We start from the raw sequence: 115,343 nt of genomic DNA, 5'->3' as shown, positions 1-115,343 counted from the left end.
AGCAGCACCACCGTACCCAACAGGCCAAGTATCGAAAGGGGCTTGATGTGGGCGTTGAAGCGCGACACCGCCATGTCGGCTTGCGCCGGGTTGTCCGCGGTACGACTGAGCTGCACTCGCGTTGTCACACCGGCAAGCAGCGGGATCAGTACGTACAGGCCCACTGAGAGGATCAAGGTCGCCCAGGGTACCTGGATGTCGGTCACACCCAGCAACAAGGCCACGATTGGCGCGAAGGCGAAAATCATGATGACGTCGTTGAGCGCCACCTGTGCCAGCGTGTATGTCGCGTCACCCCGAGTGAGTTGCGCCCAGACGAACACCATGGCTGTGCAGGGCGCGGCGCCCAGCAGGATCAGGCCTGCGATGTACTGGCTGGCGTTGGCAGGATCGATCAGGTCAATAAAGAAGTAGTGAAAGAACAGCACCCCCAGCCCGGCCATCGTGAACGGCTTGATCAGCCAGTTCACCACCAGCGTGATCACCAGCCCTTTGGGGCGTTCGTGAATGCGCTTGAGGCTCGAGAAATCCACCGACACCATCATCGGATAGACCATGAACCAGATCAGTATCGCGACGATGAAGTTGACCGAACCGTATTCCAGGCGGGCCAGGGTTTGAAACAGCGCCGGCAGCAGGCTGCCCAGGCCGATACCAGCCACGATGCACAGCGCGACCCACAAGGACAGGTAGCGCTCGAAGAATCCAATCGGCGAGCGTGCGGTCATGCAGCATTCCCTCGAAGTGTTTCTTCAGGCTCGCCTGCCAGCTCACGGAGATTGTTCAGTCCCACCGGCTCGACAGGCAGCAGCGGCACCACGGCAAAGCGCTTGGCATGCACGTTGGCTACAGCGGCGATCTCCTCGCGCTCGTTGGCGGCCCGCTGCAGCAGGAGCGGTGAGGCGGTATGCGCAGCGGCGAGACTGTTGTTGATGATCCAGGCCCAGGGTTCGATACCGGCGCGGCACAGGTCGTCCTGGAGATTCGCAGCCTCCAGCACCGGGGTGGTCTCAGCCAACGTGACCAACAACACTTTGGTTTGTTTTGGATCCCGGAGCTGCATCATCGGAGTGATGAAATTGACGCCTCTGCCATCCATTTGACGCTCCATTTCCCGGTGGTAGGCGCCCGTGGCGTCCAGCAGAAGCAAGGTGTGCCCGGTCGGTGCCGTATCCATCACAACGAATTTCCTGCCTCCCTCGCGGATTATCCGCGCGAAGGCCTGGAAAACAGCGATCTCCTCGGTACACGGCGAGCGCAGGTCCTCCTCCAGCAATGCGCGACCCTGGGCATCGAGCTTGGCGCCTTTGGTTTTCAGCACGTGCTGACGGTAGCGTTCGGTTTCGGCGCGCGGATCGATGCGGCTCACGCTCAGGTTGTCGAGCGTTTCCTCAAGGGTTTCAGTCAGGTGTGCAGCTGGGTCGGAAGTGGTGAGGTGGACCGGCAAGCCGCGGTGAGCGAGTTCCACAGCCACCGCCGCCGCCAGTGTGGTTTTGCCCACGCCGCCTTTGCCCATCACCATCACCAACCCATGACCGTCGGCAGCGATGTCGTCAACCAGCGCGGCCAGCGTCGGAGCGGTCAGCGGTTCTGGCGTGGTCACCTGCTGGCCGTCCGCCAGCGTTTCCGTGCTGTCGAGCAGGCGGTGTAGCGCGGTCAGACCTACCAGATTGAATGGCTTGAGCCCGATCTGATCGCGGGGCAGCGTTCTCAGTGAATCTGGAATTGATGCGAGCGCTGCCTGTTCCCGGGCGAGCACGGCGGTCGCCAGCGCATCACCATGGACGGCGCTTTCGGGCAACACGCCGTTGATCACCAGGTATTGCTGGCGCAGGCCAATCTCCGCGAGCTCCCCGTGGGTGCGTGCCACTTCGCGCAGGGCGGACGCTTGTGGGCGTGCGACCAGCACCAGCCGTGTGCGCTCAGCGTCGGCCAGAGCGTCCACGGCGGCCTTGTATTGCTCCCGCTGCTTTTCCAGACCCGACAGCGGCCCCAGGCAGGAGGCATCGCCTTTGCCTGCTTCGAGGAAGCCGCTCCAGGCGCCCGGCAACTGCAGCAGGCGAATGGTGTGTCCGGTGGGCGCGGTGTCGAACAGAATGTGATCGTAGTCAGCCGTCAGTTCGGAGTCGATCAGCAGCGCCGTGAACTCGTCGAACGCCGCAATCTCGGTGGTGCACGCGCCGGAAAGCTGCTCCTCGATGCCTTTGACGACCCCATCAGGCAACACGCCGCGCACGGGGCCGACGATCCGGTCCCGGTAGGCCTGGGCCGCGAGCTCAGGGTCGATTTCCAGCGCGAACAGATTCGGCACGGCCGTGACGGCCGTGATGGCATTGGCAATGCCGATACCGAATACTTGTCCCACATTGGACGCGGGATCGGTGCTCACCAGCAGCACGCGCTTGCCCGCACCGGCCAGCTTGACGGCGGTGGCGCAGGCGATGGAGGTCTTGCCTACGCCGCCCTTGCCCGTGAAGAAGAAGAAGCGCGGCGGGTGATCGAGAAAGTTCATGGAGAGGTCTTCGCCAATCAGCAACAGTCACCGCCGCCGCAGCAGCTCGTCTGAGGGTTGGGGTCGGCCGCGTCGGTGAGGCCTGTCCAGCGCGCCAGTTCCGCGCGGGTCGGGTAGCGCCCCGCCAGCGCCATTTCACCGTCGGTCAGTACCAGCGGCAAGGCATCTTGTCCCGAGCGATCCAGAAACGCTTTCACAGTCGCGTTCTCCGCGAACGCCAACGGCTGCTGCGCAAGATTGAAGCGCTCGATCTCCGCGCCGTTCTGCCTGGCCCAGTCCACATCTGCCGAAAAACTCACCAGCGCCTGGTCCACATCGAGGCCGCACACGCCGGTGCTGCAGCACAGGGCCGGGTCGTAGACTTGAATGATTGTCATGATTTCACTTGAGTCGAGGTAAGCGGCGGGAGTACGGCGTCGGTGCAGCAGGAAGCCGCACGCAGCTCCGCGCACTGCTCAGAGTCGCCGGCGCAGCACTCTTCCGTCAGGTAGGCGATCAGATCCAGCATCACCGGGATGTTGGCTCGATACCGCTGAAAGCGACCTTCCTGGGTGACGCTGACCATCGCTGCCTGAGTCAACGCCTTGAGGTGGAAGGACATGTTGGTCGGGGGGACGTCGAGCGCCGACGCGATCTCGCCAGCGACCATGCCGTCGGCGCCCCTCTTTACGAGCAGCCGATACACGTCGAGGCGCACGCCAGACGAGAGTGAGTCGAAGATTGTCGTCGCAAGGCTCTTTTCCATGCTTCAATTCTACAACGTTATTTGAATTATCCAAGTCCCTGGTTTCCAGGTCGGATCGCAGCCAAGACGGTCAACATCGCCCGCGGCTGATTCGCCGGCAGCCAAACGGCGGGCAGCGGGTAACCATTCGGTTGTCTGTTGTAGTTACAAGAAAAGCGGCATCCCTAAGGATGCCGCTTTACGGAGTGGAGGCGCGGGGATTCGAACCCCGGTCCGAGACAAGATTCACCACGGCGTCTACGTGCGTAGTCTACCGATTGAGGTCTCCAGACGCTGGCCGGTAGACGGCCCACGCTGAACAAGTCTCCTGTAGCTTCGCCGACGAACGGAAGACGCACCCGCCGACTAGCCCGAATTTGCGATACTCATTCAAACGCCTCAGGCGGGCTTCCGAATGAGCAGGTGCGAGAACCTCTAAAGGTTACGCAGCCAGAGCCAAGTTGTCGTTGGCAATTGTGATTCGTCCCAGAGGTTTTACCAGGATCCGAGAACCTGGGCACGCGGCCTTAGCTTCACCAACCCCGTCGAAGCCAGTCGCCCCCGTCCTGGAAGTATACCCTCGCGAGCCGCCGAAGTCAATCCGAACCGACTTGAGAAGATACTTCAAGCCAGCTACCTAAATCGTTACGGGAAGCGGCAATAGCACGGCTGCTTCCACCCTGTCGCGGCCGCCCTGCTTGGCCCGGTACAGCGCGGCGTCGGCGGCCGCTATCAGCGACTCCGGTGACCGCGCGCAGTGCGGAAAGCTGGCCACCCCGCCCGACATCGTGATCGTGAGATACCTGCCGCCCCAGGGCACCGGATTGTCTGTGACCCCCAGCCGAAGCCGGTTGGCCAGCTCCACCGCTCCGTCCAGATCGGTCCGCGGGAGCAGCAGCGCCAGCTCTTCCCCGCCGTACCGCGCGCACGTATCCACGTTCCGCACGCGTGCCTCCAGCAGCCGCGCGATTGCCTTGAGGACCGCGTCGCCCGCGGGGTGGCCGTGCGTGTCGTTCACTTCCTTGAAGTGATCTATGTCGAACATCACCAGCGAGCTCTCACCGCCGAATCGCGCGGTCTCGGCCAGCATCTGCCGCAGGCGATCCTCGAAGTGGCCGCGATTGTACAGCTCGGTGAGCGGGTCAATGCGCGCGCGCCGCGTGATCTCCTCGATCTCCCACACCGTCTGCAGCGAGGAGCCGGCCAGCAGCGCGAGGAGCCGGAGGTTCTTGGCGTCCTCCTGCCTGACGTCGCCGGGCGCGCGTCCCTCGATGACGATCGCTCCGATCACTCCGCCGTCGCCGCGCAGCGGCAGGATGGCCAGCGAGCCGAGTCCGCCGGATTTCTCCCCGTCGCCGAACAGAACGACCTTGCCGTTGAGCCTGCGCGCGTCCTCCATCACCAGCGGGATGTCAGCCGAGCACGCCCGCGCGACGTGCCCGCCGGAGTCGAGCTTGAGTCCCGCCCGCGCGCGCGCGTCGGGCGACGAGAACGCGACCTCCCCCGTCTCGTTCTCGTAATTCCAGTGCACCAGCGCGGCGCCATAGCCGGCGGTCATCTCCAGCGCGGCGGTGGTGATCGAGTCGCCGAGCGTCTCGATGCTGCGATTCACGGCGAATCGCTGCGCCGCGGTCAGCAGCGCGGAGGCCTGCTGCGTGGCGCGGTGGTACTGGCCGCGCGCGCGGATCAGCTCGTACAGCGAGCCGACGTGCGCGCAGTAGCCGACGATGGACGTCTTGAGCGCTTCGCGCCCGCCGTGCAGCCCGCCCTCAGAGGAGATGCTCAGCGCACCGATCGCGCCGCCTTCGCCGCCGGTAACGGGCGCGGCGACCAGCTGAATCGCTTCGGCTCCCACGGTCTGCGGCCGGCCTTCCTGCACGGCCCATTGCACGAGCGCGCGCCAGGTCTGCTCGACGAAGTGCTCGGGCTCGCCGCCGTGCGTGGTGGACCACCAGTCGGGGGCGAGCGCTTCGGACTCCGGGTTGCCGCGCCAGAACACGACTTCTTCGGCGCCCGTCGCAGCGCGCACGATATCGAGGTAGCCCGTTATCAGCGAGTCAGGCACGGCCGCGCGGCGCCGTGGTCAGCTCACGCAGCCGTGTCCAGCGCGACCGCGCTGTCTTCCCCGTGCCTGTGACCGGCCGCCAGATACGCGGCGAATATCTCCTCGACTTCGCTCAGCGAGTCCACCGCGTGCAGCTTGCGCCGTAGGTCCGCCGAGCCCGGCAGCCCTTTGACGTACCAGCCGAGGTGCTTGCGAAACTCGATCGCCGCTCCGCGCGGATCCGCTTCGTACTCCTCCGCCATGTGCGCGTGCTCGAGCGCGATGGCGAACCGCTCCTCGACGGGAGGCGCGGCCGGCTTGGGCTTTCCCTCGAGCAGACCGCGCGTCTCGCGGAAGATCCACGGCTGCCCGAACGAGCCGCGCGCGATCATCACTCCGGCGCAGCCCGTCTCGCGCTGCATCCGCACGGCGTCCTCCGCCGTCTTGATGTCGCCGTTCCCGAGCACGGGGATGTCGAGCGCGGCCACGACGGCCGCGATCTCCTCCCAGCGGGCGGCGCCGGTGTACATCTGCGACCGCGTGCGCGGGTGCAGCGCCAGCGCCTTCGCCCCGGCGTCCTGGCAGCGGAGCGCGATGGTCACGGGGTCGCGCATCTCCTCGTTCCAGCCGCTGCGGATCTTCACCGTGACCGGCAGGTGGGTGTGGGCGGAGACGGAGCGGATCACGCTCTCCACCAGCGACATGTCCTTAAGGCAGCCGGAGCCGCCGTTGCGCTTGACGACCTTCTTCACCGGGCAGCCGAAGTTGATGTCGATGAACTCGGGCTGGAAGACGTCGGTGACCAGCGCGGCGGCGTCACCCATCGCGACGGGATCGCCGCCGAAGATCTGCACGCCGATCGGGCGCTCGTCCGCGCCGAACCTGAGCTTGTCGATGGTGGCCGCGTTCTCCCGGCGGATCCCCTCGGCGGACAGGAATTCCGTCACGACCACGTCGGCGCCGAAGCGCCGGCAGATACGCCGGAAAGGCGACTCCGACACGCCGGCCATGGGCGCGAGATAGAGCGGAATTTCGCTCGTAACGGGGAACGGGAAGCGCATCAATGCAAGCTAACGGAGCAGGCAAATGCTTGCAACGACAGCATTTGACAGCGTTCGCGGCCGCGGGTAAGTTGCGCGGAAATGAGCTTTTGGCTGTTAGCCAAGAGCCAACAGCCAATAGCTTCTTATGGAACTCCGCGACTTTTTCTCAGAAGATGCGATCGAGCTCGAGCTCAAGGGCACGACGAAAGACGACGTGCTCAAGGAGCTGATCGCGCTGCTCAAGCTGGACGAGAAGTCCGAAGGCATGCTCTTCAAGATGCTCAAGCGGCGCGAGAACCTCGGCTCGACGGGAATCGGGCGCGGGATCGCGATTCCCCACTGCCGCTCGCTGGTGGTCAGCAAGCTGCGCGTGGCGTTCGGCAGAAAGCGCGAAGGGCTGGACTTCAAGGCGATAGACGACAAGCCGGTGAACTTCTTCTTTCTGATCGTCGCGCCGCCGCTCGAGGTGTCGAACCAGTACCTCCCGGTGCTCGGCAAGATCGCGCAGTTCAGCAAGGAGCAGGACGTGCCGGACCGGCTGAACCAGATCAGTTCGCCGAGTGAGTTCATGGCGTTGCTGGAAGAGAAACACGTCTGAAGACTTCCGGCCACGATGTGCCTGCAAAGGGATCCAAGTTCGGAGTGTGGCAGTTCGGAGGTGTGAGTAAGGAGTGAGTGACTCCCGACTGCCTCAACTCCCTACTGTCACACTCCTAACTTGGATCCCCCGTCAGACGCAGCTATAGTGTCGCTTCCCCGCGCAGTATCGCATTCACTTCGGCGGCCGCGACAGCGCGCGGCACCTGCCACCGCCCGCCCTCGATCGGTCTCGACGGCACGCTGACCCGCGCGACGCGACCTGAGTTATCTACGGACACCACCGCGGTCGCCATGTGCTTTCCTTCCTGCCGGCTGGAAACGACCAACACCCAGTTCCCGTCCGCCGGCTTGCGCCACCGTACCGCGTACGCGCCGGCCTGCGGCAGCCGGCGAATGTCCAGCCGCATCGAACGCCGCTGCCCATCCACGAGCCCCTCGGCGGTACCGATTAGCTCGTGGCCGACCTGGTCGCCGTGATGGTACGTGCGCACGGTCATGAACGCGTCGCGCGTGAGCGGATCGTGCGGGTTGACAGGATACTCGATCGCGATCCACGGCGGGCCCGCGACGGCGACTCCGGCCGCGACGAGGGATAGGACCACGACTGCGAGCGCGCGCTTCAATGGTGAGACGAACATGCGTGGCTCCTGTGAGAGTTGTCTTCTCTCGTAGGATGCCGCGCGCAGCAGCGGGGTTGGAACGCTACTTCGCGCGCCGGATGGTGATCGCGCCTTTGAACGTTCGCACCGACACCGCCGCGCCACCATCGCCGACCGTGCTCCGCAGCTCAGCGCCTCTCCCATACCGCCCGGCCGTTGGCCGCGAGGGGGTCGCCTCGTTGCGAATCGTGCCCGCAATGGTGGTCACCTCGAGATCGGCGCCGCGCGGGGGGAGCGTGACCACGACAGCCCCGCCGTGAGTGTCGAAGCGAACGTCGGCTCCGCGCTCGAGACCGCCCTGAAAGCTGATGTCGCCCGTCACGGATTCGAATCGCGCCCGCTCGAACACGCCGCGCGGAGTCGAGCTCCCGTCCACGACGATGCGGCCGCTCACCGTCGACAGCATGGCGTCACGGCTCGTCCCGCGCAGCGTCACCGAGCCGCTCGCGCTCTTCGCGCGCACCCACCCCGGCGAGCCGCGAATCACGATGCTGCCGTCGATCGCTTCAGCGTTGACGTCCGCCGGATCCCCGGAGACGTCTATCGTGCCGCCAATCACGTACAGGTCCAGACTTCCGTTGACACCGGACACGGTCACGTCAGCGGTGGCGGTCTTGATCCACACCTTCGCGCGAGTCGGCACCATGATCTCGAGCGCGCTCGCGGCCGGCTGCCGGTCGTTCTCCGCTTCCACGAACAGCTTGACGCCCGTGCGTCCGCCGCCGCCGAGCAGCCGGTTGCCGGCGCCGAGGTTGCCGCGGATCGTGACCGAGTCGCGATCCCAGCCGCGCACCGTGACGGTGCCCACGAGCGCGTGCAGGCGAACGGCTCCGTCGGCATTCAGCTGGAAGGAGCGGCTGACCTTGGCCTGCGCGCCCGCCGTGAACGGGAGCGCCAGCGCGACGAGCGCGAGCAGTGCGCGAGTGAGCATCCCTAGCTCCGCGCCATCTCGGTGGTGCGCTCGAGGAGATCGAGCTTCATCTCGTACGTGGACTCGAGCATCTCGATCAGCGCCCGGTTCGCCGGATCGCGCGCGAGCGCCGCGCGCGCCTCCAGGATCGCGGCGTCAATAACGGCGAGGCTTTCCTTGACCTTCACGATCGTTTCCGGAGCCAGCTGGACTTGTTCGCTCTCCATGATCGCGACAAGTCCGTTCACGCGCCGCAGATACTCGTTCTCCTTGCCGGTGAATTGGGTGAGCGCGGACACGGTGCTAACCGCCGCGTTGCGCTCGGAGCGGGCGGAGAGGGGCACAGGGCCGGGGTCGGTGCCTTTCGTGCTTACGTAGGTAATGGCGGAGGACCCAACTACGAGCAGCAGCGAAGCCGCGATGAGAAAGCGCGAGCGCTGCCACACATGAATTGGCTTCCCGGCGCGAGGGTTCAGGGGGCTCGCCTCGTCGCGCGCGATCTGCGCGCGGATCGCGTCCCAGGCGTCGGCCGGCGGATCCATTTCCCGCGGCAGCCGGTCCGTCGCCTCGCGCAGCTCGCGTAGCCTCGCTTCGTCCAGCATGTCGTCAGTCATCGATTCAAGCTCTTCATTAGAAGTCCACGAGCCCGGTGCACCTGCGCTTTCACGGTCCCGACCACCACGCCCAGCTGTTCGGCGATCTCGTTGTGCTGGTACCCTTCGATGTCGTGCAACACAAAGGCCGTTCGGGCGCCGGCCGGCAACCGCGCGATCGCGTCTTCGAGATCCATCGCTATGTCCGGCCGGTCGGCCCTGCTCTCCGCGCCGGATATCGCGGGATCCTCCATGAACAGCACGCGCGCGGACCGGCGCTTGTCCGACCGCGCGTTCTGCAGCATCGCGTTGACCGCCAACCGGTGCAGCCACGAGGTGACGGGCGCGTCCCCGCGAAAGCTCGGCAGCCCGCGCCACGCGGCGATGAACACGTCCTGCAGCAGCGCCGTGGCGGCGACCCGGTCGCCGGCCGACAGCCGGACGCACAGCGCGAACACCCGCGGCGAATGCGCGCGGTACAGCTCCTCGAACGCGGCGTGCTCGCCGCTGCGCGCGCGCTGGACAAGGTCCGAGCTATGATCAGAACTGTCGTTCGCCGTCAGGTACACGTAGGCGTCATGGCAAGCCAGTGAGGTCGAAGGCATCCCTATCAATGAAGATGCCGGTGGGGGTTGAAAGGTTTACGGGCATATGGCGATGCGGCCCGCGTTAATTCGTGTTCCGGCATCGGGCAGGATATGCGTAACATCAACCGTTCGCCGCGTGCGCGTCGCAGCGTGTGCGTAGTGCCGTTCTTGCGAGCGGTGCGGTGCCCGGCTGGCGGAATTGGTAGACGCGGGCCCCTGCGAAGGGTCTGGTCGTGAGGCCGTACGGTTTCGACTCCCGTGCCGGGTACAGGCGAGCTTTGACTCGGCATCACAAGGCGCTTATCTTCTAAATCCTTCGCAGGGGTTCGCCAGCATCAAAGAAGAGCCGAGAGCATTTGCTCTCGGCTCTTCTTTGTGTGGTAAGAAGACAGTCGAGACGCGTCTCCGGCTTTTCGCATATTCCAGTTTCCCTATTCCCACTCGATCGTCGCGGGCGGTTTGGAGCTCACATCGTAGACCACCCGATTGACGCCAGCCACTTCGTTGATGATCCGGCTCGAGATGCGGCCGAGCACCTCGGGAGGAAACGGGAACCAGTCCGCCGTCATCCCGTCCGTGCTCGTCACCGCCCGCAAGCCCACCACGTTGTCGTACGTCCGCTCGTCCCCCATCACTCCTACGCTCCGCACCGGCAGCAGCACCGCGAACGCCTGCCAGATCTCGTCGTACAGTCCGGCTGACCGAATCTCTTCCAGGTAGATCGCGTCGGCCGCACGGAGCGTGTCGAGCTTGGCGCGGTCCACATCGCTCAGGATCCGGATGGCCAGCCCCGGCCCCGGGAACGGGTGCCGGCCGACCATCTCCTCGGGCAGCCCGAGCTCGCGTCCGACGTTGCGCACCTCGTCCTTGAACAGCTCGCGCAGCGGCTCTATCAACTTGAACTTCATCCCGGGCTTGAGGCCGCCGACGTTGTGGTGCGTCTTGATCGTCGCCGACGGTCCGCCCTTCGCCGAGACCGACTCGATCACGTCGGGGTACAGCGTGCCCTGCACCAGGAACTGCGCGTCGCCGATGGATGCCGCGGCGTCCTCGAACACGTCAATGAACGTGTGCCCGATGCGGCGCCGCTTCTCCTCCGGCTCCTCGATTCCCGCGAGCGCGTCGAGAAACCGCTGCTCCGCGTCTATGACGATCAGCTCGATACCGAGGTGCTGGCGAAACGTGCGCTCGACCTGCTCGGTCTCGTGCAGCCGCATCAGTCCCGTATCCACGTAGATGCAGGTGAGCTGATCGCCGATTGCGCGGTGGACGAGCGCAGCGGCGACGGACGAGTCGACTCCGCCCGACAGCCCGCAGATCACTCGCGCCGATCCGGCCTGCTCCTGGATCTTCGTTATCTCGCTCTCGATGAACGCGCCGGCGGTCCAGGTGGGCTCGGCCTTGCACGCCTCAAAAAGAAAGTTGGAGATGATCTCGGTGCCGCGCGGCGTATGCGCGACCTCGGGGTGGAATTGCACGCCGAAGATCGGCTTGGACCGGTGCCGGAACGCCGTCACCGGGTTCGAGCGACTCGTGGCGATCACGGTGAATTCCGGCGGCGGCTGCTCCACGTGGTCGCCGTGGCTCATCCAGACGGTGACGGGCTCGCCTTCGTCGAAGCCGCTGAACAACGTGTCCGCGTCGGTCACGGTCATTTCCGCGCGACCGTACTCGCGCTTTCCTCCCCGCTTCACCTCTCCGCCGGAGACGTGCGCGATAACCTGCATGCCGTAACAGATTCCGAGAACTGGAGCGACATCCAACAGCGCCTTATCGATGAGCGGCGCGCCCTCGCCGTACACCGAGCTGGGGCCGCCGCTCAGGATGATCCCGTCAGGCGCCCAGTCCCGGATCCACGTCAGATCGCGAGTCGGCGGGTGGATTTCGGAGTAGACTCGCGCCTCTCGCACTCGACGCGCAATGAGCTGCGTGTACTGCGCGCCGAAATCGAGGATGAGGATGCGGGAGGGCAAAGGGCTAGTGATTAGTGATTGGTGATTGGTGATTAGTGATTAGTGACTGGTAGCCGTTTCTGGACGCCATATCCCCGCGTTTCGTCCGCACCTACTAAACACCAATCACCAATCACTAATCACTGGTTACCGGATACCGTGATGATCTCTACCTCGCGCGTCTCCAGATCCAGTATCGCGCCCGTGCACTCGCCGTGCAGCCAGCCGCACGCCTCACCGGGGTTCAGCAGCAGGGTCTCGCCCACCGTGCGCGTGTCCTGCCGGTGCGTCGCGCCGTACAGCACGAACTCGTGGGCCTCAATGGACCGGCGGTTGATCTCGCCCAGCTCGTGCACGAGCATGATCCGGTAGCCGCCGACCTCGAAGCTGTGCGGCGACTCGTACAGCTCGGTCCCCATGGACTGGTCCGCGAACGCCTTGAGACCCTCGCGATCCCCGTCGTTGCGGCCGAACACGCCGAGCACCGCCATGTTCGCCTGCCGGAACGGAGCGAGCGAGAACGCCGAGCAGTAATCGCCGGCGTGCATCACCATGCTCACGCCCGAGGCCACGAGCCTCTCCACGAGCTGCTCGATCGCCGGCAGGCGGTCATGCGTGTCCGCCAGCACCCCGACTCTCACAGCGCGCTCCAGCGCGGGGTCACGTGCTCGCCCCTGATCAGGTCGTCGTAGCTCTCCCGCTCCGTCACCACGCCGTACCGGTCTCCGTCCACCATCACCTCCGCGGCTTTCGGCCGCGAGTTGTACTGCGACGCCATCACGAAGCCGTACGCGCCCGCCGAGTGCACGGCGAGAATGTCGCCAGCGGAAACATCGTCAATTTCGCGGTTGAGCGCGAAGAAATCCCCGCTCTCGCACACCGGGCCGACGACGTCGGCGACGATCCGGCCGCCGACCGGCGTGACCGGCTCGATCCGGTGGTACGCGTTGTAGTGGGACGGGCGGAGGAGATCGTTCATCCCCGCGTCGATGATGACGTACTCCTTCCCGCCGCTGCGCTTCCGGTACAGGACCTTCGTCAGCAGCACTCCGGCGTTCCCGACGATGAACCGGCCCGGCTCCACGATCAGCTCCAGTCCGCTGCCCGCGAGCATGGCGGCAGTGCGCGCGCCTAACTGCGCGACGTCGATCGGCCGTTCGGTGTCGTACGTGACTGCGAGCCCGCCGCCGATGTCGATGTACCGGATGTCCGACGCGCCCGCCGCCAGCATCTGCTCGAGCAGCGCGAGCAGCCGCTGCAGCCCCATCTCGTACGGACCGAACAGCGCGATCTGCGAGCCGACGTGCATGTCGATGCCGACGAGCAGGACGTGCCCGAGCCCCAGCGCCACCGACGCGACGCGCACCGCCTCGTCGTGCGGGATGCCGAACTTCATCCCCTTCTCGCCGGTGCGCGTGTACGGGTGCGGCGTGTCAACGGTGACCTCGGGATTGATGCGCAGCGCGATCCGCGCGCGCACCTTCATCCTCCCCGCTACCTCGTCCACCAGCCGCAGCTCCTCCTCCGACTCGATGTTGATCAGCAGGACGTCGGCGGTCAGCGCCTCCTCGATCTCGGCTTCGGTCTTCCCCACTCCGCTGAACACGATCCCGCTCCCGGAGTAGCCGGCACGCAGCGCGCGAAACAGCTCCCCGCCCGAGACGATGTCCACGCCCGCGCCCAGCTCGCGCAGGAGCGCCAGGATCGCGAGACTGGAGTTGGCCTTCACGCTGTAGTGCAAACGGTGGGGTATGCCCGCGAAAGCTTCGCTCAGGCGCGCGTACTGCTCGCGGATGCTCTGCGCGCTGTAGACGTACGACGGCGTCCCCACTCGCGCCGCCAACGCGTCGAGCGGCACGCCGTCGCAGTGCAGCGTTCCGTCGACACGACCGAAGCCGGCCGTCAGTACGCTCTCGCCCAAAGTGCCTCGGATTGCGAGGCGGCGCCGCAGGCCAGGCACGTCGCCGGCGGCTCGGCGGAGCAGAACTCTTCGTCGGGAAGGACGCGGATCGTGGCCTTGGTGTCTTCCTTGACCTTGGCCTCGCAAGCGCCCGAGCCGCACCAGCCGGCGTACACGAATCCGCCGGGACCTTCCATTATCGCGCGGAACTCGTCGTACGTGATCCTGCCGCGATGGCTGTTCTTCTCGCGCCGGTCGCGCGCGGCCTCGAGCATCGCGTCCTGAATGGCCACGAGCAGCTCCGCCGCTTCTTCGCCGATCGCGTCGAGCGAGACCGGCTTTTTGCTCCGGTCGTCGCGCCGGACGAGGACCGCCTGGTTCTTGTCCAGGTCGCGCGGTCCCAGCTCGATGCGCAGCGGCACGCCGCGCAGCTCCCACTCGTAGTACTTGGCGCCGGGCGTCATACCCTCGCGGTCGTCGAGGTGCACGCGCAGCCGGTGCGGATCGCGCCGCTCCCACTCCACGAGGGACGTCCGAAGCCGGCTCGCCGCCTCGAACACGCGGTCGCGGTCGTCCTCCGATTTCCAGATCGGAACGATCACTATCTCGATCGGCGCCAAGAGCGGCGGCGTGCGCAACCCGACGTCGTCGCCGTGCGTCATCACCAGTGCGCCGACGAGCCGGGTGGACACTCCCCAGCTCGTGTTCCAGACGTACTCCACGGTTCCGCCTTCGCTCTGGAACGTCACGTCGAACGCCTTGGCGAAGTTCTGCCCGAGGTTGTGCGACGTTCCCGCCTGCAGCGCGCGGTTGTCCTGCATCATCGCCTCGCACGAGAACGTGCGCAGCGCGCCGGCGAACTTCTCGGCGTCGGTCTTGACGCCGGTCACCACCGGCATCGCCATCCACCCTTCCATGAAGTCGCTGTACACGCCGAGCATCCTCCGCGCTTCCTCCTCGGCTTCGTCATGCGTGGCGTGGGCGGTGTGGCCCTCCTGCCAGAGGAATTCGAGCGTGCGCAGGAACAGACGGGTGCGCATCTCCCAGCGTACGACGTTGGCCCACTGGTTCATGAGCAGCGGGAGGTCGCGATAGCTCTGGATCCACTTGGCGAACATCGCGTAGATGATCGTCTCCGACGTCGGCCTTACGACGAGCGGCTCGTCGAGCTGCTTGCCGCCGCCGTGCGTAACGACGGCGACTTCCGGCGCGAACCCCTTGACGTGCCGCTCTTCCTTCTTGAGAAAACTCTCCGGAATGAACAGCGGGAAGTACGCGTTCACGTGGCCCGTGGCCTTGAACATGTCGTCGAGCTGCCGCTGCATCCGCTCCCAGATGCCGTACCCCGCCGGCCTGATGATCATGCAGCCGCGCACCGGCGCGTAGTCCGCCAGCTCCGCCTTCAGTACCAGCTCGTTGTACCACGCGCTAAAGTCCTCCGCGCGCGGAGTCAGCTTCTTGTCGTCTGCCATTGTCTTACACCGGGATGTTGAAGAGCTCGTCGCCGTGGACGACGCGCTCGCTGCCATCGGCCAGGTTTTTCAGGGTCGCCGTGCCGGCGCCGCCGCTCCACTGGTCGCGCAGGAGAATAACCACTTGGGCCGCCCCCGCGCTTGCCGCGGCCTTGAGCTGCCGCGCCAGCTGCTGGGCTTTGAGCGAATACTCCACGCTGTGGCCGTGCCTGCGCAGGCGCCCCGCCACGGACATCACGTCCGGGAGAAGCGCCTCGTCGTCGGACGCGACCCAGTAGTCGATGGCCGGCTCGAGCGCGGGCATCAGCTTGCGGGACCGGAGCAGCTCGCTCAGCACCACGTCGCCCATGCCGAATCCGAGCGCCGGTGCCGCCGTCCCGCCAAGCGTCGCGAGCAGATCGTCGTACCGTCCGCCGCCGCAGATCGCGCGGAACTCGCCCGCCGTGTCGAACAGCTCGAAGACTATCCCCGTGTAGTACGCGAGGCCGCGAACCACCGAGAGGTCGAGCTGGACCCACTCGGCGACGCCGAGCGAGCCGAGCAGCTCGAAGTACCGCCGCAAGTTGTCGAAGTGCTCGTCCAACGCGCGCACCCCGCCCAACCGGACGCGGAGCTCGTCGAGGTCCTTTGCCCCGACCGCCTCGAACAGCGAGCCGACGGTGTGCGGCGCGAGGCCGCCGTCGGTCAGGCGCCGCTCCAGCGCGGAGCGCGGCTCCCGGTCGAGCTTGTCGAGCACCGCGTACACGAGCGGCTGCTGCTCGTCCGCGATGTCGAAGTGCGCGAGAAGGGCACCGATCAGACGCCGGTCCGACACGCGCGCGCGGACGTCGCTCGCGGTCAGTCCCAGCTCGCGCATCACGTCGATCGCCAGCGCGAGCAGCTCGGCATCGGCCGCGACGTCGGACTCGCCGACGATGTCCACGTTGAGCTGGAAATGCTCCCGCAGCCGCCCCTTCTGCTGCCGCTCGTAGCGGAACAGCTGCGGCATGGAGAACCAGCGCACCGGCTTGCGCAGCGAGTTCAGCTTCGCGCCGACCATCCGCGCGAAAGTCGGCGTCATCTCGGGGCGGAGCGCCACCTTCCGGCCGCCCTTGTCCTCGAAGACGTACAGCTGACCGACGATCTCCTCGCCGCTCTTGGCGGTGTACAGCTCCAGCGGCTCGAGCGGCGGGCCGTCGTACTCCACGAAGCCGTACCGCCGCGCGACCTCGCGCCACGCATTCATTACGTAGGCGCGCTCGGCGAGCTCCTGCGGATAGAAATCCCGAAACCCTGGCAGCGCCGACCGTGACATTGGTGAAAGCTACGCGGCCATTGGAGACAGCTGCAAGCACGACATCGCGTCTCCGACGGTATGAAACGAACCGGTGACCAGTACCGTGCTGCCGCGATCGCCGGCCAGCGCGAGCGCCTCGGCCAAATCGGGCACGGCTGACGCGCTCGCGCCGAGGGCGCTCGCATAGTCCGCGGCCGCGGCTGGATCCCAGCGCCGGTTCGCCGGCGCCGTGGGAGGCGTGGTGAGAATGAGCTCGTCAACCACCGGCGCGAGCCGGTCGATCATCCCGCGCCAGTCCTTGTCTGAGAGAACGCCGACCACCGCCGCCAGGGGTCGCTCGATCCCCATCCTCGCCAGCGCCGACACGAGCACGGTGACGCCGGCAGGGTTGTGCGCGACGTCGAAGACGAACTTTCCGCGTCTGTCGAGCCGGCCCGGCAGAACGACGTCGCGCAGCGCATCCGCGCACCGGTCCAGCGGGACGGAGTATGCGGCGCCCGCGGCCCGCACCATCGCGATCGCGGTGGCGGTGTTCCACGCCTGATGCTCGCCGATCAGGGGTGTCCGCACCGTGAAGAACCGTCCTCCCCGCTCGATGGTGAAGTCGGTTCCGAAGGGGCCGACGCTCACGTCACTCGTGTCGTACTCCTTCGCCGCCACGACGACAGGCGCCGCCCCCATCGCCGCGGCGAGGTTCGCCAACTCCCGCGCGACGCCCGCCTTGCGCTCGCCCACGACCGCGGGCACGCCGCGCTTGAAGATCCCGGACTTCTCCATCGCGATCTGCACGATCGTCTCCCCGAGCATGTCGGTGTGATCCAGGCTGACGGACGTGACGCACGCCACGAGCGGCGTGATGACGTTCGTTGCGTCGAGCCGTCCACCCAATCCCGTCTCGATCACGGCCACGTCCACGTCCTGCCGGGCGAACCAGTCGAACGCGAGCGCGGTGGTCACCTCGAAGAAGGTCGCCCCGATCCGCTCGGCGTCGGGAGTCCAGCGCTCGATGAAGGCGACGACTTCGTCTTCGGCGATGAGCCGTCCGCCCAGGCGAATGCGCTCGCGGAAGTCCACGAGGTGCGGCGACGTGTACGTCGCCACCTTCACCTCGCGCGACCGCAGGAGCGCCTCGACCGAGGCCACGACGCTTCCCTTGCCGTTGGTTCCGGCGACGTGAAACGACTTGAATCGGCGGTGCGGATCGCCGAGCAGGCGCAGGAGCTCGGTCGTGCGCTCGAGCCCGAGCTTCGTGTCGCCGGTGGTGCGCGCGAACAGGTAGTCGAGCGCGGCCCGGTACTCCCGGGAAGCGGCGACTGTCAGCTCTCAGTCCATCCGCTCGCGGCGGGCTTGCCGCTCATGTGCCGGAGAAGCGTGCCGACCGTCTGCTTGAGATCGCGGCGATGCACCACCGCGTCCACCATCCCGTGCTCCAGCAGGAACTCCGCGGTCTGGAATCCCTCGGGCAGGTCCTGCCCGATCGTCTGCTTGATCACGCGCGGCCCGGCGAATCCGATCACCGCGCCTGGCTCCGCCAGGATCGCGTCCCCGAGCATCGCGTAGCTGGCGCTCACTCCGCCCGTCGTGGGATTGGTGAGGATCGACACGTAGGGGATGCGCCGCTCCGCGAGCTGCGACAGGATCGCCGCGGCCTTGGCCATCTGCATGAGCGAGAGCACGCCTTCCTGCATGCGCGCCCCGCCCGACGCCGACACGATCACCAGGGGAAACTTGCGCTCCAGCGACTTCTGCCCGAGCCGCGCGATCTTCTCGCCGACCACGGAGCCCATCGAGCCGCCCATGAACGCGAAGTCCATCGCGCCGACCCCGATCGGCATCCCGCCGAGCTGTCCGGTCGCGGTGAGAATGGCGTCGCCGTCGCCGGCCTTCGCCGTCGCCTTCGCGAGTCGCGCGGTGTACTCGGGAAAGCTGAGAGGATCGGTGGACTTGAGGTCGACCTCGGTCTCCTCGGCGGTGTCTTCGTCGAGCAGGATCGCCAGGTAGTCTCCCGCGCGGATCCGCCGGTGGAAGTCGCAGTTGGGACAGACGTTGAGGTTGCGCTCGAACTTCTCGCGCAGGTCGGTGTGGCCGCACGCCTCACATTTCTCCCACGTGTCGGCCGGTATCTCGAGCCGCTCTCGCCTGGGCTGGCGGGGCTTTCTCTCCTTCCGGAACCACGCCACTACTCGCTCACGTACAGCTTTAAGGGCATTGACTTAAGTTCTGGAAGGAGGCGGACTTACGGATCGGTGACTAGTGACTTGTGACTAGTGACTGGTGTAAGAGCGGAAGAGAACGGGAGAAGGCGGAAGGCAGGGCAGTTACTAGTCACTAGTCACGAGTCACGAGTCACCAGCAGTTAATTTACCCTCGCCCCGCCCCGCCCGCGCCCTTCGCCCGAGATGCGGAGCAGGATCCCCACCGCCAGCCAGGTCGCCAGCATGAACGACCCGCCGTAGCTGAAGAAAGGCAACGGGATGCCGGTGATGGGCATCAGGTTGAGGGTCATGCCCACGTTCACGATGATGTGGACCATCCAGCTCGCCATGAGCCCGAATGCCACCAGTCCGCCGAAGGCGTCGTTCGCCCGGGCCGCAATCTTGGTGGCGCGCAACAGCAGCACCGTCAGCAGCGTGAGCGTGAACATCACCCCGATGAAGCCCAGCTCCTCCCCCAGCACGGCGAAGATGAAGTCCGTGTGCTGCGCCGGGAGGAATGCGAGCCGTTTCTGGGTGCCCTCCGTGAATCCCTTGCCGAAGAAGCCGCCGGAGCCGATCGAGATCTTCGACTGAATCACCTGGTAGCCCGACGCCCGCGGGTCGAACGAGGGATCGATGAACACGCGCAGCCGGTTCTGCTGGTACGGCTTGAGCTTCTCCCACAGGACCGGGGCGACGACGCCGGTGGCGACGTTCGCCAGCATCAGCACTATCCCCTCGACGAGAAACGGCCGGTAGTACAGCACGAGGGCGAGCAGCACCAGGAACCACGCGCCCCACAGCCCGGTGCTGAAGGAGAGGACGAGACTGATCGCGGGGCTGGCGAGCAGCAGCAGCAGCGGCCACGCGACGCCGGACCAGTACAGCATCGCGAAGAAGATTCCGATGAAGGCGATGCCGCTGCCGAGATCGGGCTGCGCCATGATCATGAGCCACGGCACCGCAACGATGATCGCCGGCTTCCAGAGATCGAGCAGGGAGCTGGGCGACTCGCGCCGCGCCGCGAGCACCTGCGCGAGCATCAGCACCACCGTGATTTTCGCGAGCTCCGCCGGCTGTCCGATCCGCACGCCGCCGATGGCGAGCCAGCTCTTGGTGCCCGCCGCCGTGCCCGCGCCCGTGCCGATAACGAGCGTCAATGCGAGCAGGAACAGACTCAGCGCGTACGCCGGCACAGTCAGCCACTGGATCAGCCGCACTGACGTCCGGGTGATGCCGTACGCCGTCAACAGCCCCAGAATCACCCACACGATCTGCGGCTTGTACAGACCGGCGACGTAAGTGGGGACGTCGGTGCGCCCCGCCGAATACACCATCGCGCTTCCCAGCAGCGATAGTGCGAGCGCTGTGAGGACGAGCGGATAGTCCGCTACAATCCGCCGGGCCATCAGGGAGTCGCTGTGATTCCCGCTAGCGGCACCGGAGTGGCGGGGACGCTGCCATCATTCGCGTCGCCTATCGCCGGTCCCATCGGCGCGCGATCGGCCGGATGGGGGATGTTGAGGTACTTGGCCGCCACGCGCGAGCCCACGCGCGCCGCCTGCCAGCCGTGCCCGCCGAACTCGATCATGACCGCAACGACGATCTTGGGATCGTGCACCGGGGCCATGCCGATGAACCACGCGTGATCCGGAGTCGTCTTGCCGCTCTGCGCCGTTCCGGTCTTGCCGCCGAGGAACAGCCCCGGCACCGCTGAGCCGCCTGCGGTTCCCGTCGGCGAGACGACTCTCCCCAGCGCTTCGCGGAGCTTCTGGATCTGTTCCGGTGTGAGCGAAAACACCCGCTCGCGCTTCGGCGTCACGCGCGCGATGCTCGGCGGAGCGGCCGTGCCGTCCGACGCGATCGCCGAATAGAACCGGGCCATGCTCGCGAGAGTCTGCGAGTTCTCGCCCTGGCCGATCGCCATGTTGATGACCGTCGAGCCCGGCGTCCAGCCGCGCGGGCCGTACCGCTTGTTGAAGTAGTCGAGCCCGTACGGGAAGCGCGGCGCCTTCTCGTTGGGCAGATCGAGCCCCGATCGCTCGTTCATCCCCAGCTTGATCCCGCCCGCGATCATGCGCGACAGGCCGATGCGCAGGCCGAGCTGGTAGAAGTACACGTTGCAGGATTTCTCGATCGCGCCGCTCAGATCGAGCGAGCCGTGGCCGCGCGGGTCCCAGCAGCGGAAGTAGGCGTTGCCGTAGGCGAAGCCGCCGTTGCACGCCTGCGGCATTCTGGTCGTGAAATCCGCGATTCCGTTCTCGAGCGCGATGACGGCGTCCACCAGCTTCCACGAGGAGCCGGGCGGATACGTGCCCTGCGTCGCCTTGTTGTACAGCGGCTTCTTCGGGTTCGTGTTGAGTTCGGTCCAGTATTCCTGCGGAATCCCGCCGGTAAACCTGTTGGGATCGTACCCGGGACCGCTGTGAATCGCGAGCACGCCCCCAGTCTTCGGATCGAGCGCGATCACGCCGCCCATCAGCGTATCGCTGAACACGCTCGAGATGTACCGCTGCAGGTCCATGTCGATGTTCGTGTACATCGGCGGCGCCGGACGCGGAACGAGATCCGGCCGGGCCACCCCGGCCTCGTTCACCACGCGGCCGCGCGCGTCCACCTCGACGAACCGCATCCCTTCCGTGCCGTGCAGGATCTCCTCGTACTGCCGCTCGAGCCCGCCCTTCCCCACCTGCTGCCCCATCTTGTAGCTGCGGAACCGCTCGCTGTTCAGCTCGCTCTCGCTGATCTCGCTGGTGTACCCCACGAACGCCGACACGACCTCGCCGTCCGGGTAGTACCGCTTGGGCACCGACTGGATGATGAGGCTGGGGAAGTCGATGCGGTGCTCTTCCAGCACGGCGACGACGTCGATGGCCGCGTCCGGAAAGATCACCGTCGGCCGGTTCGGCTCGCGGCGGAACCGCTTGAGCGCGCCAGCGGTGTCCCCCGGCGTGAGCTGGATTACAGTCCCGAGCCGCGCGAGCTCGGCCTTGAGCGCGGACTCGGTGGCGCTGAGCAGAGAGACCGTGTAGGCCGGCAGGTTCTCCGCGATCACATTGTTCTTGCGATCGTAGATGATCCCGCGCGGCGCGGGGAGCGGGACCTCGCGCAGCCGGTTCTCCTCGGACTGCAGCGCGTACCGCTCGTGCTGCAGCACCTGCGTGTTGAAGAAGCCGCTGAGGAGCACGGTCATCAGCACCACTATGAGAATGGTGCCGATCCGGGCGCGGCGCGCGATGTCGTTCGGATGGAAGCTCATGCGGTGGACGGCTCGACTAGGGGACGCATCACAACCAGCAGCACGACTCCGGCCAGCGCGGTGACCGCGGCCGAGAGCGGCGACCAGAGTATCAATTGCTGGACCAGCTCGATTCCGCCCACGCGGCGCTCAGCCAGGAAGTACATGACGTCGAACGCCCACTTGCCGAGAAAGAAGAAGAACGCGTTCAGCGCGATGTTGTCGGCGAAGAACACCGCCTTGAGCCAGCTCGCCCCGTACCCCACCAGCGTCATCGCGACCGCGCCGGCTCCCAATGCCGCCGGCGTGAGCGAATCCGAGACGAAGCCGATGGCGAAGCCGATCACGGCGGCCATTCCCGGACGCACGCGCACCGCCACCAGCAGCAGCGCGATGAGCAGAAAATCCATCGGTGCGCGCCAGCCGAGGAGCGGCCGCAGGGTGTAGTGCAGCACCACCAGCAGCGCGAAGCTCGCGAGTCCGCGGAGGAGCGGAACGAAGCGCACGCCCATCAGCGCCCGGGCTGGCGCGGCACCGGCGCCGGCGTCGTATCGCGCCGTCCGGTGACCGGCGGACCGAGCCGGACGACGCTGTCGCGCTGCGGCGGTGGCTGCTGCGGCTCCACGGGAGTCGGGGTTACCGGCTGCGTGGGCTGCGGCTGAGTGACTGGCGGCCGCGTCGTCTGCGGCTGCGGCTGCGTCTGGGCGGGCGGTGGCCCCGCCACTCCCGCCGCTCGCAGCGAATCGGTGCGCATCGCGGCGATAGCGGCGCGTCTCGCCGCGGCTTCCTGCATGGCAGCCGCCCTCGCGATCGAATCTCCCGCGGCCAGGATCGCGCGCAGCGCCGCTTCCATGGGACCGCCCTGCTGCCAGACTCCCTCGACACCCTCCGCCACGCGGTCCGGGCGGAGAATCATCACCGAGTTCACGTCGCTGGGCGACACCGCCGGCCGCACGATGTACGTTCTCGCCCACGACTCCGGTGTCCTCAGCTCGGACATCACGGTGCCGATGGGAATCCCGCGCGGGTAAGTGCCGCCCAGCCCGGCGCTCACGATCAGCATCCCCGGCTTCAGCTCGGTGCGGAACGAGACTCCGCGCATCTCCATCAGGAACCGGTTGGGGCCCGCGCCGAGGTGCGCCTGGACGATGCCGAACGTGGTCCCGTCCTCGGACATCGCGCTCACGCGGAAGTCGGGGTGCGTCCACAGGATCGCATGGCTCATCGTGGGATCCACGCGCTCGACCGTGCCGACGAGCCCTTCGGGCGCGACCACCGGACTGAGGCGGCGCACGCCCGCGTTCGAGCCCGCGCTCAGGACCACGCTGTACGCGTCGCGGACGCCGCGCCCGTGCAGCGCCTCCGCCGGGACGAATCCCCACTTAACGCGGGCGCCGAGACCGATGATCTGGCGCAGCCGCTCGTTCTCGGATTGCAGGGCCGCGACGCTCAGCGCCTTGATCGTGACGCTGTCGCGCGCCTCGATGCGCTCCTCGTGCAGCATGAACGCGCGGCGGCTCAGCTCGGCCCGCTCCTGCAGCATTATCAGCGGGGCGAGAATACCCTGCCGCAGCGCCGACGCAACCGGCTCCCGTACGGTGGCCGGCAGCACCAGCGCCAGCAGTGAGAGGAGGACGCACGTACCGACGATTATCTGGTCGAGACGCGAGCTCCCACGGATCGGTCGCGATACCGCCATTTACGTCCTCAGGTGTCCAGAACCGACCAGTACTTGTCTTCGTCTTCGAGGATGCGCCCCGTGCCGCGAACGACGCACGTCAGCGGATCCTCGTCCACGTGTATGGGCAGGTTCGTCTCCTGGCTCAGCAGGATGTCGAGTCCCTTGATCAGCGCGCCGCCACCGGTCATCACGATGCCGCGATCCACGATGTCGGCCGCGAGCTCGGGCGGCGTGATCTCGAGCGCGCGCCGCACCGCCTCCACGATCTGCTGAATCGGCTCCTGCACCGCCTCGCGGATCTCGGCGGACGTGACGCGGACCGTCTTCGGAATGCCGGACACCAGATCGCGGCCCTTCACGTCCATCTCGCGCTCGTCGCCGACCGGCGCGGCCGAGCCGATCTGGATCTTCACCTGCTCGGCCGTGGAATCACCGATCAGGAGATTGTAGTTCTTCCGCATGAACTGCACGATCGCCATGTCCATCTCGTCGCCGCCGGTTCGGATCGACGTGTCGCTCACGATTCCGGAGAGCGCGATGACGGCGATCTCGGTCGTCCCGCCGCCGATGTCGATCACCATGTTGCCGGTCGGCGTGTCGACCGGAAGTCCGACGCCGATCGCCGCGGCCATCGGCTCGGCGACCATGAACACTTCCTTCGCGCCGGCGCCGAGCGCGGAGTCGCGCACTGCGCGCTTCTCCACTTCGGTGATTCCCGACGGCACGCACACGATCACGCGCGGCTTCACCTTGAAGACGTGGTTCTCGATGATGAGCGTGAGGAAGTAGCGCAGCATCTTCTCGGTCACGTCGAAGTCGGCGATGACGCCGTCCTTCATCGGGCGCACTGCGATGATGCCTTCGGGCGTGCGGCCGAGCATGCGCTTCGCTTCGAGTCCGACGCCCTTGATCTTCTTGGTCTCGCGATCCAGCGCGACGACCGAGGGCTCGTTGAGCACGATGCCCTGACCTTTCACGTAGATCAGCGTGTTTGCCGTGCCGAGATCGACCGCGATCGCGTTGGCGGGGAAAAGCGAACCGGGCTTGATGAATGGCCAGCGCATTTGGTCCTTAGCTGTTGCGGCTCATGGAGTTATTTAAACTAGCACGGGTCACGCGAGAGGCGTACCTCTCCGAAGAAGGCCGTAGGGGCAGCCTACGAGAGAAACTTGTCCACCAGCGCCAGGGGCAGGCCGAATGCCTCTGCGACACCCGGGTAGGTCACCTGGCCTTCGACGATGTTGAGCCCGCGCTGTAACGGCACGCTCTCGCGCAGGGCTTTCTTCCAGCCCTTGTTGGCGAGCTGCATCGCGTACGGGAACGTGGCGTTCGTGAGCGCCAGCGTGGACGTGCGGGGCACCCCGCCCGGCATGTTCGCGACGCCGTAGTGGATGACTCCGTCCACGACGTACGTGGGGTTCTCGTGCGTCGTCGCCTTGATGGTCTCGACGCAGCCGCCCTGGTCGATCGCGACGTCTACGATGACCGAGCCGGGCTGCATGAGCTTGAGATCCTCGCGCCGGATCAGCCTCGGCGCGACGGCACCGGGAATCAGCACCGCGCCGACCACGAGATCGGCGGTCGATATCTGCTCCAGGATGTTGTGCCGGTTCGAGTAGATGAGGATCACGTTGGCGGGCATCACGTCGGACAGGTACCGCAAACGCTCGAGCGAGAGATCGAGCACCGTTACCTTCGCCCCCATCCCCGCGGCCATCTTCGCCGCATTGATGCCGACGATTCCGCCGCCGAGGATGACGACCTTGGCCGGCGGCACGCCGGGCACTCCGCCGAGCAGCACGCCGCGGCCGCCGTATAGCTTCTCCAGATACTTCGCGCCCTCCTGCACCGCCATCCGCCCCGCGACCTCGGACATCGGCGTGAGCAGCGGCAGCTCGCGCGACGGCAGCTCGACGGTCTCGTACGCGATGCAGACCGCGCCGCTGTCGATGTGCGCGCGCGTCAGCTTCTCGTCGGCCGCGAAATGGAAGTACGTGAAGATGCACTGCCCCTTCCGTATGTGCTTCCATTCCTTCGCGATCGGCTCCTTCACCTTCATGATCATGTCGGCCTTCGCCCACACGGTCGCGGCGTCGGGGGCGATGCGCGCGCCGACTGCGGTGTACATGTCGTCCGGAAAGCCGCTGCCCTCACCCGCGCCCGTCTCGACCAGCACGTCGTGTCCCGCAGCCACCAGCGCTTCCGCGCCGGCGGGGACCAGCGCGATTCTGTTCTCGTTTGTCTTGATCTCTTTGGGGACGCCGATGAGCATTGGAAGAGGCGATGAATGTTGATGGTTGGTGACTAGTGACTTGTGACTAGTGACTAGGAACTGCTCTTCAACGGTTTGGGGCCGAGGCTTACGACCGTTTGAATATCAGGGGCAAAAAACTCGCCGCAGACTTTGCGAACGGTGTCCTGGTCGATGGCATCGATGAGGGCGAGGACTTCGTCGAGGGTCTGGATGGGCTCGCCGAACAGCTCGCCCGTGGCGGCGCGGTACATCCGCGATCCGACGCTCTCCAGCGAGAGCGTGACCTGGCCCTTGAGCTGGCTCCTGCCCAGCTCGATCTCGGCCTCGGGGATGCCTTCCCCGGCGAGGCGGGCGAGCTCGTCGTTGATGGCCCGCACGGCGTCGTCGGCGGTCTCGGGGGCGGTCGCGACGTACACGCCCTGCATCCCGGTGTCCAGGTGAAATGACTGGAAGGTCTGAACCGAATAGGCCAGCCCCAGCTCCTCGCGCACGCGCTGGAACAGCCGCGAGCTCATTCCGCCGCCGAGCAGAACGCTGATCAGCGCGATCGCGTAGCGGCGGGGGTCGCGGTGCGGCACGGTCGCGGTTCCGAGGACCACGTGGGTCTGGGCCTGATCGCGCCGGTCGTGATGCGCGTACGACGCAGGCGCGGCGCGGGGCTCGGGCGGCTGCGGCGGCGCGGCCCCGCAAGCGGGAACGTCCATCCATCCTGTGGACTCGAGCACCTCGAGCAGCCGCTCGTGCTCGATGTTGCCGGCGGCGGCGACCACGAGCTGACCGCAGTGGTACACGCTCCGGTGGAGCTCGCGCAGGTCTTCCGGGCTCAGCGCGCCGACGGTATCGCGCGTGCCGAGTATGGAGTAGCCGTACGGGTGGCCGCCCCACAGCTCCGCGTTGTGCAGCTCGAACACTTGGTCGTCAGGGGTGTCCTCGACCATGCTGATCTCTTCCAGCACGACCTTCCGCTCCACGCTGACGTCGGAGTCGCGCAGCAGCGGACGGAACACCACGTCGGCGAGCACGTCCGCGGCCTGCGCCGCGTGCTCGTCGAGCACGCGGGCCTGGTAGCTCGTGTGCTCGCGCGAGGTGTACGCGTCGAGGCTCCCGCCGAGCACTTCCAGGGACAGCGCGATGTCCTTGGCGGAGCGCGTGGGTGTCGCCTTGAACACGGCGTGCTCGAGCAGGTGTGACACGCCCATCTTCTCGGGCCGCTCGTGGATGGACGCCGACTTCACCCAGGTCCCCAATGCAACCGACCGCACCCACGGCATGTGCTCCGAGAGTACGGTCAGTCCATTGGGTAAAACGGTTCGGCGCACGCCGGCTTCGATGCGCGGCGGTGTCTTCACGCGCCGCTCAGCCGTCCCGGCCGTGATCACTCTCGCGGTCGCCCTCTCCCTCCGCCACCGCTGCGGCCGCGCCCGCCGCTGCCGCCGCTGCTCCGGGGCCTGCGCGGACGATCTTCGCTGCTGTGGTCGCCGGATCCGCCGACGCCAGCCAGCTCGCCTTCGCCGCTACCGCCGTCGCCGCCGGCCGCTCCTTCCGGCTTCGGCATCAGCGCCCTGCGCGAGAGCCGCATCTTTCCGCGCTCGTCGCGCTCGATGAGCTTCACCTTCACCACGTCGCCGCGCTTGAGCACGTCCTCGACGCGCTCGGTGCGGCCGTGCTGGATCTCCGAGATGTGCAGCAGTCCCTCGGTGCCGGGCATGATCTCGATGAACGCGCCGAACGCCGTCGTGCTCTTGACCTCGCCCTCGTAGATCTCGCCGACGATCGGCTCGGCCGTGACCTGCTCGACCATCTCCTTGGCGCGCTGCATGGACTCGCCGCCGACGGCCGCGATCGTGACCAGGCCGGTATCGTCCACCGTGATCTCCGCGCCGGTCTCTTCCTGGATGCCGCGGATGATCTTGCCCTTGGGTCCGATGAGATCGCCGATTTTCTCGGGGTTGATCGTCATCGTCACGATGCGGGGAGCGTACAGCGACATCTCCGGCCGCGGCTCCGTCAGCGCCTTTTTCATCTCGCCGAGGATGTGCAGCCGGCCCTCGCGCGCCTGATCCAGCGCCTCGCGCATGATGCGGAGGTCGAGCCCTTCGATCTTGATGTCCATCTGGATGGACGTGATTCCCTGCTCGGTGCCGGCGACCTTGAAGTCCATGTCGCCCAGCGAATCCTCGGTACCGAGGATGTCGGTCAGCACCGAGTAGCGGTCGCCTTCCTTGATGAGCCCCATCGCGACGCCCGCCACCGCCGACTTGATCGGCGCTCCGGCATCGAACAGCGCGAGCGACGCGCCGCAAACCGACGCCATCGACGACGAGCCATTGGACTCGAGCACGTCCGATACGATCCGGATCGTGTACGGGAACGTCTCGAATTCGGGGAGCACCACCTGGATTGCGCGCTCGGCGAGGTTGCCGTGGCCGATCTCGCGGCGGCTGGTGCCGCGCATCATCTTGACCTCGCCCGTACAGAACGGGGGGAAGTTGTAGTGCAGCATGAACGACTTGGTCGTCTCTCCCAGCTCATCGATCGAATCGAGCCGCTGCACGTCCTTCGCGGTGCCGAGCGTGACCGCCACGAGCGCCTGCGTCTGGCCGCGCGTGAACAGCGCGGAGCCGTGAGCGCGCGGCAGCACCGAAGTGTCGATGCTGATCGGCCGGACTTCCTGCGGCTTTCTCCCGTCGACGCGGTGACCCGTGTCGAGCACCTGCGAGCGGAGGGTGTTGTACTCCAGCTCACCCCAGAAATGCGAGATGTCCTTGGGGTTGTCCGGAAACTCCTCGAGCAGCTGCGCGGCGACTTCCTTCTTCAGGGTGGACATTCCCTTTATGCGCGCCTGCTTGTCGGCGAGGTTGATTGCCTCGATAATCTTGTCCTCGGCGAGCAGCTTCATCCGGGCGTCGATCGCCGGATTCGGCTCCGGCTTGGTCCACGCCATCTTCTCGGCGCGGCCGCGGGCGAGCAGCTCTTCCTGCATCGCGACCAGCTCACGGATTCCTTTGTGTCCGATGGTCAATGCCTCGACGACGTCCTCTTCACCGATCTCGAGCGCACCGCCTTCGACCATGATGATCGAATCCTTCGAGCCCGTAGCGACCAGGTCGAGGTCGCTGTACTCGAGCTGCTGGAAGGTGGGGTTGAGCACCCACTTGTCCTGCACGCGTCCCACGCGCACGCCGGCGATCGGTCCCATGAACGGGATCTTCGACGCGTTCAGCGCGAACGACGTCGCGAGGAGGCCGAGCACGTCAGCGTCGTTTTCCTGGTCAGCCGAGATCACGTACACGAACACCTGGATCTCGTTCTTGAAGCCTTCCGGGAACAGCGGACGAATCGAGCGGTCGATGATCCGCGCCTTGATGATCTCGGAATCGTGCGGGCGTCCCTCGCGCTTGATGAAGCCGCCGGGAATCTTTCCCGCCGCGTACGTCTTGTCGCGGTACTCTACCGTGAGCGGGAAAAAGGGCAGCGTGCTGAGGTTGTCGCTGACGGTGACAGCGGCGAGCACCATGGTGTCGCCGAACTGGACGACCGCGGAGCCCGCGGCCTGCTTCGCCATTCTGCCGGTCTCTATCGAGAGCTTGCGGCCGGCGAAGACTTTTTCGATGCGTTCCATTCTTCTCTTTTTTTTCTGAGAACACGAAGCGCGCGGGCGCCACAATGGGCCCGCGCGCGAGTTCCGGCGAAGGGCTTAGGCTCTCAGTCCGAGGTCGGCGACGATCTTCCGATACTGCTCGACGTCAATCCGACGCAGATAGCTGAGGAGCCGCTTCCGTCTGCCGACCATCATGAGGAGCCCACGACGTCCGTGGTGGTCCTTGGCGTGCTTGCGGAAGTGGTCCGTCAGATAGTTGATCCGATCCGTGAGGATCGCGATCTGAACCTGCGGCGAGCCGGTATCGGTCTCGTGCGTCCGGTGCTTCTCGATCGTGGGGGCTTTAGCGAATGCCATTACTGGTGGTGTGTTCTCCGCGCGCCCGTTGCGCGCTGGTGACGTTAAAAAGTTGCCAAGCTGTTAATAATACTGAAGTTACATGCGCTTGTAAAGCGCCCCCCAAGCGGAGGAAATGCACAGGGTGACTGAACCTAACGACGCGCCCGCGCTGACCGAACAGCAGCTCGACCAAGCTTCGATGGGCCGGGTTTCCCGCATTGACGCGATCCAGAACCAGCAGATGTCGGCGAGTGCCTACGGCCGTGATCAGGCGAGGTACGGCGCGCTCATCAACGCGATGAGCCGGATGAAGCGGGGCGTCTATGGGTTGTGCGAGCGCTGCGGGAAGCCGATTCCGTACGGGCGTTTGCTCGTCCTGCCGGAATCGGCCAATTGCGCGGCTTGCGGCGGCGGCTAAGCGACCATGACGGGCAGCGGCGACAGCCGGTCGCCGCCGCATGCAGCCGCGCTCATGGTTGCGGCTCCAGCCTCCGAAGTAGCAGGGCCACGCGCGGAATGTCCGCCCGGCTGGACAAGTCCAGCACCGGCTCTTCGGAGAGCACGACCTCGAATCGCAAGCCCGCGCCGTCAATCGCGCGCTGCACGGCCTGCGTGAGCTCCGTCTCCCCCCGGCGGGAGACGGCTACGGCCCGGCACGCCGCGAAGATCGCAGAGGTGAACAGCCAGCAATTCATGCTGGCATACACGCGACCGCCGGTGGAGGCTGCCGCGCGCGCCTCGTCACCTGTCATGCTTCGCAGCATTCCGCGCTCATCCACTTCGACGGCTCCGAATCTGGCAACCCGGTCGCTCGCCACGTTCCCGCGCTCGGTCAGGGCGTCGCGCGCGAACGCCACCATCGCCGGCCGGTTCCGTCTGTGCAGCTCGGCGAGCGCGGCCGCGGGATAGTAGTTGTCCGAGTTGACCACGACAAAGGGATCGTCGGCCGCGAACGGCTGGGCCGCGAGAACGGCGTCCGCCGTGCCGAGCGGCTGCTCCTGGATGGCGAAGTGCACGCGGATGCGCGTCGGTCGCGCGTCGATCTCGTAGTGCTTGCGGACGGCGTCATGCTCGGGGCCGATCACCAGGCACGCGTCAGTGAAGCCGGCGTCGGCGAGCGCGCTGAGGACGTAGTCGAGAAACGGCCGGCCGACGGGGATCATCGCTTTCAGCCCGGTATCGGCGATGGCGGCGGCGGCGGTGGCGAGGGCGGCCGCGGAGTCGGGGGCGCGCATGCGGGTGCCGAGGCCGCGAGCGAGAATCACAGCTTTGGTCGTGGGCTGCCCTTGCATCGAGAGCAATCTATTGCCGGCGAGACTGGCCCCGAGTGCATTCCGTCTGGGATATCCCTCGAGCCAGGGACTACATTGAGTTATGTCCCGCGCATTCGTGAACGAGGACGCCGGCGGCGATGTTCCCAAGCGGGACTATCACCTGCCGGAGCGCGACGACCCAGATTTCGACCGGCAGGCCGCGCGCGCGCTGCTGGAGGCGGCGCGTGTCGGTGAGACGGGCAGCGCAGAGAACGCTACCGGCTACTATTGGGGAGAGCCGCGGCTCGCGCCGTTCGTGCGCGAGATCCTCGCCGGCGCGCGCGCGGCGAAGGACGACCGCCTGGAACAGGTAGCCGAGCGCTTTCTCACACCGCCGAAACGATGAGCGACTGGGTGCAGCTGACCACGTTCTCGAACGGATTCGAGGCCGACATCGCGCAGCAGTCGCTGAACGAGGCCGAGATCCCCTGCCTGCTGCAAGGCAATCAGGCGGGGATGTTCGGCGCGGGGTTCAAGGGCCCGGTGATCGGCGGGATCGCGCTGTACGTCCCGTCGTCCGCGCGGGAAACCGCGCGGGAGCTGCTCTACCTCGACGAGTGATCCGCCGGCCGCCGAAGCGGCCGCGCTGCCGTTACTTGGTCGCTACCGCCGCGGCGGGCTTGGCCGCGTCAGTCTTGACCGGCGCGCCGCGACGCCAATAACTCGGCGCCGGCATCGCGCGGGCGGCGAGAAGGGCGTCGTAATACGCGACGATTCTGGCCTTGACCGACTTCTGCGTGTCGCCGGCGGCCGCGCGGAACGGCGCATACCGGTTGTGACGGTCGGTGGACACGCGGAACCACCACCACTTCTCCGTTCCCAGGGAATGCGGCTTCTCGACGGAGCACGTGAACGTCCGATCGCCGTCCACGAATTCGAAGGCTTCAATCACAATCGTTGTCCCTGTTGGATGTCATTCAATCTAACACATTTCACGCGCTTTCGCTTCGCGCGCCGCTAGGAGCGCCCGATGAAGCTCAGCGCCAGCGCGCGGATGTCGTTGTACATCACGATCACCACCAGCATCAGGATGAGCGCCAGTCCCGCGCGGAGGATGTACTCGCGCGCGCGCGGGCTGAACGGGCTGCCCTTGACGGCTTCCAGGATGTGGATCAGCACCTGCCCGCCGTCGAGAACCGGTATCGGCAGCAGGTTCAGGATCGCGATGTTGATGCTGAGGAACGCGATCAGGCTCAGGAATACCTCCAGCCCGCCCTGCGCGGCTTCGACGGACACACGCACGATTGCGATCGGCCCACCCAGTGTCTCGACTCCTACATTGCCGGTGAACAGGCCGCGCACGACGCCCGCGATGGATCCGGCCATCGCGAAGGTCGCCTCGGTCCCGACTACGAGCGCGTCCACCGGCCCCGTCCTGAAGCGGGCGATGTCGCCTCGCGGAATCACTCCGATCCTGCCGACGCGCTGCGTCCCGCCGACCGGATCGGTGAAGTCCTCCGCCACCGGAGTGACGACGAGGCTGCGTCGCGCCCCGTCCCGGATCACGTCGATCGTCGTGGCCTGCTCCGGCCGCGCGGAGATGATCGTCACCATGTCGGTGAACGTCGTCACGGGCCTTCCGTCAATGGCGACTACACTGTCCCCGCGCAACAGGCCGGCACTCGCCGCGGGACGGCCGGCAACCACGGAGTCGATTACCGCCGGGAGATACGGCTCGCCGTACGCGGCGACCGTCCCTACGGTCACCACCCACGCCAGCAGAATGTTCATCGTGACGCCGGCGAGCAGGATGACGATCCTCTGCCAGAGCGGCTTCGACTCGAACCACCGGTCGGGTGGTATCGGCTTGGGGCCGTGCGGGATCATCGCTTCGGGGTCCCAGTCCTTCGGCTTCTTCGGTCCTTCCTGCTCGCGGGCGAGCGCCTCTTCGCCGCCGCCCTCGAGAAACGCGGTGGACTCGTCGTCCTTGGACGCCATGCGCACGTAGCCGCCGAGCGGCATCGCCGCGACGATGTACTCGGTCTCGCCGCGCCGCCTGCGCCAGAGCGCGGGCCCGAACCCGACCGAGAACCGCGGCGCGTACACGCCAAACCGCTTGGCCGCGAGGAAGTGCCCGAGCTCGTGCACGAAGATCACGATGCCGAACACGATGATCGGAGCGAGCCAGGTGAAGCTCATCCGCCGAACCGCCGGGCGACGTGCGCGCGCGCCTTCGCGTCCGCGGCCAGCAGGTCGTCGCGCGTGGCGCTGCCCATCCCCGCGAGCTCGCTCATCGCGCTCTCGATCGCCTCGACTATCCGCGGGAACTGCAGCTTCCCGTCGAGGAACAGCGCGACGGCCTCCTCGTTGGCCGCGTTGAACACCGCCGGCGCGGCCCCGCCCGTCATGCCGGCGCGGAAGCCGAGGCGCAGCGCGGGAAACTCGTCGTCCGCCACCGGCTCGAACGTCAGCGGCGACTGCGCCACGGGGTCGAAGCGCGGAGTGGCCGCGTCCTCGATCCTGTCCGGGTGCGTGAGCGCGTACAGCACCGGCAGCTCCATGCTCGGCGCGCCGAGCTGCGCGATGACGCTCCCGTCCACGAATTCCACCATCGAGTGCACGACGCTCTGCGGATGCACGACCACCTCGATGCGGTCGTACGGCAGCCCGAACAGGAAGTGCGCCTCGATCACTTCCAGCGCCTTGTTCGCCAGCGTCGCGCTGTCCACCGTGATCTTCCGGCCCATCTGCCACGTGGGATGGCGGAGCGCGTCGTCCACCGTCGCCGACTCGAGCTGCTGCCTGCTCCAGCCGCGGAACGGGCCGCCCGACGCGGTGAGGATCACGCGCCTGATGTCGCCGCGCGGGCGCCCGGCGATGCACTGCAGGATCGCGCTGTGCTCGCTGTCGATCGGAACTAACTCTCCGCCGCCGCGCCGCGCCGCTTCGGTGACGATCTCGCCGGCGAGCACCAGCGTTTCCTTGTTGGCGAGCGCGACGCGCTTGCCCGCCTCCAGCGCGGCGATCGTCGCGTCGAGTCCGGCCGCGCCGACGATGGCGTTCAGCACGATGTCCGTGTCGGCGAGCCGCGCGGCCTCGACGAGACAACCGACGCCGGTGCTCCAGCCGCGCGATGACCGGCTGCCGTTGGCGTTCACGATCCCGACGAATCCCGGCGCGAGCTCGCGCACCTGCTCGTCGAGCAGCGGCGCGTTGTTGAACGCGGTGAGCGCCGAGACGCGGAAACGGTCGGGGTGGCGAGCGATCACCCTGAGCGCGGTGGTGCCGATCGACCCGGTCGAGCCGAGGACGGCGACTCCGCGCGGCGTTACGCCCGCGCGGGTATCAACCACAGATCGAGCAACAGGTAGGCGGCGGGGAGAGCGAACAGCAGACTGTCGATCCGGTCCAGCATGCCGCCGTGGCCGGGGATGAGTCCGGAGCTGTTCTTCACGCCGGCCTCGCGCTTCAGCAGCGACTCGGCGAGATCGCCGGTCTGCGCCGCGACGCTGATGAGAAAGCCGAATGCCAGCACGGCCGCGGGCGGCATCGAGAGCTGGGCGTACGGCTCCAGCAGGAACTCGACGTACAGCCACGCCCCGATCACCGCGAAGGTCAAGCCGGCGAGCGATCCGACGATCGTCTTACCCGGACTCACGCTCGGGATGAGCTTCTTCTTTCCGAACGTCCTGCCGATCAGGTACGCGCCCACGTCCGTCAACCAGGTGATCACGAGCGGCAGCGCGAGGAGCACGGATCCCGCGACGGCACCGACCGCGTAGCTATGGTATCGGATCGAATACGCGTACGTGAACAGGCCGGCGTAAATGATCCCGAACAGGGTCGCCGCGACGGCGAGGCCCGGACGGCGCGAGGGTCCGCGCAGCCAGATCGCCATGCCGAGCAGCACGATCGAGACGACCGGCAGCCAGCGCAGCGAGACGTGGATCACGCCGAGCCGGTCGGCGTGCACGGCCACCGGAATGAGCGCGGTGATCACCACGCCCGGGGTCTGCAGCGGCTCCACCCCGCCGGCCCGCGACATCCGGAAAAACTCCCACGCGGCTATGCCCGCCATGCTCCCGATGAGCGTGACGAGATACGGCCCGCCGAGGAACACGATGTAGAGGGCGACGGGGACGGCGACGAGCGAGAAGATCGTGCGCCACTGGAACTCGCTCATCGCCATGGCCGACTACCTCCCCGCTGCGAGGACTGCGCGCCCGGCTCGGATGACGAGACTGTCAAACTTCCAGGATCTCGGCTTCTTTGCCCTTCAGCAGCTCCTCGATCTTGCCGATCTCCTCGTCGTGCAGCTTCTGGAGGTCCTTCTCGGCGTGCTTGATGTCGTCTTCCGACATCTTGTCGAGCTTCTTCAGCTTGTCGCGCGCGTCGGTCCGCGCGTGCCGCACCCCGATCCGCCCTTCTTCCGCGAGCTTGTGCACGACCTTGACCAGGTCGCGGCGGCGCTCCTCGTTGAGCGCGGGCAGCGGCACGCGGATGACACCGCCCTGCGTCGCGGGATTGAGCCCGAGATCGGAATCGCGGATCGCCTTCTCGATTACCTGGGTGAGGCCCTTGTCCCACGGCGTCACGGTCAGCAGCCGCGGCTCGGGAGCGGACACGCCCGCCACCTGGTTGAGCGGCATCGTCTGGCCGTAGGCCTCGACCTTCACCGTGTCGAGCAGGTTGGTCGTCGCCTTCCCGGTCCGGATCGACGCGAACTCGTGCTTGGTGTTCGCGAGAGCCTTATCCATCGCCAGCTTCGCGTCCTTGTTGATCTGCTGTATGGTGCTCATTGGACGAGTGTGCCGACGCGGTCGCCGCGAATCGCGCTCGCCACCGCGCCGTGCTTGTTGATGTTGAGGACTATGAGCGGAAGGTCGTTCTCCTTGCACAGCGTGATCGCGGTCTGGTCCATGACGCCCAGCTCCTCCAGCATCACGTCGCGATAGCTGATCGTCTCGTACAGCGTGGCATCCGGGTTCTTGCGCGGGTCGGCCGAGTACACGCCGTCCACGCCCGTGGCCTTGATGATGACGTTGGCCTTCATCTGGATGGCGCGCAGCGCGGCAGCCGTGTCCGTGGAGAAGTACGGGTTGCCGGTTCCGCCCGCGAAGATCACCGTGCGGCCTTGCTCCAGATGCCGCATGGCCCGGCGGCGGATGTACGGCTCAGCGACTTCCTCCATCCGGAGCGCGGTCATGACGCGCGTCTCGACGCCGCGGCGCTCGAGCACGTCCTGCATGGCCAGCGCGTTGATCACGGTGCCGAGCATGCCCATGTAGTCGGCGCCGACGCGATCCATTCCCATCTTGGAGAGTTGCGCGCCGCGCACGATGTTGCCGCCGCCGAGCACGAGCCCGACTCCCGCGCCCATCTCGACGATGTCCGCGATCTCGCCCGCGAGGCGGTCCAGCACCGCCATGTCGAATCCAAAGCCCTTCTCGCCGGCGAGTGCTTCGCCGGAGATCTTGAGCAGGACGCGGGAGTAGGCGAGGGGCATTAGAAAAAGGTGACTAGTGACTAGTGACTAGTGACTGGTAACGGCAGACCTACAGAACTATAGAACTACAGAACGACGGGAGCCGCTTGATGTTAGCGCTTGACTAGCCACTAGTCACTAGTCACTAGTCACTGCCGTTAGTCGCCCATTTGAAATCGGACGAACCGCCTGACCTGGATATTCTCCCCGACCCGCGCGGAGGCCTCCTTGACCAAATCGCCGATCGTCTTTTTCGGCTCGCGGATCCAGGGCTGGCTGAGCAGCACGACTTCCTTGTAGTACGACTCCACCTTCCCCTCCACCATCTTCGCGATGATGTTCTCGGGCTTGCCGCTCGCGCGCGCCTGCTCCTCGAAGATGCGCCGCTCGCGCTCCACGGCTCCGGACGGCACTCCGCCCTTGTCCACGGCCAGCGGGGCCGCGCTCGCGATGTGCAGCGCGATCTCGCGAGCCAGCGTCTTGAAGTCGTCGGTGCGCGCGACGAAGTCCGTCTCGCAGTTCACCTCGACCAGCACGCCGACCTTGCCGTTGTGGTGGATGTAGCTGGTGATCTGGCCTTCGCTGGTCCGCTTGCCCAGGCGCTTCTCGGCCTTGGCGATTCCCTTCTTGCGAAGGTATTCCTCCGCCTTCTCCTTGTCGCCCTTCGTCTCCTCCAGCGCGCGCTTGCACTCCATCATTCCCGCGCCGGTGCGCTGGCGAAGCTCCTGAACGTCCTTGGCTGTAAATGCCATTGCAAAATTCCTTATGCTAGCTGTGGAGCGTCTGCTCCATCGTGATTAACAAGAACGCTATTAGCTATTGGCTATTGGCTGTTAGCCACAGCGGAACTGCGCGGAACGCGGGGTTTTCTAGCTAATAGCCAATAGCCAACAGCTAATAGCCCCCTCCTGCAACGACGCCGCCGACAAGCTGCCGGCGGCGTCCCTGAATCTAACTCCTGCCGCGTCGGCAGTTCACTAGTCACTAGTCACCGTTATTCGGTTACCGCCTCGTCGCCACCGGCGTCCGCCGCCTCACCCGCTTCTCCCGCTTCTCCCGGCTCTCCGCCGATCTTGAGACGCGCCGCGATGGCTTCGGGCTTCGCCCGCCGCTTCCGCGGACGCCGCTTGCGTCTGCGCTCGGACTCGCCCTCGGGCTCGGCGCCGCGGTCGGAGCTGTACGTGTACGACTCCGCTTCCTCGATTTCCTCGCGCACCGGCGCTTCCCGGCGGGCCTCGACGATCGTGTCGGCGATCGCCTTGCACATCACCTCGACCGACCGGATCGCGTCGTCGTTGCCCGCGATCGGAACCGTGATCAGATCGGGATCGGCGTTCGTGTCCACCAGGGCGATCATCGGAATGCCGAGCTTGTTGGCTTCGGCGACCGCGATGCGCTCCTTCTTGGAATCGATCACGAACATCAGCCCGGGGATCCGCGTCATCGACTTGATGCCGGCGAGATTCTTCGTGAGCTTCTCGCGCTGCCGGCTGAACAGCAGCTGCTCCTTCTTGGTGTAGTTCTCGAAGCCGCCGCCCTCTTCCGCGCCCGACTCGAGCTCCTTCAGCCGGCGCAGCTGCTTCTTGATCGTCTGGAAGTTGGTCAGCAGTCCGCCGAGCCAGCGCTCCGTGATGAACATCGCGCCGCAGCGCTCGGCTTCCGCCCGCACGAGCGGGGCGAGCTGCCGCTTGGTGCAGACGAACAGAACGTTCTCGCCGCGCAGAATCACCTCGCGCACGAGCTTCTGCGCCAGCTCCAGCTGCCGCAGCGTCTTCTGCAGGTCGATGATGTGGATCCCGTTCCGCTCGGCGAAGATGAACCGGCGCATCTTCGGATTCCAGCGGCGGGTCTGGTGGCCGAAGTGCACACCGGCTTCGAGCAGCTGCTCGAGATTCGGATGAGTCATCGGTCGCTTACCGCTTGCTGAACTGGAATTTCTTGCGCGCCTTCGGGCGGCCCGGCTTCTTGCGCTCGACCGCGCGCGCGTCGCGCGTCAGCAGTCCGAGCCCGCGGAGCTTCCTGCGGTGCGCTTCGTCCATCACCACCAGGGCGCGGGCCACCGCGAGGCGCAGCGCGCCCGCCTGGCCGCTCATGCCGCCGCCTTCGAGCTTCGCCTTCACGTCGAACTGCCCGAGCGTATCGGTCGCCGTGAACGGCTGCTGAATCGCGCTTACGAGGGTCGGACGGGGGAAGTAATCACCCAGCGTGCGACCGTTGACGTCCCACTTGCCGGATCCGGGGGTGATGTAGGCCCGGCACACCGCTTCCTTGCGGCGGCCGATCGTGTGCGTGACTGCGGAGTCTGCCATTTACTTCGTTGAAGTGGTTTTCTTGAGATCCAGAACGACGGGACTCTGCGCGATGTGCGGGTGCGCAGGTCCGGGGTAAACGCGGAGCTTCCCGCGCAGGGACGACTTGGCCAGGTTGGTCTTGGGCAGCATGCCGTGCACGGCCTTCTCGATCACGCGCTCGGGATGCTTGTCGATCATCGTGGCGTACGGCATGAACCGCTCGTGGCCCATGTAGCCGGTGTGCTTGAAGTACCGCTTCTGCTCGGCCTTCCGCCCGGTGACCTTGACCTTCGCGGCGTTGATGACGATGACGTTGTCGCCCGTGTCCATGTGGGGCGTGAACATCGGCTTGTGCTTGCCACGGATTATCTTGGCGATCTCGCTGGCCAAACGGCCGAGCACGACACCGTCGGCGTCGACGATGTACCAGCGATGCTCGATGTCGGTTGGCGTTGCGGTATAAGTCTTCATTAGAGATGCGAAACGGAAGCGTACGTACAAACCGCCGCCGAGCTCTGCCGGCGACGGTGATGTTTTCGGGGTGTTTTGGAACAGACTCGTAAGCTACGCAACAACTTAGGCTAAGTCAAACCCCCCGGCCCGGATGCGACGGAGCGTTCCCCCCACCTCCCGCGTCAGGGCCTGCACTCGTAATTTCCCGCTCCCCCCGGCCGTCCGGCCGGGAAGAGTCACGCATTTCCCCAGCCAAGAGGAGTCTCCGAGCCGATGAATAGAGCCCGAACAGTCGCGTCCGCGGCTGCGCTGATCCTGACAGGCGCGGCCTTCACCGAGATACACGACCAGCCGCCGGGCAGCTTCCTCGGTGGAGTGTCCGGATTGAGCTCGCGCGAGCGCGCCTACTTCACCGCGGACCTGCGGCCGTGGACCTACACGCTCGTGTGCTTCGTGCCGGATCACAAGGACGGGAAGCCGCACATCGCGCACGGCATGTTCCGCGATATCACGGTCGAGTAGGCGCTTTTGGGGGCGGTAGCCGCTAGGTGGCTATCGCCCCCAGCATCCAGGCGCACGCCAGCCCGCCGTAAATCCCGAGTATGTAGCCGCCGACCGCCATCAGCAGCCCTACCGGCGCCATGGCGGGATGATAGACACCCGCGACGATCGGGGCCGATGCGGCACCGCCGATGTTGGCCATGCTCCCGGTCGCGACGAAGAACAGCGGCGCCCGGATGAGCCGCGCCACGCCGAACAGGATCGCCGCGTGGATCGCGATCCAGAGCACGCCGGCCAGCATGTACAGCGGCGTTTGCACTATCGCCCGCAGCTCCGCCTGCGCTCCGATCGCGCCGAGCAGCAGGTACAGCGCGGTGTAACCGATCCGCGACGCGCCCACCTCCTCGAGATCCCGCGCACGGGTGAACGACAGCAGCAGGCCGCCGGTCACGACGATCAGCACCGCCCACGTCGTCGTGCTGATGATGGTCGGGTCGCCGAGCGTCGGCATCTTTCCCGCGGCGTACAGCGCGAGCACGGCCCCGCCGAAGCCGAGCGCCACGATCATCGCGATGTCGCGCAGATCGCTGGGGCGCCGGCGGGCCGCGACGTCCGCGAGCCGGCGGTTGGTCTCCTCGATCGCCTCCGTCCGCGCGCCGATCCGCCGGTCGAACCGCGCCTGCCAGCCGCTGAAGAAGAGCAGCACGCCCATCCAGCCGTAGCCCACGACGGTGTCCACCACGATCAGCGGGCCCAGGACCGACTGCGGCGTGCCCACGCTCTCCGCGATCGCCACCATGTTCGCCGTCCCGCCGATCCAGCTGCCGGACAGCGCCGCGAATCCCTTCCATGCATCCGCCGGCAGGAAACCACGGAAGACCAGGAAGGAGCCGATGGCCCCCGCGATCACCCCGATCGTGCCGGCGACCATCATTATCGACGCCATCTTGCCGAGCTTGAGGATCGCCTTGAGATCTACAGTGATCATCAGCAGCAGCAGCGCGACCGGCAGGAGGTACCGAGTCATCCACGAGTAGGCCGGCGACGCGAGCGGGATGATGCCGAAAGCCGTCGACAGCGTCGGAATGAAGTACGCGTAGATCACCGGGGGCGTTATGTCGAACAGCTTCTTCAGCGGCGCGAGTCCGCTCAGCCAGAACACCATGCCCAGCACCGCGGCGATGTACGCGAACACCGCGACGGGCTCGTTGATCAGCGCCACGGCCTGAACCGGTTGAATGGGATCCATGTTATTCCAGCTCCACGAGGACGGTGCCCTTCTCGACGGCGGTGCCCGCCGAGACTCGAATCGTCTTGACCGTTCCTGCCGACTTCGACCGCAGCTCGTTCTCCATCTTCATCGCCTCGATCGAGACGAGTGCCTGGCCCGCCGAGACGGCGTCGCCGACCTGCACGCCGATCCTGACGACGAGTCCCGGCATGGGTGCCACCAGCGGCGCGGGCCCGGCCGCCTTCTCCTTGTCGACGGAGAGCGCGCGGATCGCGCGGGTACGCTCGTCCAGGGCCTCCACTTCGTAGCGGTAGCCGTCGATCCACAAAGTGTACCGGCCGCGGCCATCCTGCCCGCGGGCGAGGACGCTGTGCACCTTGCCGTCGAGCGTGAGCAGACGGATGGGCGTTCCGGGGCGCGCTCCCTCGAGATGCGCGGCGACCGCGGCGCCCGCGTGACTGACCCCGCCGCCGCCGAGCGTGACCGCGTGGTCCTCGCCGTTGACGCTCACGACGTATCTCACGGCACCAGCTCGCAGACGGTCTCGACGTGCGCGGTCTGCGGAAACATGTCGAACGCGACCACGCCGGCGATCCGGTACGAGGGAAGCCGCGAAATGTCGCGCGCGAGCGTCGCCGGATTGCAGCTCACGTAAATGACGGCGCGCGGCTTTGCCTCGAGCGCCTCGAGCGTCGCCGCGACTCTCTCGTCGACTCCGGCGCGCGGCGGATTCAGCAGCACCACGTCGGCCGGAAGCGCTTCGGGCAGCTCGTCTTCGACCCTGCCCCGGATCGCGCGCGAGCCTTCGGGCAGGTGACGGACGCACCAGTCGGAGGCGAGCTGGTCGAGCTCGATCGCGGTGACGGCGGCGCCCGACTGCGCGAGAGGGATCGCGGTGGCGCCCGCGCCGGAGTACGCGTCCACCACACGCGCGGGCCCGTACGACAGCGCGCGCTCGAGCACGTGCGCGTGCAACTCGGCGGCGACCGCGGGGTTGATCTGCGCGAATGAGATGCCGGGCACCTTGCGCGAGCCGGGCGTGTCGCGGCTGTGCAGCAGCGCGGGACCGCGTCCCTCCTGCTCCCACCACAAGTCGGACAGCGACGGCACCGCCGCGAAGAAATCCTCGTGCGTCGCCCAGCGCGTGCCGCCCTCCAGGGAGAACGTGTACGCCCCGTCGGCGAGCTTCACGCTCCCGCGCAGCTCGGACGCGTCGGGAAAGAGCGCGGATGCGCCCATCACCTCACGCCACACGCGCACCACCCCGCGCTCGGTGATGGGACAATCCGCCAGGGAGAAGATCCGCGACGGATCGTCGTACGCGCGCAGCCCCGCGATCCAGTTGCCGCCACGGCGACGGATGGCCAGCGTCAGCTTCGTGCGGTAACGCCATTCGCTGGAGCTCGGACGAACTTCCGGCGGGGACAGCTGCCGCTTGCCGATCCGCTCGATGGCGTCGCGAATGATGCGCTGCTTCGCCGCGAGCTGGCCGCGATACGTGATGTGCTGGAGCTGGCAGCCGCCGCATCTGTCGCGCGTGTAATGCGGGCACGGCGGATCCGTGCGATCCGGCGACGGCCGCGTCACGGTGCGCAGCGATCCGCGCGCGAACTGCCCCTTGCCGGCGATGCTCGCCGTCACGATGTCGCCCGCCGCCGTGCGCGGCACGAACACCACGAGCCCGTTGCTCCGGCCCACCCCGTCCCCGCCGGCGGCGATCGAATCGACGGCGAGCGTCACGACGGGACTCACTCGCGGAGCGCGTCCAGGCGCGCCGCCCGCTTCCACTGATCGCCGGCGGCGACGGGCAGCATGGCCGGCATGCGGCCGAGCCTGTCTTCCTCCGCGAGAAACGCGGCCGCCAGCGCCGCCGCGCGCACGCCTTCGGGCGGCGGCGACACGGCGATCAGCGAGTCCAGCCTCCGCTCGAGCCACTGGATGTCGAAGTCTCCGGCGCGGAATTCCGCGTCTTCCATGAGGCGAAGGTGGAAGTCGCGCGACGTCTCCACTCCGTCGATCGTGAGCTCGAGCAACGCCCGGTGCATGCGCGCCACCGCCTGCTCGCGGTTCTCGCCCCACACGATGAGCTTGGCCAGCATGGGATCGTAGTGCAGCCCGACTTCGCTGCCCGCCTCGATCCCGCCGTCCCACCGCACGCCGGGCCCGCTGGGCACGCCGAGATATTGCACCACGCCGGTGGACGGCAGGAACCCGTTCGCGGGGTCCTCGCTGGTGATGCGGCATTCGATCGCCCAGCCGCGCGGCTCGATCTCCGTCTGGGCGAACGGAAGCTTCTCGCCCGCGGCGATCCTGATCTGCCACTGGACGATGTCGATGTCGGTGACGAGCTCGGTGACGGGATGCTCAACCTGCAGCCGCGTGTTCATCTCCAGAAAGTAGAACTTTCCGCCGGCGTCCAGCAGAAACTCGCACGTGCCGGCGTTGACGTATCCGGCCGCGCGCGCGACGCGCACGGCGGTCTCGCCCATCGCGCGGCGCAGCCCGGGTGATACGGCCACGCTCGGCGCTTCCTCCAGCATCTTCTGGTGGCGCCGCTGGAGCGAGCACTCGCGCTCGCCGAGTGAGAGCACGGTGCCGTGCGAGTCCGCCAGAACCTGTATCTCCACGTGCCGCGGCCGGGAGATGTACTTCTCCAGATACACGGCGTCGTCGCCGAACGCGGCCTTGGCTTCCCGCGCGGCCGCGCCGAACGCGGCTTCGATCTCGCCGCTCTCGCGCACGACGCGCATCCCCTTCCCGCCGCCGCCCGCCGCCGCCTTGAGCAGCACGGGATAGCCGATCTCTTCGGCCGCCTTCCTCGCGGCGTCCGCGGTCGCGAGCGCGCTCGCGGTGCCCGGCACCACCGGGACCGAGCTCTGAAGCGCGAGCGCGCGGGCGGCCGTCTTGCTGCCCATCGCGGCGATCGCGCCGGGCGGCGGGCCGATGAAGACGAGGCCCGCCTCCAGCACCGCGCGAGCGAACCACTCCCGCTCCGCGAGGAAGCCGTACCCGGGATGGATGGCCTGCGCTCCCGTCCGCAGCGCCGCCGCGATGATTCTCTCGCCGACCAGGTAGCTCTCGGCAGAGGGAGCGGCTCCGATGTTCACGGCCTCGTCGGCGGCGCGCGTGTGCGGAGCCCCGGCGTCCGCGTCGCTGTAAACGGCGACCGACGCTACGCCAAGCTCGCGGCACGCCCGCACGATCCTGAGCGCGATCTCGCCGCGGTTCGCGACGAGCACCTTGTCAAACACGCGCTACCGCTGCGCCCGCTTGCCGAGCGCGCGCGTGAAGCCGGCGTAGAGCACGCGCGTGTCCAGCCCGGGATTGGCGGGACCGGTGTTCGCGTTCGAGGTGTGATTGTGTCGCACACCGGCGAGCAGCGCGGCCGACTGTCCGAGGCGCACTTGCACGCCGGCCGTGACGTCGCCCATGAAGTTGAGCCGCTTCTCTCCGGGATCCGGCACCGGCCTGTCGTACATCGCCGCGCCGGCGCCCGCCCCCACGACCAGCTGCACGCGCTCGCCGGCGAACGCGCGCAGCTGCAGACCGACCGGAGTGACCCCGTAGCCACGCACTGTCGCGGTCTCCATGCGCTCGTCGATTCTGCACCGGTCGAAGGCGTCGCACGTGACGATGTCGCGGTATGTCGTCGGGATGTTGGTGGACCGGATCAGGGGGACCAGGTCCACGTAGTAGTCGAGCGCGAATCCGCGGGCCGCCGAGAGCTGCCGGCCAAAGCGCACGCCAAGCATCTGCACGTCGCGATGCCGCTCGCCATGACGCGTGTCGAAGCTGGAGTGATTCGCCAGGGCACCCCAGACACCGATCCACCACGGTCCGGCGGTCGACGGCCGCGCGGGTGGAACGGTGACGCCGATGGAGCCGTTCGCGCTCGCCGAATCGGGAATCGCGGATGCCGCTGCCGGCACGAGCCAGCAGCCAACAGCCAATAGCCAACAGCTGCTCTTCATAGCGGAATGTTTCCGTGCTTCTTCGGCGGATTCTTGTCGCGCTTGCTCTCGAGCGACTCGAGCGCGTCGATCAGCCGCGGCCGCGTCTCGCGCGGATCGATGATGTCGTCCAGGTAGCCGCGCCCCGCGGCGATGTACGGATGCGCGAACTTTTCGCGGTACTCCTCGATCTTCGCGTCGGTCGCCTTGTCCGGATCCTCGCTGTCGGCGATCTCCTTCCGGAAGAGTATCTCCACGGCGCCCTTCGGTCCCATCACGGCGATCTCCGCGGTGGGCCACGCGACGTTGTAGTCGCCGCGGATGTGCTTCGAGCTCATGACGTCGTACGCGCCGCCGTATGCCTTGCGGGTGATGACCGTGAGCTTGGGCACGGTGGCCTCGCAGTACGCGAACAGCAGCTTGGCGCCGTGCTTGATTATCCCGCCGTGCTCCTGTCCGACGCCCGGCAGGAATCCAGGCACGTCCTCGAACGTCACGACCGGGATGTTGAACGCATCGCAGAAGCGGATGAACCGCGCCGCCTTGATCGACGCGTTGATGTCGAGCACGCCCGCGAGCACCGCCGGCTGATTGGCGACGATCCCGACGCTGTAGCTGCCGAGGTGCGCGAAGCCGCAGATGATGTTGGCGGCGAAGTCCGGCTGGATCTCGAAGAACTCGCCGCCGTCCACGACCCGGCGCAGCACCTCGTGCATGTCGTACGGCTTGTTGGGGTTGTCGGGCACGATGTCCAGCAGCGCCTCGTCGCGCCGCTCACGCGGGTCGATCGCCGGACCGCGCGGCGGATCGGACACGTTGTTCGAAGGAACGAAGCGGAGCAGGTCGCGGATCGCCTGGATGCACGCCGGCTCGGAGTCGAACGCGCAGTGCGCCACGCCGGAGGTCGCCGCGTGCGTGTCGGCGCCGCCAAGCTGCTCCATCGTGACGTCCTCGTGCGTCACCGTCTTCACGACGTTGGGACCCGTGACGAACATGTACGACGTGCCGCGCACCATGAACGTGAAGTCGGTGATCGCGGGCGAGTACACCGCGCCGCCCGCGCACGGACCGAGGATCGCCGAGATCTGCGGCACCACCCCCGAGGCGAGCGTGTTGCGCAGGAAGATCTCCGCGTACCCGCCGAGCGACACGACGCCTTCCTGGATGCGCGCTCCGCCGGAGTCGTTGAGACCGATGACGGGCGCGCCGTTCCGCACGGCGAGGTCCATGATCTTGCAGATCTTCTCAGCGAAGGATTCGGAGAGCGAGCCGCCGAATACGGTGAAGTCCTGGGAGAAGACGTACACCAGCCGCCCGTCGATCCGCCCGTAGCCCGTGACCACGCCGTCGCCGAATATCTTCTGCTTGTCGAGCCCGAAATCGGTGGAGCGGTGCACGACGAAGCGGTCCAGCTCGACGAACGTGCCGCCGTCGAGCAGCAGGTCGAGGCGCTCGCGCGCCGACAGCTTGCCTTTCGCGTGTTGCGCCTTGATGCGCGCGTCCCCGCCCCCCTGCTCGGACTCGGCGCGGCGCTTCTCGAGGAGCTCCAGCTTTTCACGCATCGTCATGGCAGGGGTAAGGTATGCCGCGAATTGGGCCCGGCAACTTGAGGACCCGCCACCCACCTCTGCGTCGCACTCCCGATCTCGTCCAGTACGTCGGCGTCTGTTCTCCCCGACGACTTGAGAACGTGAAATCCGTGATCGGCGCTCTCCAGCCAGTGCATGTCCCAGCGCGGCTTCACTCCCCGCAGCGCCGTCTCCATCAGGTCTCGCCGGCACAGCGCGTCGCGAGTGCCGTTGAAGCAGAGAACCGGCACGTCGATGAGCGGAAGATGCTTGTCGCGCAGCTGCTCGGGCTTCCCCGCCAGCTGGGCCATGCCGCGGTCGTCCATGTTGCCGCCCGCGCCGTGGGCACAGACGAAGACCGCTCCGCGGTCCGCCGCGGTCGGGGGCTCGAAAAGCGCCGTCGTCTGGTCGGCGCCTACCGCGACCTGCCACCTTGTAGGCATGGGTGGGTAAGCTAAGTCCCTGCCCGCCTCACTTCTCAGACGCAGCCCTGTGTCTATACTTTAGGTCTGGGTCAGGAGGGAGGTCCGCGCATGCCAGAAGCACCGCTTGCGAAAGTTCCCCGCGGCACGTCCGCCGGCATCCTGGCGCCATGAGCCTGCCCGCGGCGCTGCCGTTCACGGCGACGATCGAAGACTACAAGCAGCAGGCGAAGGCGCTCTTCAACGCGATCCTGGCCGGTGAGGAGTCGGCACACTGGCGGTTCAAGTGGATCCACCCCCGCTTTCGCGGCCATCCCGTGAGCGCCGTTCGCACGACGACTCTCGCCCCGGCGGACGCCCAGCTCGTGCTGGCACGTGAGTACCACTTCGAGAATTGGGAAGACCTGGCCAGGTTCGCCGAGACCGTGCGCGTGGACAAGGCGGTCGCGCGGTTCGAGGCCGCGGTCGACGCCATCGTCTCCGGCGACATCGACGCGCTGCGCGTCATGCTCGAGAAAGATCCGAAGCTCGTGCATTCGCGCTCGGCCCGCGCCCACCAGGCCACGCTGCTGCACTACGTCGCCGCCAACGGCGTGGAAGACTACCGGCAGAAGACGCCGCCGAACGCCGTCGCCATCGGGCAGCTGCTTTTGAGCGCCGGGGCCGAGCCGGACGCGCTGGCCGACATGTACGACGAGAAGTGCACGACGCTCAGCATGCTCGTGTCGAGCTCCCCGCCGCATGCGGCCGGCCTCCAGGGCGCGCTGGCCGAGACCCTGCTCGATCACGGCGCGGCGCTCGACGGTCCCGGCACCGCCTACCAGTCCGCCGTGATGACCGCGCTCAGCTTCGGGTTCGTGGACACCGCGGAGATGCTCGCCGGGCGCGGCGCGCGCGTCGACACGCTGCCGGCGGTGGCGGGTCTGGGGCGAACGGCGGAGGTAGCGCGGATGCTCCCGCACGCCGACGCGCACGACCGGCAGGCGTCGCTCGCTCTCGCGGCGCAGCTCGGACACGCCGAGGTCGTTCGCCTGCTGCTCGACGCCGGCGTGGATCCGAGCGTGTACAATCCGGAGGGCTTCCACTCGCACGGCACGCCGCTGCATCACGCCGTATGGTCGAGCCACGCCGACGTCGTGCGCATGCTCGTCGAGCGCGGCGCCCGGCTCGACATGAGGGACAAGGTCTACGAGGGAACGCCGCTCGACTGGGCCGTGTACGGCGAGCGCACCGCGCTGGCGGAATACCTCCGAGAGAAAGGAGCGAGCTGAGGGAGCGCGGCGCGCGGCGGGCTGGGACTTGCCCGACCTTAGCTTTACCGGATGCCATTCGGAATTTCGCGCCGGCGGCGCGAGCGACTTCGCGCGAAGCCGGCGCCCCCCGCCTGGCGCGCGATCCTCGAGCGAAATCTTTCCATCTTTCGGCGCCTGCCTCCCGGGGACCAGGCCGAGCTGCTCGGACACGTCCAGGTCTTCCTCGCGGAGAAGCACTTCGAAGGGTGCGGCGGACTGGAGCTGACCGAGGAGATCCGCGTAACGATCGCCGGCCAGGCGTGCGTCCTCCTGCTCCACCGCGAGAGCGATTACTACCCGGAGCTGACGTCGATACTCGTCTACCCGTCGGGCTACGTCGCGCGGGAGGAGCGGCACGTCGGGGGTGGTATCTGGGAGGAGGGCGGCGAGGACCGACTCGGCCACACGGCGCCGGGGATGAAAGCGCTCGTCCTCGCCTGGGATTCCGCGCGGCACGGGGCCGCCGATCCCGAGAGCGGGGCGAACCTCATTCTGCACGAGTTCGCGCATCAGCTCGACTTCGAGAACCGCGAGGTGGACGGAGTGCCCGCGCTGGACACGCGCGGCGAGTACGTCGCCTGGGCGCGCATCATGAGCGCGGAGTTCGAGGCGCTGAGGCGCGCGCAGGACGCGGAGACGCCGACGCTGCTCGACACGTACGGCGCGACCAATCCCGCCGAGTTCTTCGCCGTCTGCACGGAAGCTTTCTTCGAGCGGCCCAGGGCGCTCCGCTCGAGGCATCCCGCGTTGTACGCGGAGCTGCGCAGATTCTTTCGCCAGGATCCCGCCGCGTACTCCGCCGAGCTTGCGCCCGACTGAGGGCGCTGCCACTGTCTGCTGATGTCCGACCAGCTTGATCGCCTCCGGCACGCCCTCGGTTCGTCCTACCAGCTCGAAGGACTGGTGGGGACAGGAGGCATGGCGTCGGTGTATCGCGCGACCGACGTGCGGCACAACCGCAAGGTGGCGGTCAAGGTGCTGCACCCCGATCTCGCCAGCTCCGTAGGCTCGGAGCGGTTCACCGCCGAGGTGCTGCTCACGGCGAGCCTGCAGCACCCCATCCGGCCACCCTCGGAAAGTTGCGCCAGAAGCTACGGGCGGACTGCGGCGACCGAAAGCGCGAGTCGCTTTCTTCGAGCTGGAGGGTGGACTGAAGCTCGCGCGGATTACCGCGGGTGGCGCTGCACCGCCGCGCGGAGATTCAGCGGCACGCCGTACTCCAGTGTCAGGTCGACGCGCACGGCGCCGTTGGCGGTAACTGCGACGACCTGATCCCGTGTCCGCAGTCGCCGATGCCACGTGCGGAGGTGATAGGTACCCGGCGCCACACCAGCAACCTCGAAGCGGCCCTCGTCGTCCGTGACGGTGCGATACGGCGACGCGACCACGACGACATAGGCCACCATCTCCGGATGCACGTGACAGAAGATCACGTGGACGCCTTCCACTTTGAAGGCGAAGCTGCGCCGCTCGCCCTGCGGGTACGTGCCGAGGTCGAAACCGCCGGCGCCCATACTGGGGCTGAAGACGTTGTGCATCACGGGATCGCTGTTCGGGAAGGACACAGTCGACCCCGGGGAGACGGCGATGACGGACGGCACGAACCGCAGACCGAGCTGATCTATCTGGGCGCTCGCCGGCTCGACTGCCGGCACCTGAGTTGACGCGGTGGGAATCAGGTACACGACGACGCCACGTATGCCCGGCGCTGGAGTGGTGACCGTTCCGGAAACGACGCCGGGCTGCGCGGTCAGGCGCGCGGGCGGGGAAAACAGTGCGCCAGCGAGGACGACGCCAGCCATCAGCCGACCTTTCATCAGGACTCTTCCTTGGCGACCGCGCCGTTGAGCTCCGCCAGCCACCGATGCAGCGTTCGCCGGCTGACGCCGGCTGCCACCGCCGCGCGTGACACGTTGCCGCCATTGATCTCGAGGAGCCGTCCAACGTAAGCGGCGCGGAAGTCGCGCAGCGCCTTGTCCTGGGCCTCGGAGTACGACACCGGCCAGCTCGCGGGCTCGCCATCGCGCGGCTTGACCCGCGGTTGGAGCGCGTCGTCGAGATTCTCCTGCGTGATCCGCCCATCCTTGTCCAGCAGGACGAGACGCTGCGCGGTGTTGCGCAGCTCTCGGACGTTGCCGGGCCACGGGTGCCGCTCGAGGATGGTCCATGCCTCCGCCGTCACCTGCGGCGGCCAGCGGCGCGCGGTGCAGGCGAACTCCTCGAGGAAGGCAGTCATCAGGATGCGCACGTCGCCGTGCCGCGCGCGCAGGGGCGGCAGGGCAAAATGGACGACGTTGAGCCGGTAGTACAGATCTTCCCGGAACCGGCCGGAGGCCACCGTCGCCTCGAGATCGTGATTGGTCGCTGCCACTACGCGGATGTCGAGGTCGATGAGCCGGGAGTCGCCGAGCCGGCGTATCTGTCGCTGCTCGAGCGCGCGCAGCAGCTTCGACTGAAGACTGATCCCCAACTCGGCGATCTCGTCGAAAAAGACCGTGCCGCCATTCGCTTTGGCAAGCAGTCCATCGGTGCGCTGAACGGCGCCCGTGAACGCGCCGCGCTCGTGGCCGAACAGCTCCGACTCCAGCAGCCCTTCCGGCATCGCCGCGCAGTCTACGGGGACGAACGGCTTGGCCTGGCGGAGCGAGTGCGCGTGCATGAAGAGCGCCATGAGCTCCTTGCCGGTGCCGCTCTCGCCGGTGATGAGCACGTTCGCGTTCGTGGGGGCGACTATCGCCGCCTGCTCGAGCAGCCGCTGCATGACCGCGCTCGAGCCGAGTATACCGTCGCCGCCCTGGGCGAGCTCCACCTGCTGCCGCAGCGCGCGGTTCTCCACCGTCAATCCGCGATAGCGCGCGGCGCGCTCGACGGCTACGAGCAGCTGGTCGGCGGTGAACGGCTTGGTGATATAGTCAAACGCTCCCTCGCGGACCGCGGCCACGGCCGAGGCGACGGTGGCGAACGCCGTCATCAGGATCACGGGACGCGCGCGGTCGTCGGCCAGAGCCGCCGCCAGGATGATCAGCCCGCCGGTGCCGGGCATGCGCAGGTCCGTGATGATGACGTCAGGATCGACCTCCGCCGCCACCTCTCGGAAGCGTAGCGGCTCGGCGAGGGTCGTGCAGGCATAACCCTCCCGACTCAGCAGACGCTCGCAGTTCTCGAGCATCGCCTGTTCGTCGTCGATTACGAGTACGCGGGCTCGTTCCACGTTGCGACCATCGGTTGGAGGGGGATGCTGACGATGAACCGGCAGCCGCCGTCGGGTGGCGCGTCGACGGCGATGACGCCACCATGGCGATCGACGATGCTGCGGCACACCGTGAGGCCGAGGCCAGTGCCGTGCCCGGGTCCCTTCGTCGTGAAGAAGGGATCGAAGACGCGCTCGCTCAGCTCGGGCGCCAGCCCGTAGCCGGTATCTCGCACCTCGATTTCCACCGCTTCCCCGTCGGCGCTGCGCCGGATGGACAGCGTCACGGTTCCGTCCGGCGGCGTGGCATCTGCCGCGTTGAGCAGCAGATTTACGATGACGGTTTCGATGGCTTTCTCGTACCCGATGACGTCGGGCACGCCGGTCTCGACGTCGAGCCGCAGATGCAAACGGCGCGTCGCCATCGTCCGGTGGAGGAGCGCCACGGTGCTCTCGGCAAGCGCGCCGAGCGCGACCGGCCCCGCTTCGCCGCGGTCGTCCCGCGCGAACCGCAGCAGGCTCGTCGTCAGCTGTCGCAGCCGCGCCACGTGTTGCTGTAGCACGTCGAGGTCCGCAGCCAGCGAGGTATCGCTCCACTTACCCAGTACGTCGCGTTGCATGCACTCGATGCGGTTGCCGATGATGGCCAGCGGGTTGTTGATCTCGTGCGCCAGCCCGGCCGCCATGACGCTGATGGCCGCCAGCCGTTCGGACCGCCGCATCTGGTCCTCGAGGCGGGACTGCAGCCGGTTGTCGCGGACGATGTAGGAAGAACCGAGCGCGTCACCGTCCGCGCCGACGATGAGCGTGGCCGTGAGACTTATCTGAATGGTCGTGCCGTCCTTGGCGAGCACTTCGGTGAGGAAGTTCACCACCGCGTGCTCCCGCTCCAGCTCACGGCGCATCGCCGCCTGCTCGCGGCGGGCCCGCTCGCCGCTGGGCCGGAGAATGGCGTTGATATCCCGGCCCAGGGCCTCCGACGCCGAATAGCCGAGGAGCCGCTCGGCGCCGTCGTTCCAGATGGTGACGACGCCGGAAGGGTCGAGCCCGATGATGCCGTCGGCGGAATGCTTGAGAATGTCGGTCAACTCGGCGTGGGTGTGCTCGAGCAGGCGGGTTCGCTCCGCGATGAGCGCTTCTCGCTGCGCGCGATGCCGCGCGACCTGCTCGGCCACCCGCGCGAAGTCATTCGCGAGATCCTCGAACTCGTCATTCGTCTCGACGCTCGGCTGTCGCACGGCTTCGCCACGGGCGAGCTGCCAGGCGGCATCGCGGATCCGGAAGATCGGTTTGGTGAACTCGTTCGCCGCGAGCATGGCGAGGCCCAGCACGAGCAGCGTCGCCAAGCCCGCGGCGAGGAGGACGAGCAACACGAACGAGCGCGCTGGCGCTGCGACCGTGGCGATGGGCACGACGCGATAGAGCGAGAGTCTGGCCCTGGAGGACGGACCCAGCGAGAGGGGCCGGAAACTGACCAGCTTCCGGTCGGGCGTCATCACCGTGCCCGTGCGTCCCGAGGTGATAGCCGATGCGACGTCGTCCGGAAAGTCGCTGCGCACGCTCAGCCGATCGTGCGCGGCCAGGAGGGTGGCCCAGTTGCGCTTGCGAACCGAGTGGTAGAGAAAGTGCCCGTCGCCGTCGACCAGTCCCGTGATGCCGCCGAATCCCGCCGACGAATGATCGAGATGCGAGAAGAGCGCCGAGGCGTACGCCTCGCCGACCACGACACCGCGGAATTCGCCGTTCGGCGCGTGCACGGGAAGCAGGATGGCTACCGCCGGCATCGGCTTCCGGAGGACGGGATCTTCGGGGCCCGCCACCTCGATGGCGAAGAGCAATCGCGTGTGCGGCTGGAGTGAGCTGGCGCGCCAGGCGTAGTACTCGCCCCCGTCCATCTCCTCTGCGTTCAGCGGCGGACCCGACGCGCGCACGAGCGACCGGTAGCGGCCGTCGGCGTCGATGAGCTTCGCCTGGTACAGCGACGGCTCGGTGGCAAGGAGCGTCCGCACGATACGTTCGGCGTCCAGGCGCTCACGCGCGGAGACGGCGCCGGCGCGGAGCAACGGCCCCAACACGACGTTGGCGATGAGGTTCATGTGACCTTCCGTCGAGCTGAGCGTGAGCGCGGTCTCGGCCTCGGCCATCTCGAGGTCGTGCTCGAGCGTATTGCGCGCACTGGCCTCGATCTGAGACACCGTCTCGCGCGCGCCGATGAATGACACGACAGCCAGCGGTCCAAGCGCCACGAGTGCGAATGCGATCGCGAGCTTGACGCGGATGCTCAACCGCGGGAACAGCTTGTTGACGTTGATCATCAACGGCCGTGGGTTGCAGCCAAGCGCGGTGCATGCCGCATTCTAGGCACCAGTGCGGAAGGGTAACTCGTCAAGTCAATATGTAGTGCGGTGGCACTTGGCAAGTGAAAAAACGCTACTGCTGTCTGGTGCAGTGCCCCCCCGCGAAGACGACGCAGCCCGCCGCGCGTTGCGCCGGTCGTGCCGCGGTAGTCGCGGCATCGTGCTGCACTGATCGCGACGCGACGGTGCGCCACGCCCTGTCACGGTGCGCCACGCCCTGTCACAGTGCGCCAGGCAATGTCCCAGCTGCGAGCGCCGCGCATGGCGGCGCGCGCTGGAGCGGGGACGCGATTTTGAGGCGCAACGCATTGTCCGGCCAGCGCTTGCGCCACGGCGCACAGGCGTGGCGACCAAGCTCGCACCGCGGCGCGGCACGTGCCTCTGGAGCCGCCGTGCGGGACCGCGCGTCCACGCGGAGCCGCGGAGCCGCGGAGCCGCGGAGCCGCGGATCATCGGGCGAACGGGCGGGCTCGGGGTCGATGCCGCCACGACTGCACGCTGGACAGAGGCGATCGCAAACCGATGACGATGCAGCGACGTGATTTCTTGCGGGCGGGCTTGGGGGCGGCGGGCGGGGTGGCGGCTGGTGTCGGGGCCACGAGCTTGTTGCAGTCCGGCCCCGCCGCGGACGGAGCCCTGAGTAACCCGGGCGCCAACAGACTCGCGCTCACGGCGGAGGGAGAGCTGGTGGCCGTGCTGGCGGGTTCGCCCGCGACCAGCCCCCCACCGCTCCCGGAGCAGGTAAGGAGAGGAGTTCCCGGACGTAAGTGGGTCATGGTGATCGACCTCGCGGCGTGCGATGGCTGCGGGAAGTGCGTAACGGCGTGCTCCGACGCGCATTTCGTCCCACCCGATCGCCAGTGGCTGCGGATCTTCCAGATGAAGGATTCCGAGAACGGCGCTCCCTACTGGTTCCCTCGCCCGTGTTTCCACTGTGACGACCCGCCGTGCACACGTGTGTGCCCGGTCAGCGCGACTTTCAAGCGGCAGGACGGGATCGTGCTGGTGGACTCCGAGCGGTGCATCGGTTGCCGGTTCTGCATGGCCGCCTGCCCCTACTCCGTGCGGACGTTCAACTGGGGCCGGCCCGACAATTCTCCCGCAGCCACCGCGCGCGGCTATTCCCCCGAGTGGGGCTACCCCCGGCGTGTAGGGACAACGGAGAAGTGCGATTTCTGCCCCGACATGGCACGCGAGGGAAAACTTCCGCATTGCGCGGGGGCGTGCCCCATGGGGGCGATCTGGTTCGGCGATGAGAACGAAGACGCTGTCTCCAACGGCCCTGATGAAGCCCATGCCGACAGCGGAGAGGGCGCAGAGGCGAACACCGAACAAGCGACACAAACCGTCAGGTTGTCGCAGCTACTTCGAGACAAGGGTGGGTACCGCTACCTCGAAGAGCTTGGAACGAAACCACGCGTCTATTACCTGCCGCCGGTAAATCGGCGCTACCCTGCCCCCGGCGAACCCGATGCCAAGCAGCGCCCCCATGCGCACGAAGCGCAGCGATGAGCCAGGTGATCCGAGCCACCTCGCACGGCACGCGGCGCGAAGACCACGACACTGCAGCCGTCGAATCCGATCTGCTGTCCACCCTCGACCCCTTGGGGCGCGGCGGGCGGCTCTGGATCGTGGGACTACTGGCTGTGATGTCGGTAGGCGCCACCGCGTGGATCATGCAACTCGTGAACGGGCTCCGCGTGACCGAGATGCGGAATTACGTCTCGTGGGGCACGTACATGGCCAACTTCGTCTTTTTCATCGGCATCAGCCATGCCGGCACACTCATCTCCGCGATCCTCAGGGTGACTGATGCCGGCTGGCGCCGGCCGATCACGCGCATGGCCGAGGCGATCACCGTCTTCGCTCTCATGGTCGGCGCACCGATGGTGTTGATCGACATGGGGCGCCCCGACCGGCTCCTGAACGTATTCATCCACGGCCGGCTGCAGTCGCCAATCCTGTGGGACGTGGTCTCGATCACCACGTACCTAACCGGAAGCATGTTGTACCTGTACGTGGCGATGATCCCGGACATGCCGATACTCGCGCGGCACGCCCGGGAGCGCGGGCGCTCTCCCAGACTCGTGCGATTCTATGAGGCGATGTCACTCGGGTATCGCGAGTCAGCGGAGCATCGCCGCCGCCTCGCGATAGCGCTCGGAGCGATGGCCGCAATCATTATTCCCGTCGCGATCTCCGTGCATACCGTCGTCTCCTGGGTCTTCGGGATGACGCTGCGTCCCGGATGGCACAGCACCATCTTCGGACCCTACTTCGTCGTCGGCGCGATCTTCTCCGGTACCGCCGCGATCATCACCGCAATGGTGATTTTCCGGCGGGCCTACCGGCTGGAGCGGTACCTGCTGCCCCTGCACTTCCGGAACCTGGGAAAGATCCTGCTGGTGCTCACGTTGCTGTATGCGTACTTCACGCTGAGCGAGTACCTGACGGCCTGGTACGGCGGGCTGGAGGCCGATAGGCGTCTCATGGAGCTGCTCGCCGGGCATACGGCGTACGGTCTTTCCTTCTGGCTGTGGGTCGTCATCGGACTGTTCGCTCCCATTGGATTCCTGCTCTTTCCGGGAAGACGTTCCATCAGTTCGATCGTGACGGCATCGGTTCTGGTGAACGTCGGAATGTGGGTGAAGCGCTACCTCATCGTCATTCCCACTCTGCAGACCCCGTTCATCCCCGCCGAGGCGGCGGGCGTCTCGACCTGGTACTTCCCGAGTCCCGTCGAGTGGGCGATTACGGCCGGCGCGTTCGCGGCGTTCCTGCTCCTGTTCACGCTGTTTTCCCGGCTGTTCCCCATCCTCTCGATCTGGGAGACGGCCGAGGATGTGGCCGAAACGAAGGCCCGTGCGATGGAGGCTCCTACCATGACGCGCCAGCAACCGGTGTCACCGCTACCTGCAACGCTATGGCTCGCACTTTTTGTCGCTGGCTGCACCCTGTTGACGCCTCTCTTCCCCACCAACTCAGCTCGGGCGCAGGGTGCCGCGCAGATTGAGGAAGGGCGCGCGGTCTATCGAAGGAACTGCCGCACTTGCCACGGCGCCACGGGCGAGCCCTCCGCGGAGACCAAAAGGAAGTACTCGACGATCCCGACTCTCAGCGACTCGGCGTTTCTAGCCGGCTTGTCCGATGACTCCATGTTGGTCGTCTTGCGCAACGGGAAAGGCAAAGACATGAAGTCGTGGAGTGACATTCTGACCGAAGCCGAGATGGCGGCGGTCGTGAGCTTCATCCGCACGCTGCCGCAGGCCCAGTCGAGAGATGCTGCCCCGGTTGCTGCGGAGCGCCCGCCGCGGAACATCGATTCGATACCACCCAGCCCGGCGGACACGTCGCGCGCCGCGCTTACCGCACCCACCTTGCCCGCCGCGCCTACACCCGCCGCGCCTACACCCGCCGCGCCTACACCCGCCACGCCTACACCCGCCACGCCTACACCCGCCGCGCCTACACCCGCCACGCCTACACCCGCCACGCCTACCACAGTTGTCGCGCCAACACTGGTGACCGGGGCCGAGCCAGGCCGCGATTGGGTCGCACCGGCACGCCAAGCACGGCGGACCAACCCGATACCCGAGAGTCCGGAGGTGGCCGCGCGCGGCCGGGAGATCTTCCGGCAAGAGTGCGCGTCCTGCCACGGCAGGCTGGGGCACGGCGACGGTCCGAGGGCAGCCAACCTGGATACGAAGGTCAGCAACCTTACGACGTCGGCCGTCCAGGCGCAGAGCGACGGTACGCTCTTCTGGAAGATCACCGAGGGACGCGGCGACATGCCGAGTACGCGAGCTGACCTCACCGATGAAGAGCGGTGGATCGTCGTCCATCACATGCGCAGTTTGGGGGGCCGACCGACGGGGCGCGCACCAGTCGGCGGGACGGGGGCGCACGCGCCCCCGGCGGCGTTGCCAGGCGCGCCGATCGCCGGCGAGCTCGGCACATCCACCGCGGCCTCGGCCGGGAGCTTGGGGCTGGCGGCGGGGGATGCGCGAATCGAACTGGGCAGAGCCACGGAAGGCGACGAGGAAATGCTCGTCGCGTCCGTGACGATAGGCGGACAGCCGGCCGCAGGGATCACGGTCGGTTTCTTCGCGCCTCGGCATTTCGGGTTACTCCCGCTCGGAGAGAGCGAAACGTTCGATGACGGAACCGCTGCCGTCTCGTTTCCGCTCACGCTCCCTGGCGATTTGCGCGGCGACGTACGATTTCGCGTCGCCTTGCTCGCACCGGATGCGGTGAAGGGAGCCCAGGCCGAAGCTGTACTCTCGGGCAGCGTACCGTTACGGCAGGAAATCAGTGTTTTCCCGCGCGCGCTCTGGTCCACACGCGCACCCATCGGACTACTAGCAGGCATCACCCTGCTCCTGCTCTGCGTGTGGAGCACCTATGCGTTCACTGTTTGGCAACTGCTCAAGCTGCGTGGTCTCGCAGCTGATCGGCACACGCCGGCTGGCGACCTGGCACGCGGGTGGCCCAACACCGCCGCCCGTTGGCCGGCTCGATCAAGAAAGTAGTACCCCGTAGCAAGAAGGAATTCTCTGACGTCAGGAGGCGTCGATGCGAGCCAAGATCATGCTGTTGGCGGCGTTGGTCGTAGGAGCGGTGGGTCTCGTGCCGAAGGAGGCTCAAGCCATCCCCGCGTTTGCCCGGAAGTACAACATGAACTGCTCCGGCTGCCATTCGCCGGCCGTGCCGCGGCTTAACGCGAAAGGGTTCGCGTTCAAATGGGCCGGGTTCCGGATGCCCGAAGAAATCGGAGAAAACCAGGAAGTGAGAAACGTCTCCCAATACCTGGCGACCCGTTTCCGTTTCCGGTACGTGTACGCAAAGACCGAGACAGAGTCGGCCTCGACCAACGCGTTCCGGTTCGTCGACGCAACCCTCTTTGCCGCCGGGTCGCTGGGCAAGAACTACGGCGTCTTCGTCGAGGTGGAGCATGAAGCGGATGAGACCGGTGTCATGGCGGCCATGCAGGGCGTCTGGGGACGCGAGTCGAGGTACTGGGGCGCTCGCGTTGGGCAGATGCACTGGCTGATCAGCGGCGGCGTGGCCGGATTCGACCGCCCGACCGGGATCAACAGGCCGACGCCCGTCGGGAACGCCACCACGAAGGCGGTTCCGTTCCGGTTGTCGAGGGATCAGCTGGGCGTGGAGACATTCTTCGTGCTTGGCAAGAACCGGCTGTCGTTCGAGGTGCTGAATGGCGTCAACCCGGAGGGGAACGGAATGGAGGGCGCTTCCCCCTCGACGAAGGATTTCGCGGTGATCGAGCAGTTCGTCTATGACGATGCGGGCTCCGGGATCGGCGCGGCGGTCTACTCCGGCGCGGTCGCGGATCTCGACCCCGATGTAACCGGCACGGCGCACTACACGCGGCTGGCGCTCACGGCCAACAAGATCTTCAAGACCGTCGAGCTGCTCGGCGGCTACGTCTACAGCAGAGACAGAGATCTCCCCGTCAGCGTCTCCCCTTCGTCGTCGATGACCGGATCGGCCTACTGGGTGTACGGCGGATATACGTTCCCGAACTCACTGACGCTGTTCGGGCGCTACGAGTTCCTCGATACGAACAAGGATGTCGCGGACCAGGGCAACGAGCGATTCGTCCTCGGGAGCGTGCTGCCGGTAAGCCTGCCCGAGTACCTGCGGCTCGGCGCCGAGTACACGCTCGACATTCCGCGCCCGCCGGGCGCGCTGAAGAAGACCGGTTTCGCGCTGGAGGTCATGCTCAACTTCTAGCCGGCGGGGGCCCGAGGACCAGTCGACAACCAATTCAGCAGACAGGAAGGACTTATGCGAAGGCGTATTCTCTCGTTCTGCGTCCTGGGAGGCGCCGTCCTGATCGGGGCGGCGCGAACCCCGGCGCGCGCGGTGGCCTCGTTCGACGCGGCGCTCATGCCCATACTCACGCTGGACGAGGATGGGCAGATGCTCTACCGGAGAAACTGCCGGACGTGTCACGGCGCCGCCGGCGAGCCGTCCGCGGAGACCAGAAGGAAGTACCCGACCATCAAGGTGCTCAACGATTCGGCGTTCCTCGCCGGCCTGTCCGACGACTCCATCCTCGTGGTACTGCGCAACGGGAAGGGCAAGGACATGAAGTCCTGGAGTGACGTCCTGACGGAGGAAGAGATGGCGGCGGTCGTGCAGTATGTGCGCACGCTGCCGGGGGCTCGGGCGCCGGGCTAGTTCCACCGGTGTTACCCCGTATTACGCGGTACGCGGTCGTTAACAGAGCCGGCTCCCGACACATCGGGAGCCCGTTCTCGTTATCCGCAGCCGGTTTATCCTGGGTCTCGGCCTGCCGCGTCCACCGCGGCACGGCGACGGCGATCAGGGTGCCGGATCCCCACCACCGCTCAGCGCCACCGGGACGCTTCCCGTAATTTCCGTTTGGCGGCCCGCCCTTCCGGGAGGATTGACACATGCAGGCGCACTGTCTTTGCGACATCTCCGGTCGCCAATGGATTCGCGCTGTGGTCGCGGCGGGCCTTGCGATCATCCCCGCTGCGCGCGCGGCCGCGCCCGCCGACATGCATCAGGCCTTCGGGCAAAGACCCACCACCGGGTACGCGTTTCCCGCATTCTCGCGCCAGACCGGTCTGGCTTGCTCCTCGTGCCACTTCCAGAAGTATCCCGCACTCACCCCGTTTGGCCGGGGATTCAAAGCGGCGGGCTTTACCAAGATGGGCCCCCAGGAGACGGTCAACGGTGAGCGACTGTCGCTGCCGTCGGCTCTGAACGCCAGCATCTTCCTGAAGATCCTCTACCAGAAAACCAACGGTACCGACGCTCCTGGAGAACGCACGACCAACGCGGGCGAGCTCCAGTTCCCTGACGAGTTCGCGCTGCTGCTGGGCGGGCGCGTGAGCGAACATGCCGGCTTCGTGGTCGAAGGCCAGCTGGCCAACGGCTCGGCGCCTTTTGTTGCCGCCTTCAAGCTGCCCTTCACCTTCAGGTTGGGTAGCAGCATCCGGGCCAATGTCATTCCCTTCAGCACCGATGCACTGGGCGTCGCCTACGGCTTCGAGCTGCTCAACACCGGCGCTGTGCGCAACGTCCGCGTCAACGAGAATCGCACCGCGGTTTCGGCGCAGCAGTACATCGGCACCGCGACGGCGGCCGAGGGCGTCGCCTTCGTGCTCGTCGACCCTAAGTGGTTCGTCAACGTGACCACTTGGTCACCCAACCATTTCGCCTTCGCCGAAGGGGTGGCAAACGGCGCGCCCACCGCGCTGTATCTGCGCGCGGCATTCACTCCGACCGTGGGCAACTGGGATCTGGGCATCGGAATTCAATCGTGGAGCGGTTCCGCGGCGACGGCCAATGAGGCTGGAACTGGAGTGGACAATTTCGCAACCAGTGCCTTCGCGGTTGATGCTCAGGCCCAAGGCGCGGTGAGGGGATTGCCGCTCGGGCTTTATTTCACTCACGGCAAGTCCGGCGCGAGCGCCCGGGGCGCAGACCAGAACCTGTTCAACTCGATGGCGAGAGACCGTTCTGCCTCGACGGTGACGGCCGAGCTTGGCGTCAGGAAGAATCCGCGCCTGACGGTGCTGGGCGCGTATCGCAGCGCGGACACCGGCCGCGCTGCAGCGAACAGCGGCGACGACGCAATCACCTTCGGCGTGAATTGGATGGTCGCGCAGAATGTCGGCTTGCACTGGACATTCACCAAGTTCAGCGGCAGTGCTTATGCCGCGGGACAAGAGCCGATGAATCCCGGCGGTGGCGGCAACACGTTGCAGACGTTCCTGCTGTCCGCCGGGTTTTGATCGAGTAGGGCTGGTACGACCGACCCACCGGCAGCCATTCCCTACTGCTTCACCCCCGACGGAGGCGGCATCGTAACGCCGGCGTGAACGTCCGCCAGCGCGGAGTCCGTTACCCCTGCCCCCGCGGCGGACCCATTCAGCGCGCGCAGCTGCGCGGTAGCGCTGTCCGCGAGCCGGGAGTCTTTCGTCACGGTGGCCACCATGAGCATGCCAAACAGTGGCGCCTCCGCCGAGGGGGCCAGGGACGCGGCGCGGCGATACTGCGCGAGCGCGAGGGCGTAGGACTTCGCGCTGTACAGCGTGTTGCCGCTGTCGAGCGCGACCTTGGCTTCACCGGTGATGGTGGGAACGGTCCCGTGCGGTGAAAGGCCAGGCGACGTCGCCTGGTCGAGCGGAATCATCGGCGCTTCATCCTTGCCGCTACAACCGAGAACGAGCAGGGCGGCGAACAGCGGAAGCGTGAAGCGTCGTACAGGTGAATCAAGCATGGTCGAATAATCTCCGTTGGGTTGAAGCTAGCGTGCGGTCGGGATCGCGGTACCGTGACACGCGATGCACAGCGATGGGTTCTTCGACCGCATCCGGGCGGCGTTGAAGCCGGGGCCGTGCGGGTTGAAGCGGAAGCCGCCGCCCACGGCCGAATGGCACGCGGTGCAATCGCGCTCCGCGTGACACGAGGCGCACGACTCGAGACTCTGTCGCGCGGCCTGGCCGTGGCCGAAGGTGAAGCCGCGGAAGGCGTCGTGATATCCGGTCGCGCCGATTCGCCGCGTCGCGACTACACCAGCCTGCTGGTGACAGCTCTGGCAGAATTGCGCGGGGTTGTGGCAGTCGCTGCAACTGGCCGCGCGTGAGTAGGCCGCGCTGGGATGACGGGTGATGAAGGATGCCGGGTGATAGCGCGCCTGCGGGCCGACGTCCGGACGGTGACAGGTGAGGCACATCGAGCGAACGTGACACGTCTGGCACGTGCGCGGCCGCGCGCTCGCTTCGGGTCCGTGCTTCTCCCTGAAATCCCGCGTGTGGCTTGGCGGCGGCTCGCGCACGAGCTGCGCGCCGGCCGCGCGATTCGGCCCCGCGGTTGGGAGCGTCGCTACCGCGCTGGGCGCGCCACTCGCGTGGCAGGTCATGCAGCTCTCGCGGGTGTGGCACGTGGCGCACGACGCCGTTCCCCGCTCCGCATCGCGCCCGTGCGTGCGAAGGAAATCCGGCCGCGAATGGCTGGCCGGAACCGGCTGCAACAACGCGAACACCGGCGATCTGTCGTCCAGCTCCAGCGCCGTGATCACGGGCGACTCGGCCGCGTTGACGTGACAGGAGATGCACAGGTTCCGCGCGTGACAGGTGGCGCAGCTCGCCGCGATGCCTACGCGGCCTCCGCCCTGCGTCGCCTTCGCGAGCTTGCCGTGCCCGCCCAGGCGGAAATCGGGCGCATCGTGCGAGCGTGGCTTGGGGAAGCCGGCGATCTCCGCGGCCGTCACGCCCGGCGCGTCGGTCAGTGGCACGTGGCACTTGGCGCAAGCGGCGGGAGGGTTGTCCACATGCGGCTCGGTAAGTCCGTGGCATGCCAGGCACCGGCGGGACGATGCGTGCCGCACGGCCATGCGCGGCTCCCCTTCCCGCGTGTGACATTCGGAACAGTTTCGAATCAGCGTGCTGTCGGCCGGGTCGCGCGCGGTGACCGCGCGGTGATGCGCATCGTGGGTGAATCGCACGTTGCTGCCGCGCGGCCCGGCGGGCGGCTGCCAGGATACTCGCTGTTCGACTACACCGTCATGGCACGACGCGCAGCCAGCCGGATTGGGGAGCATGGCCTGTCCCGGCTCGACCACGCCGGCGTGACATGTTGTGCACAACGGAAAGAGGTTCGCGTGCTTCGTGTGCGGGAACCGCTCCTGCGGCTGTGAATCGCCGAAAGGCGCGGCGACGAGCGCGCCGCCGGCAAGCACGGCGAGCGCCAGCGCGGCCAGCCATCTCCGGCTCAGCGGCCTCATCGCGCGAGCGGCCTCGCGCGAGGCAGCGGCGTGCGGTCGGCGCCCGATCCGAACGCGACGCTCACGCCGCCACGCAGCCGGAACTGCGCGAGCGAGGAAGCTCCGGCGTCGGGTCTGTCGCGCTCGTCACTGACGCGCGCGACATCCGCCCACACGCGCTGCCGGCCGCTACTCTGCCATTCCGCGCGCGCGCCGAGCCACCGGCTCGTCGCGTCGTAATATCGCAGCTCGAGCGGACGCGCCAGCGCGCCGCCGTACACATCGAACGAGAAGCCCGCGCCGGGGGTGAATGTCACGGACGCATCCGCGAAGCGCGCGGAAGCACCCGGCCCGTACTCGAGACCGTAGTTGGCATCGAGCATCCAGCGCGCATTCAGCGTCGCTGTCGCGCCCGACGTCATCCGCCAGCCGCGATCCTCGAGATCAGGGACGAGCGCGGTGGAGACCTCCGCGTCCTGGTACCGGTATCGCTCGCCGCGAGCATGCAGCGACAGCCATCCGGTCGGACGGACCTCGGCGGACGCGTTCACAGCCGAGTATGGCACCGGGCTGAACGCGCCCCACAGCGTCCACAGACTGAAGTAAGGCCGGTACCGCCGCGCTCCAGCCGACACCGAGTAGCGCGGACGCAGATACGTGAGCGTCAGATCGGCGTTTCCCAGGCGGCCCTCGGCGATGTTGTAGTCGAGCCCACCGGTCGCCAGAAACGATCGCGCGCGGCCATGGAACGACACGCCGCTGCGCTCGGACACGAAGTTATTGTCCTCGGGATCGATCTCCCGCCGATATTCGGCGCGCACGTCCACGCCGCGGTACAGCCACGCGGCTTCCGCTCCCGCGACGATCTGTCGATCGCGCGGCCGCCACTCGTCGAGCGGGTTGAGCGCAGGATTGGACGCGGCTACGACCGCCGCCTGGCCGAGCCCCCAGCCGCCGTAGCCGGTGAGCTCGACGGAGTACTTGTCGAGGCGGGCGTTGAGCCAGATACCGTCGTATCCCATCGGCTCGAGCCGCGACGTGAGGAGCTGCCTCCCCGCCCGGGCAATGTAGCTGGAGCGACGATAATCGAGATAGCCCTCGATGAGCTGCACGGAAGGCTCGGTCCCGGGCCAGACGTCGTCCCCGCCGAGATCTCCCACGACGCGGCCGGTCGCGTGCAGCGCGAGCCCTTCGAAGCCCAGACCCCACATCGCAAGACTCGCCGAGATCGTAGCGGGAACGCCGCGCAGCTCGGGACCGGGACGGAAGAAATAGCAGTACGCGCCGCCGCCGCACCGTACCGCGAAGCCGTCAGGAGTCTCGAGCCCCCCGTTGGCGCTTGGCACCGCGTCGCCCGCGGGAATGCTGTCGGCGACGAGCCCGCGAAAGGACACGGCCTGCGCCCGCGCGTCCAGCCGGACGCGATAGTCCTGCGCGACCGCGGGGGCGGACCACACCGCGAGCGCGCACGCGGCGATCAGCGCGCGCGACACGCTCATCCCGCCGGTCGCGTGCTGAGCTTCGGACGGTAGGCGGCTGGTTCAGCGAGGAAGTGACAGACGCTGCATTCCTTCTGGACGTAATGGTCCTGCGCCTGCTCCGTGTGACAGGTGCCGCAGAAGCTCCGCGTCGGCGTCAGCCGCGCGATCGTCGTCGCCGTATGGCACGCGTCGCAGCGCTGATGGGCGATCTCCAGCGTCTGATGCGACGGCCCCGGGTCCACCGCCGAATGGCAGGTAGCGCAGGTGCGGCCGGCCGCGTGGTGCTCGGAGTGGCAGTCCTTGCACTGCGCCTTGTCGCGCCCCGGCGCGAGGGTCACGGGCGTGGTATGACAGTCGACGCACGCGCTTGAACGATGGGGTGAGTGCAGGAAATCCACCGGCCGCGCGCGCGGCTGGTGCGCGGGCACGGCGACGGTCACGCTCACGGTCCTGGGAGCGCTGTATTCCGCCGTGCGGTGGCAGGAAGCGCAGCGCGCCTGCTCCGGTGCCTGGTGATGGCAAATCGCGCAGCCGCGGGGAGGCGTGAAGGTCAGCCGGCCGTGGCCGGAGCCGGTCTCATGACATACGAGGCACGCGAGTTTCGTGTGCCTCGAATGCGGAAAGCCGTCGGCCGCGGCGGGCGACCCCGCCGCGCTCAGAGGCACAGGCGGAGCGGGGTTCTCCGACCTGAGCCGCAAGATCCGGCGGGGCCACGGCGGATCTGTCTTCCCGGCGCGTGGCGGCGCCGTTCCCCCGGGCCAGACGCGCTGCTCCACCGCGCTGCTGACGACTCCGCCATGTGGTTGCGGCGAAACCGGCGCGGCCGAGCGCCGCAGCGCGGCGGAAGTGTCGAAAGGCAGCGGCGGCCTCCGCTGGCTGCGCTGGCGCACGCTCAGGTGGCAACCCTCGCAATTGCTGGCATCTACTTTCGATCGATGCGGTATGTGGCAGGTGAGACACTGCGCGGCGACCTGCCGGTGATTCGCGCCCACGTGAAATGGCTCGTCGCGCCAGTTCGAGTGGCATCCCGCGCTGGCGCACGTCTCTCTGGCGGCCTCGGGCGTTTTCTGCTCGTGCGGGTTGTGACAGGTGCCGCACTTCCCGCCGTGCGGGTCGCGATCCTCGTCGAAATCCGCGAGCAGCCGCCGCATCTCGTGGCAGCCGAGACACTGCGCCCTGCCCGGGACGAGCGTGCCGCGCGCCGAGTCGGTGGTCGCGAGCGCGGGCACGTCGGTCGTGAATTGATGGCAGGTCGTGCAATGCCGCACCGTCTGGTCGGCCATCTTGCCGAGCACTATGTCGGTGTCCTTCGTCTCGTGACACCCACTCTGGCCGCACGTCTCCTTCACCGGCCGGAAGCGGTGCACCTCGACGCCATGGCAGGTCACGCACTGCATGTCCTTCAGCGCGGTGGAATCCGACTCGAGATGGACGCGATGGCCGGCCGTGGCCGCGACGTGCTGCCACCGCGCGGTGTCCGCGGTCACGTGGCACGTGGCGCACACGTCGTTCGGAACCTTCGCGTGCTCGCCGATATCCTCCGGCCGCTCCTTGATCCACACGTATATCTGCCGGAGGCTGGCGGATATCGGTTGCTCGTGACAGTCGTGACAGGACAGCTCCGCGTGCTTGTTCTCATCGGCGGAGAACCGCTGGAACGCCGGGTTCATCACATGACAGCCGATGCAGAAGTCGTTCGAGTGCTGCGTGTAGTTCCACGTCGCGGCGCCCACGCTGCCCGCGATCACGACAACGAGAATAGCCGCCGCCGCGACTGCCAGCTGCACGCCGCGGCTGCGTGACCCGAGCCAGTCGCGCAGAGGGCGGCGGCGGGTGAAGAGAAACCAGACCAGCGCCGCCCCGAGCGCAGCGGCGAGAATCACGCCGCCGACCTGCACCCATGGCGGGACGGTGTTCAGGAGGAACCGGACGACCTGCGCGACGCCGCCCGGCAGCGGCGACTCGACCAGGACCGAGTCAGCCGGGGGGACCTCCGTTTGCTGAAGCGCCGCCGCCGAGTACAAACCTCGCGCGGCGGCGCTGAGCTCAGTGCCGATCATTTGAAAAAGAGGATCGTCTTACCTTCCCGGCGTCCTGCGAGAAAGCTGCACCGCCTGGAGAAATTCTGGGTCATTGATCCGGTTGAGGCTGCGCTGCTCGGCGAGGGACGGCCCGGGCAGCGAGTAGTACGATCGTACGTAGTTGATAGTGGCGATGAGCAAGGCCCGACACAAGAAGGGATTGTGCACGCCTTTCGAGTTGTCGCTGTTCGACTGGTCGTACTCGCCGCACAACCGGGCGTTGAATTCGGCTCCTTCGGCCGGCGTGGTCATGTTATCGGTGTTGCTCCACTCGCCCGGGCGCGTCGCCTTCAACGTTGCCAGCATGCCGGCGTCCCTGGGGGTGGCCTCGAGGTAATGGCTGTGGTCCAGATCCGCCCAGAGCTGGTCCGTGAAGGACTTCATAAGCGCGCGGGAGTCATTGAAGATGTTCGCGGCTACCTCAGCGCTCCCGTGACATCCGGAGGCCGTGCAGCTCTGCCACGTTCGGGCCGTCGAGGTATATGCGCAGGTCTTGTCGGCCGTCGGCTTGCCGGTCGCGTCGAGACAGGGAACCGGGCGCATCAGGTGACCGGTCGATTGGAAGGCGAACGCTCCCGTCGCCTTGTCGGTGACGGTGAAGCTGTTGACATGGCAGCCGGCGCACAGTCTCGGATTCTTGGTCGTAGCGTGCGACCCGAAGATCCGCGCCGTGTCGTACTGGAACCCCGGGGGACGCCAGCCGGCAAAGCCGAGCAGCATGGCGCCTTGCGGGGCGTGTGGTCGCGTTGCGGCGTAACCAGTCAGCTCCGGCACGGCGACCCGCAGGTGACAGCGCATGCAGAGGTTCAACTCGGGATCCGCCGCGCTGATCGAAAACCGCAGCTGCTTCGTATTGGCCGAGCCGTGCGGGTCGTGGCAGACGGCGCAGGTCGTAGGCTGATACGCTGTTGCGACATCCTTTTCCACATAGTTGCCGTCTTCGCCGAACCGCGCCAGCGCGCCGCGTCCGTCATGACAGCCCAGGCAGCTTTCCCTGGATGCGCGCGAAGGGTCGACAAAGGCGTGTCGCGATTCCTTCCATTCCTCCGCGAACGGCTGGTGTACTCCGGAGTGGCAGTCGCCGCAGTTGCCGCTGCCTGTCATGCTCAGCTTCGCGAGCGGCCGTACGAGCGTTCCCTGGCTCACGCCTTCGACGTGCTGCAGGCCGGGGCCATGGCAGCTCTCGCACTGAACGTCGTTGTACGTGTCCACCTTCACCTTGTCGTATCCGGCGGTGGTTCCACCAACGACGTTCCCCTTGCCGGTGACCGTGTGGCAGCTGTAGCAGAAATCCTGCTTCGCCGAAGAAGCCTCGAGCGTGGCGTGCGCACTCGCGTGCGCGGTCGTAACCCAGCTCGCCTGGAAACCGGAGTGACAGTTGCCACACGTCGTCTGCTTCGTGTCGGCATCGTAGTAGCCGAGGAAGCCGGATGCGGCATCGGGCGGCGGATTGAACGGCGCCCGGTCGCGGAAGACCACGTTGTCGCCGGAGCAGCCGGCGGCCGCGAGGACGATGACAGCCGCGGCGAGCGAAGGAACAGAGGGAATGCGCGTGAGCGTCGATCGAAGATTGCGCACCAAGTGACTCATCACCAAGACCCCCGAGAAGGCACTCCAGTTGGACTACCCATAGAACGACTCAAAGATGGATACCGTGCAAGAACCGTGAAAGTCAGGAATTCCCTTTAGCTCTGTCGGTGAACTTCCGAGAACCTGTCGGGAGATCAGGCAGGGCATATCGGGCATTGGATGATTCCCGCCGGGTTGCTCGAAGCGCTATCCATGGGGCCACGTGCACCGGCCGCGGGAATCGGTTCGGCCGCGGCCGCCGGCCTCAATCCAAGGCGCGCGATGAGAAGTGTCGAACGGAGAGAGTTCCTCAAGGGGATCGCCGCCGTCTCGGCCGCCACCGCCGGGTCGGCTTTGGCGCCGGGCACGCTGCTGTCCGCGACCGCCGGATACTCACAGGACGCGGAGTCTGCGATAGACTGGCGCAAGGCGCCCTGCCGGATGTGCGGCGTCGGCTGCGGGCTCCTCATTGCGATCGAGAACGGCCGCGCTGGGGCCGTCAAGGGAAACCCCGCCTCGGCGGTCGGCAAGGGGCTGGCGTGCGCGAAGGGCTACTACTCGGTGCAGGCATTGTACGGGCGGGATCGCATTGCTCGTGCCATGATCCGTCGCGGGCCCGGGCTGTCCGAAGCGCCTATGAGCGAGGCGTTGGATCTCGTGGCGCAGCGCCTGCGTGAGACCATTCAGCGCCACGGCAAGGACAGCGTCGCGATCTACGGCTCCGCGCAATGGACAATTCCGGACGCGTACGTCGCGTCCAAGCTGTTCAAGGGCGGAATCGGCACCAACAACGTCGAATCGAGCTCCCGCCTTTACGCGGCGAGCGCGATGGCCGGGCTCCAGACGAGCTTCGGTCTCGACGGCGCGATCGGCTGCTACGAGGACGTCGAACACGCCGACGTCTTCGTCCTCTGGGACATCAATCTCGCCGAAACCGATCCGGTCCTCTTTTCACGCATGCTCGACCGGAGGCGGCGCGACCGCTCGGTCCGAATCGTGGACCTCACTACCCGCACGACGCGGACGAGCTACGCCGCCGACCGCTCGCTCCTGCACAGGCCGCACTCGGGGCTGGCGCTCGCCAACGCGATAGCCCGCGAGATCGTCGCGCGCAAATGGGTCGACCGTGAGTTCGTCGACCGGCACGTCGCCTTCAAGCGCGGCCAGACAGGAATCGGCCACGGGCTCACCGACGACGCGCTGGTCGCGGACGAGGCGATCGCCGCGAACTGGGGCGACTACGAGTCGTTTCTCGCTCCGTACACCGCGGAGCGCGCCCAACAGATCTCCGGCCTCAGCGCGGGCGATATCCGCTGGCTGGCCTCGCTGTACGGCGACCGCGCGCGCAAGGTGATGACGGTGTGGGGCGAGGAGGCGAACCGGCATTCCCGCGGCACCTGGCTGAACAACGTGCTGTACAACATCCATCTCCTCGTCGGCAAGGTCGCGTCGCCCGGGAACGCCGCGCTGAGCCTCCACGGCCAGCCGAGCGGTGGGAACGCCGTACACGACGCGGGCTCGCTGACCCACACGCTTCCGGGCGGGCTGGTCTCGAGCGCGGCCGACCGCCGCCGGGCCGCCGCGATCTGGGGCATTCCCGCCGACGCGATAGCCACCCGCCCCACGCGCACCGCCCTGCCGCTGTTCCGCGCGCTCGATCGGGGGGACATTCGCTTCCTGTGGATACAGGCCACCAACCCCATGGTGAGCCTGCCCAATCTGAGCCGGTACCGCCGCGCGGCCGCGAAGGACGGCCGCTTTCTAGTGGTATCGGAGGCGTATCCGACGCCCACGAGCGACGCGGCGGACGTCGTGCTTCCGGCGGCGATGTGGCTGGAGCGCGAGGGGATCTTCGCCAACGTCGAGCGCCGGGCACAGCACTTCGAGCAGATCGTCGCTCCGCCGGGCGAGGCGATGAGCGACGCGTGGCAGATGATCGAGGTCGCCCGGCGGATGGGGCTCACGCGGCTCTTTCCCTGGGAGCGGCGCGATCACGTCGCCAGGATATGGGAGGAGTACCGCCGGTTCCACACCGAGGACCGCAGCGCGCTTCCCTCGATCTCCGAGCTGCGCGCGCGTCCCGGCGTGATCTGGCCGCTCGTCGTTGGGCGCGAGACGAAATGGCGGTACAACACGGCGCACGACCCGGCGGCGGACCGCGCGCGCGGCGACTTCGACTTCTACGGCCACGCCGACCACCGGGCCTGGATCTGGCTGCGCCCGCACGAGCCGCCGGCGGAATCGCCCGACCGCGCGTACCCGTTCTGGCTCACAGTGGGCGCGGTGCTCGAGCACTTCGGCGGCGGTGCTATGACGCAGCGGATCCCGACGCTCCATCGCTCCGTGCCGCGGGCGTATCTCGAGATGAATCGGGAAGACGCGAACCGGCTCGGAATACGGAACCGGGAGATGGTCAGGCTGGCGAGTCGGCGCGGGGCGATAGAAATCGAGGCGCGCATCGACTACCGCTCGCGGCCTCCGCGTGGTCAGCTTTTCGCGCCGTCGTTCGACGAGGGCGTCCTGGTAAGGCAGCTGATGCTGGATGCGTTCTGCCCGCTCTCGGGGCAACCGGACACCACCATCTGCGCGGTGCGCGTCGAGCGGCTGGGCGGAAGGAATGTCTCGTGAACCCGCGCGACAACCGGCTGCAGGGAATCCCCACGCGGCTCTTCCTGATAGCGTCGGTGGTGGTTGCGATCGCGGCCATCGTCGTCGCGTTCGGCGACGTCGCGGCGAAGCGGGCGGCGGAGCCGGCGGAGATTCGCCCGGCGCTGTTCGCGGCGGGGGATCCGCCGATCCCGGGCGAAGCGGACGTGTTTCGCACCCACGCCGGAGTCCTGGCGATCGATCCCGGAGCGGAGCCGCGACGCTCGGCGCATCCCCGCACGCTCGCCACCTGGCGCAACCTGCGGGCGTATCCGGGCGCACCCCCGCGCATCCCGCACGGGCTCACCCCCGATGAATTCCAGAATGGCGGGTGCAATACCTGTCACGAGCGCGGCGGCTTCTCCCAGAGGTTCGGTGCGTACGTGCCGATCACCCCGCACCCGGAGATGGGCGCCTGCCTGCAATGCCACGTGGGCGACGGAGAGCTGATGGCGATCGCCCTCCCGTCCACGGATCCGAGCGCGCGTTGCCGCCAGTGTCACACGCCTGAGGCCGGTCGCTGGACGGAGTCTACCGTGGACTGGAGACCGCTCGCGTGGCCGGGCGTGGCGCAACGCACCGCCGGCAGCGGGCCGGCGCCGATTCCGCACACTCTGGTGTTCCGTGGCAACTGTCTCTCGTGTCACGCCGCGCCGGCCGCGGTCGCTGAGATCCGGACCACCCATCCGGAGCGCGCCGATTGCAAGCAGTGCCATCTCCCCAGCGAAGACGCGACGGCCGAATTCGTGCGGCCGACGCGCACCGACGGCGGCCCGCGCGGGGGCGCGTCATGAGATACGGCCGCGTTCTCACGGTGGTGATGTGGGTCGCGCTCCTCGGGACGAGCTTCGCCTGCCGCGAGCGCGAGCGCACCCCCGAGGACGAGCGCGCCGAGCTGGGCACGCCGCCGGGCACGCCCGTCTCCGACGTGGCTCGCGCGCAATCGGATTCGGTAATCCCCGCGCGCGTCGATACGGCCGTCCAGCCGGGCGCGCTCGGGACGGTGCCCGCCGCGCCCGTGGATCTCTGGCACGGGCCGGGCGATCGGCCGTTCGAGGTCGCGCTCCGCACGGGCGATCCGGCGTCGGCCATGTCCCGCCGGTTCGGCCGCATCACGCGGCGGACGTCGCTCCGGTCGCGCGCGGCCGATCTCGGCCAGTACCCGTGCACGTCGTGTCATCTCGGACGGCGGATCGTGCTGGCCGACGACCGCGTCGCCGACGCGCACCAGAACATCGAGGCGGTGCATCCGCGGCAGACCGGCGGAACGTGCTCCACCTGCCACGCGGCGGACAACGTCGAGCTGCTCGCGCTCAAGAGCGGCGAGCACGCCACTCTCGATCACACGTACCGGCTGTGCGCGCAATGTCACTTCTCGCAGGCCGAGTCGTGGGCTGCCGGCGCGCACGGCAAGCGGCTCGACGGGTGGCAGGGACGCCGCGTGCTGATGGGCTGCGCCGACTGCCACGACCCGCACCAGCCGGCGCTCGAGCCGCGCATCCCCTTCCGCGCTCCGCGCATAGAGCGAATCCGAGGCCCAGGCAAATGACCTCCGACCCGACGACCGACGTGCCGCGCGACGCGGCCGGGCAGACGCTGCTGCAAAAGCGTGTCGACCGCCGGCGCGCGCTGAGCATCCTCCTCGGCGGAGCGGCAGCCGGTACCAGCGCCGTGGCCGCCTGCGCGCCGGTCAGCGCCGCGACTCCGGAGTCGAAGGAAGCCAAGCTGCTCGCCTGGCGCGAGTACATCAAAGGCAACTATCGCACGATGACCGACGCCGAGCGGGCCGAGACGATCGCGCGGCTCGAGCGCCTGGCGGAATTGAAGCGCGGTGTGGACGTGACCATTCAATCCACCGGCGCCCAGCCCGGAGTGGTGTTCGGCTACGCCTTCAACATCTCGAAGTGCAAGGGATTCCGGAGCTGCGTCGAGGCCTGCATCAACGAGAACAACCTCGACCGCCGCGCCGCCACGGAGTACATCCGCATCTTCGAGATGGAAGACGGGGTGATCGACTTCGATCACGCCGACGCGACGTTCCAGCACGAGGTGCCCGCGGAGGGCCACTTCTACATTGGCACGCAGTGCTTCCAGTGCGCCGACCCGCCGTGCGTGAAGGTGTGTCCCGTGGGCGCGACCTGGCAGGAACCGGACGGCATCACCGTCGTGGACTACGACTGGTGCATCGGCTGCCGCTACTGCATGGCAGCGTGCCCCTACTGGGCGCGCCGGTTCAACTGGAGCGAGCCAGAAGTGCCGGTCGCCGAGCTGAACACGAATCAGCACTACCTCGGCAACCGCGCGCGCAAGACGGGCGTCGTGGAGAAATGCCACTTCTGCATTCACCGCACTCGGAAAGGCCAGCTCCCGGCTTGCGTCGAGGCGTGCCCGACGGGCGCGCGTGTCTTTGGAAATCTTCTGGATCCAAACTCGGAGATCCGCTGGATCCTCGCGAACAAGCGCGTGTTCCGGTTGAAAGAGGACCTGAAGATCGAGCCGCGCTTCTGGTACTTCACCGACTGAGGCGACATTGCACCTGAAGCCGTTCGCGCTGAGCGCACTGCATTCGGCGACCTCCGGGGGCCGGCGCTACCACGTGTGGATGGGCGGCCTCACGCTCATCATGCTCGTCGGGGCGTACGCGTACTCTCTGCAGCTGCGCTATGGACTGGGCGTCACGGGCATGAACGATCACGTAAGCTGGGGGCTGTATATCTCCAACTTCACTTTCCTCGTCGGTCTCGCGGCGGCCGCCATGATGCTGGTGCTGCCAGCCTATATCCTGAAGGATGTGGATTTCGGCCGCGCGGTGCTCATGGCGGAGGCGGTCGCGGTGGCCGCGCTGGTCATGTGCCTTGCATTCGTGGTCGTGGACATCGGCAACCCGCTCGGCGGCTGGCACCTCATGCCCGGCATCGGGTTCCTGAACTGGCCCCGTTCCCTGCTGGCCTGGGATGTCCTGGTGCTGAACGGCTATCTGGCGCTCAATCTCGTCATCCCGTTCTATATCCTGTACAGTCGCTTCTCCGGCCGTCAGCCGGACAAGAGGAAGTACATCCCCTGGATGTACATCGCCGTGATGTGGGCGGTGAGCATCCACCTGGTCACGGCGTTCCTCCTGGCGGGACTGCCGGCCCGGCCGTTCTGGAACACCGCGTTGCTGGGCCCGCGCTTCCTGGCGTCGGCATTCACCGCCGGCCCGGCGTTCGTGATTCTCCTGCTCTGGTTCATCCGCAGGGAGACCGAGTACGAAATATCCGAAGGAGCGTTCTCGAAGCTCGCGCTGATAACTACCGTCGCGGCGCAGATCAACCTCGTGATGCTTGGCTCGGAGCTCTTTTACAAGTTCTATTCGCCGACGCATCATGGCATCAACGCCAGGTACCTCTTCTTCGGCCTCGACGGACACAACGCGCTGGTACCGTGGATCTGGACGGCGATCGCGCTCAGCACGGTGGCAACGATCGCGCTCATGATCCACCCGGTGCGGAACAATCCGCGCTGGCTGATTCCCGCCTGCGTGGCTCTGTTCGTCGGCATCTGGATCGAAAAGGGGATCGGCCTGGTGGTGCCGGGATTCATCCCGTCGCCGCTCGGCGAGATCGTCGAGTACACGCCCAGTCTCGTCGAGCTCGGCGTCACCGCCGGGGTGTGGGCGCTCGGCATGTTCGTCCTCACCGTGCTCGTGCGCGTGGCGCTACCGATCGAGCTCGGTGAGGTGCGCAGTCCCTATGTCGAGGACGCGGGCGCTGCGCGGATCGTCCGTCCACGCAGCACCCGCACGCAACGTAGGGACATCCGCCCCGTGCGGACGCGGTAACGGCTGGCCCTGTCGCCAGTCGACTTCTTCTCGTGAGGTAGTGAAATGACCAGACATTCTCCGAACGACACCCGGTACTCGATCGCCGCGCTCGCCGCGGGGCTGATCGCTGGTGCCGGCGTGGCTGGGGCCTTGTATCTCCTGGGCCTCCCCTTGCCGCTCGTGGTCATCGCGGGCGTGGGTGTATGGATGTTCTTCGCAGCGGCCATCAAGTACACCGATCAATGGGAGCGCGCGGTCCTGATGCGGCTCGGCCGCTACCGCGGACTGCGCGGTCCCGGCTATTTCGGGATCGTGCCGATCCTCGACCGCGTGGCGTACGTGATCGACCAGCGTATCCGCACCACCGCGTTCGGCGCGGAATCGTGCCTGACGCGCGACACGGTGCCGGTGAACGTCGACGCCATCGCGTTCTGGATCGTGCGCGACGCCGAGCGCGCCGCCCTCGAGGTGCAGGACTACGACGAGGCCGTGATCCTGTCGGCGCAGACGGCGCTGCGCGACGCCATCGGCAAGCACGACCTGGCGGAGCTGATCCAGTCCCGGATCGAGCTGGGCCACGGGCTCAAGGTGGCGCTCGAGGAAAAGATGAAGAACTGGGGGATCCAGGTGCAGTCGGTCGAGATCCGCGACGTCATCATCCCCGCCGCGCTTGAGGATGCGATGTCGCGGCAGGCGCAGGCGGAGCGCGAGCGGCAGGCGCGTATCATCCTCGGAACCGCCGAGACCGAGATCGCTCACAAGTTCGTGGAGGCGGCGGACGCGTACCGCGACCACCCGGCGGCGATGAACCTGCGCGCGATGAACATGCTGTACGAGAGCATCGTGAAGCGCGGCTCGCTGATGGTCGTGCCGTCGGGGCTGGCCGACTCGCTGAACGTGCCGTCGCTGATGGGACTCATGGGCGCGGCCGGCCACGTTCCGAAGAATGGAGCCAAGAACTTGCCCCTGGCCGAGGACGCGGACGACGCAGCTGCCGGGCCTGCCAGGACCGACCGGCCGGTAGTATCGTAAGTATCGGATCGGTCCCGTCACGGACTGTGGCGGGGCCGGGCTGCTTCAACGCTCAGTGGCGCGCGTATACCGACGTGGAGCCGTCCTTCAACCAGGCGATGACACTGTAGGGATCCTTGGTGGCTCCCTGCTCCATTCCCGGGGAGCCGCGCGGCATGCCGGCCACCCCGATACCGGCGACCGCCGGTTTCTCCCGCAGGAGCCGCCGGATGTCTTCGGGTGGAACGTGTCCTTCGATCACGTAGCCGTTCACGACGGCGGTGTGGCAAGTGCGGAGAGAATGAGGAACGCCGTGCTGATCTTTCGCGGGCGTGACGTCGGCCATGTCCCTCGCGTCGACCCGGAACCCGGCTGACCGCTGTCTCTCTATCCACTCACCGCAGCAGCCTCACGTCGGCTCCTTGTACACCGTGATTGCTGGATCGTACATGCCTCCAGCCGGAGCCATCGCGACCCGGCCAGCCGCATCGCCACCTGTCGGAACACGAGCAGCCGGCCCCTGCTCGCAGGCGGAGGCGCCCACGACAAGAACTCCGGCTGCTCCGGCAATGCCGATCCTGTTAAATGAAAAGAACATAGATCCTCCGAATTGATGGTCCCCCTTTGCGGGCGACCTGGCGACGCGGGAAGAGCTTGTTGTGGTTCATCGTGCCCACGCACACCCGCCGACGACGCGCCAGGAGCGATCACGATGACAAAGCCAATTCCGCCTTGCCACCGAGATCGCTGCGATCGCCATGCGTACGTCGAGCCACGCGCCTACCCGCTCAGGGCTTGAACGCCAGCCTGGCGACCATTGGTGAGTAACGGTGCTCGATCTGCGCGTTGTCGAAGATCGCCACGCCGAACGAGTATTGCCTCGTCAGATTGTCGAACTGCACGTCGTTCACGTCGCCGGTGACCAGCCTCCGGCGGAACTCGACGGCCCACGTACCGGTGTTGTGCAGGCCCTTCGCGTCCACGTCCGCGCGGAAACCGCCCGGGCCGCTCGTGATGATTCCGGGAATCTCCGAGCCCACGGCTAGCGCGTTGAGCGCAGCGGTGGTGAGCAGCACCTTCTCACTGTCGAAGATGTAGTAGGGTGGAGCGCTGCTGCTCGAGCCCCGGTAAGTTGGCGCACCGGCCGTAGCGAGATTGTCGGAGTAGCCTCCGCCGCCGGCGTCACCGGCACGACCACCACCGCTCGCACCGGTCGGTCCGGGAACCCAGTAGTGCACGTATTGGTCGTCGGCCTTGGCATGCTGGTTGCCGCGCACGAGCTTCCAGTGCCACATGTCGGCGATCTCTCCAGGGTTGTTGGTGTACATCTTCGCCGCCTGCTGTTGCGTCGTGTAGTTGTACGTCGTTCCCGGTCCATTGCTGTTGCTGGGATCGTGGCAGAGCACCGCGCAGCCGCTCTGCTCGAAGCCGGCGACCGTAGTGGGCCCGTAGGTGTTCCACATGACCGACAGCTTGTCCTCGTAGTTGAACCGCGCGTTGTCTTCCTCGTCGAACGCCCCGCCCATGTACGACGCCCAGGTGATTCCATCGGCCGGCAGCGGGCTCTTCCCGGGTAGCTTCTTCCACGTGCCGTCGGCCTGCTTGACCCAGGGCTGACGCCGGATGCTCGCCTTGTCGTCGTCCCAGGAGATCACCATGTACAGGTAGGTTGCGTCGTACGCAGCCTGGATCGTCACGAACTCGGCCTCGCCCCAGCCATCAGCGACGCGGAGGCGCACCCGGGCCGCCTGATTCCAGACCAGATCGAAAAAGCCGTCGACTGTCGGGACGGGAATCGAGGTGCCCGCGCCCACCTTGATCGCCTCGACCACGCTCGGCGCTGCCGGCGGGAGCGTCGCTATCCAGTCCATCACGAGCGTCCGGTCGCCTTCGGAATAACTCGCCACCGCGCCGCCGCCGTGCGGCGTCGCGTTCGTCGGCTTGAGCACGATCAGGCTCTGGGCGGGGTTCGCCGGGTCCACGAGCCCTGACTGCTGCAACTGGGCGGAGTCCATGGTGACCATGAAGAACCGGCCCGAGGACGCGCCGTGACAAGAGCCGCAGTCCTCTGTAAGAATTTTCTGGACCGAGGCGAAATTTGCGCCAGCGAGCCCAGGTCCGGTGGCGTCGTCTCCGTTACAGGCCGCTGCGAAACCCGCAACCAGCAGCAAGGCAGCCGGGGTCAAAAAAAGCCTGGTGTTCATAAAAAGCGTCTCCGCGCTCAGGGGATTATTACACAGAAAAAAAACGGGAAAGACATCTGCGAAGCGCGCGATCCCGGGAAACGAACGGCAAACCGTGATCGATGTCTGCCTCGATCAGGTGCCGCGTTTCCCTGCCGTCCAGCATCGGCCGAGGCCGACGTCGGGACTTCATGGTGCTGCCTCCTCGACGCGCGTCGATGTCGCGCTAAGGAAGCTCAGGCGGGGGCACCGCTGCAATCGGGATATCCCGCAGCGAGCGTAGGTGAATGCCTGATTCATGCTCACCGCCGTTCCGCCCGTTGCGGGCGTCGCGGTGGTTAAGTTGACCACCGTGACGACCCGCGACGCGACTCAACTCGTGCTGGTAAATCTGGGAACTCCCCGCGAGCCGACGGCCGCCGCCGTGCGCGAGTTCCTGGACGAGTTCCTCAGCGACCCGGCGGTCGTGGACTGGCCGCGGTTGATCTGGCAGCCGATTCTGCGCGGCATCGTGCTCCGCAAGCGTCCGGCACGCGTCGCTGAGCAGTACGAGTCCATCTGGGGCACGGACGGCTCGCCCCTGCGAGTCGAGACCGAAGCGATCGTGGCCGGAGTACGGGATCGCTCGGGCAGCCGTTTCCAGGTGAGTGCGGCCTATCGCTATGGCGAGCCCTCGCTCGACACCGTGATGCGGCGGCTGGCCCGCGAGGGCACGGGGCCGGTGATCGTGTGTCCGCTCTTTCCGCAGCGCACGGACGCCACGACCGGAACGGCGTTCCTGCGCGCCCGCGAAGCGGCCGCCCGCGCCGGAATCACTGCCCAACTTGTCGAGCGGCTCATGCAGCCGGACGACCCGGGTTACGTGCGGGCCATGGCGGATCAGTGGCACCGCGCGCTGCGCGAAGCCGGGCACGATGTTGAGCACCTCGTCGTCTCGTTCCACGGGATACCAGTCCGGTATGACCGCCGCGAAGGCGGCACGTACACACGTGATTGCGAAGCCACCACGCGTGCTTTCCTCGGAGCGATCGACTGGCCCCGCGAGCGGGCAACGCTGGCGTATCAATCGGTGTTCGGTCCCGAGCCTTGGCTCAAACCGGCGACGGCGACCATTCTGGAGGAGCTGCCTCGCCGGGGCATACGCAGCGTCGCGGTCATCACGCCTGGATTCCTGACGGACGGGCTCGAGACGATCGAGGAGATCGGAATCCGCGGACGCGAGTCCTTCGTCGAAGCCGGTGGCGAGCACTTCATCCGCGTCGGCTCCGTTGCTGCCGAGCCCGCGTTTCTGGACGTAGTCGCGGCGCTGGCCGCGGACTGACGCCGTCGGGGATCCGCCGACCTGCGTGTCGGATTTTCGCCGAAATTCCGCGGCCATGACGAGACTGTGACACAGGCCGGCCGGAGCGCGCTACAATGGGCGCAGGCGATCCCCTTCTCTCTGCTTCGACCCGCTGGATGGAGCGGCGCATGCATCGCATAGGCGTAGTTGGCATCTCGTGGCGACACCGGCGGTCCGACGTACTCGGCGCGTTCACCATCTCCCGCGAGGAGCGGGCGGAGCGGGTACCGCTGCTCGCCGCGGAGCTCGGAGTCCGCGAGCTCGTGTACGTGGCGACGTGCAACCGCGTGGAGGTCGCGTTCGCGATCGACGGCGCGACGCCGATCGCTGCGTGCCGGCGCAAGGTCTTCGCGGCCCTGGCCGGAAGAGAGCCGCACCCCGGCGAAGCGGAGCAGACGCTGCGCGTCTGGCAGGGCGAGGGCGCGGCCGAGCACCTCTTTCTGATGACCGCCGGACTCGACTCCGCCCGCGTCGGCGAGAGCGAAGTGACCGGGCAGGTTCGTGAAGCAGTCGACCAGTCGCGGGCGCTTGGGCTGCTCGGTCCACGGCTCGACACCGTGTTCACCGAAGCGTTGAAGGTGGCCAAGCGCGTCCGCCCGGTCACCGAAGGGCGGATCGGCCGCGTATCGCTCGCCGAGATAGCTCTGAGGCACGTATTGGAGCGCATCGGGCGCACGCCGGGCAGCGTCGCGCTGATCGGTGTCTCGCCGATGACCGAGCAATGCGCGCGCGCGCTCGCCGCGGCCGGCACTCGCGTCATCATCGTCAACCGGACGCCGGAGCGGGCCCGGATCCTGGCGGCAGACGTTGGTGGCGAGAGCCGCGCGCTCGACGAATTCCGGTCCGCGCCGGACGACGTCGAAGCGGTGGTGGTCGCGACAGGGGCGCGCGAGCCCGTGCTCTCGCGCGGTGACCTCGAGCGGCTGGCCGCGCGTACTTCTTCCGGAGAGGCGCCGCTGGTGGTGGACCTGGGCGTGCCCGCCAACGTCGCGCCCGAAGACGCCGTCGCCGCCGACGTCCCCCGGCTGGGGATGGACGACATCAGCGATGAAGCAGCCGCCGACCGGGGGCGGATCCTGCTCGAGTTCGCGGACGCGCGGGCGATCGTGGACGAAGCGCTCACCGACCTGCGGCGTCACGCCGAGGAGCGGCTGATCGGCCCGATGATCGCGCAGATGCGCCTGCGCTATCAGCGCACCGCGCTGGAGGGAGTGGAGCGACTCTTCGAGCGCGACCTCGCCGGGCTGGGCGAGCAGGAGCGCGATTCGATTCGCCGGTGGGCGGAGACTCTGGCCCGGCGCTTCGCGCATGTACCTTCGGTCGGGTTGCGCGATCTGGCGTTTCAGGCGGGACCCGCCGCGGTGGAGGCTTTCTTCCAGAACAGCGAGCCCGAGCTCGCGCGCGAGCTGCACCAGGCTATGCTGAGCGCCGGCAGCGCCTTCTTCGAGCCCGTGGAAGACGAGGCGTGACGCCGCGCGCTCGGCGAGCCCGGCAGTACACGCGCCCGCTCCAGGTGGGATTCCTCGTGCTGCTCGCGGTGAGCAGCGCGCAGGCGGTGTATTGGATGGCCGACGAAGTGCGATACACGGCACGGGTCCAGGCCGAGCTGCGCGAGGCGTACGAGGCGCAGGCGGAGTCGGCCCGTTCGCTGCTCGGCTCCGGCGTGCCGTGGCCTGACGTGCAGCGAATCTATCCGGCGCTCGCGCTCGCGGCGGACTCGACCACCGTGGGAGTGGCGCCGAGCGTTCTTGCGCGGCTCGAGTCGGCGCGCGCCCGCCGGCTCAATCGATATGCGTGGGAGGGCGCGTTTTTTCTGGCCGTGCTTCTCGCCGCGATGGCCGTAGTGTACCGCACGCTTCGGGAGCAGGCGCGGCTCCGGCACCGGCAGGAGGATTTTCTCGCCGCGGTCTCGCACGAGCTGCAGAGCCCACTCGCGAGTGTCCGCCTGTCGGTGGAGACGCTCGCGCTGCGCGATCCGCCCGCGCAGCGGCGAGCGGAGCTCGTGCAGCGACTGCTCGCCGATCTTGGCCGGCTGCAGCGGATGATCGCCAATATCCTCGACGCGTCGCGGCTCGCCGCAACCGAGACCCGCTCAGCGCCGGAGCGCGTCCCGCTGGCGGAGTCGGTCCGGGCGGTCGTGGACGAGCTGAGCGAGCAGGCGACCGAACAGGAGGTAACTCTGCAGACCGACGTTCCCGAATCGCTCGCGGTCTGGGCGGACCCGGAGGGCGTGCGCACGGTTCTGCGCAACTTGCTCCACAACGGGATTCGCGCGGCGAGCGGAGGGCGGCGAGTGACGGTGCGTGGCACCGAGGCAGACGCTTGGGTTCAGCTCGAAGTAGGCGACGACGGCGCGGGATTTCCCCAGCACGAGGCGGCGCGCCTCTTCGAGAAGTTCTATCGCGTGGACGGCGGCGGACCCGCGCGCGCGAGCGGGACCGGCCTCGGGCTGTATCTGGTCTCGCGCTACGTCGAGCTCGACGGCGGACGGGTCACCGCGGAGAGCGCGGGCCCCGGCGGCGGCGCGCGCTTCATCGTTACCTGGCCTTCGGCCGCGAGGCGCGAGTGAGCACCGGCGCGCCGCGCATCCTGGTCGTGGAAGACGAGATCAACCTCGCACGCGGGATTCGCGAGAACCTCGAGGCCGAAGGGTACGCGATCGAGGTCGTGAACGACGGCGCCGTGGCGCTCGACAGAATCCGCCGGCACGAGTACGGGCTCGTAATCCTCGACGTGATGCTTCCCGGGATGGACGGCTTCACCGTGTGTCAGACGGCGCGGCGCGAAGGGCGGGACACGCCCGTGCTGTTCCTCACGGCGAAGGGCGGCGGGGGTGACCGCATCCGCGGACTCGAGGTTGGCGGCGACGATTATCTCCCGAAGCCGTTCCAGTTGCGGGAGCTGCTGCTGCGCGTCGGCGCGATCCTGCGCCGGCGCCTGCGCTACGACGCGATGACCGCGCTCGAGCCCGTCGCGCGCTTCGGCGGGAACGAGTTCGACTTCCGCAGCTTCCGCGGCCGCTCGTTCGACGGCCGCGACCAGATTCTGACCCAGAAGGAAGCAATGATCCTGAAGGTGCTGGTCGAGCGGGAAGGCGAGGTCGTGTGGCGCGACGAGATCCTCGAGAGAGTGTGGGGCGACGACGTGCTGCCCTCCTCCCGCACGATCGACAACTTCATCGCTCGCCTGCGCAAGCGGTTCGAGCCCGACCCGGAGCAGCCGCGCTTCTTCCATACCGTGCGCGGGATCGGCTACCGGTTCGTCGCAGCGGGCGAGGACGCCGCCCAATGAACGACCGGCTGATCCGGGCCCTGCGCGGCGAAGCGACGGACCGGAGACCGGTGTGGGTGATGCGCCAGGCCGGGCGCTACCTCCCCGAGTACCGCGCCCTGCGCGAGCGCCACAGCTTCGAGGAGCTCTCGGGCAGCGCCACGCTGGCGGCCGAGGTGACGCTGCAGCCGCTGGCCCGCTTCCCGCTCGACGGCGCCATCATCTTCGCCGACCTGATGAGCCCCGTCGGAGCGCTGGGACTGTCCGTCCGGTTCGACCCCGGCCCCGTGATCGCCAAGCCCGTGCGCACCGCGGCCGACGTCGATGCGCTTGCCGAGCCCGACGCCGGCCGGATCGCGCCGGAAGTGATGGAGGCGCTCGGGATCGTCAAGCGCGAGCTGGCCGGGCGCGCGGCGCTGCTCGGCTTCGCGGGCGCACCGTGGTCTCTGGCCGCGTATCTCGTGCAGGGACGCGGAAGCCCCGGCTTCCCCGCCCTTCGCGCGCTCGCGGCGCGCGACGAAGGCCTGCTCGCCGCGCTGCTCGACAAGCTCACGACGCTGGCTGTCCGCTACGTCACCGCCCAGGTGCGCGCGGGCGCGGACGCGGTGCAGCTGTTCGACACCTGGGGTGGAATACTCTCGCTCGCCGACTGGGCCCGGCTGGTGCAGCCGCATCTCGCCCGCTTCTTCGCGGAGACGCATTCGCTCGGCGTTCCGCGGATCATGTTCGTGCAGGACGCGCCGCACCTCGTGGACGCGTACGCGGCGCTCCCCTCCGAAGCGCTCGCGGTGGACTGGCGGGAGGATCTTCCCTCGCTGCGGACCCGGCTCCCCGCCTCGAAGGCGCTGCAAGGCAACCTCGACCCCGCGGTTCTGCTCGCCGGCCCGGAGCCGACGCGGAGGGCCGCGCGCGCGCTGCTCGAGCGCATGCCCGCGCGCGGGCACGTCATGAATCTCGGCCACGGCATCATGCCCGAGACTCCCATCGAGAGCGTGCACGCGCTCGTCGCGGCGGTGCACGAGGAGAATCCACGATGAGCGATCCGCGGCGCGCGCACGATACCGGCGAAGACATGCGCCCGGTGGGCCGGGAGGTCACCGCGGAGCTGCTGGCGCGGCACGACCGCCCCGGACCGCGATACACCAGTTATCCCACGGCGGTCGAGTTCCATGAAGGCGTCGGCACCGACGATTACGTAGAGCGCCTGGCGGCGGCTGACCAACTCGGCGATGCGCCGCTCTCGCTGTACATGCATCTGCCGTTCTGCGAGCAGCGGTGCCTGTTCTGTGGCTGTCACGTGATCATCACGAAGCACCGGGACGTGGCGGAGCCGTACCTGGAGCTGGTGAAGCGCGAGGTCGAGCTGCTGGCCGAGCGGCTCCCCAACCGGCGCCGGTTCGCGCAGCTGCATCTGGGCGGAGGCACGCCCACTTACTTCTCCCCCGCGCAGCTCACCGACCTCCTTGGCCACACGCTGCAACACTTCCGGCCCGCGCCCGGCGCCGAGCTGGCATTGGAGGCCGACCCGCGCGTGACTACGACCGAGCACATAGACGCGCTCGCGGATCTGGGATTCAACCGCATCTCATTCGGCGTGCAGGACCTGACGCCGGAAGTGCAGGAGGCGATCAACCGCGTGCAGCCGCTCGAGCAGACGGCCGCGCTGGTCGGGCACGCGCGCCGGCGCGGATTCCGCGGCATCAACGTGGACCTCATCTATGGCCTCCCGCTGCAGACGCCGGAGAGCTTCGAGCGAACCGTGGACTCGGTGATCGCGCTCGGAGTCGATCGCGCCGCCGTCTACTCGTTCGCGTTCGTCCCCTGGGTGCGCGGCCACCAGAAGAAGATCGAGGAAGACCAGCTTCCCGATGCGCGCACGAAGGTCGCGCTGTTCGCGATGGCGCGCGAGCGGTTCCTGCGCGCCGGATACGAGCCCATCGGGATGGATCACTTCGCGCGGCCCGACGACGAGCTCGCGCTGGCGAAGCACGATGGGCGGCTGCGGAGAAACTTCCAGGGATACGCCGTGATCCCCGGTGACGACGTGCTCGGCATCGGAATCTCCGCGATTGGCGACGTGCGCGGCGCCTACGTGCAGAACGAGAAGAAGCTCTCCACGTACGAAGAGCGCATCCGCGCGGGGCGGCTTCCCGTCATGCGCGGCGTGGCGCGCTCGGCCGACGACGAGGTACGGCGCGCCGTGATTCACGAGCTGATGTGCAACTTCCGGGTGGACACCGCCGACATCTCCCGCCGGTTCGGACTCGACTTCGCGAGCTACTTCGCGGACGATCTCGCGCTGCTCGCCGACCACGAGCGCGAAGGCCTGGTGCAGCTCGGCCACGGCCGGATCGAGGCGACTCCGGTGGGCGAGCTGTTCGTGCGCAACCTCGCCATGTGCTTCGACCGCTACCAGCGCGAAAAGCACGACGCCGAGTCCCGGCCGGTATTCAGCCGCACGGTGTGAGAGCACGCCGGCTCGTCGTCATCGGCGGGGGTATCTCCGGCCTGGCGGCGGCGTGGGCGGCGCGCCAGGAGGCTTCGGGCGCGCAGGGCGGTCTCGAAGTGCTCGTGCTCGAGCGCGGCGAGCACGTCGGAGGCAAGGCGAACAGCGTCGCGCGCGACGGATGGCTGGTCGAAGACGGGCCGTCGGGGTACCTGAGCGGGCGGCCGGAGATGGATGGCCTGATCGAGGCGATCGGCCTCGCGCACGACCGCGTGCCGGCGAACCGCGCGGCGCGAGTGCGGTTTCTCTATCGCGCGGGGAAGATCCGCCGCGTGGTGCCGAACCCGGTCGGACTGCTGACCGAAGGAATTCTCGGCCCCCTCGGCGTGGCGCGCATGCTGGCGGAGCCGTTCGTGCCGAGGAGGCGCGAGACGAACGACGACGAGTCCGTGTGGAGCTTCGCGGCGCGCCGCCTCGGCGCCCAGGTCGCCGACCGCATGGTACTGCCGATGGCGCTCGGCATCTTCGCGGGTGACGCGCGACGGCTCTCGCTGCGCGCGGCGTTTCCGCGAATGGCCGCGCTGGAACGCGAGCACGGATCGGTCATCCGCGGAATGATCGCGCGCCGCGGGAGCATGAGCTCCGGCACGCTGACGTCGTTCCGGCACGGCATGCAGCAGCTCCCGCGCGCGCTCGCCGAGCGCGGTGGATTCACCGTCCGGTGCAACGCCGGCGTGCGCGCGCTGCGGCGCACCGGGGACGGCTGGAGCGTGGTGGTCGATGGGGACGCGGAAGCGATCCCGGCAGACGCGGTCGTTCTCGCCGGCGAGCCGTGGGCGATGGCGCCGCTGCTGCGGCCGCACGACGAGCGGGCGGCGGCGGAGCTGACCGGGATCGCGTGCCCTCCGGTTGGAGTCGTCGCGCTCGGCTTCGGGCCGGCCGCCGCCGCGAAGCTCCCGGTCGGCTTCGGCTTGCTCGTCGCCCGCGGGGAAGGTTTCCGCATGCTCGGCACTCTCTGGGAGACCCATCTTTATGAGGGGCGAGGCCCGGCCGGGCATTTGCTGGTGCGCGCGATGTTCGGCGGAGCAGTGGACCCGGACGCCGGCGCCCTGTCGGAATCCGGGCTCGCGGCGCTGGCGCGCGCCGAGGTCGCGAAGCTCTACCACCTCACCGACACACCGCTGCTCGAGCACGTAGTGCGCGTGCCGCGCGCGATCCCGCAGTACGAGATCGGACACCCCGCGCGAGTTGCGCGCATCTCGGCCGCGATCGACGCGCTACCCGGACTGAGCATCACGGGGAACGGACTGCGGGGCGTGGCGTTCGCCGACGCCGCCAGCGACGGCGTGCGGGTCGGCCGCACGGCGGCGCGGCGGCTTACGGAGCCCGGGCTGCTCTGAGCGCCTCGATGATGTCCGGGTTGTGGTCGCCGTATTCCTGCAGGCCCGTCGCCAGTTCGGTCTGCTCGGCCGCGATCAGCCGGCGCTGAAATCCCGCGCGCGCCGCCGCGTCGCGGCGGGCGTCCGCTGCGCGGATGGCCAGCGCGAGCCCCAGCAGATGCGTGGGCCGCTGCGCGAGAATCGTATCGGCCTGCGCGGCGGCCAGCTCCGGACGACCTGACACCAGCGCGATCAGGCCGATGTCGTACCGCTGATGCGCGTTGTGCGGCGCGAGCGCGTCGAACGCGCTGAGCGCCATGGGACTGAAGAACGCCGCGCTGTCCGCCTTCCCTTCGCTCGCGAGGCTCATGACGCGGTTGAACAGGCGGTCGGCGCGCTCCTGCGGAGACATGCTCGAGATGTCCGGCACGCCTGCGCCCATGGGGCCGCCGAGCGGGGCCGAGCCCATGTCGGGGGGCACAGGACGGAGATCGTTCCGCGCGAACACCAGCGCGATCAGCGCGACCAGCGCGAGGGCGAGCACACTCCACGGCAGCGCTCGCGAGAAGCCGGGCGCAGTCGCCGCGGGGACGCGCGGCCCGTCTACCGGGGCGCCGCAACGGTGGCAGAAGCGGGCGCCCGCCGCGAGTTCGGTGCCGCAGGCGGTGCAGTACCTCGGACTTGCCGCGGGTTCCTTTCGGTTCGTCATGATCTCTGCCGCTACTCCGGTTTTGGCTGGGACGCGCTCCACTTCCTGACCAACACGACTACGAAGGCCAGTCCTCCGAGCACGAGTATCACGGGAAAGACATACAGCAGGATGTTGAGCCCCGTCATCCTGGGCTCGAGCAGAATCCATTCGCCGTATCTCCCGACGAAGTACGCTTTCACTTCCTCGGGCGTCTTGCCGGCGCGGAGCTGCTCGCGCACGAGCGCGCGCATGTCCTGCGCGAGCTCCGACGGCGAGTCCTGAATGGATTCCCCCTGGCACACCGGGCAGCGGAGCGTGGAAGCGACCGCGGTCGTTCGCGCCTCCAGCTCGGCGTCGGCGGCCTCCTGCGCCGCTGCGCCCGGAGCTTCCTGGGACCGGCCTCCGGCGGCGAACCCGACCAGCGCCGCCACGGCGGCGGCGGTCATGAGCGACCGTCGCGTCACAGGCCGGATCCGGCCGGTACCGTATCGAGCGCCGGACTCGGCGCGAGAGAGTCTATCCAGAAGCGCAACACGCCCGCCGTGATGGGACCGATGTGCTTGTACGCGATGCGGCCGCCGGGATCGACGATGAACGTCTCGGGCACGCCGTACAGGCCGTAGTCGATCGCCGTGCGCGACCGGTCGTCGGTGACGGAAGGATAGCTCTGGCCGCCCATGCCTTCGATCCAGCGCAGTCCGTTGGCCGGACGATCGTGATACAGCACGCCGATGAACTGCGCCGGCTTGTCGGCGTACTCCCGGGCGGTCTCGCTGAGCGCGGCGTGCTCGTCGCGGCAGGCGAGGCACCACGACGCCCAGAAGTTGACGACGACGACCTTGCCGGCCAGATCGCCGAGCCGGATGGTGTCGCCGACGTCGCGAGCGAGCGGCGGCTCGCCGGTGGCGAATACCGGCAGCGCGAACGGCGGCGCGGGTCGTCCCGGAAGCGGCGAAGGGATCTCGCTCGGATTCCGTGTGAAGCCGAACGCGAACAGCGCGATCACCGGCGCGGCGGCGAGCGTGGCGATGGCGGCGCGCTTCCAGTTCACTCGCCGGCTCCGGTCAGGACCGGCTCCTCCGCCGCGGACTGCTCCGGCGGCGTTGGCGCGCTGGGGGTGCGCCGACGCCCGCCATGGAACATGCCGATGAGCGCGCCGAGCACGATCACCAGCCCGCCGAACCAGATCCACGGCACGAGCGGCTCGACGATCACCTTGACCGTCGCGTTGGCGCCGTTACTCTCGAACGCCATCAGGTTCACGTACAGATCGCCCTTGATGCTGCTGCGCACGTCGGGCGTCGGCACCGGCTCGTCGGATACGCGATAGAAGTTCATCCGCGGGTGGATCGTGCCGATGACCGCGCTGTCCCTGCCCAATACGTCCATCGTCGCGCCGATCACGGAGCGCTGCGGCTCCTCGCGCCCCCATACGTTCTTCAGCCGGACCGTCTGCCCCGCCACCGTGAGCGTCTGCCCCGGCACCAGCGTGGCTTCACGCTCCGAGCGGAAGGTGGACGACGCGGCCACGCCGAGCGCGACGAACAGGATCCCGATGTGCGCGACGTACCCGCCGTACCGCCGCCGGTTGCCGCCGATCAGCCGCACGAGTGCCGTGCCCCACCCTTCCCCGTGCGCGCGGCGCCGCGCCTTCATACCGACCCAGTACTCCCGGAGATTGCCAACTGCCGCGTAGCCGACGAACGCGAACGCGAGAATCGAGTACACTCCCCGCGCGCCGGCGAGCACCGCGATGACGCCCATCACGGCCGCCGCGATCAGCGGCGGCAGCAGCCGCCTGCGCGCTTCCGTCCACGTCGTGCTGCCCCACGGCAGCGCAGGTCCCACTCCCATGAGAAAGATCAGCGCCACCATCGCCGGGATCGTCATCCGGTTGAAGAACGGCTCGCCGACGCTGACCTTCACGCCGCGTATCGCCTCGGCGATGAGCGGGTACAGCGTTCCCACGAGCACCGTCAGCATCACCGCGGTGAGGAAGAGATTGTTCAGCAGGAACACCGTCTCGCGCGACGCCGCGCCGCCCAAATTCGCCCTGGTGCGGATGTGCTCCGAGTTGCCGGCCACGAGCACGAGCGTAGACACGAGCACGATCGCGATGAACGCGAGGAAGAAGTAGCCGATGTTGCCGGTCGTGAACGCGTGCACGGACGAGAGGATTCCCGAGCGGGTCAGGAACGTGCCGAAGATCGTCAGCACGAACGTCGCCACGCACAGGTTCAGCGTCCACAGCCGCAGCATGTTGCGCCGCTCCTGCACCATCACCGAGTGCAGATACGCCGTCGCGGTGAGCCAGGGCAAAAACGACGCGTTCTCGACCGGATCCCACGCCCAGTATCCGCCCCACCCGAGCACCTCGTACGACCACCACATCCCGGCGATGATCGCCGCGCCGAGGAACGCCCAAGCCGCCAGCATCCAGCGGCGGGAGAGAATGGCCCAGTCGTTCGAGTTCGCTTCCCGGGATACGATGGCCCCTACGGCGAACGCGAACGGCACCGTCATCCCGACGTAGCCGAGGTACAGCAACGGCGGATGCACCGCCATCAGCACGTGATTCTGCAGCAGCGTGTTCGGTCCGGGCCCGTCGGACGGCACGGGAAACACGGGCACGAACGGGTCGGCGGGGCCCACCAGCAGTATCCCGAAGAATGCCGCGACCGCCAGCATCGTCATCGCGGCGTACGGCACGAGATTGCCCGGGCGCCGGTGGTGCAGCCACACGACCGCCGCCGCGTACAGCGCCAGGACCCACGCCCAGAACAGAATCGATCCCTCGAGCGCGCCCCAGAGCGAGATGATCGTGAACAGCAGCGGGGTCGAGCGGCTGCCCACGGCCGCCACGTACGACACCGAGAAGTCGTGGATCACCAGCGCGACGACCATCGCCACGGTCGCGATGGTGACCAGCAGAAAGTTCGTGTAGACCGCGCCGTAAGTCAGCTGCAGCCATTCCCGCCGGCCCGTACGGATCGCGATCGGCGCGATGACAGCCCCGAACACAACCGTGGCCACCGACACCAGCAACGCGTTGTGCGCGAGGAGTCCGATCACGGCGTGGAAGACTGCTGGATGAGCGTCCTGTACTTCTCGTGCGCTTCCTCGCCGGGCTTCGGCGCGCGGTACTCGTTCGAGTGCTTCACCATCAGGTTCGAAGCTTCGAACACGCCGCCCGTGCCCACGCGCCCCTCGACGATCACGCCCATGCCGTCGCGGAACATCTGCGGCGGAGCGCCGGTCGAGCGTACGGGCATCTCACCGCCGCCGTCGGTCACCGTGAAGCGCAGGTCGAGCGCCTGCGCGTCCCACTTCACCGAGCCGGGCTTCACCTGCCCGCCGAGTCGGACGGGAACGCCGACGCCTTCCGTGCCTTTCGCGAGCAGCTCCTGGGGCGTCAGAAAGAAAACCATGTTCTTCTCGAGACCGCCAAACAGCAGCCAGGCGAATACGCCGATTATCACGGCCCCGCCGCCCAGCACCCATGCGCGCTTCATCGCAGATCCTCTCCCCGCCCGCTGACGCGGGCATAGTCGGCGCGAGCCCGTCCGTCCTTGCTGACGAGCCGCCACACGTAACCCAATAGAACCACCCACGTGAGCGCGTACGCCGCGATCACGAACGTCTCGTTGGACGCGATCATCTCACCTTCCTCCCATGGCGGCCGCCTGGGCCGTCTGCTCGGCCGCCAGCTCGAGGCGGGCTATCTCGTAGCGCTTGCGAATGAAGTAGATCATCACCAGCAGCAGCGCGATCGCATTCAGCCGCAGGCCCAGCGTGTAGGCCGGGTCGAGCGTGGACGGGCTCGACGGCTGCTGATGCAGCGTCCGCCACCACATGACCGACATGTACACTATCGGCACGTTGATGGCTCCGATGATCCCCACGGCGGCGCTCCAGCGGGCGCGCTGCCCGGCGTCGTCCACGAATCCGCGCAGCGCCAGGTAGCCGACGAAGATCAGGAACAGCACGAGCGTGGAAGTCAGCCGCGCGTCCCACGTCCACCACACCCCCCACGTCGGCCGCCCCCAGATCATTCCGAGCGCCAGGGTGAGGCCGTTGAATACCGCTCCGACCTCCGCGGCCGAGGCGGCGATCAGGTCGTCGGTCTCCCTGCGGCGCCACAGGTAGAGCACGCTGAACACGAGCACCACGAAGAACGCGAGGAAGGTCATCCACGCGGCGGGCACGTGCACGTACATGATCTTCTGCAGATGCCCCATGTCGCCTTCGGCGGGCGAATTGCGAATGGAATAGGCCTGAGCCGCGCCGAGCACGGCGAAGCTTGCGAACGCGAGCCAGATCCCGGTGCGGCGCGGTAAGCGTGTATCGAGTGATTGATCGTTGGTGGGCATCGATTGATGTTCAGGCCTCAATGACATGTTCGAAGGCGAGGAACGTGGCTATCAGGAAGATCACGTCGTACGCGGCTAGCAGCCGGATCCAGGCGTCCGCGTCGTGCATCAGATCGGCCCCGAGCAGCGCTTTCGACGCCGTGGTCGCCGCGACGAGCACGGGCACCAGCATCGGGAAGAGCAGCAGCGGGAGCAACACCTCCCGGGCGCGGCTGCGGCTCGCCATCGACGCGTAGAAGGTGCCCAGCACCACCAAACCTATAACTCCGAGCGCGAGCACGCCCAGCAACGTGGGCCACCTGGACGGTATCCGGACGCTAAACAGAACGACGCCGACGGCCACGACTATCGCGACCATGAGCGTCAGGAAGATCAGGTTGCCGAGGAGCTTGCCGGCGAAGATCGTCCAGCGCGGTCCGGGATACTGCAGCAGCGGCTCGAGCGCGCCGCTCTCCAGCTCGACCTGAAACGACCGGTTGAACGCGAGCACGCCGGAGAACAGCAGGGCGAGCCAGACAGCACCGACCGCCGCGTCCCGGAGCGCCTGCGCGTCGGGGCCGAGCGCGAGCCCGAGCAGGATCAGGATCGTCACACCGAGCGATGCGACGCTGTTGAACCCCGCCTTCGCGCGCAGCTCGGTAGTCACGTCCTTTCGCGCGATGGCGCGAACCCGCCGCCAGTCGTCGCGCCACGCCATCAGCGCACCACCGAGATCGGTCCCGTCCACTCGCCGGCAGCGAGCGCTTGACTCACGGGCTCGATCCGCCCATCGACGAGGCTCACGGTGCGCGCGAGAATTCCGCGCGCGGGAGCCAGCTCGTGGAGCGCGACGAGCGCGGCCCCGCCCGAGCGCACGACTTCGCCGAGAATGGAGTTCATCAAGTCGATGCCTTCCGCGTCGAGATTGCTGTACGGCTCGTCCAGCAGCAGGATGCGCGGAGCGCGCAGGATCAGGCGGGCGATCCCGAGCCGCCGCTGCATTCCCGCGGAGAATCCACGCACCCTGTCGCCCGCGACATTGGTCAGGCCGACGCGTTCGAGACTCTCCTCGACGGCGGCGTAACCCAGCCCCAGCATGTCCGCCGCGAAGCGAAGGTTCTCGCGCGCGGTGAGATCGTCGTACAGCCCCATGGTGTGCGCGAGGTACCCGACGCGGCCACGCACCGCGCTCGCGTCGCGGACGATGTCGAGCCCGTCGACGGTCGCGCTGCCGACGGTCGGATTCAGCAGCGTCCCGAGGATTCGCAGGATCGTGCTCTTGCCGCTGCCGTTGGCGCCCAGCAGGCCCACGGCCTCGCCGCGCGCTACCTCGAGCGTCACGCCGCGCAGCACCCAGCGCGCGCCGAAGCGTTTGCCCAGGCCGCTCAGGTGCATCGCGCGCTCGGGATGGCCGGTATGCATCGAACGAAGATAGCGCCCGGAAGACGCACCGTAATTCCGGTAAAGCCCCACGGTGTGTCGCAAAAACCCTGACCTTGGCGCTTCGCCACGGCGGTCGCCCCGCTATAATGCCTCCGATGCACAGATCTCGCGCCGCAGCCGCGCTGGCATGCATCGCCGCCGGCTGCGTTCAACCATCGATTCCCGAAGCAGCCGGACCGGCGGGCGAAGCCGGCGTCGTCCTCGCGAGCTACACCGTCGCGCCCTCGCAGGGAGAGAGCCGCTTCGCGGCGATTCGCCAGCTCACGGCGGGCGGCCAGAACGCGGAAGCCTACTTCAGCCGCGACGGGCAGTGGATCACTTTCCAGAGCGCGCAGCTCGAGTACCCGTGCGACCAGCAGTACGTGATGCGCGTGGACGGCAGCGGGCTGCGCCGCGTCTCCGACGGGCGCGGCAAGACCACTTGCGGCTGGTTCTTCCCCGACGCCAGACGATTGTTCTTCGCCTCCACCACCGCGCACCAGGACAGGTGCCCGCCGAAGCCGGATCCGTCCGCGGGCTACGTCTGGCCGCTCGACCCGTACGACATCTACGCGGTGGATCGCGACGGGACCAACACGACGCGGCTCACGCATTACGACGTGTACACGGCCGAAGGCGTCCTCTCGCCCGACGGCAAGCGCATCGTGTTCACGTCGCTCGAGTCGGGCGACCTCGAGATCTACACGATGAACGTGGACGGCACCGACGTGCGGCGGCTCACGCACACGCCCGGCTACGACGGCGGCCCGTGGTGGTCGCCGGACGGGAAGAAGATCGTGTATCGCGCCAATCACCCGGCTGATCCCGCCGAGCTGGCGCGGTACCGCTCGCTGCTCGCCCAGAACCTCGTGCGGCCGAGCCGCGTCGAGCTGTTCATCATGAACGCGGACGGCTCGGACCAGCGGCAGATCACCCGCCTCGGCGGCGCGAACTTCGGCCCGTCGTGGACGCCCGACGGGAGCCGCATCATCTTCTCCTCCAATTACCGGGATCCGCGCAGCGGCAACTTCGATCTCTACATGATCGACGAGACCGGCGCCGGCCTCGAGCAGATCACGACGGATCCCGGCTTCGACGGCTTTCCGATGTTCAGCCCCGACGGGCGCAAGCTGATCTGGGCGTCGAGCCGGGGCGCGACGCGCAGCGGGGAGAGCAACGTCTTCATCGCGGACTGGAGGTAACGGATGGGCGCGAAGCTCAAGCACCTGCTCGCGGAGTACGGACTCGTCGCCTTCACGATTTACATGACGCTGTTCTTCGGCGTGCTCGTCGGCATCTACCTGGCGATCAACGCGGGTTGGGCGCCCGACGGCGTGGCCGCCAACGCCGGCGCGTGGACCGCGGCGTACCTCGCCACCAAGCTGACGCAGCCGCTGCGCATCGCCGCGACCCTCGTGCTCACTCCGGTCGTCGGGCGCCTCCGGCACCGCGGCGGCCCGAAGCGCGCGCCCGCTAGTCCCGGCGCGTAAAGATCAGAAAGTCGGCGCGGCCCGCGTTCGGCGCGACCGGCGCCAGGGCCGGATCTCTCGCGGGGACCGCCGTGACGACCGCCAGCTTCCAGCGCGGCTCGCGCCGCGCGACCCGCTCCGCAACTCCGTGTCCGTAGTCGCTGTGAAAGGAGCCGTTGTAGTGCACGGCAATCGCGTTGCGCGGAGCGCGCCGCAGCGCGGCCACGATCGACTCCGCCATCGTCTCATCCTTGACGCACTGCGCGAGGTAAAATCGCTCGGCGACCGCAGTCGGCAGCGTGTCGCCCGGCTGCGGCGCCGGTCCGGATCCGGCGCTGTGCGACCGGGTCTCCGCCAGAAAGCGCGCGCGGTAATCGTCGTTCGGGCACGACAGCTCGCGCGCCGCGTGGGACCGGCCCGGGACCGACAGGGTGTCCAGCACGCTCAGCCCCGCCCTGCCCACCGCCGACGCCATGGGCCGCGGCACGTTGGCCGCGAGCACCCGCCAGCCGCGCGCCTTGGCCAGCTCGACGAGACCGCGGTAGTCCGTGGCGTAGCGCGGCCACGGCCGCGAGCGGGCGAGAAAATCCGCCTCGGTGATCCGCCCCGCCAGATAATCGTCGAGCGCGCCCTGGACGTCCCGCTCGAACATCTCCAGCGAGACGATCACCGGCCGCCCGGACCGCGCGAGCGCGTGCAGCAGCTCGACTTCGGCCGCGTGCGTCCGCGGATCGTCGTGCTGCTCGCCGAAGAAGACCACCTTGGCGCCGCTCAGACGCACGGCCATCCGCTCGAACGTCGTTTCCCGCCGCGCGTCGGTAGCCACGACGCGATAGCGCGCGGCGGGCCTGGGCGCGGTCGCGATCGGCGCCACGGCAGGAATGCACCCGGCCGACCCCACCAGCAGAGCTACAAGGACGGGTCGGGCGAATGAGAGCATGATCGCGTATCTTCGCGGGCGGCACGTCGACACGCAACCTCGAACGGGGATCGTCATGAAGAGACTGCTGCTGTGGTGCGCCGCGCTCGGCGCGCTGGGCTGTGCCGCCGCGGGCACCGGCGCGCGATCGACAGGCACGACCGCCGTTTCGGCCGCCGACAGAGACGCCGTCGTCGCCGCGGTCCAGTCGCTATTCGACGCGATGCGCGCGCGCGACACCGCGGCAATCAAAACCGCGTTCGCGCCGAACGCGCAGCTCGTCTCCATCCGGAGCACACCGGGGGCGCCGCCGCGGGTGAACGTGCTCTCCGTGCCCGCGTTCGCGGCATCAATCGGCCGCGCGACGGACGCGCTCGTGGAGCGGATGTGGGATCCGCGCGTCGAGGTCGCGGGAGACATCGCTTCGCTGTGGGCCCCGTATGACTTCCGCAGAGGAAGCACCTTCAGCCACTGCGGCCACGACGCCGCGCATCTTGTCCGTACGGCCGAGGGCTGGAAGATCGCCGCGATCACATACACAGTCACGACCGCGGGGTGCATTACGCCCTGAGCGCCCCTTGCCACTATAGTGGGTCGCTCGTAGCCTTCGAAGGTGCACTTCATCGCCGACTCCGGCGCCACGTTCCAGTTACGCCACAGCCTAATCTCCTTGCCATGCTCTCCCGGATCCCGCCACACCGCGCTGCCGCGCTCGTCGCGCTCGGCATCGCTCTCGCCTGCGCGCCTGTCGTGACGACGACCACGCAAGCTACTCCTCCGCCGGATGCAGGCGCGCCGGCGCCGGCAAGCCCGCTCCTCCAGGAGTGGACCGGACCGTACGGCGGAATTCCGCCGTTCGACCGGATCACCGTCGCCGACTTCAAGCCGGCTCTCGAGACCGCGATGGCCGAGGAGCTGGCCGAGGTCGAGCGCATAGCGACCGATCCCGCGCCGCCGACGTTCGAGAACACGCTCGCGGCGCTGGAGCGGACCGGCCGCAAGCTCGACCGGGTGACGACCTCCTACGGCATCTGGAGCTCGACGATGAACACCGACGAGTTCCGGCCGATCGAGCGGGAGATGGCGCCCAAGCTGGCAGCGCACTCGGACCGCATCACGCAGAACGCGGCGCTATTCCGCCGCATCGACGCGGTGTACATCTCGCCGGAGAAGGCGTCGCTCACGCCGGAGCAGCAGCGGCTGGCGTGGCTGTACCACACCAGCTTCGTGCGCGCCGGCGCGCGGCTCGACGACGCGGCGAAAAGCCGGCTGTCGGTGATCAACCAGCGGCTAGCGGCGCTGTACACGTCGTTCAGTCAGAACGTGCTGGCGGACGAGGGCCAGACGCTGCTGCTGACGAGCGAATCGGAGCTGGTGGGGCTGCCGCGGTCGCTGCGGGACGCCGCCGCGGCGGCGGCCACGGCAAAGGGTCAGACGGGCTGGCTGATCAGCAACACCCGCTCTTCGGTGGATCCATTCCTGACGTACGCCGACAACCGAGAGCTGCGCGAGCGGGTATGGCGGATGTTCGTCGATCGCGGCGACAACCCGGGCGCGCACAACAACAACGCCATCATCTCGGAGATACTCGCGCTGCGGGCCGAGCGGGCGAAGCTGCTGGGGTACGCGACGCACGCGCACTGGCGCCTCGAGAACACCATGGCGAAGACGCCCGAGCGGGCGGTCGAGCTGCTCGAGGCCGTCTGGCGTCCCGCGGTCGCGCGCGTCGCCGAGGAAGTGCGCGACATGCAGGCGCTCGCGCGCGCCGAAGGACAGAACATCACCATCGAGCCGTGGGACTACCGGTATTACGCGGAGAGGGTCCGGAAGCAGCGCTACGATCTGGATCAGAACGAGGTCAAGCCGTACCTCCAGCTCGAGCGCCTGCGCGAAGGAATGTTCTGGGTGGCCGGCGAGCTGTTCGGGTTCGACTTCACGCCCGTGACGGTGCCCGTGTACCACCCCGACGTGCGAGTGTGGGAGGTCAAGGACCGGGCCACCGGGCGGCACGTGGGGCTCTGGTACTTCGACCCCTACGCGCGCGACGGCAAGCGCTCGGGCGCGTGGATGAACTCGTACCGGAGGCAGGAGCGGTTCGACGCCGACGTCACGACGATCGTGTCGAACAACTCGAACTTCGTGGAGGGGGCGCCCGGCGAGGCCGTGCTGATCTCGTGGGACGACGCGACCACCCTGTTTCACGAGTTCGGGCACGCGCTGCACGGGCTGTCGTCGAGCGTGAACTACCCGTCGCTGTCCGGCACGGCGGTGCCGCGCGATTACGTGGAGTTCCCCTCGCAGCTGTTGGAGCACTGGCTGTCCACGCCGGAAGTGCTGCAGCGGTTCGCGCTGCACTACCGGACGGGCGAGCCGATCCCGCAAACGCTCGTGGACCGGATCGAGCGGGCGTCGAAGTTCAACCAGGGCTTCGCCACGACGGAATACCTCGGCAGCGCGATCGTGGACATGCGCATGCATCTGGCCGGTGACCGGCCGATAGACGCCGACGCGTTCGAGCGCGAGACGCTCGCCGAGCTGGGGATGCCGCGGGAGATCGTCATGCGGCACCGGACGCCGCACTTCCTGCACGTCTTCGCCGGTGACGGCTACTCCGCGGGTTACTACAGCTATCTGTGGTCCGACGTGCTGACGGCGGACGCGTACCAGGCCTTCGTCGAGGCGGGCGGCCTGTACGATCCCGCGGTCGCCGCGCGGCTGCGGCAGCACATCTTCTCGATCGGCAACACGATGGATCCCGCCGACGCGTACCGTGCCTTTCGGGGACGGGATCCGCGGATCGAGGCGCTGATGGCGAAGCGCGGGTTCAGCACGATTACGCCTTAATGGCGGGGCAAGTCCAGGAATATTCCAGGCGGAATCCTGGCCGTGAGTTTTGAGCTGTTGGCTGTCAGCCATCAGGCAACTGACATTTGGACGTTCCGTTGCGTTCGCCGGCGAAATTCGTTGCCTGTTTGGCCGTTCGTAACGACGCAGCAGGACAACTGAAGGACTGTAAACAGACACCGCGCCAGCCGCGAAATCCGCGGCGCTTGCCCGCGTTACGGCGGGATCTTTGCAGACGTAGGGAACCCTCGTGAGACTATCCCTCCGGTTCGTAATACCGCTCCTGCTCACGGTGGCGGCGCTCGCCTATCTCGTCATGCCGCTCGCGGACCGCCTGACGCTCCGCTGGTTCATGAACGATATGGACATCCGCGCGACCCTGATCGCGAACACGATCGACGAGCCGGTCGCCACCCTGGTCGCCCTGGAAGACTCGGTGAGAATCCGCCAGTTCTTCACGCGGATCACGCAGGACGAGCGGCTGTACGCCATGGCTCTCTGCGCGGCGCCGAGCTCCGCGCCAGTGACCACCGGGCCGCTTCCGAGCGAGATCAACTGCGCGAACCTGGAAGGACTGGCGACTCCCGCGCGACGCATCGTCCAGGCTGAGCAGGGGCCGCTCCTGGTCTCGGTTCGACCGCTCACGGCCGACGGATCCGCCGTGGCCGCCCGCGTCGTGATCGTGCAGGACATGGCCTACATCACGCGGCGGAGCGAGGAGACCAAGCGCTACCTGTTCTACTTCTTCGTCGGCCTGGGCGTGCTCGTCTCCATCGTGACCGTCGTGATCGCGCAGCTGAGCTGGCGCGGCTGGATCCAGGGCCTGCGGGCGCTGATGCGCGGTGAGGGGCTGCTGCGTCCGGCCACGGACAACGAGAGCGCGGAGCTCCGGCCCATCGCGGACGATCTTCGCGCGCTGATCCGCGACCTGGAGGCCGAGCATCAGCTGCGGGACGCCGAGCAGCTGGCATGGACGCCGGAGACCCTGCGCGGAATTCTCGATCGGGAGCTGCATGGCCAGGACATCATCGTGGTGTCGAACCGCGAGCCGTACATCCACGTACGGAAAGGAGATTCGATCGTGGTGCAGCGTCCCGCGAGCGGCGTGGTCACCGCGATCGAGCCGATAATGCGCGCGTGCTCGGGAACCTGGATCGCGCACGGCAGCGGCACCGCCGACCATGAAGTCGTGGACAGCCGCGACCGCATCGGCGTGCCGCTGGATCGTCCCGAGTACCAGCTGCGCCGCGTGTGGCTGTCGAAGAAAGAGGAGGATGGCTACTACTACGGCTTCGCGAACGAGGGATTATGGCCGCTGTGCCACATCTCGCACGTGCGCCCCACGTTCCGCGCGGACGATTGGCGGCAGTATCAGATCGTGAACGAGAGGTTCGCCGACGCCGTCGCCGACGAAGCGAAGTCGCCCGATCCGATCGTGCTGATCCAGGACTATCACTTCGCTCTGCTGCCGCGAATGATCCGGCGGAGACTGCCGGCGGCTACCATCATCACGTTCTGGCACATCCCCTGGCCGAATCCGGAAGCCTTCGCGATCTGCCCCTGGCGCATGGAGCTGCTGGACGGCCTGCTCGGCAGCAGCATCCTCGGCTTCCACACGCAGTTCCATTGTAACAACTTCGTCGACACGGTCGACCGGGTGCTCGAGGCGCGCGCTGACCGCGAGACGTTCAGCGTCTCCTACAAGGGAAAGACGACGGCCGTCAGGCGGTATCCGATCTCCGTGGCGTGGCCGCCGCCCGCGGGGCTGCTCGGCAAGCCGGTGCCGGAGTGCCGCACGGCGGTGCGCGCGCGCCACGGACTGCCGGAGAACCAGCTGCTCGGGATCGGAATCGACCGGCTCGATTACACGAAGGGCATCGAGGAGCGGTTCCGCGCGGTCGAGCGGCTGTTCGAGCTGCACCCTCACTGGGTGGGCAAGTTCACGTTTCTGCAGATCGCGGCGCCGACCCGCGCGAAGATCGGGCACTACCGGGAGTACGACGCGCGCGTCCGCGAGATGGCCGCCTCGATCAACATCAAGTTCGGGGGCGGGGCTCCCGCGATCGTGCTCGCGGTGGAGCATCACGAGCCGGACAGCGTCTTCGAGCATTACCGCGCGGCCGACGTTTGCTTCGTGAGCAGTCTGCACGACGGAATGAACCTGGTGGCGAAGGAGTTCGTGGCCTCCCGCGACGACCTCGGGGGAGTGCTCGTGCTCAGCCAGTTCACCGGCGCGTCGCGGGAGCTGCCCGAGGCGCTGATAGTGAATCCGTACGACGCGGACCAGTGCGCGGCGGCGCTCCACGCGGCGCTGACGATGACGCCCAGCATGCAGCGGGCGCGCATGCAGCTCATGCGCGGACTCGTGCAGGAGTTCAACGTGTTCCGCTGGGCCGGGAGGATGCTCATGGACGCCGCGACGATACGGCGCCGCGTGCGGCTGTTGGACACGCAGAAGGCGGATCGCATCGAGCGCCGGGACCACAGCCGCTCGATCCCGGCGATGAACGCTGATGAAGGCTGACGACACGGCGCCCGCGCCGCGCGCCGACTGGGCCTATTTCGTCGACCTCGACGGCACGCTCCTGGACATCGCCCCGTCCCCCGCGGACGTGCGTCTCGACGAGGAGGTGCAGACGCTGCTCACGGAGCTGAGCGAGTTCGCCGGCGGAGCCGTCGCGCTCATCAGCGGACGATCGATCAGCGACATCGGCAGTCTCATCAGCGAGCCCTGCCTGCCCATGGCGGGCCAGCACGGGCTGGAAAGGCGGGACGCGACGGGCCGCGTCACTGCCCACGAAGAGCAGTCGAACGGGCTGGAGCGCGCGGCCGGCAGGCTCGAGCGGGAGGTGAGGAAATACTCCGGCCTCCTGCTCGAGCAGAAGGGCCTCTCGCTGGCGCTGCACTACCGCGCCGTTCCCGAGCTCGCGGGCCACGTCCACACGTTGATGCGCAGGCTGTGCGCGGAGCTGGGGCCCGAGTACGTGCTGCAGGAAGGCAAGCGCGTCGTGGAGCTCAAGCCCGCCGGCAAGGACAAGGGCGTCGCGGTGCAGGAGTTCATGCGCGAGCCGCCGTTTCGCGGGCGGACGCCGGTGTTCCTCGGCGACGACGCGACCGACGAGTACGCGTTCGCCGTCGTCAACGAGGCGAACGGAATCTCCATCAAGGTCGGCCCCGGAAAGACCGGCGCCCGCTTCAGGCTGAAGGACGTCCGGGCCGTCCGCCGGTGGCTGGACACCAGATGAGCACGCTCGACCTGGCGCTCATAGGCAACGGCACGATCGGCGCGCTCGTCGACCCGGCTGGGACCATCTGCTGGTGCTGTTTTCCCCGGTTCGACGGGGACCCGGCGTTCTGCTCCCTGTTGCGCGGAGCGGAAGAGGACCCGCAGGGGATATTCGCCATCGAGCTCGCGGACCAGACGCGCGCCGAGCAGGAGTATCTCGCCAACTCCGCCATACTGGTGACCCGCCTGTTCGACGCGAGCGACGGCTGCATCGAGGTTACCGACTTCGCGCCGCGCTTCGATCAGTACGAGCGGATGTTCTGCCCGATGATGCTGGTGCGACAGATCAAGCGCGTGAGCGGATCGCCCCGGGCGAGAGTGCGGCTGAGGCCGATGAAGAACTACGGCGGAGAGCGGTTGGCTACCACAGTCGGCAGCCACCACGTCCGGTACTACGGCGGCGAGGCGGTGCTGCGGCTCACGACGACGCTCCCGATCTCCGCGGTCATCGAGGAGAACACGTTCTTCGTCGAGGACACCCACACGCTCGTCCTCGGACCCGACGAGACGATCATGGGCTCCGTCGCGTCGCTCGGCCGGCACATGTTCGAGGAGACGCTGTCGCACTGGAGAAAGTGGGTTCGCTCCCTGGCCATCCCGTTCGAGTGGCAGGAGGAGGTTATTCGCGCCGCGATCAGCCTCAAGCTGAACGTGGTCGAGGACACCGGCGCGATCATCGCGGCCGTGACGACTTCGATCCCGGAAGCGCCGGGCACCACCCGCAACTGGGACTACAGGTACTGCTGGATTCGCGACGCGTACTTCGTGGTCAACGCGCTCAACCGCCTGGGCGCTACGCGCACGATGGAGCGATACCTTGGCTATATCCTGAACATCGTGGCGGACGTCGGTGACGAGCCCCTCAAGCCCATGTACGGGATCACCGGCCGCCCGGTCCCCGGCGAGCACGTCGCGCAAGCGCTCCCCGGGTACCGCGGAATCGGCCCCGTGCGAATCGGCAACGACGCGCACAGGCAGGTGCAGCACGACGTGTACGGCTCGGCCATACTGGCCGCGCCGCACGTGTTCTTCGATCACCGCCTCGTGCGGCGGGAAGACGATTCCCTGTTCCCCCGTCTCGAGTACCTGGGCGAGCAGGCGGCGAAGCTGTTCGATCAGCCGGATGCGGGCATATGGGAGCTGCGCGGGTCGAATCACGTGCACACTTTCTCCAGCGTCATGTGCTGGGCCGGCTGCGACCGGCTCGCTCGAATCGCCGCGCATCTGGAGCTGCCGGAAAAGGCCGCGTACTGGCGCGCCCACGCCGACCGGATTCACGCCGTGATATCCCGCCGCTCGTGGAACGCGGAGCTCAACAGTTTCGTCGCGACGATGGACGGCTCCACGCTCGACGCCAGCCTGCTGCGGCTGCACGAGGTCGGCTTCGTGAGCCCCGACGATCCGCGGTTCGTGGGGACCGTGCGCGCAATCGAGCGCGAGCTGCGCCGCGGACAGATGATCTTCCGCTACACCGAGCCGGACGACTTCGGCACGCCCACGAACGCGTTTGTCGTGTGCACCTTCTGGTACATCAACGCGCTGGCGGCCATCGGCGAGCGGGAGGAGGCGCGGGTTCTGTTCGAGCACCTGCTCACCTGCCGAAACCGGCACGGCCTCCTGGCGGAGGACATAGACCCCGGGACGTGCGAGCAGTGGGGGAACTTCGTGCAGACCTACAGCATGGTGGGGATCATCGATTCGGCCAGCAGGTTGTCGGCCAACTGGGACCAGGCCTACTGACCGACGGGAATGGCTCCAGGGATATTCCAGACGGAATATTCCTGGAGCCTACCTTCCGCGACGATGCCCGACTCCTCCGGCATAACTGTTCTTCTCCTGCTTGACATCCTCCCCCGCCCGCCTCACCTTGCAATCATGAAGCTCGCGCTGAATTACCTGCCGTCGAATTGCCACAATTTCCTCTCCGGGAGGTCTGGCTAGCTCGCGCGCGTGTGTTCCAACTGCGTTGCTGCGCCCGCCAGACTCGATCCGGCGGGCTTTTTTCTTTTTCACCAGTCACTAGTCACTAGCCACTAGTCACCGTTTTTGATGGGGTGTAGGTCAACTGGCAGACCGCCTGACTGTTAATCAGGAAGTTGCAGGTTCGAATCCTGCCGCCCCAGTTTTTTTCTCAGCCACGTTCGCCGATGAAACAGCGAGCGCTGTGCGTTTCCCGTCGTTCCGTCGTCCCGTTAGGCCGTAGTAACGGTCAAACGGACTACGCAAAAACAGGAAACGCACAACGCCTGCGCTCCCTTACTGATAACTGCTCTATAGTTATTTCTTCGGATCGAGTATCGCTCCTATTCTGTACAGCGCTCCCTGCAGGTGCAGCTGTGTCGACCTGTCACCAGCCCTCGGGATCGCGCGCTGCACCTCGCCCCGCAGCGTCACCAGCTCGCCGCGCAGCTGGGACCTGGCGTCATCGGACAGCGGCGCCGACGGAGTGAAGCCCGGCGGTGGCGTGACAACTCTCGTGGTCGCGGGAACATTGATCTTCTCGTCTATCTCGTTGAGATAATCCATCTGTAATTCCCGGCGGTACGCGTCGATCACGGGCCGCGCGGTGAACAGCTCGGACCACAGTCCGCGCCGCAGATCGTCCAGCATGCGCGACAGCAGATACGTCTCCGACGGGCTGTCGGCCAGCGCCTCCTGCTCGAGCAGCCGGTTGAGCCTGCCGTCGTCGAGCAGGTTCCTCAGCACGCGCGCCTGCGCGTTGTTGATCCGTCGGATCATCCCGTACGCCTCGATGCGGGCCGCGATCTCCGGGCGGATCAGATACGTGGGCGTGCGGAAGACGTTCTGATTGATGAAGCGGACGGCTTCGACCTGCCGCGCGCGACTCACCGGCGTGTACACCGGACCCGGCTGGCTGCCGGACTTGTGCTGCACCGTCCCGCCGCCGACGAGCGTCGCGACGTGGTTGGCTTCGTTGGCCCACTGCCCCACCGTCCTGTCGTACAGCTCGCGCAGGTCGCTGTTGTCCTCGCCTGGACGTATCGCCGCCGCCGCGATGTAGCCGACCACGCGCTCGATGTTACGGAAGCCGAGCGCCGTGGACTTCACCGGATCCGCGTCACCCACCGCCTCGCTCTGGGTCCCCGTCGAGCCGAACGCGTTCGAAGCCGCGAACCGGTACCACGGAATCGTGTCCTGCATCCGGGCCCACTGGTCCAGCACCGGCAGCTCCTGGTCCGGAGTCCTGACGCCCGGGATCGGCTTGTAGCCCCACATGATCGCGTACTCGTCGTACGGCCCCACGCGCGGAATCAGATCCTTGAGCGCGATGCTGTCCTCCGGCTGCGCCACGTAGTTGAACCGCGAGTAATCCATGATGCTCGGGCTGTGTCCCATGCGCGCGGTCCACGTGCGGCTGCGAACGCTGTCGGCCGGATACGTCGAGCTGCCGATCTGGTCGTGCTGCAGTCCGATCGTATGACCGATCTCGTGCGCGACCACGAACTGCAGCAGCCGGCCCATCAGCGAGTCCGGAAACGGCAGCCGGCGTGCGCGAGGGTCGAGCGGCGACGCCTGCGTGAAGTACCAGGCGCGCTGCAGGTTGAGAATGTTGTGGAACATCCGCACCGAGCCGTTCAGGATCTCCCCTGTGCGCGGATCGTGCACGTGCGGTCCGACGGCGTTCTCGACCGTGGACGGCAGCCAGCGGATCATGGTGTGACGGACATCCTCGGGCGACCAATCCGGGTCGTTGGCCGGCACTTCCCCGGCGACGATTCCATCCTTGAAGCCGGCCGCCTCGTACGCCGACTGCCACTCGACTATGCCGGCGCGAACGAACGGCTTCCACACCTCGGGTGTCGCCGGATCCACGTAATACGTGATCGGCTTCTTCGGGTAGCAGAGATCTCCTTCCCTGCGCTCCGAGCATTCCAGCCGGTAGCGCGTGATGTAACGGCGCACGGCCGAGCGATGCTCGGGCGTGCCGAAGTCGACCTGTCGGATGGAGAAGAACCCGACCCGCTCGTCGAAGCGCCGCGGCATCATCGGCTGCTCGGGAAGCCGTACCAGGCTCCAGTGGGCGAGCACGCTCTGCGCCTCGCGCGGCGCGCTGGACCCGCCACCACCAGGGGCGGCAATGCCGGACGGGGGCGTCGGAGTTCCCGTCTGGGTAGCCTCGATCTCCACATTGTCCGGGAACGCGATCGCGCGCTCAACGAACGAGCGCTGCGCGTCGATGCTGCCGCGGATCGCCGCGACCTCAGGAATGGCCGTGGTGAAAAGCCGGGTGACGTCGATCACGGCGGCGCTGTCCGGGCCCCACGACTCCACGTTGAACACCGCGATGATCGGCGGATAGTTGGATGCTTCGACCGCGCGGTACACGGAGAGGCCGGTGTCCGCCGTGATCGTGAACGACGGCGACCGCAGGATGATCCTGTTCCCGCTCCGGTCCCAGCGCAGCGTACGCTCCCCGAACTGGTCCCCGACGTAAGAGCCGAAGCCGCCGCCCGGGGTCAGGGGATCCCTCGCCGCGGCGCGGGCGTACCGGCCCACGATGAGCATGTCCTTGTACAGCTCCTTCCGCGGGATTTCGAAAAAGAGCTTGTCGCCTACCCTATGTACGGCGAACATGCCGCGCCGGGTGATAGCTTCCGGGGTAATAACCCTGTTGTAGGGACGCGGGCTCGGCGTGCTCGCCGCGGCGCGTCCGCCCGTGGCGGAGTCGCCGGGAGTAGCGGCGGCGCGTGGTCCGGCGCCGGCTGGTGAGGGTGCCGCGGGAGGCGTCGTCGACCGGGCACAGGCGGCGAGCAGAAGTGCTGGTGCCAAGGACAGGATCTTGTATCGCATGAGTGTGAGGTGTGGGTTCACGTGAAACGGTGGAATGAGATCATGAATTTTACGCTCCGAGACGGCAGGGCGTTGGCGGGAGCTGCATTTCTCCTGGCGGGAGTGGGCGCGGTCGGCTGCTCCGGCCCTCCGGCCATGCACGCGGAAGAGCCCCCAGCAGCTCCTGTCCAGGGGCCGCCGGTGCCGGCCCCCTCGGAGGTCGCGCTGCTCCCGGCTCCCGCCGCGGGCGGCTTGGCGGGTGAGCGGCCATTCGTCATATCGGGCTCGACGCGCATTCACGTCGGCCCGGCGGACGCGGAAGCCCTCCGACTGGCCAATGACCTGGCCCGCCTCATCCCGGTCGGGCCGGGACAATCCCGCCCGGTCTCGCCTCTGCAATCAGGACCGGCCGCCCCAGGCATCAATCTCCTCATCGATGCGTCGCTCGACTCCCTCGGCGCGGAAGGCTACCGTCTCACCATCGCCCCCGACCGTATCACGGCAGCGGCAGCGCGACCAGCCGGACTGTTCTACGCAATTCAGACGCTGCGGCAGCTCCTGCCGGTCGAAGTCGAGCGCGGGCAGGCCCCGCAACGGTTCGCCGTCGCTGCCGGTGACATAATCGACCGGCCGCGCTTCGAGTGGCGCGGCGCCATGCTGGACGTGTCGCGCCATTTCCTGAAGCCCGCGGATGTGAAGCGCTTCATCGACGTGATGGCGCTGTACAAGCTCAACCGCCTCCACCTGCACCTGGCCGACGATCAGGGCTGGCGGATCGAGATCAAGTCGTGGCCGAATCTCGCGCTGCACGGCGGGAGCACGGCCGTCGGCGGGGGCGCGGGCGGCTTCTACACGCAGGCCGAGTACTCGGATCTCGTGGAATACGCGCGCCGGCGATTCATCACGATCGTGCCCGAGATCGACATGCCCGGGCACATCAACGCCGCCCTCGCGTCGTACGCGGAGCTCAACTGCGACGGCCGCGCGCGGGAGCTGTACACCGGTACGCGCGTGGGATTCAGCTCGCTGTGCGTGACGAAGGACATCACCTACAAGTTCGTCGACGACGTGATCCGCGAGATCAGCGCGCTCACACCCGGCCGCTGGTTCCACATCGGCGGCGACGAGGTCAAGACACTGACCGCGCAGGAGTACGGGGGCTTCATCGACCGCGTGCAGTCCATCGTGCAGTCGCACGGCAAGGTGATGATCGGCTGGGACGAGATCGGAGAGGCGAAGCTCGCTCCCACGACGGTCGTGCAATACTGGCGGCCCAATGCGCCCGCGCGCGAGGCGATCGCCCAGGGCGCGCGCTTCATTTTCTCCCCGGCCCAGAAGGTTTATCTGGACATGAAGTACGACTCGTCCACTGCTCTCGGCTTGAAGTGGGCCGGGTATGTGGATGTGCGCACTTCCTACGACTGGGATCCCGCGCGGCTCGTCGCCGGAATCCCTGAGAGCGCGATCGTAGGCATCGAAGCGCCGCTGTGGGCCGAGACCGTCGTGACCCTCGCCGACTACCAGTACATGGCTTTCCCCCGCCTCGTCGCCGTGGCCGAGCTCGGCTGGTCGCCGCAGCAGCGACGCACCTGGGAGGATTTTCGCGCGCGCCTCGCGGCGCACGGGCCGCGATTGTCGGCGCTCGGAGTCAACTTCTACAGGTCGCCGCAGATTCCCTGGCGTTGAGCATGCACGGGCGGGCCGTGCAAGCGGCCCGGACGGCTTGCGCCATTTCGCGCCCGCATCGCAATATGACCGGATCGTTTCGCAGCTTACGCCACCATAACTCAGGGATCATCAATGGGACAACGCGCCGACGCGCTAGCCGATCGTATCGAGCAGGGTGCCGCGGCACTCGCCGCCTTCGCTGAAGGATTGTCCGACGACCAATGGCGGAGAACGATTCCGCCTGACGGCAGAACCGCGGGCGTGATCATCAATCACGTCGCCAGCATCTACCCACTCGAGATCGACCTGGCGCGGACGCTCGCCTCCGGCAAGCCGATCGTCGGCGTGACGTGGGCCGCGGTGGCGGACGTGAACGCCAAGCACGCGGGCGAGAACGCCAACGCCGGCAAGCGCGATACCGTGGAGCTGCTTCGCAAAAACAGCAAGGCGGCCGCCGACGCGGTACGCGCGCTGAGCGACGCCCAGCTGGACAAAGCGGCGCCGGTGTCGCTGAACCACGACGCTCCGCTGACGACGCAGTTCTTCATCGAGGACCACGCGCTGCGCCACAGCTTCCACCACCTGGCCAAGCTGCGCGCCACGCTCGCATAGCGCCGACAGATCGATGATCGGGCGGTTCGGCCGGATCCACCATTCACCCGGACACGCATGGAATACATGCCTCGTCAGGCACGCTGGTCTTCGCGGTTCCTGTTTCTCATCGCCGCCGCCTGTGCCCCGCTAACGCTCGCCGCGCAGGAGAGAGTCAACACCGGTGCGCTCATCGGTGTAGTAGTCTCTGAAGAGGGCGCGCCGCTGGGCGAGTCCACCGTTCGACTGACACAGACCGACGGCACCGCGACGTACGCCGTCACCAGCGACTCCGAGGGAAGATTCCGCGTCGGCACGATCGAGCCCGGGCTGTATCGCGTCAGCGCGCGCCGAATCGGATTCCGCGAGGCCGAGCTGCCGCTGCTGCGCGTCGTCGCCGGACAGACGGCGCAAATCCGCGTTACGCTGACCCGCTCCCCGACGCAGCTCTCCACCGTGCGCGTCGTCGCCAGCCCGACGGCCATCGATGCGACCACGACCGAGATGACGCGCCAGATCGCGGTCGAGGACGTCAAGCTCATCCCGATGGGCCGCGACGCGGCGTCGCTCGTGGAGCTCGTGCCCGGCGCGCGCAAGGGATTCGTGTGGGGCGCCGGCGCGGACGCGGCCAACAACTATCAGCTCGACGGAGTGAGCGTCAATCACCCGGGACTCGGCGGCGATTATCTCACGCCGAGCATCGACTGGATCGAGTCGCTGATCGTCCGCGGGCTCGGCGCCGGCGCCGAGTACGGCGGCTTCCAGGGCGGAATCATCAACGCCGTGACCAAGAGCGGCAGCAACGACTTCCGGGGAGCGCTGCGCTTCAACTACATCGCACCCGGCCTGAGCTCGAGCAACGTCCGGTCGAACGAAGAAGGCGCCGAGCAGACCATGCGGCGCGAGATCAGCGGCGAGCTGCGCGGACCGCTGCTGCGCGACCGGCTGTTCTATTTTTTCACGGGACAGGCGATCACCCGCGACGTGCGGGTACCCGATCTCACGACGCCGGCGGACGGTGATTTCCGAAGCACGATGCAGAAGTTCAGCGACGCGCGCGGACTCGCCAAGCTGAGCCTGCTCCCCGCCCTCGGAGTTCGTCTCGACGCGTTGTACGGCCGCACCGACATAGACGTGGAGCGGGCCGAGCTGAATGGAATCAGCGATCCGACCGCGGCACGCAGGTACGCGGCTCCGGCAAACTTCTACTCGCTCGCGTTCACGCGCGCGACTGCTGGAAGCTCATTCGACGCGCGGATCGCGGGATTCGACGCGATCGAGTCGCGACTCGGCTACGCGGGCGACAAGGTTCCCGGGATTCAGGTATTTCGCATAGGTCGCCAGCCCGGCTACCAGAACTCGGTTTTCAACGACCGGCTGGAGCCGCGGAGCCTGGGCGGCAACGTCACGTGGAAGACCCGGCAGTCCCTCCCCGCGGGCGCGAACGAGCTGGTGCTCGGCGCCGAGTACACGCGCGGGTGGTGGAAGCAGCAGCGCACGCGCAACGGCGGGCTCACCTGGCGGCCGTATTCCGGCGGCTCGATCGGCGCATTCGATCCGAACAACCCGGCCACGTGGGGTGAGCTGGCCAGTGAATGGGGCGGAGAGATACGGCTCGAGTCGGACGTGGAAGATGCCGCGCTGTTCGTGCAGGACTACCTCACGATTCGCCCGGGGCTGACGGTCACTCCCGGCGTCCGGTATGGAAGATGGGCGGGCTACCTCACGCCGAGCGACAGCGCGGGACCCCGCTTTCGCGCCGCTCGCGACCAGGCAGTGGACCCGCGGCTCGGCGTTGTGTGGGACGTCACCGCCCGGAACGAGCTCGTGTTCAAAGCGCACTGGGGCCGGTATCACCAGGGAATGAGCTCCTTCTTCTTCGATCGAGCGGAGGGAGCGGACGCGTACAGCAACCAGCAGTTCTACCTCCAGGGGCCTACGATCTCGGATCCGCGCACGGTCTTCACCGAAGCGGAGCGCGACGCGATGCGCAACCCGCTTACGGGGTTCGGGACGCTGGTCGAATCGATCCTGAACGAATCGGGCCGCGTCGAGAGCTACCGCCAGCCATATGTGGATCAGTGGGTCATCGGACTCGAGAAGACTCTCGGGCCGCGGTGGAAAGCGGAGCTGCTGTACACCAACCGGATGAACAAGGACATCGCCGGACTCGTGGACCGGAACCTCGAGGAGAACTACAGCCCGCTCACCAACGTCTCCGTCCGGCATCGCATCACCTTCACGCCGGTTCTCGACCAGAACGCCGGTGAGCTCGTCCTTCCGATCATTTGGGTCCGCAACGATGCGCTCCGGGCAGCGCTGATAAGCCGCATGAATTCCTTCGCTCCCCCACCCGCGGGCTATACGTTCGCTGATACGAGCCGGCTGACGTACGACCCTGACATCGTCCTGACGACAATCCCTGGCGCGCGCCGGCGCCTGGATCAGCTGTCGTTCTCGCTGCGGACGGAGCAGCCGCGTTGGAACGGCTTCTGGTCGATGACGGCGTCGCGCTTGGTCGGGAACGTTGGCGGGCTAACGGGCTTCGCCGACGTCACCAGCTTCGCCAGCGGGTTCGGAACCGGGGTTCCGTCGTTTACGGCGGGGCCGCGCGTGCGCCGCAACGAGTCCATCAACTTCGAAGGCCGGCTGCCGAACGTGCCGTTGCTCGAGTCGAAGCTGTGGCTGGGCGCGCAGCTGCCGTACGGCTTCATGGCAGGCACGTTCACCACGTTCTCGACCGGCGAGCACGTCACGCCGATATTCGAGATCACGCCGCGCTTCCGGTACGTCGGCTCCGACTTGAGGGAGCTGCGCTTCGGCGAATTCGACGGCACCATGGGGCAGACAATCTTTCTCGAAGAGCGCGGCGACAGGAAGTACGGCGCGCGCGTGACCGTGGACCTGCGGCTGGAGAAGAGCTTCCGCCTGGGCCGCGCCGAGTGGGCGCTGACGGCGGACGGGTTCAACGTGCTCGGATCGGCAGCGGTTATCGAGAACAACCTCACCGTGAACGATCAGGTGTCGGACGACCCGACGTCGCTGTTCGGCGCGCCGCGGCTCCGCCTGCCGCCGCGCTCGCTCCGGCTGGGATCGCGACTAAGCTTCTAGAAGGATGCGCGTCATGAACCGGCCGGCACGATGATGTACGTCCGCGAGTTTCGCTCGAGCATGGGCGGGAAGCTCGGAGCGGTCGTGGCCGGGACGGTGCTGCTGGTGGTCGTCGGAGTGTTTCTCGCGTTCGGATTCGTGCTGCTGCTGGGACTGGCGGCGGGGCTGCTCCTCGGGATCGGGGCGGCCCTGCTCCGCCGCCTCACGGGCCGCCCGCCGACACGCCGGGACGCTGTGCGACCGGGGCATGGGCTCGACCCGTCCCTCGAAGTAAAGCCGCCGCCGACTCTCGACAAGCCGGACTGATCGGGTAGGGCTTCCCCGGTGGCGCCCGGGCCGTGCGATGAGGCAAAAAAATCCCCGGCGAGGTTGCCGGGGATTTTTTTCTCGTTGCTGCACTGCCTCGGACCCTACCTGTTGAGCGTGTCGTCCAGACAGGTCATGTTCGCGGCGGCACACCCGGTGGTGGTGGGGGTGACCGTGATGTTTCCCCTCGCCGTGATCGTATAGGTCCTTCCGAGGGCGAATGACACGTTGTTCCGGGCCATGGCGTTGGTGCTCGATCCCTCGTACCGGGTGCTCAGGTCGTATATGCCTGGCGGCAGGGTCGTGAACGCGCCCCCGGACTTGTAAGCCGTGGTTCCGCCGACCGCGACCTCGACGCCCGTTTCATCATTTTTCGCGTACATGGTCATCGGATTCGCGTTGTACACCGCGTGCACGAAGCGCACGGACGCGTTCACCCAATCGATCTCCTCGGGGAATGGATCCTCCACGACGAAGGCGTCGACCGTCTTGGTCGTGGTGTTGTAGGGGCCGCTCTGGTAGTACGAATATTTCATCCCGGCCGCGAGCGTCGTCGTGACGTTCGAGATGGCCAGGCCTTTGTCCGTCGTGGCCGTAATCCTGCCCGACAGCGTGTGCTGCCCGGGGTCGATACCCGCGTACAGCCCCCCCGCCGCCACCCCGCCGTAGCCGACTCCGCCGGTGGACTCGTTACCGGTGCTGCTGCAGGGCTCGGTTTGACTCGCGGGCGGATTGGTGCAGCCCGTAAAGTTGATCGCCGTCAGCTTGGTGTCGCCCGCGTAGAAGAGCACGGCGGGCGTGCTGATGCCGAAGTTGAAGAACTTTACTCTCGCTTCCGGGACGGAAGGAGCGGTTATGTCCTGCACGGCGTTCTTGTCGTAATCGCAAGCCGTCAGCGCGGCGGCGCAAAGCAGCACCGCGAGTGAGCCGTATCCGTTCATGGTCGCGGTCATGGTTGAATGATCCACATGGGCACCGTGTGATAGTCGTCGGCCAGTCCGCCGATGGCGTCGAGGGCCGGCCTGTTCCAGACGTATTCCGAGTTGTATCTCGGCCTGATGCGATACACGTACTTGCCCGCGTTGTGCACGTGCAGGACGTTGGGCGGCGCGTATCCCGGGAAAACCTGCCGGCCACTTGCCGGATCGATGTCCGTGTAGTGGAACCGGCGCTCGTCCATCCACGCCTCGACGTAACCCCACGCCCACTGGGCGATGAACTTCTGCGACATGATGTGGGTCATGGTCAGCCCAGCCGCCGTGGGAACTATCTGCGGATTGGCGAGAAACGCCGCCTTCTCCGCCGCGCCGATCGCGCCCGCGGTCTGCCCGCCTTCGGCGATCTTCGAGTTCACGAAATCGATGTGGAACGAGATTCCGTTGATGTACGCCGCCAGGGCGGTCGCCCTGTCCCCCGCCCGGTACGCCGCTTCCGCCTTGACGAACTGGAGCTGCGAGTAGGTCATGGCCGGGTGGGACGCCTTGTCGTCGAACAGATATCTGCCCGGCTCTCCCACTCCCCCGCTACCCGGGTAGCCGTAGGGATTGTTCGGAATTTGCGTCGTGGAGAAGCCGCCGAACCCGGAGGTGTTGGGGTCGAGGCCCCGATACTGCCCGTCGGGCGAAGGCGACAGCATCCGCGTCATCCGCGGGTCGACCGCTCCGCCGAACTGCGTGCCGTCCATCAGCTCGACCATGAACTGCGTCTGCCGGACGCTCACGAAGTTGCCTCTGGTCCGCCCCTGGAAGTTGCGGTCGTCGTTCACCGTGCCCGGATACGACAGCAGCGCGTTGTCCGCGTTGCTCGCGAGCGACTGGTCCACGTGCGAGATCACCGCGGCCGGGTCGTACGACGCCTTGTTCGTGTAGTGGCCCAGGCTGAGCGCCATCAGGCCGTGCGCGAACTTCAGCCATTTGACGCGATCGCCGTTGTAGATCTTGTCGCCGCGGCCGAGGTACGTCGCGTCCACCGCTCCGTCCGTGCGCCCGAGATAGACGATGGCGCTGTCAAGCAACCGCTGAACCTCCTGGTACGCGAACTCCTGCGTGTCGTAGTTGAAGCTGAACTTCGTCTGGTCGATCGCCTCCTTGACGATGATCTCGCCATGGACGGCCGTCGCCTCGTGCCAGCCCCACGCCTTCAGGATGTAGCCGACGCCGAGCACGTCCCAGCGCTCCTCCCGGGCGGCGATCTCCATCATGTCTATCAGGTTCTGGCCGTACGACCAGTACACGGTGCGCCAGATCTGCCCGCCGTTGTCGCTGCCCGGGTCGTAGCCCATCCGGTCCCAATTCGTGTGGCTGTTGGCCCTGAGCATCTGCGTATAGCGGGAGATGAAGCGCCCGTCCCACTGGGTGCTCGAGACCATCCAGTGCAGCATCGGCGGCAGGTACAGATTCGCCGCTACCGTCTCCGGAGCGTTGGGGTTGGTGTTGACGTCCAGGAAGTCCTGGCAGCCCCCGAACAGCGTCAGGGACCCTGCAAGTGCCACGAGTCGCGCTGTGCGCATGGGTCTATGGGTGAGTCGTGTGAATGTCATCTCAGAACCCCATCTTGAGGCCGAAGTGGAAACTCCGCGGGATGGGGAAGTTGCCGTAGTCGACGCCGGCGGCGCCTGAACCACCGGTCGCCGCGGTGTTGCCGTTCACGATCGGATCCATTCCCGAATAGTTGGTCCACAGGAACAGATCCGTGCCCGTGAGGAACAGGCTCGCGCGCTTGAAGCGGCCATCCGGCAGCGCGTAGGAAACGGTGACGTCCCTCAGCCGCACCCAGTTGATGTCCTTTTCGATGAACAGCTCCTCGCTGATCGCGAGGTAGTAGCTGGTATTGACGGCGGGGATCACCACGATGGTGTTGCGCGTCGGATTGGCGCTGTTCTCCAGACCGTCCTGCAGTACGCCCTCGACCACGCGCGGCTCGTTCCTGTCGAGCGTGCGCATGCTCAGCCCTCTCGCGGTGAGGAATTGCTCGGTGGCATTGTAGACATCGCCACCCCTACGGATATCGACCAGGGAGCTCAGCGAGGCGCGCTTGTACCGGATGGTGTTGGTGACGCCCATCGTCCAATCGGGCTGCCGGTCGTACCCTCGGTCGATGAACGCGGACGAGCGGAGGGGGAGGCCGGTAGTGGGACTGATCAGAATGTCCCCGGCGTTGTTGCGAAGATAGAACGTGCCGGTCAGGGATCGCGTCGAGAGTCCCGGCTTGGTGCCGTTGCGCACGTTGCCGAACAGCCACGTATCGGAGTTGTACGACTCGGGCAGCTCGTACGGCAGCTCCAGCACCTTGCCGCGCGAGCGGTCGAAGTTGGCTATGACGTCCCAGGAGAAGCGGTCTCTGAGAACCGG

The 115,343-nt window shown here is 67.4% G+C and carries 105 protein-coding genes, 2 tRNA genes and 1 other RNA gene (2 of these 108 cut by a window edge); 38 read left to right on the top strand and 70 right to left on the bottom strand.

The window, feature by feature from the left end; genetic code table 11:
- From arsB to dusB, 7 genes are all read right to left on the bottom strand, one after another.
- Positions 1-728, bottom strand: the 5' portion of a protein-coding gene (arsB, locus tag WEA80_10010; GenBank protein MEX1186910.1) for an ACR3 family arsenite efflux transporter. Its footprint begins 388 nt before the window's first position; only the first 728 of its 1,116 coding nucleotides appear in the window; it begins with the start codon at positions 726-728; its stop codon lies off the left edge, out of view.
- The gene (gene arsA, locus WEA80_10005; GenBank protein MEX1186909.1) at positions 725-2,512 is read right to left on the bottom strand and encodes an arsenical pump-driving ATPase; all 1,788 of its coding nucleotides are present in this window, start codon (positions 2,510-2,512) and stop codon (positions 725-727) included. The genes arsB and arsA overlap by 4 nt, the downstream gene beginning before the upstream one ends.
- 17 nt (positions 2,513-2,529) lie before the next feature.
- The gene (arsD, locus tag WEA80_10000) at positions 2,530-2,889 is read right to left on the bottom strand and encodes an arsenite efflux transporter metallochaperone ArsD (GenBank protein ID MEX1186908.1); all 360 of its coding nucleotides are present in this window, start codon (positions 2,887-2,889) and stop codon (positions 2,530-2,532) included.
- A complete protein-coding gene (locus tag WEA80_09995; protein ID MEX1186907.1) occupies positions 2,886-3,257 on the bottom strand; it encodes a helix-turn-helix transcriptional regulator in 372 nt (123 codons plus the stop codon). The genes arsD and WEA80_09995 overlap by 4 nt, the downstream gene beginning before the upstream one ends.
- A gap of 183 nt (positions 3,258-3,440) precedes the next feature.
- Positions 3,441-3,799: a transfer-messenger RNA gene (gene ssrA / locus WEA80_09990) on the bottom strand.
- A 74-nt stretch (positions 3,800-3,873) separates the two neighbouring features.
- Positions 3,874-5,301: a sensor domain-containing diguanylate cyclase gene (locus tag WEA80_09985; GenBank protein MEX1186906.1), complete on the bottom strand. Its 1,428-nt coding sequence runs from the start codon at positions 5,299-5,301 to the stop codon at positions 3,874-3,876.
- Between the two features lie 23 nt (positions 5,302-5,324).
- The gene (gene dusB, locus WEA80_09980) at positions 5,325-6,341 is read right to left on the bottom strand and encodes a tRNA dihydrouridine synthase DusB (protein MEX1186905.1); all 1,017 of its coding nucleotides are present in this window, start codon (positions 6,339-6,341) and stop codon (positions 5,325-5,327) included.
- A 127-nt stretch (positions 6,342-6,468) separates the two neighbouring features.
- Between dusB and WEA80_09975 the strand changes: the two genes are divergently transcribed.
- Positions 6,469-6,921: a PTS sugar transporter subunit IIA gene (locus WEA80_09975; protein MEX1186904.1), complete on the top strand. Its 453-nt coding sequence runs from the start codon at positions 6,469-6,471 to the stop codon at positions 6,919-6,921.
- A gap of 142 nt (positions 6,922-7,063) precedes the next feature.
- Here WEA80_09975 and WEA80_09970 read toward each other — a convergent pair whose 3' ends face one another.
- The 4 genes from WEA80_09970 to WEA80_09955 form a co-directional block, all read right to left on the bottom strand.
- Entirely contained in the window at positions 7,064-7,561 is a 498-nt protein-coding gene (locus WEA80_09970; protein ID MEX1186903.1) for a hypothetical protein, read from the bottom strand.
- Positions 7,562-7,625: 64 nt separating this feature from the next.
- On the bottom strand, positions 7,626-8,513 hold the full coding sequence (locus WEA80_09965; protein ID MEX1186902.1) for a hypothetical protein: 888 nt from the start codon (positions 8,511-8,513) through the stop codon (positions 7,626-7,628).
- Between the two features lie 2 nt (positions 8,514-8,515).
- Positions 8,516-9,106, bottom strand: a complete 591-nt coding sequence (locus tag WEA80_09960; GenBank protein MEX1186901.1) for a hypothetical protein — start codon at positions 9,104-9,106, stop codon at positions 8,516-8,518.
- A complete protein-coding gene (locus WEA80_09955; GenBank protein ID MEX1186900.1) occupies positions 9,103-9,690 on the bottom strand; it encodes a sigma-70 family RNA polymerase sigma factor in 588 nt (195 codons plus the stop codon). The genes WEA80_09960 and WEA80_09955 overlap by 4 nt, the downstream gene beginning before the upstream one ends.
- Before the next feature lie 166 nt (positions 9,691-9,856).
- Between WEA80_09955 and WEA80_09950 the strand changes: the two genes are divergently transcribed.
- Positions 9,857-9,940: transfer RNA gene (locus WEA80_09950), tRNA-Arg, on the top strand.
- 163 nt (positions 9,941-10,103) lie between these two features.
- Here WEA80_09950 and guaA read toward each other — a convergent pair.
- From guaA to rpsO, 16 genes are all read right to left on the bottom strand, one after another.
- Complete coding sequence (guaA, locus tag WEA80_09945) at positions 10,104-11,645, bottom strand: glutamine-hydrolyzing GMP synthase (GenBank protein ID MEX1186899.1); 1,542 nt, start codon at positions 11,643-11,645, stop codon at positions 10,104-10,106.
- Positions 11,646-11,764: 119 nt separating this feature from the next.
- Entirely contained in the window at positions 11,765-12,265 is a 501-nt protein-coding gene (locus tag WEA80_09940; GenBank protein MEX1186898.1) for a metallophosphoesterase, read from the bottom strand.
- A complete protein-coding gene (gene lysA, locus WEA80_09935) occupies positions 12,262-13,545 on the bottom strand; it encodes a diaminopimelate decarboxylase (protein ID MEX1186897.1) in 1,284 nt (427 codons plus the stop codon). Before lysA ends, WEA80_09940 begins: the two co-directional genes overlap by 4 nt.
- A complete protein-coding gene (gene proS / locus WEA80_09930) occupies positions 13,527-14,996 on the bottom strand; it encodes a proline--tRNA ligase (GenBank protein ID MEX1186896.1) in 1,470 nt (489 codons plus the stop codon). Before proS ends, lysA begins: the two co-directional genes overlap by 19 nt.
- 4 nt (positions 14,997-15,000) lie before the next feature.
- Positions 15,001-16,290, bottom strand: coding sequence for a histidine--tRNA ligase (hisS, locus tag WEA80_09925; protein ID MEX1186895.1), 1,290 nt, complete (start codon positions 16,288-16,290; stop codon positions 15,001-15,003).
- A 9-nt stretch (positions 16,291-16,299) separates the two neighbouring features.
- The gene (locus tag WEA80_09920) at positions 16,300-17,547 is read right to left on the bottom strand and encodes a folylpolyglutamate synthase/dihydrofolate synthase family protein (protein MEX1186894.1); all 1,248 of its coding nucleotides are present in this window, start codon (positions 17,545-17,547) and stop codon (positions 16,300-16,302) included.
- Positions 17,548-17,588: 41 nt separating this feature from the next.
- Positions 17,589-18,452, bottom strand: a complete 864-nt coding sequence (accD, locus tag WEA80_09915) for an acetyl-CoA carboxylase, carboxyltransferase subunit beta (protein MEX1186893.1) — start codon at positions 18,450-18,452, stop codon at positions 17,589-17,591.
- 176 nt (positions 18,453-18,628) lie between these two features.
- On the bottom strand, positions 18,629-19,876 hold the full coding sequence (gene rodA, locus WEA80_09910; GenBank protein ID MEX1186892.1) for a rod shape-determining protein RodA: 1,248 nt from the start codon (positions 19,874-19,876) through the stop codon (positions 18,629-18,631).
- Entirely contained in the window at positions 19,876-21,726 is a 1,851-nt protein-coding gene (gene mrdA, locus WEA80_09905) for a penicillin-binding protein 2 (protein ID MEX1186891.1), read from the bottom strand. The genes rodA and mrdA overlap by 1 nt, the downstream gene beginning before the upstream one ends.
- On the bottom strand, positions 21,723-22,211 hold the full coding sequence (mreD, locus tag WEA80_09900; GenBank protein MEX1186890.1) for a rod shape-determining protein MreD: 489 nt from the start codon (positions 22,209-22,211) through the stop codon (positions 21,723-21,725). Before mreD ends, mrdA begins: the two co-directional genes overlap by 4 nt.
- A gap of 5 nt (positions 22,212-22,216) precedes the next feature.
- Positions 22,217-23,404, bottom strand: a complete 1,188-nt coding sequence (mreC, locus tag WEA80_09895; protein MEX1186889.1) for a rod shape-determining protein MreC — start codon at positions 23,402-23,404, stop codon at positions 22,217-22,219.
- Between the two features lie 8 nt (positions 23,405-23,412).
- A complete protein-coding gene (locus WEA80_09890) occupies positions 23,413-24,450 on the bottom strand; it encodes a rod shape-determining protein (protein ID MEX1186888.1) in 1,038 nt (345 codons plus the stop codon).
- 92 nt (positions 24,451-24,542) lie between these two features.
- Entirely contained in the window at positions 24,543-25,658 is a 1,116-nt protein-coding gene (gene ald, locus WEA80_09885; protein ID MEX1186887.1) for an alanine dehydrogenase, read from the bottom strand.
- Between the two features lie 53 nt (positions 25,659-25,711).
- Positions 25,712-26,989, bottom strand: a complete 1,278-nt coding sequence (locus tag WEA80_09880; GenBank protein MEX1186886.1) for a pitrilysin family protein — start codon at positions 26,987-26,989, stop codon at positions 25,712-25,714.
- 26 nt (positions 26,990-27,015) lie between these two features.
- Positions 27,016-29,262 (bottom strand): polyribonucleotide nucleotidyltransferase, encoded by a 2,247-nt coding sequence (locus WEA80_09875; protein ID MEX1186885.1) that lies wholly within the window; start codon positions 29,260-29,262, stop codon positions 27,016-27,018.
- Positions 29,263-29,337: 75 nt separating this feature from the next.
- Positions 29,338-29,598 carry a 30S ribosomal protein S15 gene (gene rpsO, locus WEA80_09870; GenBank protein MEX1186884.1) on the bottom strand — a complete coding sequence of 87 codons (261 nt, stop codon included), beginning with the start codon at positions 29,596-29,598 and terminating at the stop codon, positions 29,338-29,340.
- 124 nt (positions 29,599-29,722) lie between these two features.
- Here rpsO and WEA80_09865 point away from each other — a divergent pair, with 124 nt between their 5' ends.
- Positions 29,723-29,998, top strand: coding sequence for a TraR/DksA C4-type zinc finger protein (locus WEA80_09865; GenBank protein MEX1186883.1), 276 nt, complete (start codon positions 29,723-29,725; stop codon positions 29,996-29,998).
- 52 nt (positions 29,999-30,050) lie between these two features.
- Here WEA80_09865 and WEA80_09860 read toward each other — a convergent pair whose 3' ends face one another.
- Complete coding sequence (locus tag WEA80_09860; protein MEX1186882.1) at positions 30,051-30,872, bottom strand: nucleotidyltransferase family protein; 822 nt, start codon at positions 30,870-30,872, stop codon at positions 30,051-30,053.
- 82 nt (positions 30,873-30,954) lie between these two features.
- On the opposite strand from WEA80_09860, the gene WEA80_09855 reads away from it, so the two are divergent.
- Both WEA80_09855 and WEA80_09850 read left to right on the top strand, forming a co-directional pair.
- Positions 30,955-31,239: a hypothetical protein gene (locus WEA80_09855; GenBank protein ID MEX1186881.1), complete on the top strand. Its 285-nt coding sequence runs from the start codon at positions 30,955-30,957 to the stop codon at positions 31,237-31,239.
- Positions 31,236-31,454 (top strand): DUF2007 domain-containing protein, encoded by a 219-nt coding sequence (locus WEA80_09850; GenBank protein ID MEX1186880.1) that lies wholly within the window; start codon positions 31,236-31,238, stop codon positions 31,452-31,454. Before WEA80_09855 ends, WEA80_09850 begins: the two co-directional genes overlap by 4 nt.
- 31 nt (positions 31,455-31,485) lie before the next feature.
- Here WEA80_09850 and WEA80_09845 read toward each other — a convergent pair whose 3' ends face one another.
- The 10 genes from WEA80_09845 to rplM all read right to left on the bottom strand — a co-directional run bounded on the left by WEA80_09845 (position 31,486) and on the right by rplM (position 39,080).
- Positions 31,486-31,785, bottom strand: a complete 300-nt coding sequence (locus WEA80_09845; GenBank protein MEX1186879.1) for a hypothetical protein — start codon at positions 31,783-31,785, stop codon at positions 31,486-31,488.
- A 65-nt stretch (positions 31,786-31,850) separates the two neighbouring features.
- Positions 31,851-33,032 (bottom strand): RIP metalloprotease RseP, encoded by a 1,182-nt coding sequence (gene rseP / locus WEA80_09840; GenBank protein MEX1186878.1) that lies wholly within the window; start codon positions 33,030-33,032, stop codon positions 31,851-31,853.
- Complete coding sequence (gene dxr / locus WEA80_09835) at positions 33,029-34,186, bottom strand: 1-deoxy-D-xylulose-5-phosphate reductoisomerase (GenBank protein MEX1186877.1); 1,158 nt, start codon at positions 34,184-34,186, stop codon at positions 33,029-33,031. The genes rseP and dxr overlap by 4 nt, the downstream gene beginning before the upstream one ends.
- Entirely contained in the window at positions 34,162-35,022 is an 861-nt protein-coding gene (locus tag WEA80_09830) for a phosphatidate cytidylyltransferase (protein ID MEX1186876.1), read from the bottom strand. Before WEA80_09830 ends, dxr begins: the two co-directional genes overlap by 25 nt.
- A gap of 55 nt (positions 35,023-35,077) precedes the next feature.
- Positions 35,078-35,632, bottom strand: coding sequence for a ribosome recycling factor (gene frr, locus WEA80_09825; GenBank protein MEX1186875.1), 555 nt, complete (start codon positions 35,630-35,632; stop codon positions 35,078-35,080).
- Positions 35,629-36,339 carry a UMP kinase gene (gene pyrH / locus WEA80_09820; GenBank protein ID MEX1186874.1) on the bottom strand — a complete coding sequence of 237 codons (711 nt, stop codon included), beginning with the start codon at positions 36,337-36,339 and terminating at the stop codon, positions 35,629-35,631. Before pyrH ends, frr begins: the two co-directional genes overlap by 4 nt.
- Before the next feature lie 137 nt (positions 36,340-36,476).
- Entirely contained in the window at positions 36,477-37,070 is a 594-nt protein-coding gene (tsf, locus tag WEA80_09815; protein ID MEX1186873.1) for a translation elongation factor Ts, read from the bottom strand.
- A gap of 242 nt (positions 37,071-37,312) precedes the next feature.
- A complete protein-coding gene (rpsB, locus tag WEA80_09810) occupies positions 37,313-38,224 on the bottom strand; it encodes a 30S ribosomal protein S2 (GenBank protein MEX1186872.1) in 912 nt (303 codons plus the stop codon).
- Between the two features lie 7 nt (positions 38,225-38,231).
- Positions 38,232-38,627, bottom strand: coding sequence for a 30S ribosomal protein S9 (gene rpsI / locus WEA80_09805; protein MEX1186871.1), 396 nt, complete (start codon positions 38,625-38,627; stop codon positions 38,232-38,234).
- The gene (gene rplM / locus WEA80_09800; protein ID MEX1186870.1) at positions 38,628-39,080 is read right to left on the bottom strand and encodes a 50S ribosomal protein L13; all 453 of its coding nucleotides are present in this window, start codon (positions 39,078-39,080) and stop codon (positions 38,628-38,630) included.
- 255 nt (positions 39,081-39,335) lie between these two features.
- Between rplM and WEA80_09795 the strand changes: the two genes are divergently transcribed.
- Positions 39,336-39,584, top strand: a complete 249-nt coding sequence (locus tag WEA80_09795) for a hypothetical protein (GenBank protein MEX1186869.1) — start codon at positions 39,336-39,338, stop codon at positions 39,582-39,584.
- Positions 39,585-39,606: 22 nt separating this feature from the next.
- Here the strand turns inward: WEA80_09795 and WEA80_09790 are convergent, their stop codons facing one another.
- Genes WEA80_09790 through WEA80_09760 form a run of 7 tightly spaced genes read right to left on the bottom strand, consistent with a single transcriptional unit; the run spans position 39,607 to position 46,755 of the window.
- Positions 39,607-40,812, bottom strand: coding sequence for a DUF819 family protein (locus tag WEA80_09790; GenBank protein MEX1186868.1), 1,206 nt, complete (start codon positions 40,810-40,812; stop codon positions 39,607-39,609).
- Between the two features lies 1 nt (position 40,813).
- Entirely contained in the window at positions 40,814-41,317 is a 504-nt protein-coding gene (locus WEA80_09785) for a biotin/lipoyl-containing protein (GenBank protein ID MEX1186867.1), read from the bottom strand.
- Entirely contained in the window at positions 41,314-42,534 is a 1,221-nt protein-coding gene (locus tag WEA80_09780) for a hypothetical protein (protein MEX1186866.1), read from the bottom strand. The genes WEA80_09785 and WEA80_09780 overlap by 4 nt, the downstream gene beginning before the upstream one ends.
- 8 nt (positions 42,535-42,542) lie before the next feature.
- On the bottom strand, positions 42,543-44,045 hold the full coding sequence (locus WEA80_09775) for an acetyl-CoA carboxylase biotin carboxylase subunit (GenBank protein MEX1186865.1): 1,503 nt from the start codon (positions 44,043-44,045) through the stop codon (positions 42,543-42,545).
- A gap of 3 nt (positions 44,046-44,048) precedes the next feature.
- The gene (locus WEA80_09770) at positions 44,049-44,765 is read right to left on the bottom strand and encodes an acyloxyacyl hydrolase (protein MEX1186864.1); all 717 of its coding nucleotides are present in this window, start codon (positions 44,763-44,765) and stop codon (positions 44,049-44,051) included.
- On the bottom strand, positions 44,762-46,312 hold the full coding sequence (locus WEA80_09765) for an acyl-CoA carboxylase subunit beta (GenBank protein MEX1186863.1): 1,551 nt from the start codon (positions 46,310-46,312) through the stop codon (positions 44,762-44,764). Before WEA80_09765 ends, WEA80_09770 begins: the two co-directional genes overlap by 4 nt.
- Positions 46,309-46,755, bottom strand: a complete 447-nt coding sequence (locus WEA80_09760; GenBank protein ID MEX1186862.1) for an alpha/beta family hydrolase — start codon at positions 46,753-46,755, stop codon at positions 46,309-46,311. Before WEA80_09760 ends, WEA80_09765 begins: the two co-directional genes overlap by 4 nt.
- Before the next feature lie 149 nt (positions 46,756-46,904).
- On the opposite strand from WEA80_09760, the gene WEA80_09755 reads away from it, so the two are divergent.
- Positions 46,905-48,005, top strand: coding sequence for an ankyrin repeat domain-containing protein (locus tag WEA80_09755; GenBank protein MEX1186861.1), 1,101 nt, complete (start codon positions 46,905-46,907; stop codon positions 48,003-48,005).
- A gap of 51 nt (positions 48,006-48,056) precedes the next feature.
- A complete protein-coding gene (locus WEA80_09750; GenBank protein MEX1186860.1) occupies positions 48,057-48,845 on the top strand; it encodes a M90 family metallopeptidase in 789 nt (262 codons plus the stop codon).
- 347 nt (positions 48,846-49,192) lie between these two features.
- Here WEA80_09750 and WEA80_09745 read toward each other — a convergent pair whose 3' ends face one another.
- Genes WEA80_09745 through WEA80_09735 form a run of 3 tightly spaced genes read right to left on the bottom strand, consistent with a single transcriptional unit; the run spans position 49,193 to position 53,531 of the window.
- Complete coding sequence (locus tag WEA80_09745) at positions 49,193-49,843, bottom strand: carboxypeptidase regulatory-like domain-containing protein (GenBank protein ID MEX1186859.1); 651 nt, start codon at positions 49,841-49,843, stop codon at positions 49,193-49,195.
- A complete protein-coding gene (locus WEA80_09740) occupies positions 49,843-51,237 on the bottom strand; it encodes a sigma-54 dependent transcriptional regulator (protein MEX1186858.1) in 1,395 nt (464 codons plus the stop codon). Before WEA80_09740 ends, WEA80_09745 begins: the two co-directional genes overlap by 1 nt.
- Positions 51,213-53,531 carry an ATP-binding protein gene (locus WEA80_09735; protein MEX1186857.1) on the bottom strand — a complete coding sequence of 773 codons (2,319 nt, stop codon included), beginning with the start codon at positions 53,529-53,531 and terminating at the stop codon, positions 51,213-51,215. Before WEA80_09735 ends, WEA80_09740 begins: the two co-directional genes overlap by 25 nt.
- An 816-nt stretch (positions 53,532-54,347) precedes the next feature.
- On the opposite strand from WEA80_09735, the gene WEA80_09730 reads away from it, so the two are divergent.
- From WEA80_09730 to WEA80_09710, 5 genes are all read left to right on the top strand, one after another.
- A complete protein-coding gene (locus tag WEA80_09730; protein ID MEX1186856.1) occupies positions 54,348-55,085 on the top strand; it encodes a 4Fe-4S dicluster domain-containing protein in 738 nt (245 codons plus the stop codon).
- Positions 55,082-58,102, top strand: coding sequence for an NrfD/PsrC family molybdoenzyme membrane anchor subunit (gene nrfD / locus WEA80_09725; protein MEX1186855.1), 3,021 nt, complete (start codon positions 55,082-55,084; stop codon positions 58,100-58,102). Before WEA80_09730 ends, nrfD (WEA80_09725) begins: the two co-directional genes overlap by 4 nt.
- Positions 58,103-58,145: 43 nt before the next feature.
- Complete coding sequence (locus WEA80_09720) at positions 58,146-59,327, top strand: hypothetical protein (GenBank protein MEX1186854.1); 1,182 nt, start codon at positions 58,146-58,148, stop codon at positions 59,325-59,327.
- A gap of 54 nt (positions 59,328-59,381) precedes the next feature.
- Positions 59,382-59,777 carry a cytochrome c gene (locus tag WEA80_09715; GenBank protein ID MEX1186853.1) on the top strand — a complete coding sequence of 132 codons (396 nt, stop codon included), beginning with the start codon at positions 59,382-59,384 and terminating at the stop codon, positions 59,775-59,777.
- 236 nt (positions 59,778-60,013) lie between these two features.
- Entirely contained in the window at positions 60,014-61,363 is a 1,350-nt protein-coding gene (locus tag WEA80_09710) for a hypothetical protein (protein ID MEX1186852.1), read from the top strand.
- Between the two features lie 41 nt (positions 61,364-61,404).
- Here the strand turns inward: WEA80_09710 and WEA80_09705 are convergent, their stop codons facing one another.
- From WEA80_09705 to WEA80_09685, 5 genes are read right to left on the bottom strand one after another with little or no spacing between them, the layout of a single operon-like run.
- Positions 61,405-61,851: a hypothetical protein gene (locus tag WEA80_09705; GenBank protein ID MEX1186851.1), complete on the bottom strand. Its 447-nt coding sequence runs from the start codon at positions 61,849-61,851 to the stop codon at positions 61,405-61,407.
- Between the two features lie 27 nt (positions 61,852-61,878).
- The gene (locus WEA80_09700; protein ID MEX1186850.1) at positions 61,879-63,357 is read right to left on the bottom strand and encodes a cytochrome c3 family protein; all 1,479 of its coding nucleotides are present in this window, start codon (positions 63,355-63,357) and stop codon (positions 61,879-61,881) included.
- Complete coding sequence (locus WEA80_09695) at positions 63,354-64,835, bottom strand: hypothetical protein (GenBank protein ID MEX1186849.1); 1,482 nt, start codon at positions 64,833-64,835, stop codon at positions 63,354-63,356. The genes WEA80_09700 and WEA80_09695 overlap by 4 nt, the downstream gene beginning before the upstream one ends.
- A complete protein-coding gene (locus WEA80_09690; GenBank protein MEX1186848.1) occupies positions 64,832-66,877 on the bottom strand; it encodes a hypothetical protein in 2,046 nt (681 codons plus the stop codon). Before WEA80_09690 ends, WEA80_09695 begins: the two co-directional genes overlap by 4 nt.
- An 18-nt stretch (positions 66,878-66,895) precedes the next feature.
- On the bottom strand, positions 66,896-68,488 hold the full coding sequence (locus WEA80_09685; protein MEX1186847.1) for a cytochrome c3 family protein: 1,593 nt from the start codon (positions 68,486-68,488) through the stop codon (positions 66,896-66,898).
- A 261-nt stretch (positions 68,489-68,749) separates the two neighbouring features.
- Here WEA80_09685 and WEA80_09680 point away from each other — a divergent pair, with 261 nt between their 5' ends.
- The 6 genes from WEA80_09680 to WEA80_09655 are packed head-to-tail and all read left to right on the top strand — an operon-like array spanning position 68,750 to position 75,947.
- Positions 68,750-71,095 carry a molybdopterin-dependent oxidoreductase gene (locus tag WEA80_09680; protein ID MEX1186846.1) on the top strand — a complete coding sequence of 782 codons (2,346 nt, stop codon included), beginning with the start codon at positions 68,750-68,752 and terminating at the stop codon, positions 71,093-71,095.
- The gene (locus WEA80_09675) at positions 71,092-71,907 is read left to right on the top strand and encodes a hypothetical protein (protein MEX1186845.1); all 816 of its coding nucleotides are present in this window, start codon (positions 71,092-71,094) and stop codon (positions 71,905-71,907) included. Before WEA80_09680 ends, WEA80_09675 begins: the two co-directional genes overlap by 4 nt.
- Positions 71,904-72,662, top strand: coding sequence for a hypothetical protein (locus WEA80_09670; GenBank protein ID MEX1186844.1), 759 nt, complete (start codon positions 71,904-71,906; stop codon positions 72,660-72,662). Before WEA80_09675 ends, WEA80_09670 begins: the two co-directional genes overlap by 4 nt.
- A complete protein-coding gene (locus tag WEA80_09665) occupies positions 72,659-73,636 on the top strand; it encodes a 4Fe-4S dicluster domain-containing protein (protein ID MEX1186843.1) in 978 nt (325 codons plus the stop codon). The genes WEA80_09670 and WEA80_09665 overlap by 4 nt, the downstream gene beginning before the upstream one ends.
- Positions 73,637-73,643: 7 nt before the next feature.
- Positions 73,644-74,933, top strand: coding sequence for an NrfD/PsrC family molybdoenzyme membrane anchor subunit (gene nrfD / locus WEA80_09660; GenBank protein ID MEX1186842.1), 1,290 nt, complete (start codon positions 73,644-73,646; stop codon positions 74,931-74,933).
- Positions 74,934-74,978: 45 nt separating this feature from the next.
- Positions 74,979-75,947, top strand: a complete 969-nt coding sequence (locus WEA80_09655) for a slipin family protein (GenBank protein ID MEX1186841.1) — start codon at positions 74,979-74,981, stop codon at positions 75,945-75,947.
- Between the two features lie 52 nt (positions 75,948-75,999).
- On the opposite strand, the gene WEA80_09650 is transcribed toward WEA80_09655, so the two are convergent.
- The 3 genes from WEA80_09650 to WEA80_09640 form a co-directional block, all read right to left on the bottom strand.
- A complete protein-coding gene (locus WEA80_09650) occupies positions 76,000-76,272 on the bottom strand; it encodes a DUF411 domain-containing protein (GenBank protein MEX1186840.1) in 273 nt (90 codons plus the stop codon).
- Between the two features lie 63 nt (positions 76,273-76,335).
- Positions 76,336-76,524 (bottom strand): hypothetical protein, encoded by a 189-nt coding sequence (locus tag WEA80_09645; GenBank protein ID MEX1186839.1) that lies wholly within the window; start codon positions 76,522-76,524, stop codon positions 76,336-76,338.
- 190 nt (positions 76,525-76,714) lie between these two features.
- The gene (locus WEA80_09640) at positions 76,715-77,950 is read right to left on the bottom strand and encodes an ethylbenzene dehydrogenase-related protein (GenBank protein MEX1186838.1); all 1,236 of its coding nucleotides are present in this window, start codon (positions 77,948-77,950) and stop codon (positions 76,715-76,717) included.
- Positions 77,951-78,407: 457 nt separating this feature from the next.
- Between WEA80_09640 and hemH the strand changes: the two genes are divergently transcribed.
- From hemH to hemG, 7 genes are all read left to right on the top strand, one after another.
- Entirely contained in the window at positions 78,408-79,430 is a 1,023-nt protein-coding gene (gene hemH, locus WEA80_09635; protein ID MEX1186837.1) for a ferrochelatase, read from the top strand.
- 149 nt (positions 79,431-79,579) lie between these two features.
- Positions 79,580-80,920, top strand: a complete 1,341-nt coding sequence (locus WEA80_09630) for a hypothetical protein (GenBank protein ID MEX1186836.1) — start codon at positions 79,580-79,582, stop codon at positions 80,918-80,920.
- Complete coding sequence (locus WEA80_09625) at positions 80,917-82,020, top strand: HAMP domain-containing sensor histidine kinase (GenBank protein MEX1186835.1); 1,104 nt, start codon at positions 80,917-80,919, stop codon at positions 82,018-82,020. The genes WEA80_09630 and WEA80_09625 overlap by 4 nt, the downstream gene beginning before the upstream one ends.
- Entirely contained in the window at positions 82,017-82,742 is a 726-nt protein-coding gene (locus WEA80_09620; protein MEX1186834.1) for a response regulator transcription factor, read from the top strand. The genes WEA80_09625 and WEA80_09620 overlap by 4 nt, the downstream gene beginning before the upstream one ends.
- On the top strand, positions 82,739-83,758 hold the full coding sequence (gene hemE, locus WEA80_09615) for a uroporphyrinogen decarboxylase (GenBank protein ID MEX1186833.1): 1,020 nt from the start codon (positions 82,739-82,741) through the stop codon (positions 83,756-83,758). Before WEA80_09620 ends, hemE begins: the two co-directional genes overlap by 4 nt.
- Positions 83,755-85,188: an oxygen-independent coproporphyrinogen III oxidase gene (gene hemN / locus WEA80_09610; protein MEX1186832.1), complete on the top strand. Its 1,434-nt coding sequence runs from the start codon at positions 83,755-83,757 to the stop codon at positions 85,186-85,188. The genes hemE and hemN overlap by 4 nt, the downstream gene beginning before the upstream one ends.
- Complete coding sequence (gene hemG / locus WEA80_09605) at positions 85,185-86,567, top strand: protoporphyrinogen oxidase (GenBank protein MEX1186831.1); 1,383 nt, start codon at positions 85,185-85,187, stop codon at positions 86,565-86,567. Before hemN ends, hemG begins: the two co-directional genes overlap by 4 nt.
- Here the strand turns inward: hemG and WEA80_09600 are convergent.
- From WEA80_09600 to ccmA, 9 genes are read right to left on the bottom strand one after another with little or no spacing between them, the layout of a single operon-like run.
- Positions 86,545-87,255, bottom strand: a complete 711-nt coding sequence (locus WEA80_09600) for a zinc ribbon domain-containing protein (protein MEX1186830.1) — start codon at positions 87,253-87,255, stop codon at positions 86,545-86,547. The two genes, hemG and WEA80_09600, sit on opposite strands and share 23 nt — an antisense overlap.
- 11 nt (positions 87,256-87,266) lie before the next feature.
- Entirely contained in the window at positions 87,267-87,701 is a 435-nt protein-coding gene (locus WEA80_09595) for a cytochrome c-type biogenesis protein (protein MEX1186829.1), read from the bottom strand.
- Positions 87,698-88,288 (bottom strand): redoxin domain-containing protein, encoded by a 591-nt coding sequence (locus WEA80_09590; protein ID MEX1186828.1) that lies wholly within the window; start codon positions 88,286-88,288, stop codon positions 87,698-87,700. The genes WEA80_09595 and WEA80_09590 overlap by 4 nt, the downstream gene beginning before the upstream one ends.
- A complete protein-coding gene (locus WEA80_09585; protein MEX1186827.1) occupies positions 88,285-90,309 on the bottom strand; it encodes a heme lyase CcmF/NrfE family subunit in 2,025 nt (674 codons plus the stop codon). The genes WEA80_09590 and WEA80_09585 overlap by 4 nt, the downstream gene beginning before the upstream one ends.
- Positions 90,306-90,749, bottom strand: a complete 444-nt coding sequence (locus WEA80_09580; protein MEX1186826.1) for a cytochrome c maturation protein CcmE — start codon at positions 90,747-90,749, stop codon at positions 90,306-90,308. The genes WEA80_09585 and WEA80_09580 overlap by 4 nt, the downstream gene beginning before the upstream one ends.
- Positions 90,746-90,895: a hypothetical protein gene (locus tag WEA80_09575; GenBank protein MEX1186825.1), complete on the bottom strand. Its 150-nt coding sequence runs from the start codon at positions 90,893-90,895 to the stop codon at positions 90,746-90,748. The genes WEA80_09580 and WEA80_09575 overlap by 4 nt, the downstream gene beginning before the upstream one ends.
- Position 90,896: 1 nt before the next feature.
- Positions 90,897-91,607, bottom strand: a complete 711-nt coding sequence (gene ccsA / locus WEA80_09570; GenBank protein MEX1186824.1) for a cytochrome c biogenesis protein CcsA — start codon at positions 91,605-91,607, stop codon at positions 90,897-90,899.
- Positions 91,608-91,617: 10 nt separating this feature from the next.
- On the bottom strand, positions 91,618-92,304 hold the full coding sequence (locus tag WEA80_09565; protein MEX1186823.1) for a heme exporter protein CcmB: 687 nt from the start codon (positions 92,302-92,304) through the stop codon (positions 91,618-91,620).
- Entirely contained in the window at positions 92,304-93,008 is a 705-nt protein-coding gene (ccmA, locus tag WEA80_09560; protein ID MEX1186822.1) for a heme ABC exporter ATP-binding protein CcmA, read from the bottom strand. The genes WEA80_09565 and ccmA overlap by 1 nt, the downstream gene beginning before the upstream one ends.
- A gap of 116 nt (positions 93,009-93,124) precedes the next feature.
- Between ccmA and WEA80_09555 the strand changes: the two genes are divergently transcribed.
- Positions 93,125-94,210 (top strand): hypothetical protein, encoded by a 1,086-nt coding sequence (locus tag WEA80_09555; protein MEX1186821.1) that lies wholly within the window; start codon positions 93,125-93,127, stop codon positions 94,208-94,210.
- Positions 94,211-94,213: 3 nt separating this feature from the next.
- The gene (locus WEA80_09550; protein MEX1186820.1) at positions 94,214-94,498 is read left to right on the top strand and encodes a hypothetical protein; all 285 of its coding nucleotides are present in this window, start codon (positions 94,214-94,216) and stop codon (positions 94,496-94,498) included.
- On the opposite strand, the gene WEA80_09545 is transcribed toward WEA80_09550, so the two are convergent.
- Complete coding sequence (locus WEA80_09545) at positions 94,482-95,417, bottom strand: ChaN family lipoprotein (protein MEX1186819.1); 936 nt, start codon at positions 95,415-95,417, stop codon at positions 94,482-94,484. The genes WEA80_09550 and WEA80_09545 overlap by 17 nt on opposite strands.
- Here WEA80_09545 and WEA80_09540 point away from each other — a divergent pair.
- From WEA80_09540 to WEA80_09515, 6 genes are all read left to right on the top strand, one after another.
- On the top strand, positions 95,416-95,967 hold the full coding sequence (locus WEA80_09540) for a nuclear transport factor 2 family protein (GenBank protein ID MEX1186818.1): 552 nt from the start codon (positions 95,416-95,418) through the stop codon (positions 95,965-95,967). The genes WEA80_09545 and WEA80_09540 overlap by 2 nt on opposite strands.
- A gap of 104 nt (positions 95,968-96,071) precedes the next feature.
- Positions 96,072-98,240 (top strand): M3 family metallopeptidase, encoded by a 2,169-nt coding sequence (locus tag WEA80_09535; GenBank protein MEX1186817.1) that lies wholly within the window; start codon positions 96,072-96,074, stop codon positions 98,238-98,240.
- 250 nt (positions 98,241-98,490) lie between these two features.
- A complete protein-coding gene (locus WEA80_09530; protein MEX1186816.1) occupies positions 98,491-100,764 on the top strand; it encodes a trehalose-6-phosphate synthase in 2,274 nt (757 codons plus the stop codon).
- Positions 100,754-101,485: a trehalose-phosphatase gene (gene otsB, locus WEA80_09525; GenBank protein MEX1186815.1), complete on the top strand. Its 732-nt coding sequence runs from the start codon at positions 100,754-100,756 to the stop codon at positions 101,483-101,485. The genes WEA80_09530 and otsB overlap by 11 nt, the downstream gene beginning before the upstream one ends.
- Entirely contained in the window at positions 101,482-103,266 is a 1,785-nt protein-coding gene (locus tag WEA80_09520) for a glycoside hydrolase family 15 protein (protein MEX1186814.1), read from the top strand. The genes otsB and WEA80_09520 overlap by 4 nt, the downstream gene beginning before the upstream one ends.
- Positions 103,267-103,576: 310 nt before the next feature.
- A tRNA-Asn gene (locus tag WEA80_09515) sits at positions 103,577-103,649 on the top strand.
- A gap of 154 nt (positions 103,650-103,803) precedes the next feature.
- On the opposite strand, the gene WEA80_09510 is transcribed toward WEA80_09515, so the two are convergent.
- Positions 103,804-106,338 carry a zinc-dependent metalloprotease gene (locus WEA80_09510; protein ID MEX1186813.1) on the bottom strand — a complete coding sequence of 845 codons (2,535 nt, stop codon included), beginning with the start codon at positions 106,336-106,338 and terminating at the stop codon, positions 103,804-103,806.
- A 42-nt stretch (positions 106,339-106,380) separates the two neighbouring features.
- Between WEA80_09510 and WEA80_09505 the strand changes: the two genes are divergently transcribed.
- The 4 genes from WEA80_09505 to WEA80_09490 all read left to right on the top strand — a co-directional run bounded on the left by WEA80_09505 (position 106,381) and on the right by WEA80_09490 (position 111,993).
- Positions 106,381-108,003, top strand: a complete 1,623-nt coding sequence (locus tag WEA80_09505) for a family 20 glycosylhydrolase (GenBank protein ID MEX1186812.1) — start codon at positions 106,381-106,383, stop codon at positions 108,001-108,003.
- Between the two features lie 114 nt (positions 108,004-108,117).
- On the top strand, positions 108,118-108,597 hold the full coding sequence (locus tag WEA80_09500; GenBank protein ID MEX1186811.1) for a DinB family protein: 480 nt from the start codon (positions 108,118-108,120) through the stop codon (positions 108,595-108,597).
- Positions 108,598-108,663: 66 nt separating this feature from the next.
- Positions 108,664-111,687, top strand: coding sequence for a TonB-dependent receptor (locus WEA80_09495; GenBank protein ID MEX1186810.1), 3,024 nt, complete (start codon positions 108,664-108,666; stop codon positions 111,685-111,687).
- Between the two features lie 30 nt (positions 111,688-111,717).
- Positions 111,718-111,993 (top strand): hypothetical protein, encoded by a 276-nt coding sequence (locus tag WEA80_09490; GenBank protein MEX1186809.1) that lies wholly within the window; start codon positions 111,718-111,720, stop codon positions 111,991-111,993.
- Positions 111,994-112,097: 104 nt separating this feature from the next.
- Here WEA80_09490 and WEA80_09485 read toward each other — a convergent pair whose 3' ends face one another.
- The 3 genes in view from WEA80_09485 to WEA80_09475 are tightly spaced (at most 31 nt apart) and all read right to left on the bottom strand, a layout consistent with a single transcriptional unit that may run on beyond the window.
- Positions 112,098-112,946 (bottom strand): hypothetical protein, encoded by an 849-nt coding sequence (locus WEA80_09485; protein MEX1186808.1) that lies wholly within the window; start codon positions 112,944-112,946, stop codon positions 112,098-112,100.
- Positions 112,943-114,502 carry a SusD/RagB family nutrient-binding outer membrane lipoprotein gene (locus WEA80_09480; GenBank protein MEX1186807.1) on the bottom strand — a complete coding sequence of 520 codons (1,560 nt, stop codon included), beginning with the start codon at positions 114,500-114,502 and terminating at the stop codon, positions 112,943-112,945. The genes WEA80_09485 and WEA80_09480 overlap by 4 nt, the downstream gene beginning before the upstream one ends.
- 31 nt (positions 114,503-114,533) lie before the next feature.
- A protein-coding gene (locus WEA80_09475) for a SusC/RagA family TonB-linked outer membrane protein (protein MEX1186806.1) crosses the window boundary here: on the bottom strand, positions 114,534-115,343 show its 3' end. 2,286 nt of this gene lie beyond the right edge of the window; only the last 810 of its 3,096 coding nucleotides appear in the window; the start codon falls outside the window, past its right edge; it ends in the stop codon at positions 114,534-114,536.

The sequence above is a fragment of the Gemmatimonadaceae bacterium genome (assembly GCA_040882285.1).
Taxonomy (GTDB): Bacteria; Gemmatimonadota; Gemmatimonadetes; order Gemmatimonadales; family Gemmatimonadaceae; genus JACDCY01.
The sequence above is the reverse complement of the archived record's forward strand: the minus strand, read 5'-3'. Positions and strand labels throughout refer to the sequence as shown.

Coding starts and splice junctions, on each gene's coding strand:
- arsA (MEX1186909.1), bottom strand. CDS start 2,512: ATGAACTTTCTCGATCACCCGCCGCGCTTCTTCTTCTTCACGGGCAAG.
- arsD (MEX1186908.1), bottom strand. CDS start 2,889: ATGACAATCATTCAAGTCTACGACCCGGCCCTGTGCTGCAGCACCGGC.
- WEA80_09995 (MEX1186907.1), bottom strand. CDS start 3,257: ATGGAAAAGAGCCTTGCGACGACAATCTTCGACTCACTCTCGTCTGGC.
- dusB (MEX1186905.1), bottom strand. CDS start 6,341: ATGCGCTTCCCGTTCCCCGTTACGAGCGAAATTCCGCTCTATCTCGCG.
- WEA80_09975 (MEX1186904.1), top strand. CDS start 6,469: ATGGAACTCCGCGACTTTTTCTCAGAAGATGCGATCGAGCTCGAGCTC.
- WEA80_09970 (MEX1186903.1), bottom strand. CDS start 7,561: ATGTTCGTCTCACCATTGAAGCGCGCGCTCGCAGTCGTGGTCCTATCC.
- WEA80_09965 (MEX1186902.1), bottom strand. CDS start 8,513: ATGCTCACTCGCGCACTGCTCGCGCTCGTCGCGCTGGCGCTCCCGTTC.
- WEA80_09960 (MEX1186901.1), bottom strand. CDS start 9,106: ATGACTGACGACATGCTGGACGAAGCGAGGCTACGCGAGCTGCGCGAG.
- WEA80_09955 (MEX1186900.1), bottom strand. CDS start 9,690: ATGCCTTCGACCTCACTGGCTTGCCATGACGCCTACGTGTACCTGACG.
- proS (MEX1186896.1), bottom strand. CDS start 14,996: ATGGCAGACGACAAGAAGCTGACTCCGCGCGCGGAGGACTTTAGCGCG.
- hisS (MEX1186895.1), bottom strand. CDS start 16,290: ATGTCACGGTCGGCGCTGCCAGGGTTTCGGGATTTCTATCCGCAGGAG.
- rodA (MEX1186892.1), bottom strand. CDS start 19,876: ATGGCCCGGCGGATTGTAGCGGACTATCCGCTCGTCCTCACAGCGCTC.
- mrdA (MEX1186891.1), bottom strand. CDS start 21,726: ATGAGCTTCCATCCGAACGACATCGCGCGCCGCGCCCGGATCGGCACC.
- mreC (MEX1186889.1), bottom strand. CDS start 23,404: ATGGCGGTATCGCGACCGATCCGTGGGAGCTCGCGTCTCGACCAGATA.
- WEA80_09890 (MEX1186888.1), bottom strand. CDS start 24,450: ATGCGCTGGCCATTCATCAAGCCCGGTTCGCTTTTCCCCGCCAACGCG.
- ald (MEX1186887.1), bottom strand. CDS start 25,658: ATGCTCATCGGCGTCCCCAAAGAGATCAAGACAAACGAGAACAGAATC.
- WEA80_09875 (MEX1186885.1), bottom strand. CDS start 29,262: ATGGAACGCATCGAAAAAGTCTTCGCCGGCCGCAAGCTCTCGATAGAG.
- rpsO (MEX1186884.1), bottom strand. CDS start 29,598: ATGGCATTCGCTAAAGCCCCCACGATCGAGAAGCACCGGACGCACGAG.
- WEA80_09860 (MEX1186882.1), bottom strand. CDS start 30,872: ATGCAAGGGCAGCCCACGACCAAAGCTGTGATTCTCGCTCGCGGCCTC.
- WEA80_09855 (MEX1186881.1), top strand. CDS start 30,955: ATGTCCCGCGCATTCGTGAACGAGGACGCCGGCGGCGATGTTCCCAAG.
- WEA80_09850 (MEX1186880.1), top strand. CDS start 31,236: ATGAGCGACTGGGTGCAGCTGACCACGTTCTCGAACGGATTCGAGGCC.
- rseP (MEX1186878.1), bottom strand. CDS start 33,032: ATGAGCTTCACCTGGCTCGCTCCGATCATCGTGTTCGGCATCGTGATC.
- WEA80_09830 (MEX1186876.1), bottom strand. CDS start 35,022: ATGGCGATGAGCGAGTTCCAGTGGCGCACGATCTTCTCGCTCGTCGCC.
- frr (MEX1186875.1), bottom strand. CDS start 35,632: ATGAGCACCATACAGCAGATCAACAAGGACGCGAAGCTGGCGATGGAT.
- pyrH (MEX1186874.1), bottom strand. CDS start 36,339: ATGCCCCTCGCCTACTCCCGCGTCCTGCTCAAGATCTCCGGCGAAGCA.
- tsf (MEX1186873.1), bottom strand. CDS start 37,070: ATGGCATTTACAGCCAAGGACGTTCAGGAGCTTCGCCAGCGCACCGGC.
- rpsB (MEX1186872.1), bottom strand. CDS start 38,224: ATGACTCATCCGAATCTCGAGCAGCTGCTCGAAGCCGGTGTGCACTTC.
- rpsI (MEX1186871.1), bottom strand. CDS start 38,627: ATGGCAGACTCCGCAGTCACGCACACGATCGGCCGCCGCAAGGAAGCG.
- rplM (MEX1186870.1), bottom strand. CDS start 39,080: ATGAAGACTTATACCGCAACGCCAACCGACATCGAGCATCGCTGGTAC.
- WEA80_09795 (MEX1186869.1), top strand. CDS start 39,336: ATGAATAGAGCCCGAACAGTCGCGTCCGCGGCTGCGCTGATCCTGACA.
- WEA80_09790 (MEX1186868.1), bottom strand. CDS start 40,812: ATGGATCCCATTCAACCGGTTCAGGCCGTGGCGCTGATCAACGAGCCC.
- WEA80_09770 (MEX1186864.1), bottom strand. CDS start 44,765: ATGAAGAGCAGCTGTTGGCTATTGGCTGTTGGCTGCTGGCTCGTGCCG.
- WEA80_09765 (MEX1186863.1), bottom strand. CDS start 46,312: ATGACGATGCGTGAAAAGCTGGAGCTCCTCGAGAAGCGCCGCGCCGAG.
- WEA80_09760 (MEX1186862.1), bottom strand. CDS start 46,755: ATGCCTACAAGGTGGCAGGTCGCGGTAGGCGCCGACCAGACGACGGCG.
- WEA80_09755 (MEX1186861.1), top strand. CDS start 46,905: ATGAGCCTGCCCGCGGCGCTGCCGTTCACGGCGACGATCGAAGACTAC.
- WEA80_09750 (MEX1186860.1), top strand. CDS start 48,057: ATGCCATTCGGAATTTCGCGCCGGCGGCGCGAGCGACTTCGCGCGAAG.
- WEA80_09745 (MEX1186859.1), bottom strand. CDS start 49,843: ATGAAAGGTCGGCTGATGGCTGGCGTCGTCCTCGCTGGCGCACTGTTT.
- WEA80_09735 (MEX1186857.1), bottom strand. CDS start 53,531: ATGATCAACGTCAACAAGCTGTTCCCGCGGTTGAGCATCCGCGTCAAG.
- WEA80_09730 (MEX1186856.1), top strand. CDS start 54,348: ATGGTGATCGACCTCGCGGCGTGCGATGGCTGCGGGAAGTGCGTAACG.
- nrfD (MEX1186855.1), top strand. CDS start 55,082: ATGAGCCAGGTGATCCGAGCCACCTCGCACGGCACGCGGCGCGAAGAC.
- WEA80_09720 (MEX1186854.1), top strand. CDS start 58,146: ATGCGAGCCAAGATCATGCTGTTGGCGGCGTTGGTCGTAGGAGCGGTG.
- WEA80_09715 (MEX1186853.1), top strand. CDS start 59,382: ATGCGAAGGCGTATTCTCTCGTTCTGCGTCCTGGGAGGCGCCGTCCTG.
- WEA80_09710 (MEX1186852.1), top strand. CDS start 60,014: ATGCAGGCGCACTGTCTTTGCGACATCTCCGGTCGCCAATGGATTCGC.
- WEA80_09705 (MEX1186851.1), bottom strand. CDS start 61,851: ATGCTTGATTCACCTGTACGACGCTTCACGCTTCCGCTGTTCGCCGCC.
- WEA80_09700 (MEX1186850.1), bottom strand. CDS start 63,357: ATGAGGCCGCTGAGCCGGAGATGGCTGGCCGCGCTGGCGCTCGCCGTG.
- WEA80_09695 (MEX1186849.1), bottom strand. CDS start 64,835: ATGAGCGTGTCGCGCGCGCTGATCGCCGCGTGCGCGCTCGCGGTGTGG.
- WEA80_09690 (MEX1186848.1), bottom strand. CDS start 66,877: ATGATCGGCACTGAGCTCAGCGCCGCCGCGCGAGGTTTGTACTCGGCG.
- WEA80_09685 (MEX1186847.1), bottom strand. CDS start 68,488: ATGAGTCACTTGGTGCGCAATCTTCGATCGACGCTCACGCGCATTCCC.
- WEA80_09680 (MEX1186846.1), top strand. CDS start 68,750: ATGAGAAGTGTCGAACGGAGAGAGTTCCTCAAGGGGATCGCCGCCGTC.
- WEA80_09670 (MEX1186844.1), top strand. CDS start 71,904: ATGAGATACGGCCGCGTTCTCACGGTGGTGATGTGGGTCGCGCTCCTC.
- WEA80_09665 (MEX1186843.1), top strand. CDS start 72,659: ATGACCTCCGACCCGACGACCGACGTGCCGCGCGACGCGGCCGGGCAG.
- WEA80_09655 (MEX1186841.1), top strand. CDS start 74,979: ATGACCAGACATTCTCCGAACGACACCCGGTACTCGATCGCCGCGCTC.
- WEA80_09650 (MEX1186840.1), bottom strand. CDS start 76,272: ATGGCCGACGTCACGCCCGCGAAAGATCAGCACGGCGTTCCTCATTCT.
- WEA80_09645 (MEX1186839.1), bottom strand. CDS start 76,524: ATGTTCTTTTCATTTAACAGGATCGGCATTGCCGGAGCAGCCGGAGTT.
- WEA80_09640 (MEX1186838.1), bottom strand. CDS start 77,950: ATGGTCACCATGGACTCCGCCCAGTTGCAGCAGTCAGGGCTCGTGGAC.
- hemH (MEX1186837.1), top strand. CDS start 78,408: ATGCTCACCGCCGTTCCGCCCGTTGCGGGCGTCGCGGTGGTTAAGTTG.
- WEA80_09630 (MEX1186836.1), top strand. CDS start 79,580: ATGCATCGCATAGGCGTAGTTGGCATCTCGTGGCGACACCGGCGGTCC.
- hemE (MEX1186833.1), top strand. CDS start 82,739: ATGAACGACCGGCTGATCCGGGCCCTGCGCGGCGAAGCGACGGACCGG.
- hemN (MEX1186832.1), top strand. CDS start 83,755: ATGAGCGATCCGCGGCGCGCGCACGATACCGGCGAAGACATGCGCCCG.
- WEA80_09600 (MEX1186830.1), bottom strand. CDS start 87,255: ATGACGAACCGAAAGGAACCCGCGGCAAGTCCGAGGTACTGCACCGCC.
- WEA80_09580 (MEX1186826.1), bottom strand. CDS start 90,749: ATGAAGCGCGCATGGGTGCTGGGCGGCGGGGCCGTGATAATCGGCGTA.
- WEA80_09575 (MEX1186825.1), bottom strand. CDS start 90,895: ATGATCGCGTCCAACGAGACGTTCGTGATCGCGGCGTACGCGCTCACG.
- ccsA (MEX1186824.1), bottom strand. CDS start 91,607: ATGCCCACCAACGATCAATCACTCGATACACGCTTACCGCGCCGCACC.
- WEA80_09565 (MEX1186823.1), bottom strand. CDS start 92,304: ATGGCGTGGCGCGACGACTGGCGGCGGGTTCGCGCCATCGCGCGAAAG.
- ccmA (MEX1186822.1), bottom strand. CDS start 93,008: ATGCATACCGGCCATCCCGAGCGCGCGATGCACCTGAGCGGCCTGGGC.
- WEA80_09555 (MEX1186821.1), top strand. CDS start 93,125: ATGCACAGATCTCGCGCCGCAGCCGCGCTGGCATGCATCGCCGCCGGC.
- WEA80_09550 (MEX1186820.1), top strand. CDS start 94,214: ATGGGCGCGAAGCTCAAGCACCTGCTCGCGGAGTACGGACTCGTCGCC.
- WEA80_09540 (MEX1186818.1), top strand. CDS start 95,416: ATGATCGCGTATCTTCGCGGGCGGCACGTCGACACGCAACCTCGAACG.
- WEA80_09545 (MEX1186819.1), bottom strand. CDS start 95,417: ATGCTCTCATTCGCCCGACCCGTCCTTGTAGCTCTGCTGGTGGGGTCG.
- WEA80_09535 (MEX1186817.1), top strand. CDS start 96,072: ATGCTCTCCCGGATCCCGCCACACCGCGCTGCCGCGCTCGTCGCGCTC.
- otsB (MEX1186815.1), top strand. CDS start 100,754: ATGAAGGCTGACGACACGGCGCCCGCGCCGCGCGCCGACTGGGCCTAT.
- WEA80_09520 (MEX1186814.1), top strand. CDS start 101,482: ATGAGCACGCTCGACCTGGCGCTCATAGGCAACGGCACGATCGGCGCG.
- WEA80_09510 (MEX1186813.1), bottom strand. CDS start 106,338: ATGCGATACAAGATCCTGTCCTTGGCACCAGCACTTCTGCTCGCCGCC.
- WEA80_09505 (MEX1186812.1), top strand. CDS start 106,381: ATGAATTTTACGCTCCGAGACGGCAGGGCGTTGGCGGGAGCTGCATTT.
- WEA80_09500 (MEX1186811.1), top strand. CDS start 108,118: ATGGGACAACGCGCCGACGCGCTAGCCGATCGTATCGAGCAGGGTGCC.
- WEA80_09495 (MEX1186810.1), top strand. CDS start 108,664: ATGCCTCGTCAGGCACGCTGGTCTTCGCGGTTCCTGTTTCTCATCGCC.
- WEA80_09490 (MEX1186809.1), top strand. CDS start 111,718: ATGATGTACGTCCGCGAGTTTCGCTCGAGCATGGGCGGGAAGCTCGGA.
- WEA80_09485 (MEX1186808.1), bottom strand. CDS start 112,946: ATGACCGCGACCATGAACGGATACGGCTCACTCGCGGTGCTGCTTTGC.
- WEA80_09480 (MEX1186807.1), bottom strand. CDS start 114,502: ATGCGCACAGCGCGACTCGTGGCACTTGCAGGGTCCCTGACGCTGTTC.